We start from the raw sequence: 85,198 nt of genomic DNA, 5'->3' as shown, positions 1-85,198 counted from the left end.
AGGGCGACTCGATGGACGCCGAAGCTGTCGAGAAGGCGATTGCCGGGCAGGATGCCGTCATCAGCGCCCTGGGACCGACCCGTCCACCCGTTCCCCACATGATGGAGATTTCGGCAAAAAACATAGTAGCCGGGATGAAGAAGCATGGTGTGCGCCGGCTGGTATCCACGACTGGTGCTGGAGTGCGCCAGCCGGAAGATCAACCCAAATTTATTGATCACCTCATCGGATTTCTGCTCAATCTATTGGCAAAAGATGTGGTGCTGGACTCTGCCGCAAATGTGAAGGTGATTCGGGAGTCTGATTTGAATTGGACGGTAGTGAGGTTCCCGCGCCTGGTGGATGGCGAACATAAAGGCAGATATCAGATTGGGTATGTAAGCAAGAGTTCGGGTACGCAACTTTCCCGCGCAGATGGTGCGGACTTTGTATTGAAGGAACTGACCGAAATGAAATGGTTGAAGAAATTACCAGTGACGAGTTATTGACTTAAATTGGTCGGATTTGACTTATCCTAGTTGAAAAGAATAGCGCCTAATGACAAGGCGCTGTTCTTTTTTTATCCAATTCTAAGTCCATAATTAGGCAAAACCGGGCTTGTGGTCACCATATACGGTTCCTTTATGACAACATAGTGAATACTAAATTGGGTAACCAAACCTGTCCTACTATTTCTAAGACAGCTATCACTGCTTGGTTTAAAACGACTTCCTTGCCGACAGGGTAGCAACACCTAGGCATCAAACTTATTAAAATTGGACCGTTGAAGCCAATACTGCGATTTTCCGCCTCACAACCGCAATCTGATCTGTCCGGCGGGGTACATATCTGGTATACGGGTATAAATTTCGCCCGCAAAATTTTGTACCCGCCGACTAAAGGATAGTACATCTGATAAAACAAGAACACCCCTGTCGACAGGGGTGTTCTTGTTTGGGTTTTCTGATTGAAATTCAAGGCATTGCGAGATATTTCCCCATCGCATTCAAGTTTGGCATCTCGAAACCAAGTTCAGCCGCAGATTGCATGACCTGGGCGTAGTGATATTTCGACTCCCTACGGCTGCCCTCACTGACGGCGTGAGCGGTATAACGCTGCATACTTTCATTCCGGCGGAAGTTCCGACGCAATAAGAAAGCCACCAGCCAGATAGGGAATTTGATATAGCCGATCTCAGGGTACTTCTTCAGATCCACGCCACGCTGGGCGCACAGATCGTACAATTCTTTTGTGGCTCGAATCGATTGGTAGACCAGTTCATTATCCGCGAGATAGGGGTCGATGACGCGATACTTCGCCAACCCAGCTGCAAATCCTATCACGCCTGCATTGTGGATCCATAACCAGTGCAGCATATTCTCCTGCATGTCGGGCTTCATATCAGCGCGGGTAAATACATTCTTTACTTGTTCCAGTCGTGCGGCAGATTGACCTTCCACCAGACCGAGATGAACCTCCGCACCCAGGTTCGTCCAGTAGACGCCATCCTTGACCGTTCCGCCGCCATCGGGGTAACCAAGCAAATAACGTTCACGCGGCAAGATCGCATCGTAAGCAGCCAGTCCATCCCAATTGCTGGAGAACAGAAAGAAGGTGGCATCCCCCGAAACCGACGCCAAATCCTTCATCGCTGCTTCCACCTGCTGACCGTTGGTCGGCACAATGATAAGCTCATAGCCGTCCGCCGGAGAAATCGAATCCACACAGCGGATCGGGTAATGTTGGATGGATGTGGGCGGATAGCCCTTGCGTTCGTCGAGCAGGTCGAGGGTGACGCCCTTTGGAAACTGACCAGCCATGCCAGGGCGAACGAAGTGTGTAACTTCCGCGCCCGCTTTTTGCAGCGCCCATCCGTAGATGACGCCGATGACACCTGCGCCAACGATCAATGTTTTCATGAGGCTGCTCCCTCAAAATTCTTAATATCGGTTTCGAATGCGCTCAAGGCAGGCATCGCCACGTTGAGTGCGCGTCCGCTGTTGAGCAGGTCGTAGTAAAACACTTTCACTTCTTCGATGTCTTCCAGTCCGTGCGCTGAACTGCGCTGGACGAGTTTGTTGTAGCGAAACAGCACTTTGATCACAATGTTGGCGACCCACATGCCGAACGGCGAATTGTTCATGTACATCTTTGCATCGGGGAATTTCGCCAGATTCACACCGCGGCGGGCGATGACTTCCAGCGATTCGCGCGCGGCGCGTAAGCCCTGTTCGCCGACCTGACGATTCTCCAGCACCGCTTCGAAACTGCCCGCTTTGACCAGCGCGGGCCACAACCCGCCAGTGATGGCATACTGTACCCAGAGATAATGCAGGATATTCTCATGGACAGTGACACCCACCTGCGCCGATTCGCACAACGCAACCACTTTATCCAAACTGGTATCGCGCCTGCCATTTACCTGCCCCACATCAACGCTGGCAATTGTGGCGATCAGTTTGTCTCTTTCGAACTTGCCGCCCGCCTTGGCATCGCCAAAGACGTAGCGTGAGGGCGGCAGGATGGCGTCTATCTCATCCGTCCCATCCCAGTTCTGGGTGAGGAGCAGGAAGTCCGCGCTCCCTGCCTGCGGGACGATCTGTTTTAGCGTTTCGACCAGGTGATAATGTTTGGTCGGGATGATGATCAGTTCATACCCCTCAGGCGAATCGAGCGTTTCGGTCACACGGATGGGATAATGCCCGGTGAAGTTCCGTTTGTGCCCCTTGCGGACGTCGTACATATCGATCTCAAATCCATTTGCAAATTGCGAGGCTTTTCCGGGGCGGACGAGATGCGTGACCTCGTGCCCCGCTTCTGCAAATGCCCAGCCGTAAATAGTTCCGATAATGCCTGCGCCGACGATCAGTGTTTTCATGTTTTATCTCCTTGAAAGAAATATGCCCATCGTTTATGGATGGGCATATCTTATCGAGAAGGAGGGGGGAGGTCATCCCTCGAAAGGATGAACGGGCGGGGGGAAAGGCTAGAGCAGTTTCAACTCCCTGGCACGCGCCACCGCCTCGGTGCGGTTTTTGACTTCGAGTTTCATCAGTATACTTTTGACATGACTCTTGACCGTCGAAAGCGCGACGACCAACCGCTCGGCGATCTCCTGATTCGAAAGTCCCGCCGATAACAGGCGCAGCACGTCCATTTCACGCTCGCTCAACAGGGCAGATGGACTCTGCATGGCGGCGCGTCGTTCAAAATCATCCACGAGGCTGATGGCGAACAGTTCGTCAGGATGTTTGGCGCGATAGATTCGCAGGAGGGGTAGCAGTTCTGTCTCATCCAGAAAGACGCGGCGCTGGTTTTGCGGTTCTGCCATTTGCAAGGCTTCCTTCAATATGGAATCCTTCTCAGGCGCATCTGTGGTTGGGAGTTGAATCTTCAGGAGTAGAATCTCGATCAGGCTGGTACGACGACCCGCGCGGGCATTTTCTTCGAGTTGCACAAGCAACCCTGCCGCATGTTCAAATTCGTGGCGTGTCAGCAGGATCCGCACAAGAACCAGCCACTGGCTTTCATTATCAAAGGTGACGGGAGTTGCTGAGGGAGCGAACTCTTGCGCCCATGCCTCGGCGTCTGCTAATTGTCTCTTTGCGAGAGAAAATCGCGCGTGAATGGAACGCAGGAATCCATTTTCATGTATGGGCATGGCAGAAGCAAACTCGCCCTCCAATTTTTTGATGAAAGCCAGCGCTTCGTCCAGCCTACCTTGTGTAAACCGCAGACGCGCCAAACTTAAATACCCGCCGATCTGAATCTCAGGGCTACCCCAGCGTTGACCGATCTCCAGTCCCTTCTGAAAAACAGACTCGGCTTCTTCGAACAGCAAATGCTCGTGCAGGACTCCGCCCAAACCCACGTATCCCACCCCAATCAATGGCAACCCGCTCAAGACGGAGTCTGATTCGAGGGCGATCACCTGCCGATGTAGTCGCTCGGCGCGGTCAAAGTCGCCTATCGCTTCATAGGTTTGGGCAAGCGTGCTGGTGGCAATCAAGTAGATGATGGGCTGGTGTCCGCGCTGACTTTCCTGAATGGTCTGCGTGAGCAATTGGATGGAACGCTCGATCTCACCCGAAAGCGTCGCTGCCGTTCCCTGACTGAGCAACACCCCACAGCGGATCGAGCTATCTTCGAGAGGGATCAAACGCAGGGCTTCCTGCGCATATTGATGAATGGCAGGCAAGTCCTGATGTACGGTAGCGAGGATGGCGCGGATGGCGGCGATCTCCCCCGCCATGACAGGCGACAGTTCCGCGCGTCCGTCAATCTCATTCAAGAGCAGTTCCACATCATCCAGTTTGCCGTCTGTGATCAATGCCCAACATTGAGCGACGACCAGCGCAGGGCGGGCAACCACAGACTCATGCGGCAATTTGGCGAGCCAGCCTTGCAAGGTGGCGCTGCCTCCGCGCATGACCAGGTTTCGGGATGTGGTTTCGATGAGACTCGCCGCCCCTTCCATTTCTCCAGCCGCGATGGCATGGGATACGGCTTCATCCAGAAAACCGTTCTTTGAAAACCAATCAAAGGCGCGGCGATGCAATTCTTTGATCTGGCCGGACTGTTCGCATTTCAGGCGGGTTTGCAGCACCTCCGCCCAGAGTGAATGATAGCGATACCATTGACGGGTCGTATCCAGCGGAAGGAGGAATAGATTGGCGCGCTCCAAAAACTCCAGCACAGATTGAGAGTCGTTTGATCCAAGAATCTGGTCGCAAAGCGGCGCAGTCAATTTTTCGAGCAGGCTGGTCTGTAACAAAAAGGATTGGATCGACTCGCTCTGGCGCTTCAAGACTTCGTCGGTCAGATAGTCGGTTACATAACGGTGACTGCCGCCGAACATCTGAATGAACGATGTCGATTCGGATTTGTCCTTCTGTTGGATGGATTGCAACGCCAACGCCGCCAATTGCAAACCGGCGGGCCAGCCTTCGGTGCGGTCGGTCAATAGTACGATCTCATCCGCCGACAACTCCAATTTCATGGCGGTGTTCAGGTAGTCCTGGGTCTCGTCCGTCGAAAAGCCAAGCGCGTCCACGTGGATTTCGGTGACCTGTCCACGCGCGCGCAGGCGGGGAAGGTCGAGCGGCGGCTCGTTGCGGCTGGTCATCGCGATGTGAAAATTGACGGGCATGCGCGCCAACAGTTGAATCAGAATGGCATGGATGCGTTCATTTTGGATGACGTGATAATCATCCAACACCAGAACCAGCGGCATCTTATCTTGTACGAGCGCATTGATGAAAGTGGTTGTCAGGATGTCGCCTGGCAGTTGATGGAGCGGATCACTTTGCAGAAGGGTTTGAATCGTGTCCGCCAGGTTGGGGATGTGAACCGTTAGCGCGTTCGCTAGATACGTCCAGGACTGCGACGGATCATTATCTCCTTCATCCAGTGTCAGCCACCCAAAGCGATACTTCCCTCGATCCAGCCAGTCGCTAAGCAGGGTGGTCTTCCCATATCCCGGAGGAGCAGAAATCAGGAAGAGGCGATGTCCAAGTTCAAGTCCCCGGTCGAGTTGATTCAACAATCTGGGACGCGAGACTCGAAATGTCCGGCTGTGTGGCATGGCGAGTTTGGTTTGAAGTACCGAATTAAGCATGTCGCGATTGTAGCGCAATTTTGAATAGATGGTTGTTGACGACCAATAATCCGAAAAAATCCAGCCATTCATAACATCAAACGAATTCCCGCGCGGTACAAATCAGGTATATAAATTCGTCGCCTAGATTTTCTTTCAAGGTTGGATCGCTCTATCGCACTATCGCACTATCGCAGGGTGCACTCAAAGTTTGTAGATGAGTTTTCAAAAAGGAGCCTCTGAGATAGGCTTGGGCTTGGACAAGCATAAACCCGAACTCGGAGGCTCAAATGGAGTTTAGCACAACACGGCTGGAGCAGATCGCCAAAATATTAGCAGAAGAAATCAAAGAACAGATGGCGGAAAAGCAGGGTATTCATGAGATGGAGCAAACCATGCGCGAGTTGGTAAAAGCGGCGGCGGGCTTAGGGCTGCAACAAGCCATTGAGCAGGGCGAAGAACGGTACGCCCAAAAAGAAATTGAATGTGCTTGTGGGGCGAAAGCCAAGTTTGTCAGCAACCGCGCAGCAGTTCTATGGACCGTATTCGGGAAAGTAGGCTACCAGCGCAGATATTATCTTTGTACAGAATGTCATCAAGGGCAGTCTCCCTTGGATCAGAAATATAGGATAGTGCCAGGGCAGGTCACTCAGGCATTGGCAAGCTTGTTGGGAGTATTGGGAGTGGAAGTTGCCTTTGAGGAAGCTAGCCAATTGGCCGAACGCTTTCTGCTGTTTCGAGTCAGCGACAACACGGTTCGTAAGCAAACCGAAGGGTATGGCAACGCACAAGCGCAAGCAGAAAAAGAATGGATGGAAAAAGCAGAGGATGAGCCATCTTTGCAAGTGCGTGAGCGCAGTTTGGAATACCGTTCTGGACGTATTTACGCTTCTATCGATGGCGCTCATGTACCCTTACAGCAGGAATGGCGCGAATTGAAGACCCTGTGCTGGTATCACGTGGAGCCAACGCCCAAAAACCATTCTGGGCAACCTGTGGGTGAACAGAACCATTTGCACGCCAAAGACGTGCAGTATTATTGTGACATCATGGAAGCGGAACAATTTGGCCGATTGCTTTGGGCAACAGGCATCCAAAACAATGTCGACACCTACGAGGAAGTCGTTTTTGTCTCAGATGGAGCCGTTTGGATTTGGAGATTGGTCGAACACTATTTTCCGCAAGCCGTCCAGATTGTGGATTGGTATCATGCCTGTCAGTATCTTGCTCCCATTGCCGAAGCCGCTTTTGGCGCAGGTGCAAGTCAAGCCCAGGAATGGCTGACGCAAGTACAAACCGATCTTTGGGAAGGGCGTATTCAAGAAGTGTTACTGGCCTGTCGCACTTTCCTGCCTCACGCCCACGCTCGACCCTTTGCCGAAAAAGCCATCACCTATTATGCCAATAACGAAAAAAGAATGGACTATGCACGCTTTCGACAACAAGGCTATTTGATCGGCAGCGGCACCATCGAAAGCGCTTGTAAACAAATCGCCGCGGCGCGCCTCAAATGTTCTGGCGCTCGCTGGACACTGGCTGGCGTTATTGCAACTGCCAAAGCTAGAGCCGCCTGGCTTAGCAATGCTTGGGATAATTTGAAACCCTTTTATCTCAACTTGTCTACCTCCCCCTAACAAACTTTGAGTGCTCCCCTATCGCACTATCGCACTGCCAGATTCGCGGCAGGGCGATTTTTGTTATACTTCACTCATGTCGCTTGAGTCTTCTCTCCGTCACCGTTTCGGCTTTGACTCCTTCCGCGCGGGACAGGAAGAAGCGATTCAATCCCTCCTCAACAAACAACACACTCTTGCCATTATGCCCACAGGCGCGGGCAAATCGCTCATCTATCAATTTGCCGCGCTGCACTTCGAAGGACTCACGCTCGTCATCTCGCCGCTCATCGCCTCGGATGCCGAGACAGGCGGCACCTGGGCGGGCGCGACCGAGACGCTCAAGAATAGTTGGGTTCCCGTGTTTGTGTTGGATCACGATCACATGCCAGAGGGAAATAAACTGCTCCTGCAAAAAGGCGCACTGGCTTTCCCTCATCCGTTCAAAGATAAACCCGCGCAATTGCCCAATTGGATGGAACGAGAAGCCGCGAGCCTGCCTCTTCAGCAACCGATACAACCAGGTTTATTCTGATGACCACTTACCCTGATTACGTTCGCCAAACATTAGCCCGTGCCAGAGAGGATGGTCAATGGCATGCGGGGCAAGCCGATGCGGCGGCGTTGTGTTTCGATGTGTTGGCTTTGTTCCCTGATTGTGAAGAGGCAAAGGAACTTGTGTATGAACTTTTTTGCGACGAATGGATGATCTACGACAACCGTGTCGCCATTCAGCAGAACATTGACGAATGGGATGACCGTCCGTGGCAACAACGGCGCAGGCTGGCGTTGTCGTATCGTTTTATAAGTCGGTGGGATGGGAAGCGCGAGTTGAAGCGCGATCGGGGTGGGCTAAACGATGTGCTAAAAATTCTCGAAGACGGCAAGAGGGAGTTGCTTGGAGCGTACTGTCTCGGCGATGAGGAATGCGCCGATTACGCGTGGACGATCTTTGCAGACGCAATTGCCAAAGCCAAAAACCCACAAGAGACCTTGTTCTGGATCGGCTGGCAATATGCCGATCTGGGATTCTTCGCCGACGCCGCCGAAGCGTTGGGCGAACTGTCTTCGCGCTTTAACGATGAGAAGGCAAGGCGATTGCTTGCTGAAGTGATTTGGTGGCGGGACAATGCTCACCGCATCCCATGGATTCCACCCGCGGGCGATGGTTCTCGTTATGACCGTATGATGGAGTTCGTTGATCCCTCCGCGCCGAAGACGAAGGATTATTTGCAAAGAGCGCGCAACGAGAATCATTTGAAACGCATTGTTCCGTACCGCCCCAGCATCGACAAGGGATTGGCAAAACTGTTCGAGGCGTCCATCCCTGAGAAAAAGGAAACACCCACATCCACGCTTGTGGATTGGAGTTTTCTCGATATGGATGATGGTCAGCCAGGGGAATTGCCCGATTGGGCAAAGAAACAGATCCGCATGTACGAGAAGTGGAAGGATGAACTCCATGCAGAAATGCTGGAGGAGTTGAAGAATTCACATCAATGGACGCGCAACATTACTCCCCCATCCACGCCAAAACGATATGACCCGAATGAACCGCCATTCATTCCGCCCACTGAATTTTTTGATGGTCTGGAAGAGGACGATGAAGATGAATTATAAGTTGATTGGTTTCCAGCCGCTCTTTGGACGCAGATGGACGCGGGTTTTTTGGAAAAGATCCTCTAAATAATCAATCGGTATCAGCGCTTTCAGCGTTCACGCCGCGCTGGCGCCAGCGTCTGCGTCCCAGTTTAAAACTGTCAGGAGGCAGGTCGTTTTTCATAAAAACAAGGTTATGGCGGGGGTACAAATCTGCTCAACGGGGTGTAAATTTCGTCCCTCACTCCATGTCACAGCCTGCTATCCGAATAAACGCTCCGAGGGGAATATGCCTTTCTACATGCGGAAAAGGGAATGATGTGACTGTTGCGCCGAACCAGAGTAACGGTAGAATGAATCGGAATGAAATCGCACAGCGCTTTTCGGCAGCGGTCAGCGTTTTTGGTTGTAATTAACTGCGAATTCGACAATACACCTGCGGGGAATCAACAGAGGTTTGCGCTCAACTCAGGGAGGAAGCGCACCGCTACCGAAAATAAGCAGAAAGGAATTTCCGATGAATACATCGAACAAGATTGGAGTTCGAATGCTCTTCCTGCTCATTCCTTTGTTGTTGGTCGCGGTGGTGATCTACTCACAGTGGACGGCGCATACTCCCGCCATCCTCGGCGCGGATGGGAAAAACCTGCCCGGCAGTATCGCCTCGCTTGAAAAAGTGAAACTTGGCGGCGTCGACCAGTGGCTCATCATTCGCGGGCATGATGTCAACAAGCCTGTCCTGCTCTTTCTCTCCGGAGGACCTGGAGCCAGCGAGTCGGCGCGCGTGTTGCGCTTCAACAGCGAACTGGAAAAACACTTTGTGGTCGTCATCTGGGAACAGCGAGGCTGCGGTAAATCTTATCCCTCGCTCAACCCTAAATCCGACTTGACCATTGACCAATATGTGTCAGATGTCATCGAACTAAGCGAATTGTTGCGCGTCCGCTTCAAGGAGCAGAAAATCTATCTGGTGGGACATTCCTGGGGCACCATCATCGGAGCGCTTGCCGCCCAACAACGCTCCGATCTATTCCACGCCTACATTGGAACAGCGCAGATGGTGGACGTGCGGGCAACTGACCAGATGATTTACGATCTGGTGCTGGAACACTCCATTCAAACCGGCGACACGGACTTTGCGCAAACCCTTGAAAAGCAGGGGCCGCCACCGTACTTCGGCAAGAGCCCCATCAAGCCATATGCCACGCTGTTCGGACGCGAATACCAATTCTTTGAAGTGCCGAACATCAAAGACGAAACCTATCGCCGCGAAGGTGATGCCATTCAGTTGATGCTCAAACAACCCGAATACGGCTGGCTGGACCGGGTTTATTACCTGCTTGGGCTGATGAACACCTTCAATGTAGTCTATCCGCAATTGCAGGAGTTGGATTTTCGTGTGGACGCCGCCCGTCTTGATCTGCCCGTCTACATCGTGCTTGGGCGGCACGACATGAACAATCCATCGAGCATTCCAGAAGAGTATTTCAACTTGCTCGAAGCGCCAAAAAAAGAATTGATCTTTTTTGAAAACTCCGGACACGGCATGATCTGGGAGGAAGCCGATCTGTTCCACCGCCTGATGGTGGAGACCATCCTCCCTGAAACCTACAAATAGAGATAGCGGATTCGTTGTCCAGAAGGTTGGTTCAAAACCGCCTCTAACGAGATAGGCACTATCGTCTCATCCAGGAGTCTCCCATGAAACTAGCCCCATTGATCGAACGTCATCCGTATCGGTTTGTTGCCATCATGGAGGCTATGGTCGTGGTGGTTTACCTTCTTGCGGGGACATTCGCCTACTTCTTCGGTCTCGCCAACATGACGCTCTACGGTCTTGCCAACCTCGGGCTGACGCTCATCGTCATTGTTTTGCTGACCCGATTAAAGTGGTGGGAGTCCATCGGCTTCACGCCTCTGCGACGGCGAAGCGACCTGCTCTATTTCCTCATTCCTCTCATTCCCGCAATCCTCAATTTGATCCCAGGCGCGCAGATCGAAAGTTTTGCCCAAGTATCCGCAGTGTTTGCCGTTGCGTTGGCTGTGGCATTCGCCGAGGAAACCGTCTTTCGCGGGTTGATGTTGCAAGCCATAAAACCTCTCGGTCATTGGAGAGCCGCGATCGTCACCGCATTGCTCTTTGGGTTGACCCATGCCATGAATGCCCTGACGGGAAAAAATATGTTGGCGAGCGCGATGCAAATCGGGTATGCGACCGCCATCGGCTTTGCCTACGCCGCGCTGGCGCTAAAGAAAGACGCTCTCTGGCTTTTAATCCTCTCGCATTTTCTCACCGATTTTATTTTCTTCCTTCAGAAGCCTGGCTTTGTGATGCCTCCCTTCTGGCAATCCTCCCTTGTCGTCGGCCTGACGATCATCTTCACAGCCTATGGGATTTTCATGATGCGACAAAAATCCCGTTTGCAAAGTAACGCGCCAGCGCAACGCCTGAGCGAAGGAAAAAGCGCATGAACACCAACTCCCTACTTAAATGGCTCGTCCCCGCGATCATTCTGCTGACGCTCCTCGCTACGCTGGCTGGTTTATTACCGGGCGAGGGACAACCCTTTGCCATCACCAACTTTCGCGGCGAGGCGGTGACCATCAACGCGCGCGGACTCTACTACTGGGATACCGTCAGTTCCGCCGCGCAGATGCAAGCCAACGACCTGGTGACGCTGGCGCTTGGTTTGCCCCTGCTTGCCATCTCTTTTTGGCTGACCTTGCGCGGCTCCCTGCGCGGACGCCTGCTCATGACCGGCACGCTCGGCTTCATCCTCTATACCTACATCACCATGTGCTTCGGCGCGGCATATAACAAATTCTTTCTGATCTATGTGGCGCTATCCAGCCTGAGCCTGTTCGCCTTTATCCTGAGCATGATGTCGTTTGACCTCAAGGCGCTACCCTCTCACTTCTCCGAAACACTGCCGCGCGGCTCGATCGCCGGACTGCTTTTCTTTGCCGCCGCGTTTCTCTCGCTGGCGTGGCTGGGGCGCATCGCCGCAACGTTTGCGCCGAACGCCATCCCTGCGCTGGAAAACACAACCAGCATGTTCATCCAGGCGATGGACTTGGGACTCATCGTCCCGCTCTGTGTGATGTCGGGCATCCTGCTTCTGCGCCGCCGCGCGTGGGGCTACCTGCTGGCGTCTATCGGTTTGATGAAATTCCTGACGATGGGCGTCGCGGTCAGTGTGATGAGCCTCAACATGTTGCGCGTTGGCGTGTCCATCAGCATGGTGGAAGTGACAGTGTTTCCGATCATCGCCATCGCCAACATGGTCATGGTGGCGTTATTGCTCAGAAACATCAAGGAGTAAAAATGAACAACACGTTTGGTCTCTACGTTGTTTTGGGATTGATCGTCGGGGCGCTGTTTGGCGCATCTTTCATCCCCATCAGCGAGAACGATGCGCTTGCGATTTTGGGCGGAGCGCTCGCGGGCGTTTTCATCGGATGGTTCATATTCGCCGCCATGAACATGCGCAAGCAGGATCGAAAATGATTCGGAGGCGATCAAGGCTGACGACGGGCGCATCAAACCGACGGGAGACCTGATTCGCCGCCTGACGCCTTGAGTCAACTTTGAGGAGGAATCATCCAGCCATGCGCGTCGTCATCTTTGGCGCGGGGTCGCAAGGCGATATCCAGCCCTGCGTTCGATTCGGAAAGGGCTTGCGAAACGACGGCTACGATGTGCTCGTGGCGGCTCCGCAAAACTTTGCGAAACTGAGCGCCGAATATGGCTTGGCATTTTATCCATTGCGCGGCGATACGCAAAAAATTATGGCGGGCGAGACCGGGCAAGACTTCATGGAACGAAGCGGCGCGAACCCGATTCGTGCCATCGTCGCAATGCGAAACATGTTGAGACCGATCGCAACCCAAATGGCGGAAGACGCGCTCACAGCCAGCCGCGAGGCGGAGGCGTTCATCACGCTGGCGGTGTTCGCGCCGTTTGGTAAAACAATCGCCGAGATTCTGGGCATTCCGCTGATGCTCATCGAGCCGACGCCAACCCTGCCGACTGGCGATTTTGCGGGCGCGGGGTTTCCCATTCAAAAGAATCTTGGCAGGTTGTTCAATCGTCTTTCGGGCTTGGTCATGTTGGAAGCGCTCTGGCAATGGTATCGCCCATTTGTAAATGAATTTCGGAAACGGCATGGATTGAAGCCGCTGCATGGCGCAGACTTCCATCGCGCGTTGACCTCCGCGCCTTTGTTGGGCGCCTATAGCCCGACGGTGATTCCACATCCGCGCGATTGGGGGGATCACGCGCATATCGTCGGGTATTGGTTTCAGAAGGATGCAAACGAATGGCATCCGCCAATTGAATTGAAAAAGTTTCTAGATCAAGGTGAAACGCCCGTTTATATCGGCTTTGGGAGCATGTCGGGACGCGACCCTGAACGCTTCACAAAGATCGTACTCAACGCCTTGCTGAAAACAGGTCAACGCGGAGTGATCGCCACTGGCTGGGGCGGCATGAGCGCGATGAATGTTCCGAAAAACATCTTCGCGCTGGATTCTGCGCCGCATGGCTGGCTCTTTCCGCGCATGGCGGCGGTTGTACATCATGGCGGGGCTGGCACAACCGCGGAGGGTTTGCGGGCGGGGATGCCATCGGTCATTGTTCCGTTCACGGTGGACCAACCATTTTGGGGAAACAGAGTCAGGTCGCTGGGCGCGGGACCCGAGCCCATCCGCGCTTCACAATTGACAGCCGACGCGCTGGCGAACGCGATTCACATTGCAGTCATAGACAAGAGCATGAGGGAGCGGGCATGTTCAATCGGACAAGCGATCCGCGCCGAGGATGGCATCGGCAACGCTGTGAAGATCGTCGGGCAATATTTGGGAGCATAAACAATGAAGATTGAGCCGTATCAGGTTATCCCCTTTCCAAAGATCCGCCGCCTGATGGTGGACGGCGGGCGGCTGGCTAAACAGAAACATCTCATCCACGGCTTGGTGGAGATGGATGTGACCGACGCGCGTCGGTTGATTCGCGATCATAAGGCGAAGACCGGCGAAGCGCTTTCGTTTACTGCCTTTATCATTTCCTGTCTTGGGCAGGCGGTGGATGCGAACAAGCACATGCAAGCCTATCGCACATGGCGGGAGAAACTCGTCCTGTTTCACGATGTGGATGTCAACACCATGTTCGAAGTGGAAGTAGACGGCCGCAAGATCATCCGCCCGCATATTCTTCGGGCGGTCAACAGGAAAACCCTGCGCGAGATTCATGAGGAGTTGCGCGCCTTTCAGGCTGAACACGAAAACGGGCGGGAAGCGAGTTTCATCGGCTGGTTCGTCCTCCTGCCCGCGTTCATCCGCCGCCTGTTTTTGGGAGCGCTGTTCAAGAACCCACATTGGTTGAAGGAAATGAACGGCACAGTCTCCCTGACCTCTGTGGGCATGTTTGGGGATGGTGGCGGCTGGGGCATTCCCGTTCCCATTCATACGCTTCAGGTCACGCTGGGGGGCATCGCGAAGAAACCGATGCTCCTCAACGGGCAACTGGAGAACCGCGAATATCTATGCGTGACGATCAGCCTCGATCACGACATCGTGGATGGCGCTCCCGCCGCGCGCTTTATCCAACGATTGAAGGAACTCGTCGAAAGCGGTCACAAAATCTCCGACTTCATCGAGAAAGCGTGAGGAGATATGAACCATCTGAATCGTCAACAATCCGCCGCCGAACGCCGCAGGAAAATTGCGGCACGAATCGGAATTGGAATACTCTCAATAATTGTCTTGAGTGTTGTGGCGTTATTCCCGCCATACCGACCGATCGCCCCCAGTGGGAAATACGAAGTAACCACAGTCCGCCACACCTACATTGACCCAAATCGAATCGAAGGATTCAACGATAACGGCGAACACAGAAAGGTCAATGTCGTCTTCTGGTTTCCAGAAAATGCCAGGGACGGCGAAAAATTTCCCCTTGTCGTATTTTCACACGGAGGGCTTGGCACGGAAAATAGCAACGAATCCCTCTATCTTGAACTGGCAAGTCACGGCTATGTTGTTGCCTCCATCGGACATCCGTATCATACGCTCTGGACAAAGGATGAAGCGGGTCGTACCACCTTGATCAACGGAGACTATTTCAAAGACATTCAGCGGGAAAACGCAAAAAAGGATAAGGAGCAGAGCCTTCGCTTGTACGGGGAATGGATGAAAACCCGCACAGAGGATATCAACTTTGTGATTGACACAATCGTGGCAAACGCGGCGGACAAGGATGCGGGCGTTTCCGCATTGGTTGATACGGGAAAAATCGGCGTCATCGGTCACTCGCTCGGCGGTTCTGCGATGCTAGCCATCCCGCGACAGCGGAACGATGTGGATGCGGTCATTGCGCTGGAATCCCCGTTCCTCTACGACATCGTCGGCGTTGACAATAACGAATTCGTATGGAGCGACCAACCCTATCTCGCGCCGACGTTGAACATCTATTCAGATAGTTCCTGGAACCATCTCTCGGAATGGTCGCAATATGCCAGAAACTACGAATACCTCTCCAGTCCCCCGGAGAATATCCATAACCTGTATTTATCCGGCGCGGGTCATTTTTCCCTGACCGACCTCTCGCTCGCCAGTCCGCTATTGACAAGGCTGTTCGAAGGCGGGCAGGCTAATCATGATCGTGAAGGCTACCTGCGGAGGGTAAATTTGGCGTGTCTTGAATTTTTCGACCGCTACTTGAAAAATATCGACGAGGCGACGGAGGGGAAACGATGAAGAACAAATACTCAACCCTCTTCCGCTTCGACAGGCTCAGCGCAACGCTCGTTATTACCGCGATCATAACGATATTTCTCACGCGTGCCTGGCTGGCTTCCTCGATTCCAGCGCCGCGCACATTTGAAGTTTTCGATACGCTCACTGTGGCGGGCGCATTCCTCGTTCTTATGAAGAGCCATCGCAACCTGCGGCGTGGCGATTGGATCATCGCATTGATCTTGGGCGCGGTGATCGGTATGGGGATGCTGTTCGCCTCTCTCTTTTCGCCTTATCCCTTCTTTGGAATCGTTCGCGACAAAATCGGGCAGGCATGGATTCGCGGGAGTTTTACGTTCCTCGCCACCCTGGGCGGGCTCGCGATCATGCGTCAGGGTGGACCGGTGCAACTCCATGCCGCCAATGGCAACTGGCGGGAAACGAGTCGAGGCATCCTGCTGGGGTTAGCCATGGGTCTGCCGCTGGCTCTTTTGAACGTCTTTGCCTTGCAGATGACCCAGGGACAGTCGGCGCAATGGCAAAAACCCATGCCCGCGCTTCTGGACGCTCTTCAACCGGGCATTGTTGAGGAGGTAATCTATCGCTTCGCCCTCTGGGGGTTGCTCTGGTTGATATTGCAACGTTCACTCCCGCAACAGGCGATCTGGTTGGCGGGCTTGCTGGCAATGCTCACGCATACGTACTCACATTTTGACGATTTGTTCATCCAGTCGCCTCTGACCGCCTTGGGAATGGGCGCCGCGCTGGCTCTCCTCTGGGGACTTCCGCCGCTAATTCTGGCGCGCCGCCGCGGACTCGAGTCTGCTATTGCGTTTCACTGGATTCAGGACGCCGCGCGATTCATGACAGGATTTTGATCTCCTTGACGACGAAGAAAGACGTTGCAAGAAGCCCGAGTCGCATCCCTGTTGCAGGTTTCCCGGCTCCTGGTTTTCGTCATACTGCCACATTACTCATGTAGCGCGCAAAAGCCTCAGGTTTCAGAAACAAGAAGATGAAAATACAGGCGACAAATCCGCCAAGATGCGCCCAATACCCGATGCCGTAGTGAACGCCATTCATAAAGCTATCGAGCGCGGGGGGAATTTGTATCACAAGGTAATACAGCACAAACCAGAAGGCGCGTATTTTAGGCCACGTGGGAATAATATAAATAATCCATAATGCGCGAATACGCCCCTCGGGGAACAATAATAAGTAAGCGCCCATCACGCCGAAGATCGCTCCGCTTGCGCCAATGCCGGGAATTGCCTCATGAGGTTGAACGAGCGCGGTAATGAAATCGGCGGAGGTTCCAGCCACCAGATAATACAGCAGGAAGCGGACCGGTCCGCAGGCATCTTCCACCCGTCGACCAAACACCCACAGGAAGAGCATATTACTGACCAGGTGAAACATGCCGCCGTGCAAGAACACCGAGGTAATGCTCGAGATCATTCCAGCGCCCTCTCTGGACCACATTAGCGACGGCGTGGAGCCAAAAAGCCAGAATACCGCATTCAGAGTTTCAGCAGGCAGAGTGAGTTCCCAGACAAGAACGATCGAGTTGACCGCGATCAGGAAAACGGTCATGATCGGAAACAGGCTGTAACGGTTCGGCTCAGTGTCATTGAGTGGAAGCATACTGTTTTATGGAGATCCCCAAAGGATGGAGTTTACCAGGCGCTGATACGCCATGAGGACCAACATCACATGCGGAAGCAGGACGAAACACCAGCCTGCCGAAGCAACCAGCGCGCGGGCGGCTGGAGCGCCGCCCGCGCCGACATCCTTGAAGAGGAGATACCATAGGCGATGACGAGAGCGCACGGATGCCAGCGCGATCATGAAGCTCCCGAACAAAACCAATAAAAATCCAAACCATAAAAACGGCTCGGGGTGGGCAAATGGGTTGATCCCCGTCTGGATCAACATCAAAAGCAGGTATAAAAGCGCGGGTCCGCCGGTCAGGCGGGCAACCGAGATACCGGGCGGGATACGAGCGATATTTTCCTGAAGCAGGTTTTCCAATTTGACGATGCGCCAATAGATCATATTCCATTGCCGCTTTGATTTTGTATTTGCCGCAACCTGCCCATAGACCGAGATCGCTTGTTCAAAATTCCCCTGCTCTTCATACATCTCAGCCAGTTCCATCGGATTTTGCTGAAAATGCTTGAGCCGCTGAAGGTCGCGTTTCACCTGGATATCCTCCGGCGTCAACGCCAACAATTTTTCAAGCGAGCGGATTTTTTCATCGGCATCGGGAGATAACTGCGCCAGGGAGCGCCAGACATCGGCATGGTTGATATTCCTTTGAGCCAGACTGCGAGCAAGTTCCAATGCCGATTCAAGTTTTCGCTCTTTAATCAACTCTTGTATATGGCGCGCCTGTTCACCGGCTTGGATTCGTTGCTCCTCTACTTGCTGTTGCCGTTCAGCCTGCAACCTGATGAGCAAGTGTCTGGCGTTTAAGTTCCCCGCATTGATCGCCAAAACTTGTTCGCAAGCATAGATGCGGTCATCCAGATCGTCCAACAGATCGATCAACCACATCCATGCCAATTCGTTCCGAGGCTCTGCCTCGATGACTTGCAGGAACATATCCCGCGCGCCCAATTCACGTCCAGCGCGCGCCGCCGCTATCGCTTGTCGAAGCAGGTTATCTTCCGTCATGGCTTATTGGATAAGGCGTATTGTATCCGTAATTCCCCTCCATGAAGCGATCAAAGTAAACGCAAGTTCCCCTGTTCATAAATAATCCCCGAAGGTCTCAAAACCTTCAGGGACTATTCATCTACTCTCTACCCTCTACTATTACACCACCACACTCACCAACTTCCCATGCGCCACAATGACCTTGCGCGGCTCCCTGCCTTCCAGATATTTCTGGACGATCTCACTCGCCAGTGCGGCTTTGCGGATTTCCTCTTCGCTCGCGTCCACAGCGACGACGATTCGGTCGCGCACTTTGCCGTTGACCTGCACGGGAATCTCGATCGAGTCTTCCCTTGCGGCGGATTCGTCCACTTGGGGCCACTTCTGCTGATGGATCGAGTACGGCTTACTTAATTGATTCGTCCACAATTCTTCGGCGATATGCGGCGCGACGGGAGCCATCATCTTCACGTAGATTTCAGTCGCCTCATCCCATTCGGGTGTACCGACCGCGCCAGCCTCGCGAGCTTTGTACATTTCGTTCAGCAACTCCATCAGCGAGGAGATGATCGTATTGAACTCGAAGTTCTCGAAGTCGTGCGTGACGCGCTTCAGGGTCTGGTGGACGCGTCGGCGTAGATTCTTTTTCACGTCGGCAGAGGCAGTTGGAGGCGTGGAAGGATCCGTGAACAGTGTCCACACGCGGCGCATCCATCTTGCAGTCCCTTCGATGCCGTTTGAGTCCCAGGGCGCGCCTTGTTGCCAGCGCGCGAAGAACATCAAATACGCGCGGACGGTATCGGCTCCATATTTTTTCACCAACACATCGGGCGCAACGACATTGCCTTTGCTCTTCGACATCTTGCTGTTATCTTCCGCCAACACCATGCCCTGATTGCGCAACTGCATCACGGGTTCGCTGCCCTCGGTGATGCCCATGTCGCGCAACGCCTTGTGAAAAAAGCGGAAGTACAGCAAGTGCATGTTGGCATGTTCGCTTCCGCCCGTGTATGTGTCAACGGGCATCCAATAGTTGTATTCGGCATCGTCGAACGGCGCGTCGTTATCGCGCGGACTCAGATAACGCAAGTGATACCACGATGAACACATGAACGTATCCATCGTATCCGTTTCGCGCGTGGCAGGCTCGCCGCACACAGGGCAAGTCGCGTCCTTCCACGTCGGATGAAACTTCAACGGCGACTCGCCCGTCGGCTTCCATTCGTCAATATCATCGGGCAACAGCACGGGCAGTTGATCATCAGGCACGGGGTTCCATCCGTGCGTTTCGCAATACACCATTGGGATCGGCGCGCCCCAAAAACGTTGGCGCGAGATCAACCAATCGCGATAGCGATAATTCACATCGCGCTTGCCAATCCCTTTTTGCTCCAAATATTCAATCACCGCTTTGATCGCGGGATTCTTCATGCCTTTATCGTTCGTGGCGCGCGTGCCATTGAACGGACCCGAATTGATCATCACGCCATCATGCGGATACGCTTCGATCATCGTCTCGCCGTTTAACTCCATGCCTTCTGCCTGGATAACGGGAATCACTTTCAACCCGAACTTGCGCGCAAATTCAAAGTCGCGTTCGTCGTGCGCAGGCACAGCCATGATCGCGCCCGTGCCGTACGACATCAACACATAATCCGCAACCCAGATGGGGACGCGCTCCTCATTCACTGGATTGATGGCATAGCCGCCCGTGAAGACGCCCGTCTTCTCTTTATCTTTCGCTTCGCGCTGGATGTCGGTCTGCTTCTCCGCTTCAGCCTTATACACGTGGACGGCTTCCGCGTTCTCCGCCGTGGTGACTTTATCCACCAGCGGATGCTCAGGCGACATCACCATGAACGTCGCGCCCCACAATGTGTCGGGACGTGTTGTAAATATTTCAATGGGATCGCCCGTTTCAGTTTTGAACGTCACCGACGCCCCCTCCGACCGACCGATCCAATTCGTCTGCGAAGTTTTGATGAACTCGGGCCAATCAATGCCATCGAAGTGCAGTAATTCATCCGCATATTTTGTCGCTTTGAAGAACCACTGCTCCAACTCTTTCTTGATCACAGGCGTTCCGCAACGGTCACAGACTCGATCCTCGCCTTTGACTTGTTCGCGCGCCAGAGTCGTGTTGTCCTTCGGGCACCAATCCACGGCTTGCTTTTTGCGATACGCCAATCCGTGTTTGTACAACTGGATAAAGAACCACTGCGTCCATCGGTAATATTCGGGGTCAGACGAGACCGCCTCGCGCTCCCAATCGAACATCGCACCCATCGTGCGCATCTGTTTACGCATCCGCTCGATGTTTTGATATGTCCATTTTTTCGGATGGATATTGTGCTTGATCGCCGCGCCCTCCGCTGGCAGACCGAACGCGTCGAACCCCATCGGGAACATGACGTTGTATCCCTGCATCCGCTTGAACCGCGCCCGCGCATCGGACGGAGTCATCGCGTACCAGTGACCGATGTGCAAGTCGCCGCTGGGATACGGTAACATCGTCAGCGCGTAATGTTTCGGTTTGCTGTTATCAATCACCGCGCGATACAACTTATCCGCTTCCCACTTTGCCTGCCACTTCGGCTCAAAGGCTTGCGGGTCGAAAGACATATCCTTATTCGCCGTAGTGACGACTTTAGTCGTCTTATTTCTCACAGGCGCGGACTTTCTAGCCATCGATACAGGCTTCGTCACCTTCTTCTTCACCGCGACAACTTTCTTCTTCGCTGGCGATGCTTTCGATTTCAAAGTCTTTTTCACCTTTGGCGCGTTGTTCTTTTTAGTAGTTGTTTTCTTCTTCTTAGTAGCCATTCTTACCTCATTATGAGTTTCAGATTCCAGGTTTCAAGTTCCAAGCGTTGCCCTGAGATTGTCGATGGGTTTTGGTTTTTCGTTTCTTTGCGCATGAGGAGGCGAGGAAGGAGAGGTCCCTGCTTCCAGAAAATGAAATTGATTCCATCGCTCATATGTGCCTCCTTTCAGATCTGACCATAGACCATCGACGCTAGATGATACAGGATGGTCTATCGTCCATCGTCCAGTACAAAACAAAAAACTCCTCATCCACATCAGGGACGAAGAGTTCACTCCGCGGTACCACCCAGTTTGTCAATTAGTCTCCTAGTCTCTAGTCAACTAGTCTCTAATCAACCACTTTAATCAAGATAACGGTTGAAACCGTCGCTGACTACTCGATTCACCAGCGAAGTCCCCTTCGACTTTGGGCTAAAGCCCTCCGCTCAGGGCGACAGGCGAGTTCGGTCTCTTGGTATTCCCGTTCGATACCGTTTGAAGGGCTTCCACCTTGCCTTCCCTTCTCGCTGACGGGATGACCTACTGCTCCTGCCATAACTTTTGTTGTACGTCAAACTTAAGTTTGACATACTAAATTGTGGACCCAGAGGGATTCGAACCCTCGACCTTCTCAATGCCATTGAGACGCGCTCCCAACTGCGCTATGGGCCCCATTTCGATTTCGGATTTTCGATTTCAGATTTACGATTTGGATCGTGGGTTTCAATCGTCAATCCAAAATCGGCAATCGTAAATCGGTGGTGGACCTGAGGGGATTCGAACCCCTGGCCTCATCAGTGCGATTGATGCGCGCTCCCAACTGCGCTACAGGCCCAAAGGAAATTGCGTTCGGTATTCTACTGTACGGGTTGGGTGATGTCAAGCAACGTTTCGCTGTAAAATAGGGACAGACGATGGCTTGATCAATGAGAATGATTTGCCACAGAGCGCGCAGAGATCCTGAGTTTTTCTCAATGGTCTCAGTGAGCTCTGTGGCTAAATAAATAAACCAAAAGGGATATTTCCATGGCTGAGACAAACTCCAAACCCATCTACCGCATCATGGACTTGAGTGAGGCTGATCGCCCACGAGAGAGATTATCCACGCTGGGAGCGCAAGCCCTCACCAATGCCGAATTGATTGCCATCCTCCTGCGCGTGGGCGTGAAGGGAGAGAACGCGGTGGAGGTTGGTCAACGCCTGCTCAAAAAATTCGGGGGACTGACGGGACTCCACCGAGCGCCGTTCGCCGACCTCAAAAAGCAGCACGGACTCGGCGACGCCAAAGCCGCGCAGATCAAAGCGGCGATCGAACTCGGTCGAAGGCTGACGCTCGAATCCCCCGAAGAAAGAATCGCCATCAACTCCCCTGCCGATGCCGCCGCGCTGGTCTCGTACGAAATGTCCGCGTTGGAGCAGGAGCATCTGCGCGTGATGCTGCTCGACAGGAGGAATCGGGTGTTGGAAACCGTCGAGGTGTACAAAGGATCGGTCAACTCTTCGCAAGTGCGAGTCGGCGAGATTTTCAAGGAAGCGATCCGCAAGAACGCCTCCTGCATCGTCATCATCCACAACCACCCGAGCGGAGACCCCACTCCCAGCCCCGACGATGTCGCTGTGACGCGCGCCATCGTGCAAGCAGGCAAATTGCTCGACGTGGATGTGCTAGACCATCTCGTGATCGGTCAAGGCAAGTGGGTGTCGTTGAAAGAGAGAGGATTGGGGTTTGTATAAGCCCTTGATTATAGTATCACTTTATGATATTATATATTCGTGGACAACAAACACCGCAAAACTCTCGAAGCAATATTTGAAAAGCCGGAACGAGCCAATATTGCGTGGAGAGATGTGGAATCCTTGTTCACCGCATTGGGCGCTGAGATTACAGAAGGAAATGGCTCACGAGTGCGGGTTGCGTTGAAAGGAGTTCGGGCTGTGTTTCACCGCCCCCACCCGAGGAAAGAGACAAATAAAGGAGCCGTCAAGTCTGTTCGCAGGTTTCTTGAGACGGCAGGAGTAAAACCATGATGGAATATAAAGGATATGTCGGCAAAGTTGAAATTGACGATGATGCGGGCATTTTGCACGGCGAAGTGATCAATGTCCGTGATGTGATTACGTTCGAAGGCGAAAGCGTTGACGAGGTTCAAAAGGCATTTCGAGATTCGGTGGATGATTATCTCGACTTTTGCGCCAAACGCAATGAAACACCTGAGAAACCGTTCTCGGGCAAGTTCGTCCTTCGCCTCCCCGCTGAATTACATCGCAAAGCCTACATTCAGGCAAAATTGGAGGATAAAAGCTTGAACGGTTGGGTTACAGATGTTTTGGAAACCGCGCTTGAAAACGAGTAACTGCGCCATTGTGCAAGCAGGCAACTGCTCGATGTGGATGTGCTAGACCACCTCGTGATCGGTCAGGGCAGGTGGGTGTCGTTGAAGGAACGAGGGCTGGGGTTTGTGTAAAATAAGCGACAAAAAAGAAAACACGGATTAATTCAAACTCCTCCCATAAACACAGAAAGGCCAACGAAAAATGGAAAGTGACAATTCGGCATTTATTTACGTAAACATTTTCTTAATTGCTGCACTTCTATTTCTGTATTTTTATTTCGTAAAGGATGCTAAACAAAAAATTAAGTCCTTCTTACAAAGTAGAGGAGCAACTGACATTGAAATTTATCATGAGTGGTTCGATTTTGATCGCGACACACTCACATTCTCTGTAACTTATGTCAGTTACTTAGGCAACATACTCACTACTAGATGCAAGTTGCGTGTATTATTTGCCTCTGTAAGTGATGATGTCTTTTGGTCCGAATCTCAAGATTTGGAATTTCTCCAACCCAATCAAAAAGTTTCTTCAAAAAAATATACCAGATCTAAAGTGAATCCTAGTGAATATGAAAAGAAGATTCGTTCAAAGACAAAGAAAAAATTACCCACATTTGAAATTTTAACGACTCTGAGAGTTCCCAATAGCGACCATAAAATTGTAATGTTGAACTACACAACAGCGTTCAGAAATATTCTTCGTTGCAAACCAGATGGCTCAATAAAATGGCAGGTGGAGTTGCCTACATCAACAAATGATGTTTATACCGATGTGGCATGGAAAGATGGGCAATTAACGGCATTTAGCAGGTCTTGTATTTCCGTCGTTCTTGATGTTGAAACTGGTAAGATCATCTCGCCACAATAAGAGTTTTCCTTCACCCACTCCTCCTCACCCCAAACTCCCGAAACTCTCCTGTCACATCCTCCCACTCCACCGTTGACTCATCCACCCGCGACATGCTGGGACCTTGCTTCATCATCTCGATGAGGCGTTCCACGTTTTCGCGCTTGCCCTCTGCGATTGCTTCAACGGTGTTGTAGCCAACGTTACGAACCCAGCCTGTTAGCCCTCCAATTTGGCGCGCGTGATATTCCACGTGGGCGCGGAAGCCCACGCCCTGCACGCGTCCTTTTACGAAGATGTGTGCGCGGACAAAATCTGTCATTGGATAATTTCTCCTGTGTAAAATCGAAGGATCAACGACCATGCACAATGGACGATTGACTCATGTTCACCGATAACTAATGCATGGTCTATGGTCTATGGTCTATGGTCTATGGAGCTCAGGTCAAAAAATCACTTCCCCGGCTTCTGCCGCATCGCAAGCAACCCCAACGCCAGCGGAATGACCAGCATCACGCACAACAACACCAGGTACGGAAACGTGGCTTGCAAGGCAGTATCCACGACATCCTGCCCCAACGCCGATCGCCGCCAGTCGGCTTCCAGTTGCGTCAATGTCAATCCGTACACCAACTCCACGCCGCTGTCGCAGGCCAAACCATCGGCATAGGCAGTGGCGAGGTCGACAAGTTTGGTAACGCCGAACGTGTCGCGCAGAAAGGCGGTAAACGACCGGGCTTGGGCATACGCCAAAAACGCCGAATCAGATTGAACGGGGAAAGAAGCGCACAAATCCACGAACGGGATTAACGCGCCGCGCGCGGCGGCATCCGACAGCGCGCGATCGTATTCGGGCGTCGGGTTTGCCTCCACAAGAGTCGCGAACCCTTCGCGCAACCAAGCGGGCGCCCGATCGTATCCCTCGCCGAGGTAACGATACATGATCACATGCATCAACTCATGCGGAATGCGCCAGCCCATCAGTTCGGCTTGCTCATTGCCCGGCTCGATCACCGCCAGCGCCGCGCTGCTCGACGGCTCCGCCACACCCACCACCCACGAATCATAGCCGGGGAATTGCATATCGCTTTGCGAAGCATAGATAAAAATATCGACCGGCTGAGAAAGATCAACGGGAAAATATTGTCCGATGGTCTCCAGCCCCGCGCGCGCGGCGTTCAACGTGTCTTGCGCAAACGCATCATCGCCCCGCGCCCAGCGCAAGCGCAACCCGCCCTCATCCAACTCCTGCCAATTGAATCGATTATCGTCGTATCGAAACGAATAAAAATCGCTTTGGAACGCGGCGCCGTCGCCAAGCACAAGATCATACCGCCAATACACCAGCGTGAACGGGCGAATGTTGGTTTGCCGCGCATCCAGGGTGAATTGCGATGTTCCATCCGGGTTCACCGTCAGCGGTTCCGAACGAAGGACGTTCAACCGCTGATCGAAGATCGTGATCGACGCGCTTTGTAACGGGCTGGGCGAAAGGATCGCGGCAAGGAAATCGACTTGCTCCCCAAACCGATACACCGCCTCGACGCGCTCAAACGCGACGCCCGCCTGCCCCGCCGGCGCGTTCAACCCCGACGAGTGAACCTGCCTCGCCCACCCCAACGCATACGCCAGTGTCATGAAGATCGAGAGGCGCGCGAGTTTCACCGTCATCTCCCCAACAGCACGATCAGCGGAGTCAACGTTAGCGGGCTAAGCACTGTGCCGAGGTACACAATGGCAGTCACCAGCGATGAATCGAGTTTATATTCGGTGGCAAGGATCGTGGTATTCACCGCCGCCGGCATCGACGATTGAATTACCGCCGCCTGTTGCGCCGCGCCGCTTAACCCAAAGAGGAGGCTGAGAAAAAATCCGACGAGGGGTCCTGCCAATAGGCGCAGGGAAACGCTCAAACTCACGCCGCGCAATTTCTCCGTCCACTGCACGCGCGAGAGTTCCACGCCAAGCAGGACGATCATCATCGGAATGCTCCCGCCCGCGGCAAGCTCGATGGTGCGCGCGAGCGCCATGGGTATTTCAACATGCAACGCCCGGAACAGCACAGCGAACACCAGGCTATACACCACCGGCACTTTGAACATGCCAAGAAAGGCTTGCTTGAAGTTCATGTGCCCAAGCGAGGCGATCAACACGCCGCCGGTGTTGTGCAAAATTGCCGTGGTCACAAAGAATAGGCCGGCGTATTTTAGCGCGTCGCCGCCAAACGCAAACGATACAAGCGGAAGCCCGTAGTTGCCCGTGTTGCCAAAGACCGTGGCGATCATCACCGCCGCCAGGGTCGGGCGGTCGAGTTTAAAGGCGAGGCTAAACCCCAGCGTGATTCCCAGCATGATGAAGATGTACACGGCTGTGAAAGACACCACCTTCACGGCTTCGGTGATGTCGATCTCGTTTTGCACAAGCAGTTCAAAGACGAGCATCGGCGCAAAAATATAGAAGATCACCCGCCCAAGCGAGCGCGAGTCGATGGGGAATATTTTACCGAGGGTAAACCCAGCCCCGCTCAGGAGCAGGATCGGCAGGAGGTTGTTGGCAAATGTGGAGGCAAGAAGGGAAAGCGACATGGGTATAGAGTAAAAAGATCACGGGGATTATAACGTCTCCGTGGCCGGGAAAAATTTCTCTACGGTAGTGATGTTCGCAAAGATAGTTTCAAACTTTTTTGCCATACATCGCCCCAATATACTTTTGGAAATTGTTCAGAAGCCTCAGAAACTGTTTCCCAGCTCTTTCTTTGCCACACCTCATCTCGATGTCTTTCGGGAGAGCGCGCAGAGAATTCTGAGAAAACCCATCAAAATCTTTGAAACACTTTCTTAGGAATCTTCTTCCTCATCCTCCTCTTCGCCATCGAACTCCAGGTCGGGTTCAATGTTGAAGAGGTCGAACTTGTCCAACTCATCGGTGAAGGCGAGGTTTTCGAGCGCCTCTTCGAGGAATTCGATCTGGTCTTCATTTTCATCGTCGGTCTGGTCGAGCAGGTTTTCGATGAAGGCGCGCGCATCCTCGCCGCCGATCTGCGAAAGCGACCAGATGATCGCGCCGGTCACATCGTCGTCTTCTTCCTCTTCGACCAACTTCAATAAAATCGGGAGGGTTTCTTTGATGCCCAGTTGGCCCGCCGCTTCGACCGCGCTTTCGCGCACATTGCGGTTCACGTTGGCGAGCGAGGCGATCACATCCTCGTTCCAACGGTTGTCGGCGGAGCGCCCCATCGCAAACAGCGCGGAGGTCTGCCAGGCGGGGTCTTCGCGCTTGAACGATGACTCGATCAATGCCATCACCTCGGGGCGGGAGGAAAATCCCAGCGCTTCGAGCGCGCGCCGGCGGACCCGCCCATCGTCATTTCCATTCGCGGCGGAGAGCAGTTCATCTTCCACTTGTTGCTTGATCGCGGGAGGGATTTCTTCGAGTTCGCCAAGGGCAACGAACATGCCGAGGTTGGCGGCGGCTTCGGCGCGTGTTTGCGCGTCCGCATCCGATTTGAGCAGGTCGATGTACTGCGGGATCAGGCGGGTATCGTCCGATTCGCGCAGGAGGCGCAGAGCGCGCCCGCGCACGGAAGCATCCGCATCGTTGAGAATCGATTTTGCAAAATCGTCGAATGAGACGAGCGTATTCTCTTCGGCAAGCGCTTCAAGTTGTTCAAGCACGTTTAATTTGCGTTTGACGCTGACGCGCGACCAAATGTCGCCAAGGGTTTTGAGTTCAAGCGCGCCCATGTCGGAAAAATGGTGCAGGAACTTGGGAGAAAATTCCTTTTTCTCGTTGAGCAGGGCGTCGAGCACAAGTTGGAAGGGATTCGGGTTTGGGTTCATTGGTTATGGCACCACAATGCCGATCGGGTTAACAAAGTCCATTACGTTGACGTAGATCATGAACAACAGGAGCACGGTCATGCCGAGTCCGTGCACGAGGTTTTCCACGTTGGGGGGCACGCGGCGTCGGAAGATCAACTCTGGCAGGAGGAAGATGATGCGTCCACCATCCAGCGCGGGGAACGGGAACAGGTTGAAGATGCCGAGGCTGATCGAAAGCCCGGCAATGAGTTCAAGTGTGCGTACCGGTTGGTCGGCGGGATCGGTTGGGGCGGCGTTACCAACATTTGTGTTGGCTGTCGCTTCCATATCGTGACTCACGGTTTGCCCGATGATGTCGTAGATGCCTTTCAATCCAATCACGCGGCTTTGCTCCGGGGTGAGGGTGCCGCGAATCATTTGCGCGGGGAGCGAGATCAAATTACGGATGTTGAAGTAGGTGTACCTCGCGCCGAGGCTGAGAGTTTCAAGGGGCGAATCAGACCGAACGAAGGGCACACCCAGCCCCACTCCGATCATGACGCGGTTTTGCGTCTTGTCGAATTGCGGCTGGGCGATCAACTCCAGTTCCTCTCCGTTGCGGTTCACGAGGAAGGTCACAGGTTGGTCTTGGCCCGCATCCACGATCATGCGGAGTTCGTCGTAACTGCGGATGGGTTGCCCGTTCCCGCTGATGAAAATATCGCCGGATTGAAACCCCGCCGTCTGGGCTGGGCTTCCATCGACCACCGATGACACGAGCACGCGGGTGGTATCGGGGGCGCCGACGCGGTAGAAAATAAAACTGTAGATGAGCACAGCCGTAAGCAGGTTCATCAACGGGCCGGCGACGAGCACGGCGAAGCGCTTCCACGGTGTTGCGGCCGCCAGCCCGCCCGCCACGTTCGGGTCGTTCTCGCCTTTGGGTCTGACGAAGCCTCCGAGTGGGAGCCAGTTCAGCGTGAAGCGCGTTCCCCGCCAGGTGAAGAGGGTGATCGCGCCCGGGGTGGGCAAGCCTAACCCGAATTCTTCCACTTCGATATTGCACCAACGCGCAACGATGTAGTGCCCGAATTCGTGGATGATGACCATGCCGCTAAAGGCAAGGATAAAGACAATGGGTGTGAGAATGGTTTCGTTCATAGTTTTCCTTCGCGCGAGGATTATATCGCCAATTGACAAGACGCTCTGAGACGCAAAGAAGTTTCTAATGCTTTTCATAGGTCTGGGGTAGAATTATTCCATTGTTTTCTACCGTACAAAAGACGAAGCTGAACCGCGAAATGTCGCCATGGCGCCATGCGATACCTGCTTAGGGCACGAAGAAAACCTTAACCGGAAAGGAAAACTCTCATGACCGATAGCGCCTGTCTTTTCTGTAAGATCATTTCAGGTGAAATCCCCGGAACCGTCGTGTACCGCGATGAGCAAACCACCGCTTTCCGCGACATCAACCCGGTCGCGCCGACGCACATTCTGATCGTGCCGAACCGTCACATCGAGTCGGTTGCCGCGCTCGAGAAAGCGGATGAGTCGTTGATGGGGCATCTCGTCACGGTTGCGCGGTCCCTTGCAGAACAAGAGCGCATCGATACCACGGGCTACCGACTGATCACAAATCACGGCGCGGATGGCGGGCAAACCGTGTTCCATTTGCACCTCCATTTGATCGGCGGGCAGAGGATGAAGCACCCGATGGGGTGATGTTAGGATGAAGGATGAAAAAGCCGCCGAAAATTTCGGCGGCTTTTATGTTTTACCTTTTATCCAGCGGGCTTCCCTTCAATTTGCTTTGGGGTTGACCGGCGCGCCAGGAATAATATCCAAGCCCGGCGCCGGCGAGCAACAGCAAAATACCGAAGATACCCAGAATAGACGATCTGCCGCCGCCTTCGGTCGGTTCGCTGACTGTCACCGTTTTGGGTTGCGCCCCAAAATCAACAGATGCCCGGTCGCCTGCCCTCACGGTGAAGTTATAGCTCATCACCATGGTCGGGTTGTAACTATCGGGCACCGCCATGCTGACGTTGTAATCTCCCTGCGGCACATCTTCGAAGCACGAACGATCCGGTTCCAGCGTGTCTGGGTCGAAGGTGGAAACAGTATCCTTGGTCTCGGCATACGAGCCGTTGATGTTCGTCAGACTGACCGCGCCGCCATCGATGCCGAATTCCGTTTCCTGCCGCAACGCGTCTCCGTTGGCATCGTTGAAGAGCAGGACGCACACGATCGTTGTCCCATCGATCGGCGTGGAGGTGGGTGTCGGCGACGGAAGTGTGGGCGCGGGGCCGGCGGTAGGCTCAATAGAGATTACGCCGACAACAAGTTGTTGACCTACTGTTAGATTGCAATCCTGATCGAGGCGCGTGTTTAATAAACGTAGTTGCGCGACGGTGATCCCATGCAAGAGCGCCACCTGCCCGCAGTTATCCCCGTCCACCACTGTGTATAGGATGCGACCATCCGCTCCCGGCGTGGCAGTCACAAATCCCTGCCCGCGCGGCGCGGCGGAGGCTTGCGTCGAAGAGAAGGCAATGCCCACAACAAGAATCGACAGCAAATAAAAGCAAATAATGAGTATGGTTCTGCGGTTCATCGGCGGGATTATATCAGGGTTGGTTATTGCCTCGCGCGCGGCACTTGGAACTGCAAAGCGCGCAAGGGAAAATCGTTTCGCGCTCCTACATTCTTGCTTAGCGATAAGAACAATCGATCTACGAGAGTGTTTCTTAAGTCTTTTTGGCTCTACCGTTTTTAACGGGAAACCATTTTTCAAACACAAAGGACACGACGGTCACAAAGGAAAAACACAAGGAATCTAGGCTCTTTTCCCCCTTTGTGTACTTTGTGTCCTTCGTGGTGAGGCTCTTTCTCGTTGATTACGGGACACCCGTCTTTTTTTTGGACACGGATAACGCGGATTTCACGGAGAAAACCATTTAAAAATCCGTGTTTGACCGTGTCATCCGTCAAACTTGTACTGCGACTGAAAGGAGTGTCGAAGTATCCGTGTACTTAAGAAACAGTGTCTAAGCGTTATATCGCTTTCGGATTTCCGGCAAAAAATAATCGTCGAAGAATCGATCCGCATCGTATTCCGGTTGCCAGCCCCACTCGGCGCGCGCCAGTGAATCGTCCACATCTTCGGGCCACGAGTCGACGATGCCCTGCCGGCGCGGGTTCGGCTCGAACGTAATCTCCGCGCCGGGAAAGGCTTTCAACGCGCGGTCGCGGAACTCGCCGGCGGTAAGCGCGAATGCCGCAATGTTATATACCTGATGGCTCAACTTCTCGCGCGGCGCGTCCATCAACATCAACAGCGAGCGGATCGCGTCGGGCATTGCCATGAACGAAATTTTCGCGTCTTCGCGCGCGAAACAGGCATAGGGCTTCCCCTGCGCCGCGGCGTGGAGCATTTCCGGTCCGTAGTCGCTGGTGCCGCCGCTCGGCAGGGTAAAGGCTGAGATCAAGCCGGGGAACCGAATCGACCGAAAGTCCAGGAAGTGAGGCGGGTTTTCATCCAAATGTTTTTGACCGAAAAACTTGCTGTAATAAATTCCCAGTTTTTCACAATACAACTTATTGCATCCATACATGGTCTGCGGCGCGTTATATTCGTTTTCCTTCACGCGCCCCGCCGAGTTCTTCACCGCAAGAGTCCCCATCCCGTAGGCCGCGATCGAGCTCGGGAACAAAAACTTCACCGACTTGCGATGCTTCTCCGAACGATACGCGGCGAGCATGAGCAACTGCATGGTGCCCTCCACGTTGATGCGATGCGCCTCCTCGCTTGCCACCTCGGCTTTGGAAGACAGCGACGCCGCAAGATGAAAGATCACATCGAAATCGTAATCGTAAAATGTTTTGATCTTGTACACCAGGTCCCCCTGCACATGCTCCGCAGAAATATTCTTGATGCTCTCGGGCAACGGCGCCAGGTCCGACGTTGTGATGTGATACCCGCCGCGCCGCGCCAATGCCTGCACCAGAGCCTGACCAATTTCTCCGCACGCGCCCGTCACCAGCGCCTTCTGTTCAGTCATACAATCTCCTTGTATGCTAGAATGTCGAACGACGATATTGTACTTCATGCGAACCCTACTCGTTATTTTTTTGATGGGATGTCTCACCTCATCCTGCTCGCCAGCGGATGCGATTCCAACCGCCTCAGCCACATCGTCCTCGGAGACTCCGCTTCCAACGCCGAGTGTGGTCTGGTTCCCCCCCTCTGCCACGCCAACCCTTCCAGCGGTGGTGACAGCCACCTCCACACCAGAGATGAAACCCGGCATTGGCGCGTTGATCCTCAATGACGATTTCTCCGATTTCGCCTCATGGGACACTGCCGTATCGGACCAGGGGAGCGCCGCCATCAGCCGCAACCGCTTGACCATTGTTGTGCAACCCGGCATTTATCTCGCCAGCCTAAGGCACGATCTGGCTGTGGGTAACTTCTACGCCGAGATCACCGCGCGAACGAGCACCTGCCGCGGCGACGACAACTACGGGCTGATCCTCCGCGCCGCGGGAAATTCGTTCTATCGTTTTGCTCTCGCTTGCAATGGTCTGGTCTTCGTGGAGCGAGTCAAAACCGGCACGCGGCTGACCATCTTCGAGCCGGTCGCCAGCGGGGACGCCCCCCCGGGCGCACCGGGCGAAGCGCGCATTGGCATTTGGGCGGTCAACGCCGAGATGCGGGTCTTTCTCAACGGTCGTTTTCAATTCAGCATCATCGATAAAAGTTTTCCCAACGGTGGTTTCGGCGTGTACGCGCGTTCGGCGGGCGATACCCCGGTCACGGTTACGTTTTCCGATTTAATCATCTACGATGTCAATTACACCGCGCCCACCAGAACTCCTTCGCCATAATTCAGAATTAAAGAACAAAAGAACTCCGAAGGAGTGGGATTTTTATAGATGGAAGGCAATATATGATGCAACCTCGAAGGCACCGCGTTGAGCTTGTCGAAACGAGTGTCATGTTTTGGAGCATCATGTCATCCCTTCGGGATTTAGAAAAATTAACGTTTCGTTCTAGAATCGTTACATCCCTTCGGGATTGATTCAACGTGAAAGCAATTTGCCGATTTACGAATTACCACTTACCAATTACTATTAAACAATGTCGCGCAACAAATTGAATAACCTGACCAACAAGGAATGGTTGAAGTTCCAGAAGTCGTGGTTCATCCATAATCCTCCGCCGCGCAAGAAGGGCGTGTTGGTTCATCCCGCCAAATACCCAGAGACGATGGCGCAGGAGTTCATCGAGTTCTTCACCAAGGAAGGCGAGACCGTGCTCGACCCCATGGCAGGGACAGGTTCGACTCTCGTCGCGGCATTGCGCGCAGGGCGGAATAGTTACGGCATCGAGTTGAATCCCAAATACGCAAAGATCGCGGCGAAGATCATTGAGGAGGAAAGAAAAGTGTTGGGCGAAGAGGTCGAAGGTCTAACGTCGAAAGTCATCAATGGAGATGCCGCCTCAATTACCAATTACCAATTACCAAGTATTGATTACGTCCTCACCTCCCCTCCCTATTGGGATATGTTGAAAGCAAGAGGCGCAGAGACTCAAAAGAAACGCCGCGACTCCGCCGAGTTGGACGTCCACTATTCGGATGACCCGCATGACTTGGGAAATATTGAGGATTATGAAAAATTCTTGGAGGGGTTGGTTGAGATTTACAAACGACTGAAGCCGTTACTACGCGAGAAGGCGTATCTCACGATCATCGTCAAGAACGTGAAGAAGGGCGGGAAGATCTATCCGCTGGCGTGGGATATTGCGAGGGAACTGGGGAAGACGTACACACTAAAAGACGAAAAAATCTGGTTGCAGGATAACCAATCCCTCGCGCCGTTCGGGATGGGTTCCGCGTGGGTGAGTAATACGTTCCATCATTATTGTTTGCAATTTAGGAACGAGCGCGGAAACCCATGAGCAAAAAAGAAAACAAACAGCCCGAAGGCGACGATTACCTTGAACAACTCCAATGGCAATCGAGTTTTCGAGGGCGCTGGAGCTCTCGTTTTACGCCACGATGGAAATATAAAATCGCGTATGGCAACAAAAAGCAAACCCTGGTCGATAGGATATTAAGTTGGCTGGTAGTGGTTTTGTTGGTTGCGGGCTTGTTTATCGCAACCACGACTCCAATTTCACATGGAGAATATGGTTTGCCAATTGTGGCGGGATCGATTATTTCATTGGCTACCGTTTTCTTTCTGTTTGCCGTTCGAGACGCTAAAAAAGTCAACGATGATGATGACGAAGACTTCGAATGATTACCCCCTCCAACCTCCTCCACCTCCCCTACACCCGCGATTTGACCGAGGCGGGGATTGCCTACGCGCTGAGGTCGTTGCCGCACATGTTCAATCGCATGGGCGCGTCGCCGTATGACAAGTTGCGACGAACTGTCGCGGGCGTGGCGGTGGAGTTGGCGTTTCGGCGGCATCTTTCGGAGCAGAAGATTCCCTTCGATGTGAAAGGCGCGGCTCCGTTCACGAACCCGCATCGCTATGATGTGTCGCTTGGCGGGCGGAGATGCGACATCCAATCTTTTTTCATTTCGCATCGCGATCAAATTTCAGAGATGAAGCGCAACCCGCAGGTGATCTTGAACGCGCCCGCGCTTATCCCCTCCGACCAAAATGCGGCGGAGGGACATTTGGACAGCGACATTTACCTCTTCGCATTTTTATCCGGTCTCATCGCCGCATCGCAGGAGGATTTGAGGAAAGCCGTCGGCGCGGGACAGCCGCATTACTTGGTTCACGTCATGCCTGATGCGTGGGCGCGTCCCGCCGCGTGGGCTCCGCTCGGCGCGCTGGTCGTCAAGTCGGAAGCGGAGGAGACGATGAGGCTCGAGTTGGGCGGGCAGGTCGAAGGGCGAGAGACGCGTCTGCTGGAGGTGGAGATTCCGCCGCGCGGGCGAGTCGAAATCTCCAATGAATTCTTTTCGCTGGCGCGCATCCACAGTAAAACGCCGCCGAACGCGCGGATCGGGATTCGAAAAATGAGCGAAAGCGAAGCGCATGTGATCGGCGCGTTCGATTGGGGTAATATCTGGGTCTACGGCATGGGCATTGTGCTGGCTGGCTATCTATCGCGCGAAGAGTTCAACCGCCGCGCCGCGCCCATCCCTGAAGGCGCGCGAGTGTTTCAATATGAAAAGACGCGCGTCAAGAATCTCGCGGTGTCGGTGGTCGATCTGAAACCCATCGCCAATTTATTCAACCGCATAAAGGAACAAACAATATGAAACTAAAACGCATTGGTTTGGGTTTGTTGGTTTTATCCATGCTTTCATGCAATTTCGTCACGCGGATGATTATCCCCGCGACCGCTACGCCGATCCCAGCCTCGACGCCGATCGCAACCCTCACGCCAACTCCCTCTCCGTTGGTCCCATCGTACATTCCGCCAGAGTGTCAGGCCTCCGCGCCGTTCGCCACGATCTCGCCGGACCTTGCGCTGGCTCAGCCCACCGTCACCTTTGAGCCGAACCCCGAAGTTTCCAAAGACCTGCAAGTGGATGTGTTCGACGAACTCACCAAAAAAGTGGATGCGGTGTACGTGTACCCCGATTTCAACGGCAAAGATTGGGCAGAGATCAAAGCGCGTTACCGCGCCAAGATCGAAGCGGGGTTGGATACCGAATCGTTCTACCTGGAAATGCAGGCGATGATCAACGAACTGGGCGACGAGCATTCGTTTTATCTTTCGCCTCTCGAGGTGGAAGCCTCCGAAGCGGAGTTGCGCGGCGAGAACGATTATGTGGGCGTGGGTATTTTCTCCCTGCCCGATCCCGAGCGGCAGATCATCTCGATCATTTCCACCTTCCCCGACTCGCCCGCCGAACATGCGGGAATTAAACCGCACGATAAAGTGATTGCCGTGGATGGAGTCCCTCTGCAATTCGATGTCGACGCCACGCGCCAAATTCGCGGACCGAAATGTTCGGCGGTGACGCTCACGGTGCAAACGCCGGGCGAGTCGCCGCGCGACATCATGTTGGTCCGCGCCTCCATTCAGGGAAACCTGAACATCGTTTCACAACTTGTGCCAACCGCCGACGGTTCGAAGATCGGCTATATTTTCATCCCCACCTTTTTCGATGAAACGATTCCCCCGCAGATGATCGACGCGCTGGAAGCATTCGGTCCGCTGGATGGGCTGATCCTCGACGTGCGCTTGAACGGCGGCGGGAGCAGTTCGGTGGTGGACCCGATCTTTGAACTGTTCGTAGACGGCGTGCTGGGGAAATTCGTCAGCCGCAACGATTCGCGCACGCTTCAGGTCAAAGCGGACCCCATCAACAACTCGCAGACCGTGCCGATCATCGTCATCGTAAGCGAGGATACCGTCAGCTATGGCGAGATCTTCGCCGGGGTGTTGAAAGACCTCGGTCGCGCAAAAGTGGTCGGGCAGACCAGCCTCGGCAATGTGGAAGTGTTGCACGGCTATGACTTCGACGACAACTCACAGGTGTGGATCGCCTCTGAAACTTTTTACTCCGCCACCTCCGAAACCAATTTCGAACTATCGGGGATCATCCCCGATGTGGAAGCCTTCGCCGAATGGGATTCGATCACCTTCGAGACCGATCCTTCCATCAAAGCGGCAGTTGAGTTATTGGGACATTGACCCCTCCGCCGCTGTAACGGCGGGAGGAGTGGATCGGATTAAATTTGACTCATCCGCTTCTGGTACACTTTTTCGCATGACAAAAAGAAATATCGCATTGAGCATAGTGGGGTTGATTGTGTTCGCCATTCTGCTCTATCAAATCCCCGCGATCAACAGCCGTTTATCGTGGCGGTTTGAAGTGGCGCGAACGTATGTGAGAAATGTTCTTCACCCGGTGGGCAATGTGCCGACGGCAATTCCACAGCCGGCGAACACTGTTGCGCCGACGATTGCGATTCAACCAACGCAGACGAATGACCCACAGGGCGCAAGCGGAGTCGTCACTACGATCATTCCTCCGACGCCCACGCTTGCGCCGCCTCCCGCTCAGGCATTCCTCAATTCCCCTCCGTATGAAAAACAGACCGCGAACAACTGCGGTCCCGCCGCGCTTTCGATGATGTTACACATGTTCGGCTGGAACGGTTCGCAAAAAGATATTTCGGATGTGATCAAACCCGTCAATGGCGACCGTAACGTCAACCCCGAAGAGATGGCGTTCTGGGTGCGTAATTATGCGGGCTGGCTCCGCATCGAATACCGCGTGGGCGGCGACCTCGAAACGCTCAAACGACTGCTCGCCGCGGCGTATCCAGTCATCGTTGAATCCACCACCGCGCTCAACCGCGAAGACTCGGGCTGGGCAGACGACGATCTCTGGGCGGCGCATTATCTATTGCTCACCGGCTACGACGACGCCGCGCAAACCTTCACCGCGCAGGATACCTATCGCGGACCCGACAAAACAATTCCCTACGCCCAACTCGAATCGGAATGGAAGCCGTTCAATTATGTATACCTGATCGTCTACCTGCCGGAACAGGAAGAGGCGATCAAGACGATCCTCGGTTCCAACTGGGACGCGGACCTGAATCGCCAGCGGGCGCTGGAACTCGCCCAAGCCGCCACAGCCGCGGATGCCTCCGACTCGTTCGCCTGGTTCAACGTGGGGAGCAACCTCGTCTACTTCGAACGCTACGATGAAGCCAACGCCGCGTACGACACCTCGCGCGAACTCGGTCTGCCCCAGCGGATGTTCCGCTATCAATTCGGTCCGTTCCTTGCCAACTTCCACGCGAATCGAAACAACGATCTGCTCGCGCTCACGGAGTACGCGCTCCAACGCACCGAAATGTCCGAAGAGACCTGGCTCTGGCGCGGCTGGGCGCTCTATCGCGATGGCGATCTCAACGGCGCGATCAAAGCATGGCGCAAAGCGTTATCGGTTCGCCCCGGGTACGAAGACGCGTTGTACGCGTTGAATTTCGTCGGATCGACGCCGTAATGCAAACTTCAGTTTGTATGAATCGTAAAACTACGCCTTGCGAAACTATGGCGCAAAATCAATTTTGCGTTACGGGAAGCGCCTCATGAAAAAAATTTTTCCAATTCTCATTGCCATCCTCACTGCCTGCGCGAGCGCGCCCGCGAGTCCGATCGTTGCGCCGACATCGCTTCCATCGGCAACCGCCGTCGCGCCGACCTCCACTGCCGTCCCTGCGGCAACTGCCGAGGTGACTGCGCCCAGCCCCACATCCACGAGTGAAGCGCAGATCTTCCGCTTCTCGTCCGTGGACGGGATGCCGCAAGTCTACATTCCCAACGGCATCCTCCACATGGGCGGCTACGATGTCCGCGCCGCGCCGGATGAATTCCCCGCGCGCGATGTGACGCTCGACGCATATTGGATGGACCAACTCGAAGTGACGAATGCAATGTATGCGTTGTGCGTGAATGCGGGCGCGTGCGAGCCTCCGCAGAATCTCGGCACGGCGAGAATCGCCGACTATTTCGGCAATTCTGAATTCAAAGATTATCCTGTGGTTTACGTCGCGTGGGGGCAGGCAAAAACGTATTGTGAATGGGCAAACCGCAGGCTCCCCACAGAGGCGCAATGGGAACGCGCCGCGCGCGGCGACGATCTGCGAACCTTCCCCTGGGGTGAAGACAAACCCGATTGGCGCTTCGCAAATTTCAACATGCTCGTGACGGATACCTCGCGCGTGGGAAGTTACGCCATGGGCGCCAGCCCGTTTGGCGTGTTGGACATGGCGGGCAATGTGGCGGAATGGACGAACGATTTTTACGATTTCGATTTTTATCTGACATCGCCGTTGGCGAATCCGCTGGGACCCGAATCGAGTTCAAGTTTGAACCGCGTGGTGCGCGGCGGAAGTTTGGGCGATGCGGAGATCAACATCCGCGTGTCGAAGCGTTCGTCGGTGCGAGGGTCGAACTTGAACGCCGCGCCGGGGTCGGAATCTTATCTTGGCGATTTTTCCCCCCGCATTGGGTTTCGCTGCGCGGAAGATGAGTAATGGATGGTACGCAGTTTGTAGCGCGGCAAAATTTATGGTCCTTTGGTCGTTGCCGTGATTCTGCGCGCGGAGTGGGCGGATTTCGCGGAATATCACGGATAAAATCCTTTTAAAAAAACGCGTGAAACCGTGTTGTCCGTGAATTCCGTGTCCAAAGAGTTCGTGAGTACAGCGATTCCCAGAGACCTAAATTTATTTTGCCTGCGGCGGCAATTTATTCCCCTCGCCCAACTGGGTCACTTCCACCCATAACGAACCCGCCAGTTCATACCCGATCAAGTGATTGTTCGGCTTCACCTGCAAATTAAGCGGTCCTTTGAACGGCGCGCAACTGAACAGGTGAAATTTTACCCCGGGCACCAGACCCAGGTCTGCGAAGTAACGGAGTTTATCGCCATCGTGAGTGCGCACGCGGGAGATGACGCAATCGGACCCGGATGGAACGTCCAATAAATTGACATCCTTCACCAGCGGCATCACGCCGTCTTTGGATGGAATCGGTTCGCCGTGCGGACAACGCGCGGGGTGTTCGGTAATTTCATCGATCCGATCCTCGATCTGGTCGTTGACCCCCAACGCGAACGAATCCGAAATCTCGTGCGCTTCATCCCAGCCGTATTTCATCACTTTCACCAGGAACACTTCCACCAGCCGGTGACGACGCAACGACGGCATGGCGATCTTCTCCCCTTTGGTTGTCAGCCGCACGCCGCGATATTTTTCGTGATCGAGATAATTCAACTTCTTCATCCGCGCCACCATACGCGCCGTGGCTTGCGCGGACGAATTTGCGTGTTCCGAAAGTTCGGTCAACGCCACAAATTGCGAATCCTGCTGTAGCCTATAGATTTCCGCCGCATAGCGTTGCATTGCGGGTGTCGCCATCGAATCTTCTCCACAAACCGAAATGTTTCACTGGATGTGAAACAGAGTAATCAACCAATGCCTGGAAATTCCCAGCGCAGGCATTATAACATCGGCAACCCGACCACTTTCCTCGGAATAGGAGAATTTCAAAGCGGATCAAAACAAGCGCATAATCCGCAATTTCCCAGACACATCGAACGATCGCTTGGACTTTTGCCGGGACGATGCGAGCGCGGTTCCCTCCACGACGACGGCTGATTCGCCAGCGTAGAGTCGCTCTCCCTTTTAGAAACAGGCTCCCCGTCAAAATGACGCGGAGCCTGTTTTTGTTTCTGCGCATGTCATGCTAAGCCGTTTTTTGGCGAAGCATCTCCTCCACGACAAAGGAGACTCTTCGCTATCGTTCAGAGTGACATGCCTAACTGAATATCCCCATCTCGCCCGTCGGTGTATACCCAGGAAAAACAGACGCGACATCTGCGTTGCCCAAGCGGTGTGTGAGCATCTCGCTCAACACCTGACGATAATCGGTGGTGATGGCGAGGTCGGCGTGATCGTAGAGTTGATCGTTGTGCAAGCCAGGCCACGCGCCGTAGACCTGCCCGCCGTTGACTCCGCCGCCAAGCGCGAACATCACATTGCCATGACCGTGATCGGTGCCGTAGGATTCATTTTGCACGAGGCGGCGACCGAACTCGCTGATGACCACGACGGATAATTTATCGGTGTAGCCCGAATCGAGATCGAGATAAAAATTGGATAGTCCGCTGGCGAGGTTGCCGAGCAAGTCTGCGATGTAACCGCCGTCGCCGTCGTTTTCGTATTCGTGCGTGTCCCAGCCGCCGTAATCAACAGTCGCCACGCGCAGACCTGTGTCGAGTTTGATCATCCGCGCAACGGTTTTCAGTTGCTGGCTGAGTTCATCGTCGTTATAACTCGCGCCGTTCGATGGCTGATACTCTCCCTCCACGATGGGGCTGACGATGTCGAGCGAATCGAGCGTGCGGATGCCCGCGCGATGCAGGAGAGTCTCGCCGTTGTACATCTGACGTAGCGCGGTTTGTTGCGACGCGGCGAGACCGTTATCCCATTGCGAGAACTCGGAGGGGTCGTTGAGATTCACAGTGGGGACAAAATTCAACAGCGACGACGGCGCGCCCGACGTGGACAGCGCGGGCAAAATAGACGACACGCCTTGTGTCTGCAAATGGCGCGTGATCCATCCTGAGGTTGTGCTTTTCTGCCCAGGCGTTCCCAGCTCGATGTATTCCATCGCGTCGAAGTGACTGCGCGTGTCGTAGTTGAGTCCCACCGCGTGGACGACCGCCATCTTGCCTTGCTGGTATAGTCCATGCAACGGGGCAAGAGCGGGATGCAGACCGAATTGATCGTTCAACGGCAACAAATTGCTGATCTTGATGTTCGGTCGCGCCAATTCGTAATAGCCGCGATCGTCGCCAGCCATCGGCGGGACAACGTTGAGCGCGTCCCAGCCGCCGCGTAAAAAGACGACGACGAGCGTATCTGCCGAAGAATTATCCTGCCTGAACGCGACGTTGGTTAATCGCGCGCCAGCCAGTTCGGCGATGGCGGCGGAGCATCCCTGCAAAAAGTTTCGGCGTGAGTGTTTTTGTGTTGGCATGAAAATTATCCTTGTCAGATTCTTAGCCACAGAGCGCACAGAGAAAATGAGTTTTTCTCAGAGGTCTCTGTGAACTCTGTGGCAAAGCAAAGTTATTTCCACTGAAAATCGGGGCTCATGAGAATCACTTCGACCATCGCGGGCAGGACGTAATCAATGTGATCCTGCGGCAATTCATCTTGCGTTCCATAGTCCTGCGCCATGACCGCGATCACTGCCTGACGGTCCGCGTCGGACATGGGGCGATTCAAGATGCGCGGAATCCAAAAGTCCGCGAGGGATTCGGCGGTGCGGAGTTCGGCGGGAGTCTGTGCAACGATGTCCGTGCGGATGATGCGTTGTTGTTCCTCGTCGTCCATCCAATTTTCAGTGATGCCGACCGCAAAGTTCCAACGATACAACAAAGACATCGTGTTCGCCCACGCCTCTTTGACATCGGGATAGCCATCAGGCGGACGCCGCTCGAACATGGCTTGACCCATCATCCCGCACATCCATGCGATTCCGCCAGGAAGTTTGGTGAAGTCCGTGTTGACGGCGCGCATCATCGAGATGGCGGCTTCGATGGGACGTTTGATCTTCGCGCCCCACGTCTGTTTGAATTCGGGCGAAAGCAGGATCGTCTCGACCACGCGCTTGAGTTGATCGGGCGCGGTCAGGTTCGCCATAAAAGTGGACGCGGCGGCTTCCACGACCGAATCAGGCGGATTGTCCGAAATGAAGCGGCGAGCGAGTTTGCGCGAAATGAATCGCGCGGTGCCAGGATGATACGCGAGCAAATCCAACACGTCGCGTCCATCCTTCATATCTTCCTGATCGGCGGGGATGTATCTTCCGAGGATCAATTTATTGAAGCGGTCGTGCCACGGCTTGTAATATAAAAAGCGCCCCGTCTTCTCGACGCCGTCTTCGTACTCGTAAATGTCGTCGTCCACGCGCCAGCCCGTGAGCGCGCGCGCAGATTCATAAACGTCGTTATCCACATAGCCGATTGCGATGCCATTCGCATCTTTCGCGATGGTGTTCGGGTCTTGCACGCCGAAATAATTTTCCGCGCCAAGCGTGTGCAGTTCGAAAAGTTCGCGCGCAAAATTTTCATTCGGTCCCGCATCCGATGAATTGTTTTGATTCAAGTAATACAACATCGAGGGATGCGTCGCCACCGCTTCAAGCATTTGCCTGAAGTTGCCGAGCATGTGCGCGCGCAACACGTCGCGGTTGTATGAAGCGAGCATCGGCACGCCATCGTCCTGCCAAAAATAAACATTGAAATGATTGTGCCAAAAATCGGCAAGCACTTCGACGAGTTGTTTTTTGCTATACACCGCGCGCAAGAAAGTCGCGTCCACTAATTCGTACGCGGGTTTGGAATACCAATCCCAATATGCTTCATCATTTGAATCATACGGGTTGCTGGCGATGTGATCGAAATACAATTCGTCCTGCGTTTTGTGCAGTGTTTCAAATCCCGCCGCGGCGTAACGCGCTTCGAACTCGCCGTCGTCAATCGTATCGGGATTCAATTGTTGCGCAACGTAATTTTGCAGACGTTCATCATCCGTCGCGCCCAACGCGTTGAACGCGTCGAGGTCGCCGACGCGCGCTCCGTACGCCATGCGACTCAACGCGATGATTCCCAACGCAACAGGCGGAAGCACAGGTTCGAGAGGAATGCCCGTCGGATTCATCGGCGGCTCGACCACCCGCGTCGGGTCCGGACCTGGAAACTGCTCCGGCGCGCACGCCGCCAGCGCGGCAGACGTTCCCGCGAAAGCGCCCATCAACTTGAGAAAATCCCTGCGATTCATTTTGGTTCTTTGTTGAAGCATATTTACATCTCCTCGTGAAAACGAAGCGGAAGTGTATCAAAACTTTTTCCACCCCTGAAATCACCCGTTGGTATAAAAACTTAATCATTGACACTGTATCCTTGAGGGGAGCATTCATCCTAAACGGCCCCCAAGACCCCGAAGGGGTCAAATGATCGTAGCAATGATGTCGCACCAAGGGCGATCAACCCCGAAGGGGTGTCAGAGGCGATAAAGATATGTCATCCCTTCGGGATTTGAATCGATGCTGCCAATTTTCTATAACCCTGCCATCCCTGCGGGATTGACATGGTGAGTTTCTAACCAGCAACAACACCAAATATTTCATGAAACGCTTCCACAATCTCCTCTTTCACGCGCTCCATCGAAGGCGGTTCGGGGAATAGATCGGCAAGCGAGACAATTGGCTCATCCTGCAAACCGCAGGCGATGATGCCGTCCCAATATTCCATGTCGGGATTCACATTCAACGCAAAGCCGTGACGCGACACGCCGCGCGCGTCCACCTTGATGCCGATCGCCGCGATCTTGGCTGGCTTCTTCCTATCTTCCGGCGAACAGCGCGGACAACGTGAATGCACATCGGCTTGAATCCATACGCCGGTTAAACCTTGGCGTTGTCCCGCTGCGAGACCGAGTCGCGCCAAGGCGGTGATGATGGTCTGCTCCAGTTTGCGGACGTAGCCGACGTAATCGGCTTCGGGGATTCTTCCATCAGACCTCACAGGTCTCAGAGACCTGTGAGGTCTTAACGGAATGAGTGGCAACAACGGATACCCAACCAATTGACCCGGTCCATGATAGGTCACGTCGCCGCCGCGATCTACCCAGTGGATGGCGATTCCTTTTTCTTTCAGTTGCGATTCGCCCCACAGCAAATTTTCCTGTTTGCCGCGCCGACCGAACGTGTAGACGTGCGGATGCTCAAGAAGCAAAAGAGTCGGCGGGCGCTTCCCCTCCGCGATCTCTTCCGCGTATTGATCCTGCAACTTCCACGCGGATTCGTATTCGATCAAGCCAAGGTCTTCAACAACAAAATTCATTTTGAAACTGGCAGACGCGCGGGTCTGCCCCTACAGAAATATTCTCCGATACAAATCCGATTCCAACAAACTGTTCGGATCGCATCGTTTTTTGAGTTTCTTGAACTTCTCAACCGCTTCATCCCCAAGGAATTTTCGAGTTGACTCGGCGGTCGTCTCGCTGTTCTTGGCGAAATAGAATCGCCCGCCCGCATCCAGCACGATGCGGTCGAACTCTTGCAACACCGCTGACAACTTGGCGCGATTCGAATCGGTCACTTTGAAATCCAACGCGAGCGAGAAGCCGTCCACGCCGTGTGTCAGCAGAAATTTATCGGGGCGGTGACGTTTGGTCACGCCGAGATAAGATGGTAACTTGTTTCGATGTGAAAATCGAATCATTTCGCGCCACGCATCCTCTGCCGTTTCTTTTGGGAGGAACGATTGATATTGGATCAACCCGCCGCGCCCGAAGGAACGTTCCCAGCCGGGCGCGTAATCCAACAGAAAATGAAACTCATCGTGCGATTGTTGAAACGTATGCGCGCGTAATGCCAGTAAATACCTGCCGATGTTGACAAAACGCATCCCAATATTATTCATCATCGGCTTCATGAAATAATACAGCATGGATTTCGGCACCACGCCGAAAAAACGATCGGGCAAATGTTGATTCGAAAGGTCTTCAGTCTTTTGCGGATTCGGGTCTTCGCCTTCGTTGAGTTGCCTCGCGGCGTGGATCTGTCCGCGCCCCAAACTGTTTCCACTCGCAAACGCGTCTAGCCAGCCGACGATGTAATCATGGGTTGGCGCGTGTTCGCGCAGGTCGCTTAAGTGTCGGCTGAGATCCGGCGCGTGCCAGGCGTCCACAGCCACAAGTCCGGAAAAGATGCGTTTCATCTGTAACGTGATGGAAGTAAAGACTCCGAGCATCCCCAGCCCGCCGATCATCGCGTAAAACAAATCCGCGTTTTTCTTTGGCGCGCAAGTGATTAACGCGCCGGTCGACAGCATCGCGGTAAATTCAATCACGTGTTCGCCGATGGGACCGACCTGAAAATTATTTTTTCCGTGGATGTTCGCGCTGAGGCATCCGCCCAGCGTCGTTTTCATCGTGCCGGAGACGACGGGGGGCCACCAGCCGTCGGGTTCGACTCTCTGCCACAACTGTTCGAGCGTGACGCCCGACTCGCATCTCACCACGCCTGAGGCTGGGTCCCATTCGGCGATCTGATTCATCCCCCGCATATCCAGCACGATGCCGCCGCCGTTAAGCGACGCGTCGTTGTAACTGATGCCCGTGCCGCGCGCGGTCACTTTCAACCCGAGTTTCTTCGCGAGTTGAAACGCTTCGTAGATATCTTCTGTACGTTGGATTGGAATTCGATACGATGAGGCTTGGAACGAATGACCGAAATTTTCGAGTTTTGTGAAGGTGTGGTTGAGGTTGAGGGACATTGCAAAACTGGAGACTAGAGACTGGAGACTAATCTCTAGTCTCCAGTCTCTAGTCTCTGCCTTTAGAATGACAATCTTCTAAAAATAAACGACGGCGTATGTTGGATCGCCAGCATGATCCAACGCCAGATCGGCGCGGTGTAAATGACCTGCTTGCGTTTCTTCATCGCTTTCACAATATGCTCTGCGGCTGTAGAGGGTTCAATGGCAAACGGAGTTGGACCGAGCGCGGCTTTGAGCATTTCAGTTTTCATGAAGCCGGGTTTCACCGTCAACACGTTCACGCCGTGACGGGTGAGCCTGTTTCGCAACGCTTCGAGGTACGTCGTCAGCCCGGCTTTGGAGGTGTTGTAGCCGGGATTTCCAACACGCCCGCGATCGCCAGCGACAGAGGAAATGCCAACGATCTGTCCCGCCTTTGCCGATTGGAACATTTCGGCAATCGGCGTGAGCCATGCCATCGCGCCGATCAAATTGACTTCGATCATCTGGCGGTCGTTCTCGAAGTTGTATTTGTCCATTCCGCCGGGCGGTTGGTTGACGCTGGCAACATAGACAACCGCATCCAAGCCACCGAGGTCGGCAACGATCCTGAGGAGCAGGTCTGGAACTTTATCGTACTCCGTCACGTTGTGCGCGTATGAGCGAGCGTTCCCGCCTTGTGAATTGATCTCCTGACACAGCGCGTCCAGCGCATCTTTTCTACGAGCTAGCAGGGCTAGGGAATAGCCGTCTGAGGACAGTTGGCGGGCAAGTTCCGCGCCAAGTCCATCCGACGCTCCGATGATAAGTCCGCGGCGGCGTGGATGAAGTGGAGTGGCTGGGGCAGGTATGGGTGGGAAAGACACGATTCCTCCAGATATGGGACGCTCTCCATTGTAGCATATCCATTTTGACAAGGTTGTAATGGGCATGTAACCCCATCATCGCCCATGCTGGTTATAATTTGCGCCATCATGGTCAAACAGGACAAATGAGTCAGTCCCTTGCGTCGGGATCATGATTAAATCTAGGTTCTTGTGTGAGTATATGGACGATATCCGATCCAAAATTTTAGAAGACGCTTATCAGGTGTTGGAAACTCAGGGCGAATCCCCGATTGCGCGGGAATATCTGCTCAAACTCTTGGATGTGCTTTCCGTCGCCCTGGAAAAATATTCGCAAGGCAATCCCGAAGAATCGAAAAATCTGGCATTGCAGTTGATCGATCATCGCGCCATGCTGATGATGCTCAAACAACAGACCGATGAACTGGACGCGCTCAAAAAGTTGAGCATCAATCTCACCTCCAGTCTCGAACTGGCCGATGTGCTCAATGCTGTGGTCACCGAGGCGATGCGCCTGGTGTTCAACGCGCGCGATGTCAGCATTTTTCTTTATGACGACCAGAAACTCTCGTTCGGCGCGGCGCTCGATTCGGAAGGCAAGCGCAACAAACCGTTCACCAAACCGAGAGGCAACGGGCTAACCTATACGGTTGCGCGCACCGGGGAGATGATCATCGTTGAGAGCACGCGCGCCCATCCGCTCTTTAAAGATATTGCGGATAATTGGGCGGGTTCTATAATCGGAATCCCTCTCAAGGTGGGGAAAAAGGTTGTCGGCGTGATGAACCTCTCCCGCGTGACGGCGGGAAAATTTTCGCATGCAGAACTGCGCCTCTTGAGCCTGCTTGCCGACCAGGCAGCGGTTGCCATCTCTAACGCCCGCTTGCACTTGATGATCAGCCGACAGGCATTCAGCGATACCGTCACCGGGTTACCCAACCGTCGCGCGCTCGATGAACGGCTCGAAGATGAAGCATCCGCCGCGCGCAGGAATAACTACTCCTTTGCCGTAATCATGATGGACCTCGACGGGTTCAAGGAAGTTAACGATACCTACGGGCATGGCATCGGGGATGAGGTATTACGCTATGTTTTTAATTTCATGGCGCGAGGCGTCCGCAACACAGATTTTCTGGCGCGTTACGGCGGCGACGAATTGACCCTGATCCTCACCCAGTCCGATTTATCCTCCGCCCGCATCGTAGCCGAAAAAATCGTCGAAAGCATGCAAAAACTCAAGTTCAAATTGCCCGACGGAAAAAACCTCAAACTTGGGATTTCCGGCGGCATCGCGCTCTACCCCATGCATGGTCGCACCGGTTCGGACCTGTTACGCGCGGCGGATGCGGCGCTCTATCAGGCAAAAAAATACGAACGCGGTTCATTTCAGATCGCGCGCGGGGTTACCGCTCCGCTCTCGAAGATCAAACTTCCCGAATAAGAGCCTCCGCTTTACAACGCGGGTTATAATCGACGAAAACCAAAGTGACAGCCGCCTTGAAGGTGACTGCCGCTTCTCACGGAGGACTCTTCATGCCGCCCAAAGTAAAAATCATCCTCAACCCCATGGCAGACATGGGCAATGCCTGGCGCGTCGCGCGCGACCTGCGCTCCATCACCGCACAACACGGCAACGTCACATGGAGCGGAACGGTCTACCCGGGTCACGCAATTGAATTGGCGCGTGAAGCAAGCGAGGAAGGCTACGAACGAATCATCGCGATGGGCGGCGATGGCACAGTCCATGAAGTGGTCAATGGAATCATGCAGGCGCCTGAGCATAAACGTCCCATTCTCGGAGTTGTCCCCGTCGGCTCAGGCAACGACTTTGCGCACGGCATCGGCGCGACGAAAAAATCAAATGAAGCGCTTGCGCGCGCGCTGAGCGGCGAAGTCTCCACCGTTGACCTCGGCTTGATGACCGACGGCGGCGGGCGCAAAGAATATTTCGACAACACGCTCGGCATCGGCTTCGGCGCGACGGTCACGATCCGTTCGCATCGCCTGCCCCTCTTGCGCGGCTTCCTCATGTATCTCACATCCGTCATACAAACGATTGTCATCGATCATAATCCCATCGCCATGCAGATCGAAACCGACACGGAACAATGGGAACAAAAAGTCATCTACCTCGTGCTATGCAACGGTCCGCGCGAGGGCGGCGGCTTCCTCATCGCGCCCGAAGCAAAAATCGACGACGGCATCCTCCACTACGCCATGATCACCGACGTAAGCCGCGCCATGATGTTCCGCATTTTGCCTGAAGTGATGAAAGGCACGCACGGACGATTCAAAGAAGTCAAAATGGGCACATGCAAAAAATTCTCGATCATCGCAGACCGCCCGCTCTACATCCACACCGACGGCGAAATCTTCTCAGGTCCAGGCACCGATGTCCGCAAAGTGAGTTTTGAAATTTTGCCGAACGCGCTCAAAGTTGTGCGCGGGTAATTACTCCCTGCTGTCCGCTTTCTACCGTAGAATATAGAAAGTGGAAAGTAGATATGCCCGACTTAATCCATTCCCTCCTCAACCAAGACATCGGACACCTCCGCATCATCGCGGATCTATGGGGACTCGATTTGGATTCTACGGATTCAGATTCAGCGCGGGATGAACTGTCCGCTTCTCTCCTCGACTTCGACCTGCTCGGAGACCATTTAGCCTCTCTCCCCCCCGAAGCGGCCTCCGCCCTCGCCGCCCTCCTCGCCTCCAACGGGCGGATCGCCTGGGCGGCGTTCTCGCGTCAATTCGGCGACATCCGCGAAATGGGCGCAGGCAAACGTGACAGGGAACATCCGCATCGCAGTCCCATATCGGCGGCAGAGATTCTTTTTTATCGCGGCATACTGGCGCGCGCGTTCTTTGAAACAGACAAAGGCTCGCAGGAGTTCGCGTATATTCCAGATGATTTACTCAAACTCATCAGCCACAGAGACACAGAGTCACAGAGAGAAATTCAAAAAGAATCTCCGCGTCTCCGCGACTCTGCGGCAATAATTGATCCATTGGGTCGCCCCGCCTCCCCCAACGAAAAAGGGACGGAGATTCCCGCCGACGATTCCATCCTCGACGATGCAACCACCCTGCTCGCCGCGCTGAGAATGGGTCGGGCGGATTGGCAATTTGACCAACGACTCGCCGCATTGCTTGCCGCTGCAAATCTCATTACGAACAACAACATCCAAACTGAACTTGTAAAAACTTTCCTCGAATCCCCACGCGCGGACGCGTTGAAGATGCTCCACGACTCATGGCTCGCAAGCGACTCGTTCAACGAACTCAAACTCATGCCGAACATCGTCTGCGAAGGCGAGTGGAACAACTCACCGCGCGAGACACGCAACACGATCCTCGGGTTCATCAATTCTGTCCCTGCCAACAAATGGTGGAGCGTGGCAAGTTTCGTCCAAGCGATAAAGCAAAACCAACCCGATTTTCAGCGTCCCGCAGGCGACTATGACTCATGGTTCATCAAACGCGCCTCCGACGGGCAATACCTGCGCGGCTTCGACTCATGGAACGAAGTGGACGGCGCGTTGATTCGATATTTCATCAATATTCTCCATTGGTTGGGGAGGGTTGATCTTTCGATTGCAGAGGGAACAACAGAACCCACTTCTTTCCGAATCAAGTCGAAGGTTGAAAGTCACAGGTCAGACCTTCGACCTTCGACCTTTGACGAGAGAGGCAAGGTTGCTGTTGCTTCCAATGGAAAAATTTCTATTCCGCGAGATGCGCCGCGCGTGGTTCGTTATCAGATTGCTCGTTTTTGTGAATGGGAAGACGATGGTTCTGACACATCACTTCGAAAATATCCCGCCAGTAGGAGCGCATACAAATATCACATCACTGCGCGATCGCTGAAACACGCCAAAGAGCAGGGACTCAAAGCCGAGCAATTGTTGTCACTGCTGGTGAAGCATACCGACAACAAAGTCCCGCCGCCGCTGGTGAAAGCGCTCAAACGCTGGGAGGCTAAGGGCACCGAGGCTCGGGCGGAGACTCAAACCATCCTACGGGTGAGTCAGCCCGAAGTGTTGGAAGAGATGCGTAAATCGCGGGCGGGAAAATTTTTGGGCGAGGTATTAAGTCCAACGGCGGTCATCGTCAAAAGTGGAGCCATCCAAAAAGTGATGGAGGCGATGATCGAGTTGGGCTTGTTCGCAGAGGGGAATGATTAGCCGCCCAACGCCATCACAACGGCTTTATTGATGTCGAGCGACTTGCCGCGTTCCAGTTCGAGTTCGATATCGTCGGTTCTTTCCTGTTTCATTTCATCGAGGATAATTTGAATATCGCGATGCGTGTCGCTATTGGCTTCAGGGTGATGCAGGCACGCGCCAAGGACGCGCAAGGCTCGTTCGCGTTGTCCTTCAACGCGCAAGACATAAGCATAGCCAACCAGTGAAAAGATGATCCACGAGCCGAGGTCGTTTTCGATGTTGAGTTGCAACGCCTCGCGCACCGACGCATAGGCTTCGCGAATTTCACCCAGCCCCGCCTGAGAATACGCGAGATTGACGAGCATGATCGAAAGCGCGTAGCGGTTGCCAAGTTCGCGGGTGATCTTGATCCCCTCCACCGTGTGCAGTCTGGCTTCGGCATAGCGTTTTTGAATTCGCAGTAACTCGCTCAGGTTACTTTCGGCGCGCGCCAACCCGTACCGGTCGCCGGAGGTTTTGCAGATCCCGATCGCTTGCAGGTGATACCGTTGGGACGATTCGTAGTCGCCGCGGTTGACACTGCTCATTGCCAGCATATTCAATGAAAACGCCTGCGCAATGGCATCGCCTGTTTTTTCGGTAATCGCGTAACTTTCTCTGCCAAACTGCTCCGCCTCTTCGTAAAGCCCCTGATAGTGATAAATGTAGCCCAAACTCGCCAGAGCATAGGCGGTGAGGTCGAGATCGTTCAACTCGCGCGCGATGGCAAGACTTTGCTGAAAACAGGTTTGGCTCACGTCAACATTATTTTGCTCCAAGCCGATGCGCCCGAGGCGGGCTAATGCCTTTGCCTTCAGGGCATGGTCGCCCGCCGAATGAGCCAGCGCGATACATTCCTCGAAGCGCGCCTTGGCAGTGGGGTAATCCGTCAGCCAGAGACAGGATGCGCCGATATGAAAAAGCATGAGCGCCCGCATGGCGGGGTTTTTATCCTCCGATGCGGCAATGATCGCCAACGCCCGCTCCGAGGCGGATAATGCCTCGTGGTACGCGCTCAGCCGCAGAGATTGGTCCGCCGCGCGTTCGAGAAAGTCCACCGCCCGCGTGGTGTCGCCTGCCAGTTCGTAATGCTGGGCGATCAAGCCGAGATACTCGCCGATCCGTTCGCCGCTTTGTTGGATCAGCCAATCTGCCGCCATGCGATGATACAGTTTGCGCCGGGCTTTGAGCACGCGCTCGTACGTCACCTCGCGCAGGATGGCATGTTTGAAAATAAACTCCTGCGCTCCTGCAAAGGCAGATGGCTGGTGGGAAAACACCAATTCCTTCGTGCGCAGGGCTGTGAGCGCGGAATGAACATCGTGACCGCCCGCCAGCGCCCGCGCAGCCTCGGAGCCGCGCATGGCTTCAACTGCCGCATCCCAAAAGGTGCGCCCGATCACGGCGGCGCGCTCGAGTACGTCGCTTTCGGTGGAAGGGAGTCGGTCGAGACGCGCCTGCAACACACCGGTCAATGTGGCAGGAACGCGCATTTGCGTAAGCCGTTGCGGCACGATCTGCCAGGCTTCATCCCCTTTCACAATCACTCCATCTTCGATCAACACCTTGATCAATTCTTCCAGGTAAAACGGATTCCCCTCCGCGTTCTTTGCCACCGTTTCAACCAGTTCGCGCGGCAGGTCGTTGACGTTTTGCAAAATGTTGCTTGCCAATGCGCGGCTCGATTCGATATCCAGCGATTTGATGGCAATGATCTCGCTCAACGGAAAATCCGCGCCCCAATTTGGGTGTATTTCATCCAGGATCGGACGCGCCGTGCACAAAATGAACAGAGGCAGGGCGGAATCCAATTTCGCAAGATAGTCAATCAACTCAAGCGAGCCGTTATCTGCCCAGTGAATATCATCAAGCAAGATCACAATGGGAAATTCGCGGGCAACCCCGGCAAAAAATTGCGCGAGATGGCTAAATGACCGCGCGCGAATCTGTCGCGCATCGTTGCGAATACCGCGCAAAAATTCGCTCTCTGAAAAATCAAACCCGATCAACTCGCCGATGAACGCGGCGCGTTCCTCGCTCCCCTCGCCGATCATCTCGGTCATGCCTTTTCGCAATTTATCGCGCGCTTCCGCCTGCGTGTCGCTGTCCAAAATCTGAAACCGTTCACTTAACACGTCGCGTAATAAACTGTATGGCAAGCTGGTTGTCTCCTCGTCCGCGCGTCCCTTGAACAAAAAGAAATCTGTCGGGTGAGTATCGAGCCAGGCTTCGAATTCGTAGATCAAACGACTCTTCCCCAAACCCGCGTCGCCTTTGACGACCGCCAGCGTAACGCGTTGATTCGTCGCGCACTGCTCGAGCGCCTGTTTGATGATGGAGAATTCCGCTTCGCGCCCGACCATTCGAGTGGATACGCCTTCGACGCCGCGTCTCCCCAGCCTGAACGCCCGCGGGCGGACGCGCTGTACCACATACGTCTGCAACGGCTCCGCTTTGCCTTTGACAGTAATCGGGGTCTGAATTTGCACATCGAACACCCCGCGCACGAGCTGATAGGTATCGTAGGAGATCAAAATCTGGTTCCCGCCTGCCGAGGTAACCAAACGACTCGCCGTGTTCACCGTATCTCCCATTGCGGTGAATTCGCCCTGCGTGCCGATAGAACTCAATAAGACTTGCCCGCTATTAATTCCCACCTTCAAACTAATAGACATGTTGCCCGCATTCTCTTTGAAAATTTCCTGCATCTTTAACGCGGCGCGGATGGCGCGTTCGGCATCGTCCTCGCGGGCGGCATCGGCGCCCCAGATCGCCATGACCGAATCGCCGATGTGTTTGTCGATATGCCCGCCATATTCTTGAATGACGCGGTCGGCGCGAATCCACAAGTGATTGACGAGGTTCGCCACATCTTCCGCGTCCATGGTTTCGGAGAGCGCGGTAAACCCTGAGATATCGGCAAAGAGGACTGAGACCAGCCGCCGTCGGGCTTGATTCGCCGCATCCTGCTGGGCAGATTGCCGCTCCAGTTCATCCAACTGTCCGCGCAAGACGGCGAGGGTGGTATCCACCACAGCATCCCCCAGTGTTGAGCGCATGGTTTCCTGCGCGGCGATGGCGGTTTTGAGATCGGTGATCTGCTCGGGGATGGCTTTGGCATTCATAGAATGAACGAATTATACAGAGGGACTGTTGGAAATGTATTCTTTTTTCATGACGGCTTTCGCTAAAAATGATGACAGGTGAAGAGGTGAAAGTTGCTATAATCTCTGCGCAGATAAAGGCGCGTTGAATTACCAATTACAAATTACGGTTTACAATTCTCCAATCTCTAATTCTCTACTCTCTTTTTAGCAGGAGTTCCCATGACAAACAAACTCACTTGGCTCGCGCAGGAAATTGACGGATTGAAAGAGCAGGGATTGTACAACCGCATCCGCACGATCGGCTCGGCGCAGGGCGCGCGCATTATCGTGGATGGAAAAGATGTGCTGAATTTTTGCTCGAATAATTATTTGGGCTTGGCGAATCATCCGAAGCTGGTCGAAGCCGCAAAAGAAGCGACGAAAAAATATGGCGTGGGTCCCGCCGCAGTGCGGACGATCGCTGGCACGACCGACCTGCATGTGCAACTCGAACAGCGGCTCGCAAAATTCAAGGGCGCGGAGGATGTCATCACGTTTCAATCGGGCTTCACCGCAAATCTCGGAGCGATCTCGGCGCTGGTCGGAAAAGAAGATGTGATCTTTTCGGACCGCCTGAACCACGCTTCGATCATTGACGGGTGCCGACTCTCGGGCGCGAAGATCGTCGCGTACGAACATAACGACGCGAGCGCGTTGGAAGATGCGATCAAAGAACACGCGTCATCTTTCCGCCGCGCGTTGATCATCACTGACGGCGTCTTCAGCATGGACGGCGACATCGCCCCTCTCCCCGCTCTGGTTGAGGTCGCAAAGAAATACGATATTTTATTTATGGTAGACGACGCGCACGGCGAAGGTGTGCTCGGCAAAGGCGGACGCGGCATCGTGGATCACTTCGGCTTGCACGGTCAAGTGGATATTGAAGTCGGCACGATGTCGAAAGCGTTCGGCGTCGTCGGCGGAATCGTCGCGGGCGATAAAGTCATCATCGAATGGCTACGTCAACGCGGACGACCGTTCCTGTTCTCATCGGCAGTCACCGCGCCCGATGCGGCGGCATGTTTGGCGGCGGTTGACCTGCTTGAAGAATCAACCGAACTTGTGGATAAACTTTGGGACAACGCCAAATACTTCAAGACTGAAATGAAGAAACTAGGATTCGATACAGGCGTCAGCGAAACTCCCATCACGCCCGTGATGCTCGGCGAAGCGTCGCTCTCGCAACAATTCAGCCGCGAACTCTTTGAGGCAGGCGTGTTCGCCATGTCCATCGGATTCCCCACCGTGGCAAAAGGCAAAGCGCGGATTCGCGTGATGATCTCCGCTTCGCACGACCGCGATGATCTCGGTCAGGGGTTGGAGGCGTTTGCGAGGGTTGGGAGGAGGTTGGGAGTGATTCAGTGAGTCGGTGAGAAAGTGATCAGTTATCAGTCATCAGTGGACACGACCTCCAAGTCAAAAACTCGGAGGTCGTGTCTACGTGTCTACCTGTTTACCTATCTACCTACTCTGACGGCACGTACGCGCGCAAGAATTATCTTGCATACGAGTCTAGAAACTCATCCCATGAGGTTTGGATAGCGAGATCGATCATTGAACGATAGTAAAGATAGTCGGGGTCTTTTTCGGAAGCCGTTGAAATATGATAGATCGTGATGCCGTTCGCGCCGCTATATTCTTCAGCGCGTTTTTCAAACAAGACCACCTGCCGGACCGCATCCATCACCGCCTGACTCTTGGTTTTTATTTCCCGATCGGCTACATTACGCTCCAATTCATACGCCATATCATACAAGTCTTTGTCCATTGGCGCATCCCAAAAAGACTGCGTGGCTTCGAACGCGCGTTGATACTCCGCGCGGTTCTCGGGCAATCCGTTCAGCAAAGCGATAGACCAGTCGTCCACAGCGGCAAGAAGCGTATCGAGACGGGCATCAGTAGCAAGCGCAGACCAGGTCTTATCGTATATTGCGCTCTGGCTGGTGGCAATCGCCACGTCATCGGCGTTCATATTTGGGTTGGCAAGTAATTCGGCAAGGAGAACATCATATTCAATTCCATAGTCCTCCACGTATTCCTGCGAACTGGTCAGGGCTGTGCTGTACCCGCGCCAAACCTGCAACATTTCAAGAGACGCCATGTTGCATCCGTCATAACCCACCACATCGATAAAGCCTAAAGATGGAATGGCGTTTTTCAATTCGTCGTAATCGAGCGTGTCGCCGTCCGTCTCGTCGATCAGAACCCAGCCGGGATGCCAACTCCAACCGTGATCCCAAAAATATAACGCGTAGTGATCGGCAGGATAGTTGGCTTTCGACCAGGCGATAAATTCGATCAAAGTTTGCGCGTCGCCCATATTTCTCTCACCCCAATCCGCTACCGCGTTCGCCGAATCTGCGGTCATCCCTTGTGTAACGTAAAACAACTTCGTTGTCTGCCAATCGCCTTGACTGATATCGTACCCTGGGGCGCGGTCTGCCAACACGAGAACATTGACATCCTGACTCGATCCTGTACTAGCAAGTTCATCTTCAATATCCGGGATCACATACTCTTCCAATTCATTATCCCCCACCATGTACACCATCACTGTCCATTTGTCCTGCGCCGCCAACGCGGCGGGCGCGGCGCAAGATTGCCCAACGATGAGCGTAAACCAAACGAACAGAAAAGAAATTCTATTTAATAATTTTGTTGACTTGCGCATTGTCTTTTGCCATAGACCGGATGTGGCGCAGTGTAGCACAGGAGAGACCTGCCAGCAGAACAGGAAAGTTACAACCTGCGTTTTTTACGCCGTCTCCCCCTCATCATCATCGCTTCGATCCATGCGGCGAGCGGTTCGGCGGGCGGATAGGGTTGCGCGTCAAACGATTCTTTTCCGCAGGACGATAACACGCGGTTCGCGGCTTCGAGTCCCGTCACGCAGGCGCGTTCTAAAAAGAAGGCGGGAGTTTCATGCCGCACCCAATCACCCGCGCAGAAAAAATTTTCCCATGGCGTTTCAACACCAAGATGCGTGCCGCGCGCGCCCAACGCGGGCAATGTATGGGTCGCGGCGTTGCGTTGCAGATGCGGCTTGATGAGATGTCCCTTCAATTCGGGGAACGCGCGATAAAAATCCGTCAACACAGTTGTCAGCAGAACGGCGTCGGTTTGTTGCAACACGTCCTCGGGTCCGTACACGTGGACTTCGATGCACGCGCCGCCCGTCTCGTTGCTCCACGCGCGATACTCGTCGTAAATTTTATCGAGCCAGAAAAAATTGTGCATCACAAAGTCGCCGCTGAAAATTCCCGCTTCGGGATGTTTGCGCGGTTGTTTGCTAAACCATAATCGAATCACCACGTGGGCGAGTCCATGTGGGAAGAACAAACCGTCAGTGTGGAAACTGTTGAGGATGAGCGATTCAGCCGAAGGGGAGTCGGAAGCGAGGATGACGAAGCGGGAACGAGTCGAAGAGGGGATTCCATCTGACTCGTAGTGCGTAATCCAATCATCATCTTTTTCAACACGCTTCACACGCGACTTGAACCTGAGCGCGCCTCCGTGTTGCATGATCTTCGCCGACAATTTTTCGCACACGTCGCCGCCGCCGTTGGGAAGATAATCGAAGCGCCACGCGTCGCGCCGCATCACCGTGTAAAAACGGAGGAAGGCGAGGAAGCCCGCGAGCGGAACATCGTCGGGATTTGTGGAGAGCCCGTTGCGCGTGAGACCGAAGAACAACGCGCGGAATGCGGGACCCCAACGCTTGAGCGATTTGCCAAACGTGAGCCCTTCGAGCGGCTGGTCTTCCACGAACGGATCGATGCCGATGGACATGAGGAGCGTGCCCCACACATGGAACAGCGACGCCCAATCGCTGAGGCTGAGCATCCACATAAATTTTGGATGGAATAACAACGGCAGATAATGAAGCGGCGCAGGCAGGATGCTGTTGCGAATCATCGAGCCGATATTCACGCGCCCGATAAAATTGTTTTGACGATAGATCCATTGCTCGTCGTTGGCAGGGATGAGGCGGTCAATGATCCCCTGCCGCCGCAACATCGTTTTGAGATTCAAATACGACGACCAGATGCCATGCACGCCATGTTCGTTTGGGAATTTCCACCCGTTGATGTTGATCTCGTCTTTGCCCGACAATCTTCCGCCTGCGCGTTCATCCGCTTCGAGGAGGAGCGGCTTGAGTCCGCGTTCGGCGAGGTGGAGCGCGGCGGTGAGTCCTGCCACTCCCCCGCCGATGATGATGGCGTCGTAGTGTTCGTCCATTGCGGGGATTATATGTCAGAACGCATTTCCATTTGGTTGTTAAGCAGCCCAGCACGCGCTAATTGGAACTCTATTGCCATTTTTTCGGACAAAAATAGTCCGTTTCATGCTGTATAATCTTTTATATGCCAGACTGGCTTGGCAAAACGATTGGCAGAGTTCGAATAGATAAATACCTTGCGCACGGGGGTATGGCTGAGGTGTATCTTGGCACGCACCTTACCCTGGACAGGCAAGTCGCCGTAAAAGTATTGCATAGCTACATTGAGGAAAACTCAGACCTGCTGGCGCGCTTTCACCGCGAGGCGAGAGTTGTCGCGGGGTTGAGGCATCCCAATATCGTTCAAATCTACGATTTCGACGCGGTGGATGGGCATCCCTACATTGTCATGGAATACCTGAAGGGACCGACGCTTGCATCCTACCTGCGTGAATTGCATGGGCGCAACGAGCGGATTCAACCTCATCAAGTGGCACGGCTCCTCAAGGCATTGACCGCCTCGCTGGATTATGCGCACGAGCAGGGCGTGATCCACAGAGACATCAAACCGGGGAACATCCTCCTCCATAAAAAGACGGGGGAGATTCCTCTCGACCAACCGCTCACGAACGACGTCGAAGCGATTCTCACCGACTTCGGGCTGGTTCGCATTGCCAATTCAGCCTCTCAGACCGCCTCAGGCATGGTCAGCGGGACGCCCGCTTACATGTCACCGGAACAGGCGCGGGGCGATTCGATAGACCACCGGACAGACATTTACTCGCTGGGCATCGTATTGTATGAAATGCTGGCAGGGCGCGTTCCGTTCGAGGCAGACAGTTCATTGACCGTGATCTACAAACAGATCAACGATCCGCCTCCGCCTATCTCCGGCATTTCTCCAGCCGTTCAAAAAGTGATCGACCGAGCGCTTACCAAAAAGCCCGAGGACCGTTATCCGACGTCGAGCAATATGGCAGTTGATTTTTATCTTGCCATTGGCATGAGCCGAGAGGCGGAGACGATCATCAATGCGCTCCCCGAAGAGGCAAAAAGTGTGCACAGCAATGTGTACGGATCAGCGCCTCAGATCGCCGCACCGCAAGCTCAAATGACAGCCTCACGCAAGAATGTATGGATCGGAGTGGGAGCCTTTTTTGTTATAGGATTGATCACGCTGTTGATCGGCGCGTTCTTCTTATTCTCGCGGCTAACCGGGGCGGTTGAAACTCCCGTGAACAATGAAACGCCAGTGAGCGGCCCAGCGTCTGCAACCGGGGACCTTCCCAGCGCGGAAGGGATGGCGGAGATTCCCTCCGACACGTATGTGGTCGGTTCGTTGGCTGGAGATGATTATCACAGCCCTCCAAAAGAGGTATTGTTAGATAGGTTTTGGATCGACAAATATCAAACTACGTATGACCAGTACGCACAATTCTTAACCGCGACAAACGGGCAGTCACAAGAAATACTTGGAGCCGGGAATCAACCGGTCCGCGGGGTGACGTGGGATCAAGCATTGGCATATTGCACTTGGGCGAACAAGCGTTTGCCAACTGAGGCAGAATGGGAAGCGGCTGGACGCGGGTCCGGTCCGAATCCGCGCTTATATCCCTGGGGTGAAGATCCAACCGCGGGAGGTAAGGTATTGGACCTTCCCAGCCAGGATACTTATGAAGTTGGGTCTATGCCCTTCAATCAAAGCCCATTTGGGGTGTATGACTTGGCAAGTAACGTCTGGGAATGGGTTGGGGAACCGTATGCAGAGACACCCGCCGGTTCGAAAATCTTGCGCGGGGGACGATTCGGTTTGCCGATCCTCGACCTCGCATATCGTTTATCGGTCCTGCCGGATGACGAGCGTTATGTAAAGTTTGCCGGCTTTCGTTGCGCCGCCGATCAGGTTAAGTAACTGATGTTACGCAGTTGAAATCAATTCAGTTCTCGTAACGCGACATTTATGTCGCTCTTGCGCAAGGACAGCCTAAAACGCGAGGCGCTTCGCAGTCTCGCGTTACGACCTTTACTGCGTAAGGTGAGTTAAGTAACGGAGTGCTACTATGATAAGAAATGTACACTACAAGTATTTCTGGCTTTCATCGCTCTTGATCATCGCAGTATTGTTATCAAGTTGTTCGATAGGAGCGTCCCCTGAGGGACAAGCCACGCAAACATCCCCACTGACTCCAACAGAAGAGGCTGTAAGCACGCCTACACCTGAGCATGATCACGGCGAGACGGTGGCTGATAGTAATGTCCTGTATCACGATGACTTTACGAATCCTGCCACGGGTTGGCCCGAAGAGAAGTTCGACAATTTTTTCATTGGGTACCACGAGCCGGAGTATTACCACGTCGAAATTTCGAGTCCAAACTACAAGACGACCGTATTTGAACCCGGCAAGCAAAGTTATGGCGACGTCAGCATAGAGGTTAAAGCGTTTGCCGCGGCGAGCAAGACGGCTGAAACTGGTGACTTCAATTTTGGCGTGGTGTTCCGCCGTTCGGGGGATCAGTATTATGCTTTCGCGATCTCACAACGCGCGAAGAAGTGGTATGTTCTCAAGAGTTCGCCAACCGCTTTGACGGTGTTGGCGGAGGGGACCGATGAAGGCATACACGACCCCGATGCGGAGGATGTGTTGCGCGTGGACGCGCAGGGAGCGAGCTTCAAGTTCAGCATCAACGACAAGGTTGTCGGTCAGGTGACCGATTCGGATTATGCGAGCGGCGAGGTCGGGTTCTTCGTTCAATCGTTGGATGTGACTGCCGTTCATATCCACTTCGATGAGTTGACGGTTCGCAAATTTGCCGGCCCCGCCTCCCCAGATTCTACAGCGGCACTTTATCACGATGACTTTACGAATCCTGCCACGGGTTGGCCCGAGGAGAAGTTCGACAATTTTTTCATCGGGTATCACGAGCCAGAGTATTATCACGTTGAAATATCAAGTCCAAACTATAAGACGACCGTATTTGAACCCGGCAAGCAAAGTTATGGCGACGTCAGCATAGAGGTTAAAGCGTTTGCCGCGGCGAGCAAGACGGCTGAAACTGGTGACTTTAATTTCGGTCCGGTGTTCCGTCGCTCGGGGGATCAGTATTATGCTTTCGTGATCTCACAACGCGCGAAGAAGTGGTATGTTCTCAAAAGCACGCCATCCGCATTGACGGTGTTGGCGGAGGGGACAGACGATGGCATTCACGATCCGGACGTGGAGGATGTATTGCGAGTGGACGCGCAGGGAGCGAGCTTCACGTTCAGCATCAACGACAAGGTTGTCGGCCAGGTGACCGATGCGGATTATGCGAGCGGCGAGGTCGGGTTCTTCGTCCAATCGTTGGATGTGACTGCCGTGCATATCCACTTCGATGAGTTGACGGTCAAGCCGCTTGTCTTGGTGGTCATTTGCGACGTCAGAGCGCAGACATTACGCGTGCGAAGCGGACCCGGAACCGATTATTCCTCCTCGGTCTATTTGAAGTCAGGGGAAACAGTTCAACCCATCGGTCGTTCGGAGGATGGAGATTGGCTCTTGATCGCTGTGGATGCCGACAATAACAAAAGCTGGGTTTTCAGTTCACCACAATATTTGACGTGTAACGAGTCCTTGGATGGGCTTCCCATTGTATCTCCATGACTCGTCGGATGAGATCCATTGACGAGCTGACAGCATTGCAGGCAAAACTTGATGAGATGCCCACGCAATTCAGGGAAGGCGCGATAAAAATATGACCTCTGCACTCATGGCATTTCTACATCACCTGTTTGCGTTCACGCTGGTGGCGTGTGTGGTGTACGAATTCATCGCCTATCGCAAAGGACTCGCTCTTGAAGAAACGCGCCTCATCCAGCGCGTGGATTTGTTCTACGGGATTTCAGCGGGGCTTTTGTTGATCGTCGGCTTGTTGCGCGTGTTCTTCTTTGAGAAAGGCGCGGCGTTTTACAGCCAGAGTCCATTCTTTTGGGTGAAGATGGGCGCGTTCCTCATCGTTGGTTTGCTGTCCATTGACCCGACGATCCGTTACATCCGTTGGAATAAAGCAATCAACGAGAACAAAATGCCAGAGATCAGCGACCAAGAATTCAAGCGGACACGCATGATCCTTTGGGTGGAAGTGATCGGGCTTGCCATCATCTTACTCGCGGCGGCGTTCATGGCGCGCGGCATCGGATTGAATTAGCCACCGATTTCACTGATTTACACGAATTAAGCCAACCGGTTTCATAGGTTGGCTTTTCGATTTTCTCAATTCAAGATCAATAACTCACCTGACGCAGTAAAGATCGTAGCGCGAGATTTATCTCGCTTTTCTAGTCATTCTTGCGCAGGCGCGACATGAATGTCGCATTACGAGAACCAACCTGACTTCAACTGCGTAATGTCCGTCAATAATTAACCTGAACAATGGATAAACCAAAACTACCGTTATGTCACCCTGAGGGAGCGGTTTTCAGCGACCGAAGGGTCTCGGATGAGCCTTTCCGAGATGCTTCGGGGCAAAATCGCCCCTCAGCATGTCATGATTCTGTTATCCATTATTGACGTTAATTAAAAATTCCGAGACAATTCGTATGATCGGTGGCTTAATAGTTTAGGAGTTACGCAATTGAACCTGTTTCGCCGTAGTTGCAGTACGGCGGCAGTACAACTGCGTAAGTCCTATCGTTATATGATTTTCGTCCCTTACGCACTTTTCGTTCCACAAGTATCATTTACCCATGCCTCACAAAAAAGCGGAACATAACGACGTGATGCAAAACCGCGCATCGTTGACGCGGTTTGCGTGGTTATCCATCGGCGCGGCGCTAGCGACCATCGCGTTGAAAACCGCCGCGTATTTTCTGACAGGTTCGGTGGGTCTGCTTTCGGATGCCATCGAGTCGTTGGTGAATCTCGTCGGCGCGGGGATGGCGCTGGGCATGTTGACCATCGCCGCGCGCCCGGCGGACGAGAGTCACGTGTATGGTCACAGCAAAGCGGAATATTTCGCCAGCGCGACAGAGGGCTTGCTCATCCTCGGCGCGTCGGCGGGGATCGTCAGCGCGGCGGTTCCGCGGTTGATGAATCCGCAACCGTTGGAACAGTTGGGGCTGGGGTTGGGCGTATCCGTTTTGGCGTCGGTGATCAACTTCCTAGTGGCGCGCAGGTTGACCGTCGAGGGGAAGCGGCGCAAGTCCATCACCCTTGAAGCCGACGCGCAGCATCTGATGACCGACGTGTGGACGTCTGCGGGAATCATCGCAGCGGTGGCAATTGTCGCGCTCACAGGCTGGACGATCCTCGATCCGCTCATCGCTATCCTTGTCGCGTTGAATATCATTTGGACGGGGTATCAACTCATGAGCCGCTCGGTCGCCGGGTTGATGGACGCGTCTCTGCCACTGAGGGAAATTAAACTGATCGAAGATGTGATGGAAAAATATCGCGTTAGGCGCGTGACCTTTCACGCCTTGCTCACGCGACAAGCCGCCGCGCGACAATTCGTGTCGGTACATATGCTCGTGCCGGGCGAGTGGACGGTGCACGACGCGCATCACATCGCCGAGGATTTCGAAGCGGATATTCGCGTCGCACTCGGCGGCGCGGTGACGGTCTTCACGCATCTCGAACCTGTGGAAGACGAACTCTCGATGGAAGATATGAATCTGGATCGTTGATCAAATTGTGACAGGACAAAAACATGCCGATTTTCATTACGCAAAGCTTGGTCGCCGGTATCATTGCCAGTTTCACCTGCGGGCTGGGCGCGCTGCCGCTGGCGATCAAAGCCTTCGATCTTCGCAAGCATACGGGTCTCGCTTACTCTGCGGCGGGCGGACTCATGTTCGCCGCTTCGGTCTACAATTTGATCTTGCCAGGGCTGACCATCTCCTCCGGTCACATCGGACTTGCCGACGCTTTGCCGATGGTGTTCGGGATCGTTCTCGGCGCATTGTTCCTTTCGCAAGTGGATACCTATTTTTCAGCGGAGCGACTTGAGCAAGGAAATTGGAAACGCTGGGGCAACAAAACTCAGGTGCTGATCTTCGTGGCGATGGCGATCCATAGCATTCCCGAAGGCGTAGCGGTGGGAGTCGGGTACGCCTCCTCGGCGGTGTACGAAAACAACCTCGGCAATTACATTGCGGTCGCCATCGCGCTCCACAACATTCCCGAAGGGCTGGCGGTCGCCATTCCCATGCGCGCGGCAGGCGCGTCGATCTGGAAATGTTTTTGGGCGGCGTTCTTCACCAGCCTGCCCCAGCCGATTGCCGCGGTCCCTGCCGCGTATGTTTCGTGGTTATTTCAACCCATCATGCCCGTTCTGATGGGGTTCGCCGCTGGCGCGATGATCTTCCTCGTCATCCTTGAACTGATCCCCGAGGCGTTACATGCCTCCACGCCGATCAAAGTGGCTTGGGCGTTCATCATCGGGTTCTGCGTGATGATCCTGGTGCAAGTGTTGCTCTAACAAAAGACATAACCGCCTTGCTAACCAAAGACCGAATTTACTTCCCCAACCTCAACGGCTTGCGATTTATCGCCGCGCTGCTCGTCATTGTGCATCACATCGAGCAGATCAAAGACATTTATGGATTGCCGAATAATTTCTCCTCGACGTTCATTCAGATCATCGGCGAACTCGGCGTCATCCTCTTCTTCGTGCTGAGCGGATTCCTCATCACGTATCTCTTACTCGAAGAGGAAAACAGAACGCAGACAATCGCTATAAAAAATTTTTATTTGCGAAGAATTTTGCGCATCTGGCCTCTCTATTTTCTGATCGTTGCCCTCGCGTTTGCAGTCCTCCCCAACCTGCCCCTTTTCGTCCTCCCTGGGTATGACCGCGCGACGATCTACGAAAACCTGCCTCTGAAATTATTGTTGTACATATTTTTTCTACCCAACCTTGTCCCAGCCGTTCTCGGCGTGGTGCCGTATGCGTCACTGGCTTGGTCCATCGGCACGGAGGAACAGTTTTATCTCCTTTGGGCTCCCCTGCTGAAATTCATCAAGCGCTACAGGATCGCGTTGATGCTCCTCATCGTGTTCGGATATTTACTCTTCGCCCGCGCCTTGTATTCAGACCGCACGAATTTTCTCGTCTACAAATACGAGATCAACGCCTTCTGGCAATCATTCAACATCCCCAGCATGGCGATCGGCGGATTCTTCGCGCTCCTGCTTCACTCGAATCATCGCGCGCTGAAAATTTTTCTCAACAACTATTTGTTTTATTTCGCGCTTGTCTTCACGTCCATCATGTTGTATCGCGGCGTGTATTTTCCGCATATCACGGTCAACGATCTTCCCTTCCCCTATCTCTACAAGGAATTTTATTCGGTCTGGTTCGGCATCCTCATTTTGAATTTCGCCGCGAACAAAAACATTTTTATTTCTTTGGAACAAAAACCGATTCGCTATCTTGGCAAAATATCGTACGGACTCTACATGTACCATCCCATCGCCATCGTCCTCGCGCTTCATACGACGGGCTGGCTGGGCGCGCCTTCGGACGCCTTTCTCTACCCCCTCACCCTCGCGTTGACGGTTCTCCTCGCAGGCGTGTCGTATAAATATTATGAGTCGTATTTCCTGAATTTCAAATCCAGTTACACCAGCATCAAAAGCGGAGATGTGAACACGTAGGGGCAGATCTGCGTGTCTGCCTTAGAGACTGTTTCTTAAAGGCTTTTTACCACGGAGAACACTGAGATCACCGAGAAAACCTTTTAGAATCCTCTGTGGACTCCGTGTTCTCTGTGGTGAATGCTCTTTTCGTACGCGCGATTCAGACTTAAGAAACACTCTCTTAATAGCAACAACCGTCAATGCGGCGAGGGCGATGAATGTTGAAAGTCGGAGGGAATGCGAATCTGGTCGTGTTGAATCAGCCGAATGTGCTGGAGGCTCTGCGCGAACACTCCACGCCGAGGGTGATGGTGAGTCACGGGAAATTATTGCCACAGGAATTTGGCTTATAATATCGAACATGCAGAAAGGATAGCCGCATGTTACAAGAAATTGTTATCCGTACTGAAAATGCAGACGCGCTCAAACCTTTAGTTCGCGCGGCAATGGATCGCGAAGCGAAACTGCTCGAACATTCCGTCGAGCGGACACGCGCCGCATTGGAAGCTTTCGAAAAACGCTACGACATGACCACGGAGGAGTTCGAGCGGAAGTTCAAAGCGCGCGAAATCGAAGAAACAGTAGACCTCCTCGACTGGTGGATGGAAGTAGAAGCCATGCACCACCTTGAGAATCAACTTCAATCTATGCGCGAGGCGCAAGTTGAATGAGTATTTCGAGAGGTTGCAGACTCTACTTGCTGCATCTCCTTTCGTGCATGAGCCGCTCCTCTCGTTCGACGACCGCAAAGATGCCTGGTTCATTCGCGGCGACATTTACTTCATTGACAATTCCCGATTACATTTTCGGGAATTGTTTGTAGGACAGGGCAACCCAGTAAAAATTGCATACTCCTACCACTATCAGCAAGGGGATGCAACGATGATTTTCCGCTACGACAATTCCCCACATTATCCCGATCTCTCTTCCGCGCCTCACCATAAGCATACAGCCGATGAAATCGTTGTTGAAGCAGGTTTGCCTGATTTCGAATCCGTGCTTCGTGAGATTGAAAATCTTATTGCAGTGAAATAGAAATTTATGGAAACAATAACCTGGGACGAATTCGCCAAAGTCGAACTGCGCGTGGGACGGGTGATCTCTGCCAAGCCTTTCCCCCAAGCGCGGAAGCCCGCCTACATCCTTGAAGTGGATTTTGGCGCGGGACTTGGAATCAAGAAATCGAGCGCGCAGATCACGCATTTGTACAAGCCAGAAGAACTGGTTGGGAAATTAGTTGTTGCGGTGGTGAACTTCCCCAAGAAACAAATTGGTCCGTTTATGTCGGAATGTTTGGTGACAGGCTTCCACAACGAAAACGGCGAAGTCGCTTTGTGCGTGCCTGACAAGTCCGTGCCGTTGGGGAGTAAGTTGTTGTGAGGGTTGGGAGCGGGGTTATAATCTCGTCAATCATTAATCTATGACCGCCTAATGTCCTAATTGAATTAGGCGTTTAGGTGGAAACGTCTGTTTTTAGGCAGTTATATGAGACTAACGGTATAAACACTAGTTAGCCCGTCACTTTACATCATTAAGGCATTGAAAAGTTGAGGCAATTTCAATGAGTGATTTCTTGTTTCGCTACCATCATAGTCCCCACGATTTTTCCTGCTACTCAAAGGAGTTGCGGACGTGTGATCTTTGCGGCAATCTATCCTCTGGTTACCAAGGCGGCGTATTTTACGGAGACATTGACATCGAATTCGTCTGTGAAACATGCCTTATTAACGGCAAGTTGGCTGAGAAACAAGTATTTACTAATTCAGGCAATTTGCATGAACTAAAAATACAGATTCGAGAGAAACAACCAAACTTAAGTATTCTAGAAGTTGAACGCTTAGCGCAGGCTAAAGATGATGAATTAATCCATCGCACACCGACTGTAATAACATGGCAAGATTTTCATTGGCCCATACATTGTGCCGATTATTGTTGTTTTATTAAAGAGGCAGGAAAACCCGATATATTGGAAATTGCCCCTAAGGGCAGAACGCACTTGCTTTTCCATCCGAGAGACGAAAGATTCTCTAGCGATGATGAAGAATTCTGGCAGTGGTTTGATAATATCCGACCCGATTCACCCGATGATAAATCAGTTTCCTATTCAATCGGTGTCTATCTCTTTCAATGTTTGAATTGTCAAGAGTATCTGGCTTTATGGGATTGCGATTAATTCACACATCTATAAAATCAAAACGAGCTAACCGTTACTTATTCTTCCACACCGTAAAATCCTTCAGAATCGAACCGCCGAGGAACTCGCGCATGATCGAAGTCTCAGGGACGAGATTCAAATCGAGCGGCACAAACCATTCGAGGAACGCAAGCAGGCGTTTGGCTTCGATGTATTCGGGTGTGCCGAATTGCACCTGCCTGAGCAACGGCTCGGCAAGAGACTTGATCGCCGCCATTTCATAGACCAGCGCGGAGTTGAACATCACATCGGCATTTTCTTGATTGGGGAAGATATATTTCGCTTCGCCGCGCCGCACCGACTCCCAGCGCGAGATGGTCTGCGTTGCCGTGTAGCCGCGTTCGCGCGCGTCGCGCACGGTGCGTCTCAGCAGGCGCGTGTCGGTGGTAGAGACCCGGTTATGGCGATCCAGGTTCAATTGCGTCAGAGCCGAGATGTAGATGCGGAACGCCTCGCCGCTGAGGCTCGCCGGGATGAGTCGCGGGTCGAGTCCGTGAATCCCCTCGAGGATGATCGGCTGTCCGCGCGCGAGTCGGATAACCTCCCCTGCCTCGCGTTGACCGGTCTTGAAGTTATAACGCGGAAGTTGAACTTCATCTCCATGAATTAATTTTTGCAAATGATCGGCAAGCAACGCGAGGTCGAGCGCTTCGAGGGCTTCAAAGTCTGGCTTGCCGTCTTCGCCGAGCGGGGTTTGATCGCGCGACAGAAAATAATTATCGAGTTCGAGCGGGAACGGCGAAATGCCGAGAGCCAGCAATTGCACGGTAAGCCGCCGCGAGAATGTCGTCTTGCCCGCGGACGAGGGACCCGAAACCAGAATCACATGCGCGCGGTCGATCCGTTCGGCAACCTGACCCGCAATTTGCGAAAGCCGCTGTTCATGGAACGCCTCCGAAACCATCACGATCTCATCGCCATGACCCGCTTCGATCGCGTGGTTCAACGCGCCAACGTTCGAGATGCCGAGTTTTTCGAGCCAGCCGCCGTATTGCAAAAAGGTCGCCAGTAATTTCGGGTATTCGGAGGTCGGCGAAAGTTCATTAGGATTATGCCGACTCGGATACAGCAAGGTAAAGCCATCGCCGGCGGGAACGAGATCGAACCAGCGCAAATATCCCGTAGACGGAACCATATAGCCGTGATGATAGTCCATGCGTTCGTTGAGGCTATAGAGCGTAAGATATGCTTTCTTGCGATATTTCAGCAATTGCACTTTATCTTCCTCGCCGCGCGCCAGAAAATAATCCATCGCCTCTTTCAACGGGACTTCTTTTCGCAAAAACGGCAGGTCGTCTTTGACAAACTTTTGCATCAAGACCTTCAACACGCCCAATTCAGAAACAGACAGCGGATCGCGCCCCTTCACTTCGCAGTAAAATCCGCCTGTGGCGACCGAATGGTCGATGAACAACGTCGCCAGCGGATACATATCCGCGAACACCATCTCCAGCAAAAACGTGAGGGAGCGCCGGTAGATGCGCGTCCCGTCGGGCGTAGACATGGTAACCGGGCTGACGCGCGAATCCATTCCGACGGGGAAGCTTAATTCACGCAGATTGCCGTTGACCACCGCCCCAACGAGCTGTGAATCGTGTTCGACCACCGACAGAAAATCTCCCACGTTGCTCCCGCGCGGACCGGCGATCACGCGCCCATCCGGGAGGTGGATTTCGACTTCAGGTCTAGGAGAGACAAGATTGAATTCTTTCATCTTTCTTCTTTCATTACAGTCAAAGGTCGAAAGTCAAACCTCAACTCGACCTTTGACCCTTCGGCAGGCTCAGGACAGCGCTTTCAACTTTCAACCATAATTTCTCAGGCTTCTTTTCAAACTCATCCAACGGAATTTCTTTGCGGACCAATGCGAGCAATGTTTCTGTCAACATTTTATTCACAGGCGTCGGCGCGTTGAATTGTGCGCCCGCGCGGACGACCTCGCCGTGCAGATAATCCACTTCGCTTTTGCCGCGACCCGAGCGCAAGTCAATGTGAAAGGACGGCATTTTGTTTCCACGCCCCGCGCCAGCCGCCCGGCTGAGGAACGGCTTGGATAACCACAACGGCAATTTCGTCGCAAACGCCAACGCGCGGACGGGCGTGCCAGGCAGGTCAATCACTGCAATGCCTTGCGCCTGCATCACCGCGAGGCATTCGCTCAGCATTGCCACTTCCAATTTATATAATTTTCTATTCGCAAGGATCTCGGCGGCGGTCATATCGAGGATGGCGGAGGTGGGGTTGGCGATCAGGTTCGTCAACAGCTTCGACCATTTCATCGAAGCCGCGTCAGCGAACAAGCGCGGGTTGAGCAGGGCATTATCGAACGCGACCAGCAGACCCGGCACAAGAGGATGTCCCTTGGCAATGCCGATGCCGCGCAATTTTTCAAGGACAATATCGCCCGGTCCGCGTTTGCCGACGGCGGTGGTCACCGTGCCGGGGATGACTTTATCTTTGCCGACAACTTCCGCGATCAATTGTTCGTTTGAAATGCCGTTGGAGAGACACAGCACCGGCGGCATTTTATCCGCGTAAGGCTTGAGGGTTTCGAGAGCGGCTGGGGTGTCGTACGATTTCAACGCAAACAGGATCAGGTCGAAGGGTCCGTAACGAAGCGCATCTTCCATCGAAGAGACGAAGACAACAGACGAGGAGTCCAGCCGAAAAGCATCTTTCGTCTTTCTTCTTTCATCGAGAGTGAGATCGAGCCTCAAACCGCGCGCGCGGAGTTCATCCACTTTCGCGCCGCGTTCGAGAAACACAAGTTGACTGCCCGCGAGCGCGAGGCTCCCGCCGACGTAAGCGCCGATGGCGCCCGCGCCAAAGACAAGGACTTTCATGCGCGCGTTGATGTGGATCGCGGTATCGGGTGTCGCCACGAAAGTTTCCTATTTCAAAGTCTGCGCGTGGGCGCGATCGTTGAGCGCGTCGATCGCCCAGCGATGCAAATGAGGTTGATAGATCACGCGCGCGAAGGCTGTGTTCTCGAAGCGGAAGCGCACGCCCGAAGGGTCGGCATGATGCGCCACGCCGACGATGGCGTGCATAAGTTGATTCAACAGTCCACCGTGCGACACGATGAGATAACTTCCCGCAGGCCGCTGTAACAAGCCATGCAATGCCTGCCCCGCGCGCAGGAACAATGCCCAATCGCCTTCGCCGTCGCCGCCGATCGAATCGTACGGCGTCACGTAGGATGGCTTCGGTCGTAATTGGACTTCGGCAGAGGTTAACCCTTCCATCTCGCCAATATCGCGTTCGAGCCAGATCTCGTCGAGTTCGAGTTTGACGTCCAACACGGAGGTCACGATCTCAGCGGTTTCCTTTGCCCGCTGTAACGTGCTCGAAATGGCGAGGTCGAACTTTGCGCCTTCCACCTTCCAGCGATTCGCCAATGCGAACGCCTGCGCGCGCCCGCGTTCGGTGAGCGGGTAATCAGACTGCCCCTGCCAACGCGACTCGGCGTTGCCGGTCGATTCGCCGTGACGCAAGAATACAAATTGATAGACCGGTTTTGGGGTTGAACTCAAGTTACTCCTCTTTCTTCAATAAATAGACGGGTCTGCGTTTCACTTCCTGAAAAATATACCCGACATAAACGCCAATAAAGCCTAACAAGATCATGATGATTCCGCTGGCGATGAGCAGGACCGCCATCAGCGAACTCCAACCTGGGGCAATCACCTGCTCGGTGTTCTTTGTGACCGACAGCCAAACCACCCAACTCAACTGCACAGCCGCCAACGCAAAGAACACCAACCCCGAACTCAACCCAATATATAACGGGATCAACGAAAAAGAAAAGATCGCGTCGGATGCGAGCCGAAACATTTTTCCCAACGAATATTTCGAATGCCCTGCCACACGCGGCGGCTGGCGATACGGCAGAATGACGCTCTTGTATCCCATCCACGTGATCATGCCGCGCAGAAAACGGTGAAACTCGGGCATGGCTTTGAGCGCGTCTACCGCCTGGCGCGTCATTGCGCGGAAGTCCGCCGCGCCGGCAATCATGTGCGTGCCGCTGATGGTGTTGATGAAGCGGTAGAAGGCATCCGATGTCCATTTTTTGAAAACCGTGGGCTGTGTTTCCGCGGCGCGTTGCCCCTGCACAATGTCGTAACCATGCCCGATCAACTCAATCATTTCAGCGATCAACTCCGGCGGATGCTGGCCATCGCCGTCCATACTGATGACGATATCGCCACTCGAGCGATCGAGTCCGGCGGTGAGCGCCGCCTGGTGACCGAAGTTGCGACTCAACGTGAACACGGTCACGCGCCGGTCAGCCTGCTTCAACGACTGGAGCGACTCGGCCGTCCCGTCGTCTGAGCCGTCGTCCACGTAGAGGAAGCGAAAGTCGTGCGGAAGCGCGTCCACCACGCCGCAAATCCGCGCGTGGATTTTCTCGATCACCCCCGCTTCGTTGTAGACCGGGATGACGAGGTCGACTTTGAATCTGCGTTTTTTCGTAGGCATCGGGATGATTCTACCCCATGAAATCAATCATGCTTGCACAGAGATTCTGCCAGCAGTTCGCGGTCGTATTCGGCAGGAGTTCCGACGAGTGGTTTTAGGTTTTGGCAGATGCTTTGATAGGTCTTTTTATCCACGCGGATGAGGAGCGCGATGCGCTTTGCCATCTTCTGATCGCCAACATGGATGTAGGCTTCAAGGGCGGGCAACCATTCCGACACTTCATAAGGTTGATAGCCAAGCGCAATCGCTTCATCGGCAAATGTTGCCGCGCTCTCCCAATCTTTGCGTTGGCGGGCAAGGTCCATTTGTTGATAGTAATAACACCAATCGTGGGAGGGCTCACTCCCAAAAATTTCGCCCGGAGGGACAGCCTGCGCTCCGGAGGGGTCGATCAAGTTCACGTCCGAAAAGGAAGCGAGGCGTTGTACGTCCAGCCGTTCCTGTGCGGTGAGTTCCGCGCGCGCGCCATCGATCACATGCAGGCACGAAAATGCCGAAGGCTGTGTCACCAGCAAGAGTTTGGTGTAATCGCGCTTCACGGTTACCGTTCCGCGCACGAGCCGTTCCTCCTGCGCGCCGAGAACCGCCTCAAGCCATAGTTCATCGTACATCACCTGCCCCGCGATTTTCAATTCCTGGCGCGGGTGATACACAAGGTTGATCGGACCCCAGACTTCGTATTCCTCCGCGAGCGCGTAATTGCCCGGCAAGACCAGCACGACCGTTGTGCCATCTTCGATCTGTGGCGCGCGCCATGCCAGTTGCCACATGGCATCGCTTTCCACCCGCCAAAATCTACGATAATAATTTGCCGAGAATAACTGGGTGAGGACGCCGCTCATCAACAGCAGGCATAGCGCCGCCCAGCGCAACCGTCCCTTCAATCCATAAAAAACAATCCCGCCCATGAACAACGCCACGCCCGCCACGGATTGATAGGTATAACGATCCCATTGGATATCGAAGATCACGTTCCGCCCCGCGAGGATGATCGGCAATGTGGTGACGAAGATGATCGCCGCGCCAAGCCACAGCCAGTCTCGGCTTGCTTGCGGATCCTCACTCGCTTCACCCAACGGGGAAGCCTGCCCTCGCATGAGAAAGAGATACGCGCCTGCGAGCGATAACACGATCAACGCCAGCCCAATCGCCATCGCGGTGATGCGCGCATCCCCCACGCTCGTGGAAAACTGATAAAAAGGGACGCCCCATGCAAGCAGGCTGGTCTCGACTAAATCGAGAATCATTTCCACGGCAATGTGAAGCACGCTGGTCAACGAAAGCGGGCCAAAGTTACTCAGCACCACGTCTACATTCGTGGCGCGACGCGTGCTTTCGAACAGGAACAAGCGCCAGAATAAGAATACGGCGGCAAATGTCAGGTAGGGAATAGAGGCAACGATCGTTTTGCGAAGCGACTCACGGATGGTTAACTTTCCATCACGTTTCAGCGCGTACCAGATCAAAATAAGACGCACGGCTTCGATGCCGATCAATGCTTCGTAGATGAAAATGCTGAGGGCGGCTAGCAGGATCGAAGCAACAATGAGCGTCGTTTTTCGGAAGAAGGGAACGACCTTCAGCGCCAGAACTGTGCACGCCAACGACGCCATCGCCGCGCCGTACGCCAGCAACAAATTCTTGAAGGTGGCCGCGTTTGGCTGTTGATAAAAGCCCGGATACACCACAAACAACAACGCGATCAGGGTGGTCTCGATCTTCCGTTCCTTCCAAACCACCCGCAATAGCCAGAGGAAAGCCAGCGCGCTCAACGCTTTGATGATCAGCGCGTACACATGCCAGTTCAACGGGGCGTTGCCCAGCAGGTTGTAATCCAGCGCGTAGAGCCACCCAATAAACGGACGGTCTCCTTGAAATAGGCTCATGATTCCCTGCGCCCCGCGCGCCTGTGCCGTCCAGATCAGGTACCAATCGTCACGGTAGAAGCCGAGCGAAGGCACAAGCGGAGCATATGTTAGCAAGGTGACAGTCATCACAAGAGCGGCTGAAAGCCAGCCTTCCAGGCGGGGGGAAACCTTCGGGAACTTCATTAATATATTCTCCTCGATCAAGCCAGAAATTTCAAAATCAGGCTGGTCAATCTCTCTGCTCGATCATAGTCAAAGTGATGGTCATTGAACAGATTGATCACCTCCCCCGCCAATGCCTCCGCCACCGGCGCGCGCCCAGTGGACATAATTCCCGCCAGCGACGCGTAATGCGAACTGGCGAACAGCCTGTTTGCAAAGATCTCATCCATCATTCTTTTCTTATTCTTCACGCGGATGTTGAACCGCCACGTTTGATATTGTTGCTGTAATTGTATCTCGATTGGCAGACGGGCTGAATACACCGCATTCAATCTTCTTTTTTGTAGCAGGGACAATTCCAACCCGACCGCGACCATACGACGATAGTCCTCCCAGACGGGCAATTCTCCTTCTGTCTGCAACCAATCGCTATCGTCATATTCAAATCGCGTCAGATTCTGAACGGCAGCTTTATAGTCCCTTTCAAGTTCCTCGTGATGCGCAGGAGCGTATTTCAATTGCGTGGATTCGCACTTCCCATCATCCTTCATAAACGCATATCCGCCAAATTCAAGTTCGACGATCTTGGCGTAGCCCGTGCTAAACAAAACAACGTCAGCCGAGGATTCCGATTCAAACTTTGGAATGCACAGACAGCGGTCATCCACGATCAACAATTCGGGATTCAACGATTTCGCCCGCGCAAAAAAATCATCAGGCGTGGACTCGTCCCCGTAGGTATGCGCGTACAGCAAACCACCAAACTCGTGCGTCTTCATTCGCGCTTCTGCCTGATCCAAATCCATGTGCAAGGACTCTGGCGAAATATCCGCAAACTCAAATGGAATCTTCGCCTTCATAAACGTGATCGGCACGATGGGACAAATGTTCGCGGGCAACAGCCACGGCTTTGCCTGTTTTTGGCTCGCCAGCAAATTATAGAGGATCGCAGAAGCGCGCGGGGCGAGGATGGTTTTCATTTTACTAAAAGCGGACGCTAGAGAACGTCCGCTACACAAATAGTATCCTGTGTGATGGCGCTCTCTAGCGCACACATTCTTGATTACACATTCTTGCGGACGAGGAGCGTGAAATCGTACAATCCATAATCGTGAAGCAATGCCACGTTACGCGAAAAATTGCGTTTGCAGAAATCGAAGAAAAATATTGGGTCGCCGTAAAAGAGGTCGGGTCTCTGCGCCATGCGCTCGGCATCGGAATATTTGGTGAGCATGTTGAAGGCAAAGCCCTTCGAGCAAAGCGCGTTCATGCGTTGGAGCGTTGCGCAGGCGAATTTCTGCCAATCGTCGTACGATTCTTCCAATTTGATATTGAAGATCGCACCCGCCAGCAGATAATCGACCATGGGAACTTCGCTCTCGTTCGTGGTGAAATGAGCGTTGGGAAAATCCTTGTGAGATTCACGCCCAGCCACAACCATTTTCTCGAGTAGGTCAATGCCGTAATATTCGAACTGCCAACCTTTACCGTGTAAGAAATCAAACATTCCGCCATAGCCGCTTCCGTAATCGATGACGGAAAATGGCTGCGAGGCGTCAATGACCTTCACGAGTTGCTCGAAGCGCAACGCCTGCGATTCGAGTCCGTTGTAATCCACACCTTTGGGCGTCGCGCCGAATTCTTCGAGTTTTTCAACAAAGTATTCGCCGAGTTTTTTCTGGGTTTCATCCATGCTCATGTTGAAGTGTGGCGAAGATTCCGTCAAATGAAATTTGGACGGAATTCGCGTTCCTTTCCAGTTTCAAAATATTCGCCCGCTTGTTTTCCCGTCATGAACAGCAAATCTAGAATGGAAACATACGGGTCGTACGGAGGATACATCTGCGAGTATTCAGGGTAGGCGTAGTCCATGTATTCAAACGTGATGCCCGCCGCCTCGAATTTTTCAGGCTCCATGTAGGAACTCGCCGAGGGACCGCAAATGTAATGCGTCGCGCCGACTTGTTTCAACACGTTGATCACGCGGTCGGTTTTTTGTCCCTCGACGTTCGATAACTCGGAGGAGCGCATGAATCTCGTGGAAGTGAATCCCAACTCGCGCGCGAGGCGGATCGAGGACTCGATGGTGAAATCGGCGAGGAACTCGTCGCGGCGTTGATAGAGTTCGTCGAGCAGGGACAGATAGCCCTTGAAGTAAGGCGATTTGGAATAGGAAATCGTCAACGTTTTGAGATGACTCTTCGCCCAGGGCTTGGACCAGTCGATGCGCACGTCCTTGATCGGCACGCCCTGGGTAACGCCTTTTGAATTGACTGGGATCGTCAGCCATTGTTTTCCCTGGTGCGTTTTGATCAGGTTGCGGTTACGCCAGCCGTGTTTGTCGTATTGAATATCATCGTAAAAGATGAACAGGTCTGCGCGGTGGACCTGATCGAAGTAACCGCGCCAAGGGATATAGGAAGGTTGCAAAATGACGACGTTCATTTCCCTACCGTCTCGTGAATGATGTACGTGGGACGATCCATACTACGGTCGAACATGCGCGCCAGATATTCGCCGAAGATTCCCAGCGCGAATAATTGGGCGCCGCTGAATAACGCAATGATGGAGGCAAGAAACGGGAAGCCCGGGATGCCGCCCTCCATAAATGAAATGACGACCACATACATGAACACGCCCAGCCCAAACACGGTCATCAAGAATCCGATCCAACTTGCCAGGCGCAGGGGCGCAGTGCTGTAGCCGGTGAGAATCAACAACGCGGCTTTCACCAGCGCGGAAAACCTGTAGTTCGAACGTTCTTCGGGTTTTTCGATCTCAACGGAAACCGATGTAAAGCGCGACGTGCCCCATGAGAGCAACACATCGATGATCAACGTGGGGCTTTGAAAGTTCGTGAAGGCGTTGCGCAACTCGGTGCGAAAGGCGCGGAAGGCGGATATGTTTTTCACAGACGGGACGCCCATCACCCGCGCAAGAATTCGTTTGATGTTCTCGGTCATCGCGTTGCGCAAGAATCCCTGCGGCAGTTTTTTCGGCGCGCCGTAGACCACGTCGAATCCGTTTTCGAGTTGTTTCAACAAAATGGGAATCTCTTCGGGCGGATGCTGCAAGTCCTGATCCATCGTGATCGTAATTTCATATTGAGCGGCGCGAACTCCGCAGAGGGTGGCGTTATGCTGTCCATAATTTCGCATCAGGCGGATGCCCCTCACCCACTTGTATTTACGCGCGAGTTTTTGGATCACATCCCAGCTATTGTCGGGACTGCCATCGTTCACGAGCAACACTTCATATTTTTTTGAAAACGCGGGCAGGGATTTCGCCAATCGTTCGACAAGCGACTCGATCAACGCTTCGCCGCGATAGACGGGGACGACAATGGAAATATTCATCGGGACGAGATTCTACCACCTGCGCGCTTCATAACCGGACCTCGTGCCTGTCCGCCAAAATGGACAGGGCGCGCGCCGCTTCGGCTTTTTTCTGCTCGCCGTCCCAGCCGAGGATGTCGCCCAGCGTATGCGTGAGTTCGAGGATCATCTCGCGCGTTAACCGTCCCAGCATGGCAAGCATGGATCGCCTCAGCAGGAAATCATCGAGGTGAATGATCTTTTCGTGCTGGACGAGATACGCAATTTCGCGGAAGGAATAATCGGGCAGTGACTTGAGGGTGGAGTCGGTGCCGCTGTTGATGTAGGTGGCGATAGTTTCGGCGCGCGTGCCGTAACGCTCGAACAAGATTTTCAGCCGTTCTTGCGAAACGCCCGTCCATGCGAAGAGACTTCCCATTTGCCGATTCGGTTCCAGAACATCGCGTTCATAACCGCGCCCGCCGCCGATGGGCATGGAGCGCGTGTCGCGTTTGCGCGTGAGACCGAGATACGCGAGGGCTTTATCCGCCGCTTGTTCGCCGAACGCGCGGAAAGATGTCCACTTGCCGCCGACGAGGGAGAAGACCGGGAAAGTGAGGTTGGTCCAGTCGCCGCTCAAAACTTCAATTGTGTGGTCGCGCGAGATTTGGCTGACCGTCTTCGCGGTGGAGCGCGGGAGCGGACGAACACCGGAGTAGCGATAAACGATGCGCTGGCGAGTCAGGTCGAGGTCCGGGAAGACGCGTTTCGTCATCCGCAAAAAATAATCCACTTCGTCTTCGGTGCATCGCGCTTCTTCGGGATTCTCGATGGGGATGTCGGACGTGCCGATGAGGACTTTATCGAACAGCGGAAAGATCAACACGATGCGACCGTCGTCGTTCTCGAAGAAAAATTCGTGGTCGCCGATCGCGGCGCGGAGTTCGGGATGATCCACAACGATGTGCGAACCTTTCGCGCCGCCGATGAAGTTCGTGGACACGCCGAGTTTTTTGTTGGTCGAGTCGATCCACGCGCCCGCCGCGTTGATGACAAGCTGCGGGTGAACGTCGTAGGTTTCGTCGGTGAGCTCGTCGCGCAGGATGATCGTGTTCTCCGCGCCGCCCACCATGCTGACGTAATTGAGCGCGCGCGCGTTTACGTTTTCTGCTTCGGCGTCGAGGATCATTTCAACGCCGAGCCGTTCGGGGTTGGTGATCGCGCCGTCATAATACACAGCCGTGTTGACGATCTCTGGGTTGATCTGATTCCATTTGGCAAGCGATTTCTTGCGCGAGAAAAATTGATGACGGGGAACCGTGTGCTGTTTGCCGGTGAACGCATCGTAGAACATCAAACCGATCTTGATAACGAGCGAGCCGCGCTCGCTGGGTTTATCGAGCCAGCCAAAAAATTTTAGCGGCGCATTGAGCAGACCTGAGAATCGTTTGAAAATGGGAATGGCAGTGGGAAGGGGCTTGACGATATGCGGCGCGTTCTGCAACATGAGGTTGCGCTCGCGCACGGCTTCGCGCACGAGACGGAACTCCCCGTTTTCAAGATAACGAATCCCGCCGTGCGCCATGTGCGAAGAGGCAGACGACGCGCCCGAACAAAAATCCCCGCGCTCGACGAGCAAAACATCCACGCCGTTGATGGCGAGGTCGCGGAAGGCGCCAATACCGTTGATCCCTCCGCCGATGATGAGGACGGAGGGGTTTGGATTTTTTTTGAGGGCAGCGAGAGTTTCGGAACGGTTCATTCGATTCTAAACACAAAGGACACGAAGTACACAAAGTTTTTAATTCAACACAAAGAATCCTTCGTGACCTTTGTGTCCTTCGTGTTAAAAATTATTCCATCCAGTTAAAAGTTCGTGTCACCGCTTTCTTCCAACCCGAGTATAACGTCTTTCGTCCTTTCGAGTCCATTGAGGGATTCCATTGTTTGTCGCGTCCCCAGTTGTTTTTGAGCTCGTCGAAATCCTTCCAAAAGCCGACGGCGAGTCCCGCCGCGTATGCCGCGCCGAGCGACGTGGTCTCCGCTACTTTGGGTCGCACCACTGGCACGTTCAAAATATCCGATTGAAATTGCATGAGCAGTTCGTTGAACACCATACCGCCGTCCACTTTTAGCGATGTTAATTTCACGCCCGAATCTTTTTCCATCGCATCGAGTACTTCGCGCGTTTGATAGGCGGTCGCTTCGAGCACGGCACGGGCAATGTGACCTTTGTTGACGTAGCGCGTCATCCCGACGATCACGCCGCGCGCGTCGGATTTCCAATATGGGGCATAGAGTCCGCTGAACGCAGGGACGAAATAGATTCCGCCGTTATCCTCGACGGACTTCGCCAACGCTTCCACCTCCGGGGACGACTGAATCAACCCTAGGTTGTCTCTCAGCCACTGAACCAACGCGCCCGCGATCGCAATCGAACCTTCGAGCGCGTAGACGGCTTTGCGGTTTCCAATTTTGTATCCCAACGTGGTGAGCAATCCCGCTTTGCTCTGCACGGGTTTCTCGCCGGTGTTCAACAGCATGAAACAACCTGTGCCATAGGTGTTCTTCGCCTCGCCTGCTTTGAAACAGGTTTGACCGAACAATGCGGCTTGTTGATCGCCGAGATCGCCAGAGACAGGGATGCCGTGTAATAAATTGCTCTCGCCGCCGTCCCCGGCGGCGAGGACGCCGCCTCGAGCATTTACATATCCATAAATTTCCGACGACGATTTGATCGTCGGCAACATCGCGCGCGGGATGCCCATTACTTTGAGAATCTCCTCATCCCAATCCAAGGTCTTGAGATTCATCAACAAGGTACGCGAGGCATTTGTCACATCGGTGACGTGCTCACCTGTGAGATTCCAGATCAACCACGAGTCAATCGTCCCAAACAACAAGTCCCCTCGTTTGGCTTTCGCCTTTGCGCCTTGCACGTTATCCAAAATCCATTTTATTTTTGGACCCGAGAAATACGTGGCAAGCGGGAGACCTGTTTTCTTCCGAAAGCGATTCTGTCCGCCCGCGCTTCGACTTCGGTCTTCGTCTCCGCTATCGCTTCGCTCAGACCTCCGCTCAGCGCGAGCCAATTTCTTGATGATCTCATCCGTCCGCGTGTCTTGCCAGACGATGGCGTTGTAGACGGGCTTGCCGGTGTGTTTGTCCCACACGATAGTTGTCTCGCGTTGGTTTGTGATTCCAATGGCGGCAAGGTCAGCGGGTTGAAGGTGTGCGGACTTAAGTCCGCGCTCCGTCACTTCAAGCGTATTCCTCCAAATCTCCAGCGGATCATGCTCCACCCAGCCGGGCTTCGGGAAAATTTGTTTGTGCTCTTTTTGGGCGACAGAAACCACATTCCCGCCATGATCGAAAACAATGAAACGCGTACTGGTCGTCCCTTGGTCAATCGCCGCGACGTATTTTGCCATGAGAAACCTCTACCCCATTGTAAAACAAAAGTCTCCGCTGAAAACATCGGGGACTCTCTTCTAGATTGAAATTCGCTTCGCCACAGAGTCCACAGAGACCTTTGAGAAAATCTCTTTTTTTTCTCTGTGATCTCTGTGGCGAAGAAACTTTTGTTTCATTTCTTCTTTGGCGGCGTCTTTACGGCTTCCACGCCGCCGCTATTCAAAAACTTGAACACACCCACCGCCGCCGCCGACCCCAGCAACGGACCAACGAAGTACGCCACATAAAAGATCCAATTCGCAAGATCGGGATTCTCCAGATCGATGGAGGTGGAAAAGATCGCGGGACCGAACGAACGCGCCGGGTTGAGCGAGGCGCCGCTCATCGGTCCGCCGGCGAGGATGGCAAACGTCACGGTAAGACCGATCGCCAAACCGGCAAACGAACCCGCCTTGCCCGCCACCATGCCATGCAACACCATGTTGACGAGGAAGAAGGTCAACACCGCTTCAACCGCCATGGCAATGAACGGCGAAGGGCTGGTGAGCAAACCGATCGTGGCGCCTTCTTGAATGCCGTTCACGCCGATATTCCCCACAAACAGATTCAGCGAAAATGCCGCAATCGCCGCCCCAAGAAATTGCGCCGCCCAATAATACAACGCCTCGCCCCACCGGACCGTGCCGTTGAGCGCGAGTCCGAACGTCACCGCGGGGTTGAAATGCGCGCCCGAGATATGAGCGTACGCGTACACAAACGTTGCGATCACAAATCCGTGCGCCAGCGCCACCCCCACCAAACCGCCAAAGCCAGAGATTGCCGCGCCCGCGCCGATGAACACCAGCGCAAACGTGCCGATCAATTCAGCCACAAACACTTTTGCATTGAACATGCTTCCTCCACAGATTGATTTGAAGATAAAACCCCTCGCGGGATGATGAGTCACGCCCAATGACGCGCGCCCGCAAGAAACGACTTCCCGCTCATGGATTTTTTCCCAGCGGGCTGTACCTCATCCAGGATGAGAACCCCGCCTCTCGCGCCGACGGCGGGCTGGTTCGCCTGCGTCAGCCTCTGCCCTACCTCGGCGTTTTTCACAAGTTCAACAGCCAAACTGGAAGTTTGGCGTACGTGCGCGCGATGGATTTTTAAAATCGCCCCATCGAATTCCATGAACGCGCCGGGCCACGGGTTCAACGCGCGGACTTGTCTTTCAAGTTCGTTCACATCGCGCGCGAAGTCGAGTCGTCCATCATCCTTTTTCATCATCGGCGCGTACGTTGACAGTGAATCGTCTTGCGGCTCTGGTTGAATTTCGCCGGCGATCCAGCGCGGAAGAGTCTCGATGAGCAAGTCGGCTCCAAGGTGAGATAACGCGTCGGTGACTGAACCAGCCGTCCCGTCGGAAGAGAGGCGTATTGCGCGTTTCGCCAGCATCGCGCCGGTGTCGAGTCCCGCATCCATTTTCATGATGGTCACGCCCGACTCTTCATCCCCATGCAAAATCGCGGCGTTGATGGGAGCCGCGCCGCGCCAACGCGGAAGTAACGAGGCGTGGATGTTGAGGCATCCGTAGCGCGGTAAGTCAAGAACATCTTGTTTGAGAATTTGACCGAACGCGGCAACGACGATGAGTTCGGGCGACCACGCGCGGAGTTGATCCATCGCTTCGGGCGCGCGCAACTTTTCGGGTTGCATGATCGGGAGTCCCAACTCGAGCGCGAGCGTTTTGACGGGAGGCATCTTCACCTCGCGCCCACGCCCGGAGGCGCGGTCGGGTTGTGTGACCACGCCCACCACGTTGTACGCGCCCGCCAGCGCGCGCAGGCTCGGCAATGCAAATTCGGGCGACCCCATGAAGACGATTTTTATCATGCGGCGATTTTAGCATAGTAACATTTTTGCAAGAAAAGCCAGTTGCGCTTTGCCTGTAAAGGTTGTACAATTGCCGAAATTCAAAATCAAGTTATTCGGAGGAATAAAGCAATGGAAACTACAAGCGATGACAAACTTTGGGCGGCGTTGGCGTACGTTTTTTCACCTCTCGTCCCCATCATTATCCTGCTGATGCCCGACAAGAAGGATCGCCCTTTCATCAAGGCGCATAACACACAGGCGTTGGTGCTCGGTATCGTCACCGTTGTTACTTCCACCTTTTGTGTCGGTATTCTCATCTGGTTCTACCAGTTGTACTGCGGCTATCAAGCGTATCAGGGTCAGTTGATTGAGATCCCCGTCATTTCGGGCATGTTCAAGAGCTAAACAACGTTCACGACGAAAGACTCACTGGAAACAGTGGGTCTTTTTGTTTAATTTTTGTGATAGACTTTTTACAAAACTCACCTCGTCTCGCAGGCTGAAAACCAGCGAATTGCGCGTGTCCAGAAACCGGCGGGACGATATAAACATTGGAGACACACATGAACATCGGCAAATCATTTTCATACGCATTCGACGACAAGCAATGGATCAGCAAACTCGGCTTGGGCGCGTTGGTTACTGTCATTCCCATCGTCAACTTTGCCTGGACGGGGTACATGGTCGCCATCATCCGTAACGTGATGAACAACTCGCCCGAACCCCTGCCCACGTGGGACGACTTCGGCAAAAAACTGACCGACGGTTTGCTATTGACCGTGGCAACTATTGTATACTCCCTGCCGATCATTATCGTGTTCTGCCTGCCGATGAGCTTTATGATCGTGCCAGCCATCCTCTCCGGGAACGCAGATATGCAAGGGCTTGCGGAAGCAGTCGCCGGGTTGGGAACCGCGTTGTTTTTCTGTCTCCTGTGCGTGTTCGTGGTCTACTCGCTGGCTCTTTCGGTGATCTTCCCCGCCATTCTTGTGATCTTCGCCCGCGAAGGGACGCTCGCCTCATGCTTCAAATTCCGCGAGGTGTTTGAACTCATCAGCAAAAACTCAACTCCCTTCCTCACGGCATGGGGCGTGAGCATCGGCGCGAGCATCGGCGTGAGTCTCATCGTCAGCACGGCGCAATTTGTTCTGAATTTCATCCCCTGCCTTGGTCAAGTCGCCGCGTTCATCCTCGCTTTTGGGATCATCGTATACACCACCGCCATCTACGGTCATTTGTTTGGTCAATTTGGCAACATTGCGTATGGGCAAAATCAAGCAATGACTCAAGGCTAATTTTGTCTCAACAAACATCCCGCAGGTTTATGAAACTTGCGGGATGTTTGACTCACGCAACCAATCTCCTGAACTCTCGTATAAACCATAGAAAATAAATCAGGAGATCGTTATGAACACTACCAAACCCACCCTCGTCCACGTCATCGCATGGACCACCCTCGCCAGCGGCATCGTCAACATCGTCTGGGGATTTGCCGCATCGGGCACTGCCCTCGGCACCTTGATCGGCGCCATCTGCGTGCCGCTCACCATCCTGCCCACGATCCTCGGCGTATTCGAACTAATCTACGCCGCAAAACTCTTCAGTAATCCTCCGCAAGCCGTCCAGCCATCCACCAACATCGCCGTCTTTGAAGTCGCCTGCGCTCTGCTGGGCAACGCCTTCTCGATGGCGGTCGGCATCCTCTCGCTGGTCTTTTATAACGACGCGATGGTCAAAGACTACTTCACCCGTCTCAATACCGGGACTCTCGCGCCCGCATCACCCTCCGACGTGACGCCTGCCCCGGCCGCGGAAGCGTTGCCCCCACCCGTCGTTGAATCCCCCGCCGCCCTCGCGGAGGAATCTCCAATCGAAACGCCCAAACCGAAACGGACGCCGCGAAAAATGGCAAAGAAGTAGATTCGCAACCAGTCCCCCGAATTCTTCAAGAACTCGGGGGACTTTGCTCTTGACTCTCATCCCCCACAACCGTAAAATCACATCACAATTGAACGGGCAACAGGGAAGAGACTCAAAAGTAGTGACGAATTCAGTCGTTACTTGCTGACGACTGAAGTCGTCA

Annotated in this window: 77 protein-coding genes, 2 tRNA genes and 1 pseudogene; 43 read left to right on the top strand and 37 right to left on the bottom strand. The window is 53.8% G+C overall.

What is annotated here, in order from left to right; genetic code table 11:
* Positions 1-488, top strand: a 488-nt coding sequence (locus AC16KF_RS08585) for an NAD(P)-dependent oxidoreductase (RefSeq protein ID WP_484036894.1), incomplete at its 5' end; no start/stop codon positions are given.
* Positions 489-953: 465 nt separating this feature from the next.
* Here the strand turns inward: AC16KF_RS08585 and AC16KF_RS08580 are convergent.
* The 3 genes from AC16KF_RS08580 to AC16KF_RS08570 form a co-directional block, all read right to left on the bottom strand.
* Positions 954-1,898 (bottom strand): ketopantoate reductase family protein, encoded by a 945-nt coding sequence (locus tag AC16KF_RS08580; RefSeq protein ID WP_484036893.1) that lies wholly within the window; start codon positions 1,896-1,898, stop codon positions 954-956.
* Positions 1,895-2,857: a ketopantoate reductase family protein gene (locus tag AC16KF_RS08575; protein WP_484036892.1), complete on the bottom strand. Its 963-nt coding sequence runs from the start codon at positions 2,855-2,857 to the stop codon at positions 1,895-1,897. The genes AC16KF_RS08580 and AC16KF_RS08575 overlap by 4 nt, the downstream gene beginning before the upstream one ends.
* Positions 2,858-2,965: 108 nt before the next feature.
* On the bottom strand, positions 2,966-5,668 hold the full coding sequence (locus AC16KF_RS08570; protein WP_484036891.1) for a winged helix-turn-helix domain-containing protein: 2,703 nt from the start codon (positions 5,666-5,668) through the stop codon (positions 2,966-2,968).
* 197 nt (positions 5,669-5,865) lie between these two features.
* Between AC16KF_RS08570 and AC16KF_RS08565 the strand changes: the two genes are divergently transcribed.
* The 11 genes from AC16KF_RS08565 (at position 5,866) to AC16KF_RS08515 (ending at position 16,397) form a co-directional block, all read left to right on the top strand.
* The gene (locus AC16KF_RS08565; protein ID WP_484036890.1) at positions 5,866-7,209 is read left to right on the top strand and encodes an ISKra4 family transposase; all 1,344 of its coding nucleotides are present in this window, start codon (positions 5,866-5,868) and stop codon (positions 7,207-7,209) included.
* Between the two features lie 76 nt (positions 7,210-7,285).
* Positions 7,286-7,723 carry a DEAD/DEAH box helicase gene (locus AC16KF_RS08560; RefSeq protein ID WP_484036889.1) on the top strand — a complete coding sequence of 146 codons (438 nt, stop codon included), beginning with the start codon at positions 7,286-7,288 and terminating at the stop codon, positions 7,721-7,723.
* Complete coding sequence (locus AC16KF_RS08555) at positions 7,723-8,808, top strand: hypothetical protein (protein WP_484036888.1); 1,086 nt, start codon at positions 7,723-7,725, stop codon at positions 8,806-8,808. The genes AC16KF_RS08560 and AC16KF_RS08555 overlap by 1 nt, the downstream gene beginning before the upstream one ends.
* A 496-nt stretch (positions 8,809-9,304) precedes the next feature.
* Complete coding sequence (locus AC16KF_RS08550) at positions 9,305-10,405, top strand: alpha/beta fold hydrolase (RefSeq protein ID WP_484036887.1); 1,101 nt, start codon at positions 9,305-9,307, stop codon at positions 10,403-10,405.
* Positions 10,406-10,488: 83 nt separating this feature from the next.
* On the top strand, positions 10,489-11,259 hold the full coding sequence (locus AC16KF_RS08545) for a lysostaphin resistance A-like protein (protein ID WP_484036886.1): 771 nt from the start codon (positions 10,489-10,491) through the stop codon (positions 11,257-11,259).
* Entirely contained in the window at positions 11,256-12,110 is an 855-nt protein-coding gene (locus AC16KF_RS08540; RefSeq protein WP_484036885.1) for a hypothetical protein, read from the top strand. The genes AC16KF_RS08545 and AC16KF_RS08540 overlap by 4 nt, the downstream gene beginning before the upstream one ends.
* 2 nt (positions 12,111-12,112) lie before the next feature.
* Positions 12,113-12,295, top strand: coding sequence for a hypothetical protein (locus tag AC16KF_RS08535; protein ID WP_484036884.1), 183 nt, complete (start codon positions 12,113-12,115; stop codon positions 12,293-12,295).
* Between the two features lie 101 nt (positions 12,296-12,396).
* Positions 12,397-13,656 carry a glycosyltransferase gene (locus tag AC16KF_RS08530; protein WP_484036883.1) on the top strand — a complete coding sequence of 420 codons (1,260 nt, stop codon included), beginning with the start codon at positions 12,397-12,399 and terminating at the stop codon, positions 13,654-13,656.
* Between the two features lie 3 nt (positions 13,657-13,659).
* Positions 13,660-14,454, top strand: a complete 795-nt coding sequence (locus AC16KF_RS08525; protein WP_484036882.1) for a 2-oxo acid dehydrogenase subunit E2 — start codon at positions 13,660-13,662, stop codon at positions 14,452-14,454.
* A gap of 6 nt (positions 14,455-14,460) precedes the next feature.
* Positions 14,461-15,540, top strand: a complete 1,080-nt coding sequence (locus AC16KF_RS08520) for an alpha/beta hydrolase family protein (protein WP_484036881.1) — start codon at positions 14,461-14,463, stop codon at positions 15,538-15,540.
* Positions 15,537-16,397, top strand: a complete 861-nt coding sequence (locus tag AC16KF_RS08515; RefSeq protein ID WP_484036880.1) for a CPBP family glutamic-type intramembrane protease — start codon at positions 15,537-15,539, stop codon at positions 16,395-16,397. Before AC16KF_RS08520 ends, AC16KF_RS08515 begins: the two co-directional genes overlap by 4 nt.
* Before the next feature lie 79 nt (positions 16,398-16,476).
* On the opposite strand, the gene AC16KF_RS08510 is transcribed toward AC16KF_RS08515, so the two are convergent.
* From AC16KF_RS08510 to AC16KF_RS08490, 5 genes are all read right to left on the bottom strand, one after another.
* Entirely contained in the window at positions 16,477-17,163 is a 687-nt protein-coding gene (locus tag AC16KF_RS08510; protein WP_484036879.1) for a rhomboid family intramembrane serine protease, read from the bottom strand.
* 6 nt (positions 17,164-17,169) lie between these two features.
* Positions 17,170-18,195, bottom strand: coding sequence for a hypothetical protein (locus AC16KF_RS08505; protein WP_484036878.1), 1,026 nt, complete (start codon positions 18,193-18,195; stop codon positions 17,170-17,172).
* A 141-nt stretch (positions 18,196-18,336) separates the two neighbouring features.
* Entirely contained in the window at positions 18,337-20,799 is a 2,463-nt protein-coding gene (leuS, locus tag AC16KF_RS08500) for a leucine--tRNA ligase (RefSeq protein WP_484036895.1), read from the bottom strand.
* A 782-nt stretch (positions 20,800-21,581) separates the two neighbouring features.
* Positions 21,582-21,654 (bottom strand) — tRNA-Ala (locus tag AC16KF_RS08495).
* Between the two features lie 87 nt (positions 21,655-21,741).
* A tRNA-Ala gene (locus AC16KF_RS08490) sits at positions 21,742-21,817 on the bottom strand.
* 191 nt (positions 21,818-22,008) lie between these two features.
* Between AC16KF_RS08490 and radC the strand changes: the two genes are divergently transcribed.
* The 5 genes and pseudogenes from radC (at position 22,009) to AC16KF_RS08465 (ending at position 24,183) form a co-directional block, all read left to right on the top strand.
* Entirely contained in the window at positions 22,009-22,716 is a 708-nt protein-coding gene (radC, locus tag AC16KF_RS08485; RefSeq protein ID WP_484036877.1) for a RadC family protein, read from the top strand.
* A gap of 39 nt (positions 22,717-22,755) precedes the next feature.
* The gene (locus AC16KF_RS08480) at positions 22,756-23,010 is read left to right on the top strand and encodes a type II toxin-antitoxin system HicA family toxin (protein WP_484036876.1); all 255 of its coding nucleotides are present in this window, start codon (positions 22,756-22,758) and stop codon (positions 23,008-23,010) included.
* Entirely contained in the window at positions 23,007-23,336 is a 330-nt protein-coding gene (locus tag AC16KF_RS08475; protein WP_484036875.1) for a type II toxin-antitoxin system HicB family antitoxin, read from the top strand. Before AC16KF_RS08480 ends, AC16KF_RS08475 begins: the two co-directional genes overlap by 4 nt.
* 21 nt (positions 23,337-23,357) lie before the next feature.
* Positions 23,358-23,447 (top strand): annotated as a pseudogene (locus AC16KF_RS08470) (JAB domain-containing protein); the annotation flags it as partial.
* A 70-nt stretch (positions 23,448-23,517) separates the two neighbouring features.
* On the top strand, positions 23,518-24,183 hold the full coding sequence (locus tag AC16KF_RS08465; RefSeq protein ID WP_484036874.1) for a DUF7957 family protein: 666 nt from the start codon (positions 23,518-23,520) through the stop codon (positions 24,181-24,183).
* A 10-nt stretch (positions 24,184-24,193) separates the two neighbouring features.
* Here the strand turns inward: AC16KF_RS08465 and AC16KF_RS08460 are convergent, their stop codons facing one another.
* The 5 genes from AC16KF_RS08460 to AC16KF_RS08440 form a co-directional block, all read right to left on the bottom strand.
* Positions 24,194-24,484: an acylphosphatase gene (locus AC16KF_RS08460; RefSeq protein ID WP_484036873.1), complete on the bottom strand. Its 291-nt coding sequence runs from the start codon at positions 24,482-24,484 to the stop codon at positions 24,194-24,196.
* A 131-nt stretch (positions 24,485-24,615) separates the two neighbouring features.
* Positions 24,616-25,827, bottom strand: a complete 1,212-nt coding sequence (locus AC16KF_RS08455; RefSeq protein WP_484036872.1) for a peptidase MA family metallohydrolase — start codon at positions 25,825-25,827, stop codon at positions 24,616-24,618.
* Positions 25,828-25,829: 2 nt separating this feature from the next.
* Positions 25,830-26,747: an AEC family transporter gene (locus tag AC16KF_RS08450; RefSeq protein WP_484036871.1), complete on the bottom strand. Its 918-nt coding sequence runs from the start codon at positions 26,745-26,747 to the stop codon at positions 25,830-25,832.
* 252 nt (positions 26,748-26,999) lie between these two features.
* Entirely contained in the window at positions 27,000-28,001 is a 1,002-nt protein-coding gene (locus tag AC16KF_RS08445) for a HEAT repeat domain-containing protein (protein ID WP_484036870.1), read from the bottom strand.
* Between the two features lie 3 nt (positions 28,002-28,004).
* Positions 28,005-29,123: a M50 family metallopeptidase gene (locus AC16KF_RS08440; RefSeq protein WP_484036869.1), complete on the bottom strand. Its 1,119-nt coding sequence runs from the start codon at positions 29,121-29,123 to the stop codon at positions 28,005-28,007.
* A gap of 210 nt (positions 29,124-29,333) precedes the next feature.
* On the opposite strand from AC16KF_RS08440, the gene AC16KF_RS08435 reads away from it, so the two are divergent.
* A complete protein-coding gene (locus AC16KF_RS08435) occupies positions 29,334-29,684 on the top strand; it encodes a histidine triad nucleotide-binding protein (protein WP_484036868.1) in 351 nt (116 codons plus the stop codon).
* A 52-nt stretch (positions 29,685-29,736) separates the two neighbouring features.
* Here the strand turns inward: AC16KF_RS08435 and AC16KF_RS08430 are convergent, their stop codons facing one another.
* Both AC16KF_RS08430 and AC16KF_RS08425 read right to left on the bottom strand, forming a co-directional pair.
* On the bottom strand, positions 29,737-30,576 hold the full coding sequence (locus tag AC16KF_RS08430) for a LysM peptidoglycan-binding domain-containing protein (protein WP_484036867.1): 840 nt from the start codon (positions 30,574-30,576) through the stop codon (positions 29,737-29,739).
* Between the two features lie 433 nt (positions 30,577-31,009).
* Entirely contained in the window at positions 31,010-32,023 is a 1,014-nt protein-coding gene (locus tag AC16KF_RS08425; RefSeq protein ID WP_484036866.1) for an NAD-dependent epimerase/dehydratase family protein, read from the bottom strand.
* A 46-nt stretch (positions 32,024-32,069) separates the two neighbouring features.
* On the opposite strand from AC16KF_RS08425, the gene AC16KF_RS08420 reads away from it, so the two are divergent.
* The 7 genes from AC16KF_RS08420 to AC16KF_RS08390 all read left to right on the top strand — a co-directional run bounded on the left by AC16KF_RS08420 (position 32,070) and on the right by AC16KF_RS08390 (position 38,993).
* Positions 32,070-32,849 (top strand): hypothetical protein, encoded by a 780-nt coding sequence (locus AC16KF_RS08420; RefSeq protein ID WP_484036865.1) that lies wholly within the window; start codon positions 32,070-32,072, stop codon positions 32,847-32,849.
* A 253-nt stretch (positions 32,850-33,102) separates the two neighbouring features.
* Positions 33,103-33,924: a DNA methyltransferase gene (locus AC16KF_RS08415; RefSeq protein ID WP_484036864.1), complete on the top strand. Its 822-nt coding sequence runs from the start codon at positions 33,103-33,105 to the stop codon at positions 33,922-33,924.
* The gene (locus AC16KF_RS08410) at positions 33,921-34,268 is read left to right on the top strand and encodes a hypothetical protein (RefSeq protein ID WP_484036863.1); all 348 of its coding nucleotides are present in this window, start codon (positions 33,921-33,923) and stop codon (positions 34,266-34,268) included. The genes AC16KF_RS08415 and AC16KF_RS08410 overlap by 4 nt, the downstream gene beginning before the upstream one ends.
* Positions 34,265-35,248, top strand: a complete 984-nt coding sequence (locus AC16KF_RS08405; RefSeq protein ID WP_484036862.1) for a hypothetical protein — start codon at positions 34,265-34,267, stop codon at positions 35,246-35,248. Before AC16KF_RS08410 ends, AC16KF_RS08405 begins: the two co-directional genes overlap by 4 nt.
* Entirely contained in the window at positions 35,245-36,633 is a 1,389-nt protein-coding gene (locus AC16KF_RS08400) for a S41 family peptidase (RefSeq protein WP_484036861.1), read from the top strand. The genes AC16KF_RS08405 and AC16KF_RS08400 overlap by 4 nt, the downstream gene beginning before the upstream one ends.
* A gap of 76 nt (positions 36,634-36,709) precedes the next feature.
* The gene (locus tag AC16KF_RS08395; RefSeq protein ID WP_484036860.1) at positions 36,710-37,960 is read left to right on the top strand and encodes a C39 family peptidase; all 1,251 of its coding nucleotides are present in this window, start codon (positions 36,710-36,712) and stop codon (positions 37,958-37,960) included.
* Between the two features lie 85 nt (positions 37,961-38,045).
* The gene (locus tag AC16KF_RS08390) at positions 38,046-38,993 is read left to right on the top strand and encodes a formylglycine-generating enzyme family protein (protein WP_484036859.1); all 948 of its coding nucleotides are present in this window, start codon (positions 38,046-38,048) and stop codon (positions 38,991-38,993) included.
* A gap of 192 nt (positions 38,994-39,185) precedes the next feature.
* Here AC16KF_RS08390 and AC16KF_RS08385 read toward each other — a convergent pair whose 3' ends face one another.
* From AC16KF_RS08385 to AC16KF_RS08360, 6 genes are all read right to left on the bottom strand, one after another.
* A complete protein-coding gene (locus AC16KF_RS08385) occupies positions 39,186-39,878 on the bottom strand; it encodes a metal-dependent transcriptional regulator (protein ID WP_484036858.1) in 693 nt (230 codons plus the stop codon).
* Positions 39,879-40,278: 400 nt separating this feature from the next.
* On the bottom strand, positions 40,279-41,502 hold the full coding sequence (locus AC16KF_RS08380) for a DUF1501 domain-containing protein (RefSeq protein WP_484036857.1): 1,224 nt from the start codon (positions 41,500-41,502) through the stop codon (positions 40,279-40,281).
* A 92-nt stretch (positions 41,503-41,594) separates the two neighbouring features.
* Positions 41,595-43,331 carry a DUF1800 family protein gene (locus tag AC16KF_RS08375; protein WP_484036856.1) on the bottom strand — a complete coding sequence of 579 codons (1,737 nt, stop codon included), beginning with the start codon at positions 43,329-43,331 and terminating at the stop codon, positions 41,595-41,597.
* Positions 43,332-43,630: 299 nt separating this feature from the next.
* Complete coding sequence (locus AC16KF_RS08370) at positions 43,631-44,374, bottom strand: lipoyl(octanoyl) transferase LipB (protein WP_484036855.1); 744 nt, start codon at positions 44,372-44,374, stop codon at positions 43,631-43,633.
* Between the two features lie 30 nt (positions 44,375-44,404).
* The gene (locus AC16KF_RS08365) at positions 44,405-45,811 is read right to left on the bottom strand and encodes an FAD-binding oxidoreductase (RefSeq protein ID WP_484036854.1); all 1,407 of its coding nucleotides are present in this window, start codon (positions 45,809-45,811) and stop codon (positions 44,405-44,407) included.
* Between the two features lie 62 nt (positions 45,812-45,873).
* Entirely contained in the window at positions 45,874-46,659 is a 786-nt protein-coding gene (locus AC16KF_RS08360; protein ID WP_484036853.1) for an SDR family NAD(P)-dependent oxidoreductase, read from the bottom strand.
* Positions 46,660-46,840: 181 nt separating this feature from the next.
* On the opposite strand from AC16KF_RS08360, the gene AC16KF_RS08355 reads away from it, so the two are divergent.
* Genes AC16KF_RS08355 through AC16KF_RS08345 form a run of 3 tightly spaced genes read left to right on the top strand, consistent with a single transcriptional unit; the run spans position 46,841 to position 50,822 of the window.
* Positions 46,841-48,079 carry a sensor domain-containing diguanylate cyclase gene (locus AC16KF_RS08355; RefSeq protein ID WP_484036852.1) on the top strand — a complete coding sequence of 413 codons (1,239 nt, stop codon included), beginning with the start codon at positions 46,841-46,843 and terminating at the stop codon, positions 48,077-48,079.
* A 44-nt stretch (positions 48,080-48,123) separates the two neighbouring features.
* Positions 48,124-49,089, top strand: a complete 966-nt coding sequence (locus AC16KF_RS08350) for a diacylglycerol/lipid kinase family protein (protein WP_484036851.1) — start codon at positions 48,124-48,126, stop codon at positions 49,087-49,089.
* A 53-nt stretch (positions 49,090-49,142) separates the two neighbouring features.
* Positions 49,143-50,822: a helicase-associated domain-containing protein gene (locus AC16KF_RS08345; protein WP_484036850.1), complete on the top strand. Its 1,680-nt coding sequence runs from the start codon at positions 49,143-49,145 to the stop codon at positions 50,820-50,822.
* Here AC16KF_RS08345 and AC16KF_RS08340 read toward each other — a convergent pair.
* Positions 50,819-53,968: an ATP-binding protein gene (locus AC16KF_RS08340; protein WP_484036849.1), complete on the bottom strand. Its 3,150-nt coding sequence runs from the start codon at positions 53,966-53,968 to the stop codon at positions 50,819-50,821. The two genes, AC16KF_RS08345 and AC16KF_RS08340, sit on opposite strands and share 4 nt — an antisense overlap.
* A 201-nt stretch (positions 53,969-54,169) precedes the next feature.
* Between AC16KF_RS08340 and AC16KF_RS08335 the strand changes: the two genes are divergently transcribed.
* The gene (locus AC16KF_RS08335; RefSeq protein ID WP_484036848.1) at positions 54,170-55,354 is read left to right on the top strand and encodes a glycine C-acetyltransferase; all 1,185 of its coding nucleotides are present in this window, start codon (positions 54,170-54,172) and stop codon (positions 55,352-55,354) included.
* 130 nt (positions 55,355-55,484) lie between these two features.
* On the opposite strand, the gene AC16KF_RS08330 is transcribed toward AC16KF_RS08335, so the two are convergent.
* Positions 55,485-56,660: a clostripain-related cysteine peptidase gene (locus tag AC16KF_RS08330; protein ID WP_484036847.1), complete on the bottom strand. Its 1,176-nt coding sequence runs from the start codon at positions 56,658-56,660 to the stop codon at positions 55,485-55,487.
* A gap of 68 nt (positions 56,661-56,728) precedes the next feature.
* Entirely contained in the window at positions 56,729-58,228 is a 1,500-nt protein-coding gene (locus AC16KF_RS08325) for an FAD-dependent oxidoreductase (protein WP_484036846.1), read from the bottom strand.
* A 125-nt stretch (positions 58,229-58,353) separates the two neighbouring features.
* On the opposite strand from AC16KF_RS08325, the gene AC16KF_RS08320 reads away from it, so the two are divergent.
* From AC16KF_RS08320 to AC16KF_RS08270, 11 genes are all read left to right on the top strand, one after another.
* Positions 58,354-60,120: a bifunctional serine/threonine-protein kinase/formylglycine-generating enzyme family protein gene (locus AC16KF_RS08320; RefSeq protein ID WP_484036845.1), complete on the top strand. Its 1,767-nt coding sequence runs from the start codon at positions 58,354-58,356 to the stop codon at positions 60,118-60,120.
* Positions 60,121-60,268: 148 nt separating this feature from the next.
* On the top strand, positions 60,269-61,849 hold the full coding sequence (locus AC16KF_RS08315) for an SH3 domain-containing protein (protein ID WP_484036844.1): 1,581 nt from the start codon (positions 60,269-60,271) through the stop codon (positions 61,847-61,849).
* 91 nt (positions 61,850-61,940) lie between these two features.
* Positions 61,941-62,393 carry a DUF2214 family protein gene (locus AC16KF_RS08310; RefSeq protein ID WP_484036843.1) on the top strand — a complete coding sequence of 151 codons (453 nt, stop codon included), beginning with the start codon at positions 61,941-61,943 and terminating at the stop codon, positions 62,391-62,393.
* 538 nt (positions 62,394-62,931) lie between these two features.
* The gene (locus AC16KF_RS08305; RefSeq protein WP_484036842.1) at positions 62,932-63,870 is read left to right on the top strand and encodes a cation diffusion facilitator family transporter; all 939 of its coding nucleotides are present in this window, start codon (positions 62,932-62,934) and stop codon (positions 63,868-63,870) included.
* A gap of 23 nt (positions 63,871-63,893) precedes the next feature.
* Positions 63,894-64,664, top strand: coding sequence for a ZIP family metal transporter (locus AC16KF_RS08300; protein ID WP_484036841.1), 771 nt, complete (start codon positions 63,894-63,896; stop codon positions 64,662-64,664).
* Between the two features lie 17 nt (positions 64,665-64,681).
* Positions 64,682-65,842 (top strand): acyltransferase family protein, encoded by a 1,161-nt coding sequence (locus tag AC16KF_RS08295; protein WP_484036840.1) that lies wholly within the window; start codon positions 64,682-64,684, stop codon positions 65,840-65,842.
* Positions 65,843-66,042: 200 nt separating this feature from the next.
* On the top strand, positions 66,043-66,177 hold the full coding sequence (locus AC16KF_RS08290) for a hypothetical protein (protein ID WP_484036839.1): 135 nt from the start codon (positions 66,043-66,045) through the stop codon (positions 66,175-66,177).
* Positions 66,178-66,204: 27 nt separating this feature from the next.
* Positions 66,205-66,495 carry a hypothetical protein gene (locus AC16KF_RS08285; RefSeq protein WP_484036838.1) on the top strand — a complete coding sequence of 97 codons (291 nt, stop codon included), beginning with the start codon at positions 66,205-66,207 and terminating at the stop codon, positions 66,493-66,495.
* Positions 66,488-66,859 carry a toxin-antitoxin system TumE family protein gene (locus tag AC16KF_RS08280; RefSeq protein WP_484036837.1) on the top strand — a complete coding sequence of 124 codons (372 nt, stop codon included), beginning with the start codon at positions 66,488-66,490 and terminating at the stop codon, positions 66,857-66,859. Before AC16KF_RS08285 ends, AC16KF_RS08280 begins: the two co-directional genes overlap by 8 nt.
* Positions 66,860-66,865: 6 nt before the next feature.
* Positions 66,866-67,204: a tRNA-binding protein gene (locus AC16KF_RS08275; protein ID WP_484036836.1), complete on the top strand. Its 339-nt coding sequence runs from the start codon at positions 66,866-66,868 to the stop codon at positions 67,202-67,204.
* Between the two features lie 181 nt (positions 67,205-67,385).
* On the top strand, positions 67,386-67,997 hold the full coding sequence (locus AC16KF_RS08270; protein ID WP_484036835.1) for a CbrC family protein: 612 nt from the start codon (positions 67,386-67,388) through the stop codon (positions 67,995-67,997).
* Between the two features lie 34 nt (positions 67,998-68,031).
* Here the strand turns inward: AC16KF_RS08270 and AC16KF_RS08265 are convergent, their stop codons facing one another.
* The 13 genes from AC16KF_RS08265 to fmt all read right to left on the bottom strand — a co-directional run bounded on the left by AC16KF_RS08265 (position 68,032) and on the right by fmt (position 83,133).
* Positions 68,032-69,732 (bottom strand): uridine kinase family protein, encoded by a 1,701-nt coding sequence (locus AC16KF_RS08265; RefSeq protein WP_484036834.1) that lies wholly within the window; start codon positions 69,730-69,732, stop codon positions 68,032-68,034.
* Between the two features lie 40 nt (positions 69,733-69,772).
* A complete protein-coding gene (locus AC16KF_RS08260; protein WP_484036833.1) occupies positions 69,773-70,900 on the bottom strand; it encodes a ketopantoate reductase family protein in 1,128 nt (375 codons plus the stop codon).
* Positions 70,901-70,909: 9 nt separating this feature from the next.
* Entirely contained in the window at positions 70,910-71,551 is a 642-nt protein-coding gene (locus AC16KF_RS08255; RefSeq protein WP_484036832.1) for a histidine phosphatase family protein, read from the bottom strand.
* A 1-nt stretch (position 71,552) separates the two neighbouring features.
* Entirely contained in the window at positions 71,553-72,500 is a 948-nt protein-coding gene (locus tag AC16KF_RS08250) for a glycosyltransferase family 2 protein (RefSeq protein WP_484036831.1), read from the bottom strand.
* 23 nt (positions 72,501-72,523) lie between these two features.
* On the bottom strand, positions 72,524-74,551 hold the full coding sequence (locus AC16KF_RS08245) for a hypothetical protein (RefSeq protein ID WP_484036830.1): 2,028 nt from the start codon (positions 74,549-74,551) through the stop codon (positions 72,524-72,526).
* Positions 74,552-74,568: 17 nt separating this feature from the next.
* Positions 74,569-75,510: a hypothetical protein gene (locus AC16KF_RS08240; protein ID WP_484036829.1), complete on the bottom strand. Its 942-nt coding sequence runs from the start codon at positions 75,508-75,510 to the stop codon at positions 74,569-74,571.
* Between the two features lie 83 nt (positions 75,511-75,593).
* A complete protein-coding gene (locus tag AC16KF_RS08235) occupies positions 75,594-76,223 on the bottom strand; it encodes a class I SAM-dependent methyltransferase (RefSeq protein ID WP_484036828.1) in 630 nt (209 codons plus the stop codon).
* A gap of 29 nt (positions 76,224-76,252) precedes the next feature.
* A complete protein-coding gene (locus AC16KF_RS08230; protein WP_484036827.1) occupies positions 76,253-76,975 on the bottom strand; it encodes a WbqC family protein in 723 nt (240 codons plus the stop codon).
* Positions 76,972-77,886, bottom strand: coding sequence for a glycosyltransferase family 2 protein (locus AC16KF_RS08225; protein WP_484036826.1), 915 nt, complete (start codon positions 77,884-77,886; stop codon positions 76,972-76,974). The genes AC16KF_RS08230 and AC16KF_RS08225 overlap by 4 nt, the downstream gene beginning before the upstream one ends.
* A gap of 28 nt (positions 77,887-77,914) precedes the next feature.
* Positions 77,915-79,606 carry a glycerol-3-phosphate dehydrogenase/oxidase gene (locus AC16KF_RS08220; RefSeq protein ID WP_484036825.1) on the bottom strand — a complete coding sequence of 564 codons (1,692 nt, stop codon included), beginning with the start codon at positions 79,604-79,606 and terminating at the stop codon, positions 77,915-77,917.
* A 91-nt stretch (positions 79,607-79,697) separates the two neighbouring features.
* Positions 79,698-81,275: a glycerol kinase GlpK gene (gene glpK, locus AC16KF_RS08215; RefSeq protein WP_484036824.1), complete on the bottom strand. Its 1,578-nt coding sequence runs from the start codon at positions 81,273-81,275 to the stop codon at positions 79,698-79,700.
* A gap of 155 nt (positions 81,276-81,430) precedes the next feature.
* Complete coding sequence (locus tag AC16KF_RS08210) at positions 81,431-82,150, bottom strand: MIP/aquaporin family protein (RefSeq protein WP_484036823.1); 720 nt, start codon at positions 82,148-82,150, stop codon at positions 81,431-81,433.
* Between the two features lie 50 nt (positions 82,151-82,200).
* Positions 82,201-83,133, bottom strand: coding sequence for a methionyl-tRNA formyltransferase (gene fmt, locus AC16KF_RS08205; RefSeq protein ID WP_484036822.1), 933 nt, complete (start codon positions 83,131-83,133; stop codon positions 82,201-82,203).
* A 111-nt stretch (positions 83,134-83,244) separates the two neighbouring features.
* On the opposite strand from fmt, the gene AC16KF_RS08200 reads away from it, so the two are divergent.
* The 3 genes from AC16KF_RS08200 (at position 83,245) to AC16KF_RS08190 (ending at position 85,035) form a co-directional block, all read left to right on the top strand.
* The gene (locus AC16KF_RS08200) at positions 83,245-83,520 is read left to right on the top strand and encodes a magnetosome magnetite crystal formation protein family (protein WP_484036821.1); all 276 of its coding nucleotides are present in this window, start codon (positions 83,245-83,247) and stop codon (positions 83,518-83,520) included.
* 158 nt (positions 83,521-83,678) lie between these two features.
* Positions 83,679-84,410 carry a DUF4013 domain-containing protein gene (locus AC16KF_RS08195; protein ID WP_484036820.1) on the top strand — a complete coding sequence of 244 codons (732 nt, stop codon included), beginning with the start codon at positions 83,679-83,681 and terminating at the stop codon, positions 84,408-84,410.
* A 112-nt stretch (positions 84,411-84,522) separates the two neighbouring features.
* Complete coding sequence (locus AC16KF_RS08190) at positions 84,523-85,035, top strand: hypothetical protein (RefSeq protein ID WP_484036819.1); 513 nt, start codon at positions 84,523-84,525, stop codon at positions 85,033-85,035.
* The last annotated feature ends 163 nt before the right edge of the window (positions 85,036-85,198 follow it).

It is taken from the genome of Candidatus Defluviilinea gracilis (assembly GCF_057138825.1).
The sequence above is the reverse complement of the archived record's forward strand: the minus strand, read 5'-3'. Positions and strand labels throughout refer to the sequence as shown.

Bases quoted from the DNA above. Each gene is read 5' to 3' on its own strand.
- AC16KF_RS08290 (WP_484036839.1), top strand. From the start codon at position 66,043: ATGTTGAAAGTCGGAGGGAATGCGAATCTGGTCGTGTTGAATCAGCCG.
- AC16KF_RS08530 (WP_484036883.1), top strand. From the start codon at position 12,397: ATGCGCGTCGTCATCTTTGGCGCGGGGTCGCAAGGCGATATCCAGCCC.
- AC16KF_RS08380 (WP_484036857.1), bottom strand. From the start codon at position 41,502: ATGCCAACACAAAAACACTCACGCCGAAACTTTTTGCAGGGATGCTCC.
- AC16KF_RS08320 (WP_484036845.1), top strand. From the start codon at position 58,354: ATGCCAGACTGGCTTGGCAAAACGATTGGCAGAGTTCGAATAGATAAA.
- AC16KF_RS08335 (WP_484036848.1), top strand. From the start codon at position 54,170: ATGACAAACAAACTCACTTGGCTCGCGCAGGAAATTGACGGATTGAAA.
- AC16KF_RS08505 (WP_484036878.1), bottom strand. From the start codon at position 18,195: ATGACGGAAGATAACCTGCTTCGACAAGCGATAGCGGCGGCGCGCGCT.
- AC16KF_RS08340 (WP_484036849.1), bottom strand. From the start codon at position 53,968: ATGAATGCCAAAGCCATCCCCGAGCAGATCACCGATCTCAAAACCGCC.
- glpK (WP_484036824.1), bottom strand. From the start codon at position 81,275: ATGGCAAAATACGTCGCGGCGATTGACCAAGGGACGACCAGTACGCGT.
- AC16KF_RS08225 (WP_484036826.1), bottom strand. From the start codon at position 77,886: ATGAATATTTCCATTGTCGTCCCCGTCTATCGCGGCGAAGCGTTGATC.
- AC16KF_RS08565 (WP_484036890.1), top strand. From the start codon at position 5,866: ATGGAGTTTAGCACAACACGGCTGGAGCAGATCGCCAAAATATTAGCA.
- AC16KF_RS08555 (WP_484036888.1), top strand. From the start codon at position 7,723: ATGACCACTTACCCTGATTACGTTCGCCAAACATTAGCCCGTGCCAGA.
- AC16KF_RS08525 (WP_484036882.1), top strand. From the start codon at position 13,660: ATGAAGATTGAGCCGTATCAGGTTATCCCCTTTCCAAAGATCCGCCGC.
- AC16KF_RS08390 (WP_484036859.1), top strand. From the start codon at position 38,046: ATGAAAAAAATTTTTCCAATTCTCATTGCCATCCTCACTGCCTGCGCG.
- AC16KF_RS08195 (WP_484036820.1), top strand. From the start codon at position 83,679: ATGAACATCGGCAAATCATTTTCATACGCATTCGACGACAAGCAATGG.
- AC16KF_RS08355 (WP_484036852.1), top strand. From the start codon at position 46,841: ATGGACGATATCCGATCCAAAATTTTAGAAGACGCTTATCAGGTGTTG.
- AC16KF_RS08385 (WP_484036858.1), bottom strand. From the start codon at position 39,878: ATGGCGACACCCGCAATGCAACGCTATGCGGCGGAAATCTATAGGCTA.
- AC16KF_RS08430 (WP_484036867.1), bottom strand. From the start codon at position 30,576: ATGAACCGCAGAACCATACTCATTATTTGCTTTTATTTGCTGTCGATT.
- AC16KF_RS08575 (WP_484036892.1), bottom strand. From the start codon at position 2,857: ATGAAAACACTGATCGTCGGCGCAGGCATTATCGGAACTATTTACGGC.
- AC16KF_RS08190 (WP_484036819.1), top strand. From the start codon at position 84,523: ATGAACACTACCAAACCCACCCTCGTCCACGTCATCGCATGGACCACC.
- AC16KF_RS08330 (WP_484036847.1), bottom strand. From the start codon at position 56,660: ATGCGCAAGTCAACAAAATTATTAAATAGAATTTCTTTTCTGTTCGTT.
- AC16KF_RS08210 (WP_484036823.1), bottom strand. From the start codon at position 82,150: ATGTTCAATGCAAAAGTGTTTGTGGCTGAATTGATCGGCACGTTTGCG.
- AC16KF_RS08305 (WP_484036842.1), top strand. From the start codon at position 62,932: ATGCCTCACAAAAAAGCGGAACATAACGACGTGATGCAAAACCGCGCA.
- AC16KF_RS08535 (WP_484036884.1), top strand. From the start codon at position 12,113: ATGAACAACACGTTTGGTCTCTACGTTGTTTTGGGATTGATCGTCGGG.
- AC16KF_RS08345 (WP_484036850.1), top strand. From the start codon at position 49,143: ATGCCCGACTTAATCCATTCCCTCCTCAACCAAGACATCGGACACCTC.
- AC16KF_RS08200 (WP_484036821.1), top strand. From the start codon at position 83,245: ATGGAAACTACAAGCGATGACAAACTTTGGGCGGCGTTGGCGTACGTT.
- AC16KF_RS08265 (WP_484036834.1), bottom strand. From the start codon at position 69,732: ATGAAAGAATTCAATCTTGTCTCTCCTAGACCTGAAGTCGAAATCCAC.
- leuS (WP_484036895.1), bottom strand. From the start codon at position 20,799: ATGTCTTTCGACCCGCAAGCCTTTGAGCCGAAGTGGCAGGCAAAGTGG.
- AC16KF_RS08520 (WP_484036881.1), top strand. From the start codon at position 14,461: ATGAACCATCTGAATCGTCAACAATCCGCCGCCGAACGCCGCAGGAAA.
- AC16KF_RS08460 (WP_484036873.1), bottom strand. From the start codon at position 24,484: ATGACAGATTTTGTCCGCGCACACATCTTCGTAAAAGGACGCGTGCAG.
- AC16KF_RS08580 (WP_484036893.1), bottom strand. From the start codon at position 1,898: ATGAAAACATTGATCGTTGGCGCAGGTGTCATCGGCGTCATCTACGGA.
- AC16KF_RS08515 (WP_484036880.1), top strand. From the start codon at position 15,537: ATGAAGAACAAATACTCAACCCTCTTCCGCTTCGACAGGCTCAGCGCA.
- AC16KF_RS08370 (WP_484036855.1), bottom strand. From the start codon at position 44,374: ATGAATTTTGTTGTTGAAGACCTTGGCTTGATCGAATACGAATCCGCG.
- AC16KF_RS08220 (WP_484036825.1), bottom strand. From the start codon at position 79,606: ATGAACCGTTCCGAAACTCTCGCTGCCCTCAAAAAAAATCCAAACCCC.
- AC16KF_RS08440 (WP_484036869.1), bottom strand. From the start codon at position 29,123: ATGAACGAAACCATTCTCACACCCATTGTCTTTATCCTTGCCTTTAGC.
- AC16KF_RS08275 (WP_484036836.1), top strand. From the start codon at position 66,866: ATGGAAACAATAACCTGGGACGAATTCGCCAAAGTCGAACTGCGCGTG.
- AC16KF_RS08510 (WP_484036879.1), bottom strand. From the start codon at position 17,163: ATGCTTCCACTCAATGACACTGAGCCGAACCGTTACAGCCTGTTTCCG.
- AC16KF_RS08375 (WP_484036856.1), bottom strand. From the start codon at position 43,331: ATGCTTCAACAAAGAACCAAAATGAATCGCAGGGATTTTCTCAAGTTG.
- AC16KF_RS08230 (WP_484036827.1), bottom strand. From the start codon at position 76,975: ATGAACGTCGTCATTTTGCAACCTTCCTATATCCCTTGGCGCGGTTAC.
- AC16KF_RS08560 (WP_484036889.1), top strand. From the start codon at position 7,286: ATGTCGCTTGAGTCTTCTCTCCGTCACCGTTTCGGCTTTGACTCCTTC.
- fmt (WP_484036822.1), bottom strand. From the start codon at position 83,133: ATGATAAAAATCGTCTTCATGGGGTCGCCCGAATTTGCATTGCCGAGC.
- AC16KF_RS08465 (WP_484036874.1), top strand. From the start codon at position 23,518: ATGGAAAGTGACAATTCGGCATTTATTTACGTAAACATTTTCTTAATT.
- AC16KF_RS08235 (WP_484036828.1), bottom strand. From the start codon at position 76,223: ATGGATGAAACCCAGAAAAAACTCGGCGAATACTTTGTTGAAAAACTC.
- AC16KF_RS08285 (WP_484036838.1), top strand. From the start codon at position 66,205: ATGTTACAAGAAATTGTTATCCGTACTGAAAATGCAGACGCGCTCAAA.
- AC16KF_RS08415 (WP_484036864.1), top strand. From the start codon at position 33,103: ATGTCGCGCAACAAATTGAATAACCTGACCAACAAGGAATGGTTGAAG.
- AC16KF_RS08405 (WP_484036862.1), top strand. From the start codon at position 34,265: ATGATTACCCCCTCCAACCTCCTCCACCTCCCCTACACCCGCGATTTG.
- AC16KF_RS08240 (WP_484036829.1), bottom strand. From the start codon at position 75,510: ATGAAAACCATCCTCGCCCCGCGCGCTTCTGCGATCCTCTATAATTTG.
- AC16KF_RS08410 (WP_484036863.1), top strand. From the start codon at position 33,921: ATGAGCAAAAAAGAAAACAAACAGCCCGAAGGCGACGATTACCTTGAA.
- AC16KF_RS08325 (WP_484036846.1), bottom strand. From the start codon at position 58,228: ATGGACGAACACTACGACGCCATCATCATCGGCGGGGGAGTGGCAGGA.
- AC16KF_RS08250 (WP_484036831.1), bottom strand. From the start codon at position 72,500: ATGCCTACGAAAAAACGCAGATTCAAAGTCGACCTCGTCATCCCGGTC.
- AC16KF_RS08365 (WP_484036854.1), bottom strand. From the start codon at position 45,811: ATGTCCCTCAACCTCAACCACACCTTCACAAAACTCGAAAATTTCGGT.
- AC16KF_RS08450 (WP_484036871.1), bottom strand. From the start codon at position 26,747: ATGTCGCTTTCCCTTCTTGCCTCCACATTTGCCAACAACCTCCTGCCG.
- AC16KF_RS08475 (WP_484036875.1), top strand. From the start codon at position 23,007: ATGATGGAATATAAAGGATATGTCGGCAAAGTTGAAATTGACGATGAT.
- AC16KF_RS08420 (WP_484036865.1), top strand. From the start codon at position 32,070: ATGCGAACCCTACTCGTTATTTTTTTGATGGGATGTCTCACCTCATCC.
- AC16KF_RS08425 (WP_484036866.1), bottom strand. From the start codon at position 32,023: ATGACTGAACAGAAGGCGCTGGTGACGGGCGCGTGCGGAGAAATTGGT.
- AC16KF_RS08310 (WP_484036843.1), top strand. From the start codon at position 61,941: ATGACCTCTGCACTCATGGCATTTCTACATCACCTGTTTGCGTTCACG.
- AC16KF_RS08540 (WP_484036885.1), top strand. From the start codon at position 11,256: ATGAACACCAACTCCCTACTTAAATGGCTCGTCCCCGCGATCATTCTG.
- AC16KF_RS08445 (WP_484036870.1), bottom strand. From the start codon at position 28,001: ATGAACCCAAACCCGAATCCCTTCCAACTTGTGCTCGACGCCCTGCTC.
- AC16KF_RS08270 (WP_484036835.1), top strand. From the start codon at position 67,386: ATGAGTGATTTCTTGTTTCGCTACCATCATAGTCCCCACGATTTTTCC.
- AC16KF_RS08400 (WP_484036861.1), top strand. From the start codon at position 35,245: ATGAAACTAAAACGCATTGGTTTGGGTTTGTTGGTTTTATCCATGCTT.
- radC (WP_484036877.1), top strand. From the start codon at position 22,009: ATGGCTGAGACAAACTCCAAACCCATCTACCGCATCATGGACTTGAGT.
- AC16KF_RS08550 (WP_484036887.1), top strand. From the start codon at position 9,305: ATGAATACATCGAACAAGATTGGAGTTCGAATGCTCTTCCTGCTCATT.
- AC16KF_RS08300 (WP_484036841.1), top strand. From the start codon at position 63,894: ATGCCGATTTTCATTACGCAAAGCTTGGTCGCCGGTATCATTGCCAGT.
- AC16KF_RS08435 (WP_484036868.1), top strand. From the start codon at position 29,334: ATGACCGATAGCGCCTGTCTTTTCTGTAAGATCATTTCAGGTGAAATC.
- AC16KF_RS08245 (WP_484036830.1), bottom strand. From the start codon at position 74,551: ATGAAGTTCCCGAAGGTTTCCCCCCGCCTGGAAGGCTGGCTTTCAGCC.
- AC16KF_RS08545 (WP_484036886.1), top strand. From the start codon at position 10,489: ATGAAACTAGCCCCATTGATCGAACGTCATCCGTATCGGTTTGTTGCC.
- AC16KF_RS08395 (WP_484036860.1), top strand. From the start codon at position 36,710: ATGACAAAAAGAAATATCGCATTGAGCATAGTGGGGTTGATTGTGTTC.
- AC16KF_RS08570 (WP_484036891.1), bottom strand. From the start codon at position 5,668: ATGAATGGCTGGATTTTTTCGGATTATTGGTCGTCAACAACCATCTAT.
- AC16KF_RS08315 (WP_484036844.1), top strand. From the start codon at position 60,269: ATGATAAGAAATGTACACTACAAGTATTTCTGGCTTTCATCGCTCTTG.